This is a genomic window from Nocardioides ungokensis (assembly GCF_013466985.1).
Taxonomy (GTDB): Bacteria; Actinomycetota; Actinomycetes; order Propionibacteriales; family Nocardioidaceae; genus Nocardioides; species Nocardioides ungokensis.
This window is the reverse complement of sequence record NZ_CP059164.1, coordinates 3,728,128-3,839,662: the sequence shown is the minus strand read 5'-3', so window position 1 is coordinate 3,839,662 and position 111,535 is coordinate 3,728,128. Positions and strand designations below refer to the sequence as shown.

The window sequence follows — 111,535 nt, the reverse complement described above, 5'->3', positions numbered from 1 at the left end:
GCGGTTGGTCTCGGCGAGCACGGTGGGCCCCGGCCCGCCACTGGTCGCGCCCGGTGACTGCTGTCGCATGGTGAGTGTGCCCGTCGCGCCCTGACGCACGCGCACCCGGAACGCCAGCACCCCAGTCTCCGAGGAGCTCGTGGCGCGGCTGCGGGGCGTGATCGTGATCCCCGCCCGGACGTCTCGAGGCTGACCCGTCCGCCCGTGCCCGGCTGTACGCAGACGTAGACCACGGCGGGCTCGTCGTAGGCGTGCACGTCGTTGGACCAGTCGGTGCCCGCGAGGACGAATCCGTCCGCGCGCTGGGTGCCGAGGTCGTTGCAGTCGCCCGCAGCGGTCGGCGCGGGGTGCGGAGTCCGCCCCGTGGATGACGATGGCGAAGGGTCGTGGCCGCAGCCGGCCAACGAGACCACCGCCACCGCGACGGCGGTGCATCCGCGTAGTAGAGACATTCCGGAGACGCTCATCTGGCTCCAGTCGCCGCCCCAAGATTGCCGCCACCCGCTCGGGGTCGCTTCGCTGAAGGCGAGGGTCCTCGACCTCATGCCAAGGTCTGCGCACGGATCTGCCGCTGTCAGGCGAGCGCTACATCTGGTCAATGTCCGGAACTGTTGCGCTCAGCGTGAGGCCGACACCGATGAAGACCACTCCGAAGGCTGCCATCACGAACGCGGCGACGTGATGGACAGCCTGAGCGACATCGGCTACGCCGCCAGTCACCCAGCAAGCGAAGGCTGCAACAAGCAGGAAGCCCCCACTGAGCCCTGCCGATGTACTGAGACGGTGGGCGAGCAGATCGATCGTCATCGTCAGTTGTCTCCTTTGGATGAAGGACAACCGAATCGTCACATGACTCGGACCGTAGCGACCGCTCATGCCGCGATGAGCTCGCTCGTGCCGATGAGGGGTCGATCGAACCTGGCGACTGGAGACTGCCTCCATGGATGAGGTCCAGATCGTGCAAGTGGATGAGCGCGACAACCGGCGGCTGACCCGTGACCCGACTCGAGAGCACCTCCTCGATCCCTGCACGTCGGCGGTGACAAGTCTGGACCGCGTAGCCCGAGTCACAACTGCCCTCCGGGTTGTCGGTGGCCAGGGTGGTCAGCTCGGGCGGCGGAAGTCGGTGACGTCCGGGAGCCTTTGGAAGCCCGCCGAGGTGTAGGTGGCCACGGCGCCCGCGTTGCTGCTCGGTGTGCACACTGTCGCGCTGGACGATCCCATCTCTTGCAGCGCAGCTGCCGCTGCCAGCGAGGTGGCGGTGCCGTACCCGTGGCCGCGGTGATCCCGGTGGACACCCAGTGGTTCGAGCAGGCCCGGTCGTCCTTGCCCGGCCGACCAGACCGTCACCGTGGCGATCGCCTCGCCGTGCCGGTCGTAACCGACAAGGCACCGGGCCCGACGGTATGGCGAGGCTGCGGCCATCGTGCGCCAGCGCTCCGGGGTGAACGTCGAGTTGGGGAACGATGCCCGCTGCACCGCGACCCGCTCCCGGACGTTGTGGGCATCGACGACCTCGACCCTGATGCCGCAGTCCTCCACCTCGTCGGTGAGGTCACGACACAGCGGCGTCCACGGCTCGTCGGCGAGCCAACCGCTCCCCGCAAGTAGTTCGCGGAAGGCCGTGCCGGCCCGGGCCTCGACCACCGCTTTGTCGGCGGGCAGCACCCCCGGCGCACCAGCCGAGAGATCGGCGAGCAGCCGGGACGCGAACGCGTCGTCCCGGTCAACGCTCGGCGCGATGGCCATACGGATCAACCCCGCATCCTCCACGAGACCAACAGCTCGGATCTGCCCGTTCTGACGCCACACCCGAATGGCCTCGGCCAGCCGCTCCGTGCCCAGGCTCCAGTTCCACCCGAGGTCACCCGGATGAAGCTGGACCGGCCCGCCGTCCTGCTGCCAGGTCGCCACTGCCTCTGCGACCTCGTCCAACGAGGCCGGCGTCGCGGGCTGCAGCGTGATCGACATGCCACGATCCAACTCCACCCGCGGGCGACGATGCACCTGGATTTGCGTGGCCACGGGGCCCGGCCCGTGACCGCCGCAAGAGGCTCCCGGGAGGCCAGAGTTCACCGCGTCGCCGTCGAGGGCGCATACTCACAGTGATGACACCCCCACCCGCACGGCGCCGACACCTTGCCAGCAGCCCCTTCAAGGCCGACCCTGAACCGGTCATCGAGCAGTTCGAGTTCGGCGAACTGGTCTCGCACGACTCGTACGGGGTGGGTCGCATCGTCGCGGTCGAACCTGCTGCGGTGACGGTCGACTTCCGCCCGCAGGTGGTGCGCATCGTCAGTCCCTTCGCGAAGCTGTCCAAGCTCTAGGCCTCGTGGCGCGGGCGCATGGAGTCGCCGCCATCGGAACTGAGCGCCGCGACCATCCCCATCCCCTCGCGGCGCGGCGTTGCGGCCCCGAGAATCCCAGTGACCGGCCTAGGCTCGGACAGGTGAACCGACGATGAGCAAGATGGATGACCTGCGCGCCATGCGCGAGGCCCGCTTCGAGCAGATGTCCGCACGCGCTAGCAAGCCGACCGCCCCTCCGAAGCCGAGGTCGCCGGCGCCCAAGCCGGCCGAGGCCGAGCCCGGCACAGACGCCACCGAGGTCCCCGAGGCGTCACTGTGCGGTCACCGCGCCATCAGCGGACGCACCTGCACACGCGAACAGGGTCACGCGGCCAAGAGCCACCGGTATTCCTGAGCTCGGCCGGAACGCCGGCGTCGGGATGTGCGCCGGTCAGGTCCCGCGGGTGTCCTCCCAGACCTTGCAGCCGACCAGCACCAGCGCGGCGAGCAGACAGCCGGCGAGCACGTCCACCACGTAGTGCTCGCCGTAGTAGACCAGCGCCGTCGACATCGCGATCGGGTAGGCGAGCAGCAACCAGCGCCACGGTGACCGCAGCCGCTGGATGGCGTAGATGGCGATGAGACACGTCATGCCGGCGTGGAGCGAGGGCATCGCGGCAACCGGGTTCCCGACGCCCTGGAGCTGGACGTCCAGGTGCCCCAGCCCGAGGTCGGCCCAGCCGCGTCCGGTGATCTGGTGGACCCCGCGAGGCAGGTAGCCCTTGTCGGCCGCCATCCACGGGGGCGCCATCGGGTAGACGATGTAGACGCAGAGCGCGCCGAAGTTGATGGTGATGTAGCGCCGCATCCAGCGGACCCACTCCACCCGGTTGCGCACCCACAGCACCGCGGCGATCGTGAGCCCCGCCAGGAAGTGGGACATGTAGACGGTCGTCAGCACGACGTCGTACCACCGTGGTGGCGTCAGCGGACCGCACGGGTCGCCGCACCAGGCCGACTGCAGCCGTTGGGTCGGGGTCTCGCCCCCGCCCAGCCAGGTGTCGAACGAGACCGGCATCGTGAAGTGCACCCCGACCCCGAGGTTGTCGGTCAGCCCCCGGCTGTAGAAGTACACCAGCAGCCCGACCAGCGGCGGCCACCAGTCGCGCACGAAGTTCAGGTGGAAGCGCGGCTCAGCCTCGACGTGCCAGGCGATCGTGCCCAGCCACAGCCACGCGAAGACCTGGATCGTGCCCTTGGGGATGCCCAGCAGCTCCGACCAGAGCACGAAGAGCGCGGCGTACGCCGTGAGCGCGCCGGTCCGCGCCCAAGGTCGGGTGACCGGCACCGTCCGGTCCACGACCGGAGTGCGCACTGCTTCGGTGGGCCCCGTCCCCATGCGGTGATCCTACGAGCGGGAAGCGCACTTCTCGTCCCCGATACGGGTTCATGTCCGGCGTGTCGGGCGGGGGTCCAGACCCGGGACGCGCGGTCACACCAGGCGCAGGGCCATCAGTGGGCAGCTGCGCACGGCATGGTCGGCGTGCTCCTCCAGGGACACCGGGACCTCGGGGTCTCGCTCGCCGGTCCGGCTCAGGGGGAAGCCCCACTCGTCACTGGCGAGCAGCTCGGGCACCAGCTCGGCGCACGCGCCGTGCCCGTCGCACCGGGTCCAGTCGACGTGCAGCCGGGTCATCGTCGGCCTCCCTCGATCTCGCAGTGCCCGGCGAGGTGTCGGCTCACGTGGTCGGCGAACACCCGCATGGTGCTGGCGACCATCCGCGCGGTGCCGTCGGGGTGGGCGCAGGCGCCGCGACCGGTGACGAGCAGTCGCATCCGGTCGATCTCGGAGGGAAGTCCCGGGTCGGGGACCCGGTCGGCGAGCCGCTCCAGCGCGTCGGCCATCCGGGGCAGGCCGTTGATGCACGGCCCGCACTGGGCAGCGGACTCCTCGGCGAGGTAGCCCGCGATCCCGGCCGCCATCCGGATCGGGCAGGTGTCGTGCCCGAGCACGTGCAGGACACCCGCGCCGACGGCGGCGCCGTACGGCTTGAGGTCGTGGGCGGTCAGCCGGGTGGCCGGGGCCGTGGCCGGGACCCAGGCGCCGTGGAAGCCACCGACGAGCACGGCGACCGGGTGCACCGGCCCGGCCGAGGCCAGCACGTCGCCGAGGAGGCTGCCCCGTGGCGCCTCCACGACGCCGGCGTGCTCCACGGACCCGCTGATGGAGAACAGGGACGTGCCGGGGTCCTCGGGGAGGCCGGCCTCGCGAAACCACGCCACGCCGTGGCGGGCGATGAGCCCCAGCTGGGCCAGGGTCTCCGCGTTGAGCACCAGCGTAGGACGGCCGTAGACCCCCCTCGTGGTCACCCGGACGAGCGGGTCGCCGGGGATCGCCGGACGCCCGTCGAGCTGGTTGACCAGCGCGGACTCCTGACCGGCGACGAAGCCGCCCTCGAGATGGGCCACCTGGACGCCACGGGTGCGGGCCGCCTCGATCGCGGCGGTCGGGTCGATCTCGGGGCCGACCGCGAGCACCGCCTCGTGGGCGCCCAGCGCCCGGGCGACGATCGCGAGCCCGTCCACGACGAGGTACGGCACGCGAGTGAGCAGCACCGCGTCCTTGTAGCTCAACGGCTCGCCCTCCATCGCGTTGCCCACGACCACCGGGGCCCGCCGCCCCTGCGTGACCGCGCGCACCTTGATCGCGGTCGGGAAGCCCGCGCCACCACGGCCGGTCAGCCCGGCGTCGTCGGCCAGGGCCAGCAGCGTGTCGGGGGAGAGGCGCGGGAGCGTGCCCATCGGCTCCGCTGCGAGCAGGCGTCGGGTGTCGCTGAGGGTCATCGTGGTCATCACAGGCTCTTTCGGGGGGTACGGGTGCGGCCGCGTTCGCCGTACGACGGGAGCAGCCGCCAGCCGACGGCGGCGGTGACGGCCGCGAAGCAGGTCGCGGCCACGCCGGTCATCCACACGGATCCGGCGTCGGTGCCGGTACCGAGCGCGTGGAGCCAAGCGACCGGCCAGAGGACATAGGTGAGCCAGTGGACCGCCCGGAAGACCCGGGGCCCCACCCGGTGGCGGAGCAGGCTCACCACGGTGACGACGGCCAGGAGGTCGAGGGCCAGGGTGCCGAGGCCCAGCCAGAACGGCCGGTAGGCGCCGAGGAAGGGGAAGAGCACGTCCACCAGCCGCAGCTGGGCGAAGGGGTCGAAGAGGAGGCTGCCCACGTGCACGGCGATCAGGCCGACGCCGGTGAGGGCGGCGGTGCGGTGGACGTCCGCGACGCCGAACCGGCCCAGGCCGCCCAGCGAGCGGCCGGAGTGGGTGGCGATGCCGAGCACCAGCGTGATCGTGAACATCACCAGGGCGACGATCCCCGTCCCACGTCCGAGGGCCCACAGGGCCTCGTTCATGCCGCTTCGCCCTTCGGTTCCTCGGGCCAGCCGCTGCGCAGGTGGACCGCGCCGTGGCGGTCGACGAGCCGGGCGGGCAGATTCTGCGCGGAGAGCCAGGCCAGGCCCGCCTCGCCCTTCACGATGGTGGCGGTGGCGGCGGCGTTGGCAACGGCGCAGGAGCCGGCCGCCACGCTGACGCTGCGCCAGACCGGCTCGGCCGGCCGGCCGGTGGCGGGGTCGACGATGTGGTGGAGCGTCTCGTCGCCGCGGCGCCAGGTGCGCCGCACCGTGCTGGAGGTCGCCAGGGCGGTGCCGGCCGGCATCGAGACCTGGGCGGCCGGGTCGGTGTCGGTGTCCTGGACCCGGACCTGCCAGCCGCCCTCGGGCGCACGCCCGGCCGTGGCGATGTCCCCGCCCAGGCTCACCAGCACGCCCACGCCGAGGCGCTCGGCGACCAGCGCGGCAGCCCGGTCGGCGGCGACCGCCTTGGCGGTGGCGCCCAGGTCCAGCTCGAGGCCCTCGGGCAGCCGCAGCCGCCGGCCGGTCAGGTGGAGGGTCCGCCAGCCCGGCACCGGCCGGACCAGGGCGACCAGCCCGGTGCCGCTCTCGACCAGCCGGATGTCGCGGTCGTAGCCGAGCGCTGCCAAGGTGGCGCCGATGGTGGGATCCACCGCGCCGTCCGTCTGCTCCGCGGCCGCGAGTGCCTCGCCGAGCAGGTCGGCCAGCATCGGGGAGACCTCCACGGTCCCGTCAGCGCCGGGGCGCAGCGTGCTCACCTCCGAGTCGGGGCGGAACCTGCTCGCGGCGACTTCGACCTCGGCCAGGAGGTCATCGACCAGGACCAGTGCCGGGTCGAGTGCTCCGGGGTCGGTCACGACGAGGCGCGCGCGGGTGCTCCACAGCTCCCAGTCACGTGCGGCGACCATGTCAGGACCCCGTGGACGTGGCGTGGGAAGCGGTGCCCGTCGAGCCCTGCTGCAGGGTGGTCGTACCGCTCGCGCTGTTCTGGTGGGCCTTCGTCGAGACGTGGTTCGAGGTGGTGGTCCCGCTGCCGGACCCGGTGCTCGAGCCAGCGCTGTTCTGGGCGGCGATGCCGCAGGCGGCGGTCACCCCGAGCGAGGCCGTGACGGCGCCGACCAGGAGCGAGCGGCGCACGCCGTTGGTGCGGCGGATGCTGGTGGTGCGGTCGGTGGTCATGGTGACTCCTCGGGTCGGGATCCTCGGGTGGAAACCGGGTACGCCTTCACGGTGACCCGCCACCTTGTGAGTTCCCTGTGTGCAGCCCTCGGGTTTCCGTATCGCTCCCGCAGGAGGCGTTGTCCGCGCCGGCGGCCCCACTAATCGGGATGCCCCGATCGCGGCGATGGCGGAGAATCGACCCTCGTGGGTCACGTGGATGTCGCCGGGGTGCGCTACGAGCTGCCGGACGGGCGGGTGCTGCTGGACGACGTGTCGTTCCGGGTCGGCGAGGGCGCCAAGGTGGCCCTCGTCGGCGCCAACGGCGCCGGCAAGACCACCCTGCTGAGGATCGTCACCGGTGACCTGGTCCCGCACGCCGGGGTGGTCACCCGCACGGGTGGGCTGGGCGTCATGAGGCAGATGGTCGGCGCCGGTCTCGGCGAGGCGCCCACGGTGGCCGACCTGCTGCTGTCGGTCTCACCACCGCGGATCCGGGCCGCGGCCGTCGAGGTGGACCGGTGCGAGCGCGCGCTGATGGATGCGGAGGACGAGAAGACCCAGATGGCCTACGCCACCGCACTCGCGGAGTACGCCGACGCCGGCGGCTACGACCTCGAGGTCACCTGGGACGTGTGCACCATGGCCGGCCTCGGCGTCTCCTACGACCGGGCCAAGTACCGGGAGCTGCGCACGCTGTCGGGCGGCGAGCAGAAGCGGCTGGTGCTGGAGTTCCTCCTGCGCGGGCCCGACGAGGTGCTGCTGCTCGACGAGCCCGACAACTTCCTCGACGTGCCCGGCAAGATCTGGCTCGAGCAGCGGATCCGGGAGTCCGACAAGACCATCCTCTACATCAGCCACGACCGTGAGCTGCTCGCCAACACGGCCACGCGGGTGGTGACCGTCGAGCTGGGCAGCGCCGGAAACCTGGTGTGGACGCACCCCGGTGGGTTCGCGTCGTACCACGAGGCGCGGCGGGACCGGTTCGCGCGCTTCGAGGAGCTGCGGCGGCGCTGGGACGAGGAGCACGCGAAGCTCAAGGCGCTGGTGCTCATGTACAAGCAGAAGGCGGCGTACAACGACGGGATGGCCAGCCGCTACCAGGCCGCGCAGACGCGGCTGCGGAAGTTCGAGGAGGCCGGGCCGCCGACCGAGCAGCCACGCGAGCAGCAGGTGACGATGCGGCTCAAGGGCGGCCGCACCGGCAAGCGCGCCGTCGTCTGCGAGCAGCTCGAGCTCACCGGACTGATGCAGCCCTTCGACCTCGAGGTCTGGTACGGCGAGCGGGTGGCCGTGCTCGGCTCCAACGGGTCCGGCAAGTCCCACTTCCTGCGGCTGCTGGCGGCCGGAGGCTCCGACCCGGACGTCGAGCACCAGCCGGTCGGCGAGGTCGCGGTGGCGCCGGTGGACCACACCGGCAAGGCGAAGCTGGGTGCCCGGGTGCGGCCGGGCTGGTTCGTCCAGACGCACGAGCACCCAGAGCTGATGGGGCGGACCCTGCTGGAGATCCTGCACCGCGGGGACCAGCATCGCGACGGGATGGGCCGCGAGCAGGCCAGCCGGGTGCTGGACCGCTACGAGCTCGCGCACGCCGCCGACCAGCGGTTCGAGTCGCTGTCCGGGGGCCAGCAGGCCCGCTTCCAGATCCTGCTGCTCGAGCTCTCCGGCGCCACCCTGCTCCTGCTCGACGAGCCCACCGACAACCTCGACGTGCAGTCGGCCGAGGCGCTCGAGGAGGGTCTGGAGGCCTTCGACGGCACCGTCCTGGCGGTGACCCACGACCGCTGGTTCGCCCGCGGCTTCGACCGGTTCCTCGTGTACGGCGCGGACGGCGGTGTCTACGAGGCTCCGGAGCCGGTGTGGGACGAGGGCAGGGTGCAGCGGGTCCGATGACCGCTGTGGTCATCGAGCCGGACGCGGGAGGGCGGGACCCCGACGACCGTCTGGGAGACGGACCATGTGGTCGCGGGGCCCCGCCGCTCTCGGGGGCATGACGCGCGGGATGCTCTCACCCATGTCCGCGCGTCGTGTGGCTCAGGAGTTCGACGAACCGGCGTCGGAGTCCAGGGTCAGCTGGACGGTCTTGGTGGCGCCGCCTCGCTGGTACGTCACGGTGACCTTGTCGCCGGGACGGTAGGAGCGGATCGTCGCGACCAGGGAGTCCGAGCTGGTGATCTGGTGGTCGTCGACCTTGGTGATCACGTCGCCGACCTGCAGACCGGCGCTGGCGGCCGTCGAGCCGCTGGTGACGTCGCGGATCTGGGCACCCTCGGCCAGCGAGGTGTTGTTGCCGGCCACGTCGGACACCGAGATCCCCAGACGGGCGTGGGTCGGCGTCTGGCCGTTGGCCATCTGGTCGACGATCGGCATGACCTCGTCGATCGGGATCGCGAAGCCGAGCCCGATCGATCCGCCCTGGTCGGTGCTGGAGGAGTTCGTGGTCTGGATCGAGGCGTCGATGCCGACGACGTGACCGTTCAGGTCCACGAGCGGCCCACCGCTGTTGCCGGGGTTGATCGCCGCGTCGGTCTGGATGGCGGGGTAGACCGTGCTGTTGCCCTGGGAGTCCGAGCCCACGTCGACGGGGCGGTTCAGGGCGCTCACGATGCCGCTGGTGACGGTCGACTCGAGCCCGAACGGCGAGCCGATCGCCACGACGCCCTGGCCGACCGCGAGGTCGGAGGACTTGCCGATCGTCGCCGGGGTCAGGCCGCTGACGTTCTCCGCCTGGATCACGGCGGTGTCGGTGAGCGGGTCGGTGCCGAGCACCTTGGCCTTGGCCGACGTGCCGTCGTTGAAGGAGACCGAGATGGAGCCCGAGCCGCCCGCGATCGCCACCACGTGGTTGTTGGTGAGGATCTGGCCGTCCGAGCTGAGGATGATGCCCGAGCCGGACCCTGCCTCCTGCGGACCTGCGACGTCGATCTTGACCACCGAGGGGAGGACCTCCTTGGCGACCTGCTGGACCGACCCGTTGGCCGCCGGCTGGCTGGGGGTGTCCACGACCTGCGAGGTGGTCCGGGCCGATGAGGCGGTGGCCGAGCCGGAGCCCGTCGTACCCCACTGGTCCCAGGCGGCCGCGCCGGCCACCCCCGCCGCCCCGCCCACGAGCAGGGAGGCCGTCACGACCGAGGCCGCGAAGGCCGACCGACCGCTGCGCCGCGTCGTCGTCGGCCCACCGGGCGGCGTCGGCGGAGGACCGCCCGCAGGGGGGGACATCGGGTACGGCGACGGGTACGGCGGGGGAGCGCTCGGCCTTTCGCCCGGAGGCGGGACGGAGGGGGTGTCGGTCATGCCTCCACTCTGGATTGCGTCCCTGTGACCATCCTGAGACGTGACTGGGGGTCGATCAAGAATTCGGCGGCGACTCCGCGGCCTCGGCCGCCAGGGTCAGCTTCTTGAGCAGCCGCGCCAGCGTGTCGCGCTCCTCCTGGGTCAGCTCGGTCACCACCTGCTCCTCGGACCGACCGCGCAGGTCCATGGCGCGGCGCCAGATGTCGGCGCCCGCCCGGGTGATCTCGATGTCCACCCGGCGCCGGTCGTCGGGCGAGGCGCGCCGCTGGATCCACCCGGCCTTCTCCAGCAGGTCGAGGCGCCCGGTCATCCCGGCGCCGCTGATCTCGAGGTCCTGGGCCAGCGCCGAGGGGCTCGCCTGGCCCGGGGTCTCGCGGATCATCAGGTGGTGCAGGGTCTTGTACTCGAACTCCTGGAGACCGACCTCGGCCAGCGCCTCCTTCGTGGTGCGCTGGAAATGCCGGACGAGGCGGTCGATCCGGGTGACGATGGCCTCCACCTGGTCGTCGAAGTGGACGTCGATCCAGTGGTCCCGCCAGCGAGCGACGTGGCGGTCCGTCCAGTCGTCCTCGTGCTCCGTCGTCATGACTCGAGTCTAGCGATTAGTTCGTTGACGAATAATTCGCTGGCGAACTATATTTCCGGCGTGACCGATGTGCTCGCCCCCGACACGCCCCGATCGCGTGGACCCCTGCGCTCGCGCAACTTCCGCCTGCTGGTGACCGGCACCACGACCAGCTCGCTCGGCAACGCGATCACCCCGGTGGCGCTCGCGTTCGCCGTGCTCGACCTCGGCGGGTCCGCCGGCCAGCTCGGACTCGTCGTGGCCGCCTTCGCCCTCGCCGAGGTCGTCACCGTCCTCTTCGGTGGCGTCCTCGGCGACCGGTTGCCCCGGCAGCTGATGATGGAGGGCTCGGCGGCGGCCAGCGCCGTCACCCAGGCGTTGATGGCGACGCTCCTCGTCGGCGGGTGGGCGACCATCCCGCTGCTGGGCGTGATCGGAGCGGTCAACGGGTGCCTGTCCGCCCTGAGCGGCCCGTCGTCGCAGGCCATGACGAGGCTGACCGTGCCGCCGGCCGACCTCGGCACAGCTGTCGCGCTCCGCCGCCTGATGCAGACCAGCGCGTCGGTCGTCGGGTTCTCCGCCGGCGGCTTCCTGGTGGCGGCCGTCGGGCCGGGGTGGGCGATCGCGGTCGACGCCACGACGTACTCGCTGGCGGCGCTCTGCTACGCGCTGCTCCGCGTGCCGCACACCCGCCCGGAGACCCAGGGGGCGTCGCTGCTCGCCGACCTCGGCGACGGGCTCCGCGAGGTCCTGCGGCACGCCTGGCTGTGGATCCTCATCGGGCAGGCCCTGCTTTACCACCTTTTCTACGGAGGCGTGCAGGGCGTCCTCGGCCCGATCGTGGTCGGCGACGGGATCGGTCGCTCCGCCTGGGGGCTGGCCCTCGGCATGCTCATGGCGGGATTCGTCGTCGGCGGCCTGGTCTGCCTGCGCTGGCGGCCGACGCACGGGCTGTTCGTCGGTACGGCGCTGCTGTCCCTCACGGCGGCCTTCCCGCTGGCGATGGCGCTCTCCGACCAGCTGTGGCCGGTGCTGCTGGGGCGTTCCTGCACGGCTTCGGCCTCGAGGTCTTCAGCGTCAACTGGGACCTCTCCATCCAGCAGAACGTCCCGGAGGACCGGCTCGCGCGGGTCTACTCGTTCGACAATCGTGGGCTCCTTCGTGGCCCGCCCGCTGGGCCTGGCGCTGACCGCGCCGGTCGCCGAGGCGGTGGGGTTCCAGCGGTGGCTGGTTGTCGTGGGCGTGATCATGGGCGGCTCGCCCTCCTGGCCCTGCTCGTGCCCGACGTGCGCCGCTTGCGCCGCACCGGCTGACGGACGTCGTTGTGGCCGGTCGTGGCGTAGGTCACAATCGGGCCTCATGGACGCCCCCACGCCCCGCTTCGTCGACGACCGCCTGGCCCACTGGGCCGCCGAGACCCCGGATGCCGAGGCGATGACGTACGGCCGGCGCACCTGGAGCTGGGCGGAGTGGGACGACCGCGTACGCCGCGCCGCCGGCGGGCTGCACGCGCTGGGGGTCGGGCGCGGCGACGTGTGGCCTTCCTGGACAAGAACCATCCGCCTGCGTCGAGATCAGCCTGGCCGCCGGGTCCCTCGGCGCCGCCAACGCGATCATCAACTGGCGGCTCGCCGGCGAGGAGGTCGACTACGCGGTCAACGACAGCGGCGCCAAGGTCCTGGTCGTCGGCACCGAGCTGGTGCCGCTGCTGGAGAAGATCCGCGACCGGCTGCCCGCCGTGGAGAAGGTCATCGAGGTGACCCGGACGGCGCCGAGGGCGACGAGTAACGAAGGCTGGCTGGCGGCGTCCCACGCCGATGTCACGTCCCGCCGACGTCAACCCGGACGACACCTGCCTGGTGATGTACTCCTCCGGCACCACCGGCCACCCCAAGGGGGTGATGCTCACCCACACCAACATGGTCGAGCACACCGTGAACGCCCACGACGGCTGGGAGTTCGAGCCCGGCGACAAGAGCATGGTGGCGATGCCGCTCTTCCACGTCGGCGGATCGTCGTACGTCCTGTTCGGGATCCACGACGGCATCCCCAGCATCATGACCCGCGAGCCGGACGGCGCGTCGCTCGCCGGCGCCATCCTCGGCGGCGCCAACCGGACCTTCCTGGTGCCGGCGGTGCTGGCCCAGGTGCTCCAGGCCGGGCCCGATGCGGTCAAGCTGTTCGGGGCGCTGAAGACCTACACCTACGGCGCGTCCCCGATGCCGCTGCCGCTGCTGCGCGCGGCGATGGAGGCCTGGCCCGACACCGACTTCATCCAGGTCTACGGCCTGACGGAGGTGGCCGGCGTCGCCACCCACCTGCTGCCCGAGGCACACCGCGACGCCGAGCACCCCGAGCGGCTCGTGTCCGCGGGGCTGCCGCTCCCGGGCATGGAGCTGCGGATCGTCGACCCGGCCACGCTCGAGGACCTGCCGGCGGGGGAGCACGGCGAGATCTGGCTGCGCACGAAGCAGCTGATGAAGGGCTTCCTGGGCAAGCCCGAGGAGACCGCCAAGGTCGTCACCGCGGACGGCTGGTTCCGCACCGGCGACATGGGCAAGGTCGACGCCGAGGGCTACCTCTTCGTCGAGGACCGGCTCAAGGACATGATCATCAGCGGCGGCGAGAACATCTACTCGCCCGAGATCGAGCGGGTCCTGGCCGAGCACCCGCGGTCATGGAGGTCGCGGTGATCGGCGTGCCGACGACCGCTGGGGCGAGGTGGTCAAGGCGGTGGTGTCGCTCAAGCCCGGCGCCTCCGCCACCGAGGACGAGCTGATCGCCTACTGCCGCGAGCACCTCGCGCACTTCAAGTGCCCGCGGTCGGTCGACGTCGTCGAGGCGCTCCCGCGCAACCCCACCGGCAAGATCCTCAAGCGCGAGCTGCGGGCGCCGTACTGGCAGGGGCACGACCGCACCATCGTGTGACCGATGACACGCCCTAGGGTTGCGCCGTGAACCTGCGACCGCTGCGGCACTTCGACTGGAGCCTCCGCTCGTGCGGGGTGCGCGGACACGTCACCTACCGGCCCGACGAGGAGGAGCTGGCCGAGCGGCTGCGCGCCGAGACCGCGGTGGGGGAAGCCTGGCGGTGCCTGCGCTGCGAGGACTTCGTGCCGGGGCCTCCGCACGGTGCCGGACCGGCCGACGACGCGCCGCTGGTGCTGCGCGGCAAGGCGCTGCGCGACGCGCTGATCCTGCGCCTGCTGGCGGTCGAGCGGCTGGTGCGCGGGCTGCTGCTGGTCGCCCTCGCCTACGGCGTCTACAAGTTCGAGGGTGCCCGGGGCTCGCTGGAGCAGGTGTTCCGCGACTACCTGCCGCTGCTGCGTCCGGTCGCCGACCGGCTGGGCGTCCACCTCGAGGACACCGGCCCGGTCAAGCTGTTCGAGTCGGCCCTGCGGGCGCGGCACTCCACCTTGCGGGAGGTCGCGATCGCGGTCCTCGCGTACGGCGTGCTCCAGCTGCTCGAGGCCACCGGCCTGTGGCTGATGAAGCGGTGGGGCGAGTACGTCGCCATGGTCGGCACCTCGATCTTCATCCCGCTGGAGGTCTACGAGCTGCTGCACACGGTCACCCCGTTCAAGGTCGCCGCCCTCGCGCTCAACCTCTTCGCCGTGCTCTACCTGCTGTGGACCAAGCGCCTCTTCGGCTTCCGCGGGGGCAAGGCCGCCTTCGAGGCGGAGCGGCACGGGGCGTCACTCCTCGAGGTCGAGCGGGCGTCCGTCGACGCGCCGCGGGTGCGCTGACCGGGTCCTCCTCAGTGGCCGACCGGCCCGGTTCCCGGGACTCGCGACCCTGAACCCACCACGCCCTCCCTACCTACCCTGACTCCATGGACAGCGTCCCCGGGCTCCTCCGCGCCGCGACCGTGACGGCCGGCGCCGCATGTGTCCTCGCCACCCTTTCCGGCCCCGCGCAGGCCGAGACCCGCAGGTTCCACGACCCCAACGAGTCAGGCACCATCAACGACACCCAGGGCATCACGGTCCGACTCACCAAGGGTCCTCACGGCCCCGGTGGCCGCGCGGTTGTGAAGGTGCGGGCCGGCAACGTCCTTCTCACCGACTACTTCGACCTGTGGATCGACGTCCCGGGAGCGACGAAGAACTTCCACGCGAGGATCCGTCCCCAGACCGAGTACGGCCCCGTTCGCAAGGTCACCGGCTTCGAGCGCACCGGTCCCGCCGCGTGTCGCCGGTGGGAGGCCCGCGCCGTCTCCAGCAGGCACACGGTGGTCCTGTTCTCGATACCGCGCCGCTGCCTGGGTGACCCCGGGAAGGCACGCGTCGCGACCCGCTCCACCTACGTGTACAACCAGGGCAGGGAACGCGACTGGGTCCCGGCTGCCCGCACCTTCACCCCGTGGGTGCGGGCCACCTGACCGCACCCGCTCAGGGACGGGCGCCGAGGAGCGCCGGCCCGTTCAGCCCACCGGCAGCCCGCGGGCGCGCAGGGCCTCGCGCAGGCCGGCGGCGTCGGTGAAGAGCAGCGCATCCATGCCGGCCGCCGCGGCCGCGGCGACGTTGTCGGCGCGGTCGTCGACGAAGACCAGCCGGTCCAGCGGCAGGCCGGTGCGCTCCCGGACGATCTCGAAGATCCGCGGGTCCGGCTTGGCCACCCCCTCGGTGCCCGACACGATCACGTCCTCGAGCAGCTCGAGGAAGGGGTAGGCCGCACGACCGTGCGGGAAGAGCTCGTGGGACCAGTTCGTCAGGCCCCACAGGGGCACCCCCGCCGCGTGCAGCCTCCGGACGATGTCCACCGACCCCGGCACCTCGCCGACCAGGGAGGCCGGGAAGTGGGTCCGGTAGGCGCGGGCGTGCTCGAGCCAGTGCGGGTGGCTTCGGGCCACCGCGGCCTCGGCGGCGTCCCAGTCCTGGCCAGAGTCGGGCCCGTGGTTGTACGCCATGAAGTCGAAGTCGTCGGCCTCGAGGAACCGGCGCGCCTCGTCGCCGCCGACCCCGGCCGCGATCGCGGCGTACGGCTGCCAGTCGATCAGGACGTTGCCCAGGTCGAAGACGACCCCGGACGGTACGCCGTCCGGGGTCGTCATCGAGCGGTCCGAGGTCAGGCCCAACGCTCCGACGCGGGCACGAAGTCCAGCGTGCGGTCGCCGGTGTAGATCTGCTTGGGGCGCGCGATCTTCTGCTCCTTGTCCTGCACCAGCTCGAGCCACTGGGCCAGCCAGCCGGGCGTGCGCCCGATGGCGAACAGGACGGTGAACATCTCCGGCGGGAACTGGAAGGCCTCGTAGATCAGGCCGGAGTAGAAGTCGACGTTGGGGTAGAGCTTGCGGGAGACGAAGTACTCGTCCTCCAGCGCGATCTTCTCCAGCTCCTGGGCGATCTCGAGCAGCGGGTTGACCCCGGTGACCTCGAAGACGTCGTCGCAGGCCTTCTTGATGATCTTCGCGCGCGGGTCGTAGTTCTTGTAGACCCGGTGGCCGAACCCCATGAGCTTCTCGTTGCCGTTCTTCACGCCCTCGATGAAGGACGGGATGTTCTCCTTCGAGCCGATCCGGCGCAGCATCCGCAGCACCGCCTCGTTGGCCCCGCCGTGCAGCGGGCCGTAGAGCGCGGCGACGCCGGCGGCCACCGCGGAGTACGGGTCGACCTGCGAGGAGCCCACGGAGCGGACCGCGTTGGTCGAGCAGTTCTGCTCGTGGTCGGCGTGCAGGATGAACAGCACGTCGAGGGCCTTGACCAGGCGCTCGTCGGCCTCGAACTTGCGCTCGCTCATCTTGAACAGCATGGAGAGGAAGTTCGCGGTGTAGCCGAGCTCGTTGTCGGGGTAGACGAACGGCTTGCCCTGCGCGTGGCGGAACGACCAGGCGCCCAGGGTCGGCATCTTCGCGATCATCCGCACGATCTGCATGTGCCGGTTGTCGGCGTCGGAGATGTTGCGGGCGTCGGGGTAGAACGTCGAGAGCGCGCCGACGGAGGCCATCAGCATGCCCATGGGGTGGGCGTCGTAGCGGAAGCCCTCCATGAAGCTCTTGACGTTCTCGTGGACGAACTGTGGTAGGTGATCTCGTGCACCCAGGACTCGTACTCAGCCTTGGTGGGCAGCGAGCCGTGGATCAGGAGGTAGGCGACCTCGAGGAAGTTGGACTTCTCCGCGAGCTGCTCGATCGGGTAGCCGCGGTACTCGAGGATCCCCTTCTCGCCGTCGATGTAGGTGACGGAGCTGCGGCACGAGGCGGTGTTGACGAAGCCCGGGTCGTAGACGGCGAGGCCAGGCTGCTCGTCTCCGGCCTTGATCTTCCCGATGTCGGCAGCCTTGATGGTGCCGTCGAGGATCGGGACGTCGTACTCCTGTCCGGTGCGGTTGTCACGGACGGTGAGAGAATCAGTCACCGGGCCAACTTAGTCCGCGCCGACGGCGGGTGCGAATTCGGGGGCTTGTTGTTTTGACCTGGTCGGACGCCTGCGCCTACTCTTGACGGTCGCGACTCCTGCCGCTTCCCGACCAACCGCTGTGCGGTCGAGGGGGCAGTCCCGGAAGCCTGCAAGGCAAGCCGGGCCGTGTTCGTCAGAAGCCGCTGCACCACCACCCGACCGGACAGATCCGGACGGGTCCTACGAACGAGGAAAGTAGATCAGCCGTGCGTACGTACAGCCCCAAGCCCGCTGACATCCAGCGTGAGTGGCTCGTCATCGACGCCGAGGACGTGGTCCTCGGCCGCCTCGCCGTGGCGACCGCCAACCTGCTGCGTGGCAAGCACAAGCCGACCTTCGCCCCCCACATGGACATGGGCGACTTCGTCATCATCGTGAACGCCGAGAAGGTCGCCCTCTCCGGCTCGAAGAAGACGACCAAGCTCGCCTACCGCCACTCCGGTTACCCGGGCGGCCTCTCGGCCACCCCGATCGGTGAGGTCCTCGAGAAGGACGCCCGCAAGGCCATCGAGAAGGCCGTCTGGGGCATGCTCCCCAAGAACCGTCTCGGCCGGCAGATCCTGAAGAAGCTCAAGGTCTACTCGGGCCCGAACCACCCGCACCAGGCCCAGCAGGCCACGCCCTTCGAGATCGTCCAGGTCTCCCAGTAATCCGTCTGAAAGACTGAGTGAGGAATACCGTGGCTGAGACCACCGAGAACACCACCGAGGTCGAGGAGACCTTCGAGACCAACGAGCAGGGCGTTGCCTACAGCTCGGAGAGCGCCCCGTCCGCCGACGCCCCGCAGCGTCCCGCGACGATCGCTCCCGCGAACGCCACCGGTCGCCGCAAGGAGGCTGTCGCCCGCGTCCGCCTGGTGCCCGGCACCGGCGTCTGGACCGTCAACGGCCGCACGCTGGACTCGTACTTCCCGAACAAGCTGCACCAGCAGGTCGTCAACGAGCCCTTCGCCGAGCTTCAGCTCGAGGGCCGCTTCGACGTCATCGCCCGCATCCACGGCGGCGGCATCACCGGCCAGGCCGGCGCGCTGCGCCTCGGCGTGGCCCGTGCGCTGAACGCCATCGACGTCGAGGCCAACCGTCCCTCGCTCAAGAAGGCCGGGCTGCTCACGCGTGACGCCCGCGTCATCGAGCGCAAGAAGGCCGGTCTGAAGAAGGCCCGCAAGGCGCCGCAGTTCAGCAAGCGCTGACGCACTTGTAGTTTGGGCGCCATGACGCCCAGACTTTTCGGCACGGACGGGGTCCGGGGCCTGGCCAACGGTCATCTGACCGCTGAGCTGGCCCTGGACCTTTCCGTTGCTGCCGCCCGTGTCCTGGCCGACCGGGGCGAGTTCGAGGGCCACCGCCCGCTCGCCGTCGTCGGCCGGGACACGCGCATCTCCGGACAGTTCCTCGAGTCCGCCGTGGTCGCCGGCCTCGCCTCGGCGGGGGTCGACGTCCTGCTGCTGGGCGTGCTGCCCACCCCGGGCGTCGCCTACCTCACCGGGTCGCTCGGCGCCGACCTCGGCGTGATGCTCTCCGCCTCCCACAACGCGATGCCCGACAACGGGATCAAGTTCCTCGCGCGCGGCGGCCTCAAGCTCGACGACGCGATCGAGGCCGAGATCGAGCGCCACCTGCACGAGGAGTGGGACCGGCCCACCGGCGGTGCGGTCGGTCGCGTGAGCAGCCACCCGACCGCGGTGGAGGAGTACGCCGCGCACCTCGACAGCACGCTGCGCAAGCCGCTGACGGGGCTGACCGTGGTGCTCGACTGCGCCGAGGGGGCGGCGTACGACGCCGGCCCGCGCGCGCTGCGCCAGGCCGGTGCGACCGTGATCCCGATCCACGCCCAGCCCGACGGGCTCAACATCAATGACGGGTGCGGCTCGACGCACCTCGAGCCGCTGCGCAAGGCGGTCCTCGAGCAGGGCGCCGACGCCGGCTTCGCGCTCGACGGCGACGCCGACCGCTGCCTGGCCGTCGACCACGACGGCGAGGTCGTCGACGGCGATCAGATCCTGGCGATCCTCGCCCTCGCCCTCGCCGAGACCGGCCAGCTGGCCAAGGACACCGTCGTCGCCACGGTGATGAGCAACCTGGGCTTCGTGCACGCCATGAAGGCGCCGGCCTCGGCGTGCGCCAGACGAAGGTCGGGGACCGTTACGTCCTCGAGGCGATGAAGGTCTCCGGCTACTCCCTCGGCGGCGAGCAGTCGGGTCACGTGATCATGAGCGAGTACGCCACGACCGGTGACGGCATCCTCACCGCCCTGCACGTGCTGGAGCGGATGGCCGTGACGGGTCGGAGCCTGCAGGAGCTGGCCGGCGTCGTCTCCCGCTTGCCGCAGGTGCTCCTGAACGTGCCGAACGTGGACAAGGCGCGGGCCGACGAAGACGCCGTCCTGGCCGCCGCGGTGGCCGAGGAGGAGGCGATCCTCGGTGACACCGGCCGGGTGCTGCTCCGCCCCTCGGGCACCGAGCCGCTGGTGCGCGTGATGGTCGAGGCCGGCACCTACGACGAGGCCCACGCGGTCGCCGGCCGGCTCGCGGAGGTCGTGCGCGCCCAGCTGTCCCTCTGACCGCGTAATCCCGTCGACCGTCGCTCCCGCGCCGGTCTAGGGTCGGGGGTCGTGCCCACACTGGAGATCCAGCACGTAGACCCCACCGACGAGCGGGCGTTGCGCGCCTGGTGGGAGGTCGGACGCGCCGCGGCGGCGGAGCGTCCGGTCGACGCCGTGGACTCCTGGGAGGCGGTCCGCGTCGGGTACGTCGCCCCCCGGACAGACGGGCGCAGCGTCCTGGTGGCGGCGGTGGAGGACGGCGTCGCGGTCGGCGCGGGACGGGTCTTCCTCCTCCGCGGCGAGAACGCCCACCTCGGTGTCGTCGTGGTCGACGTGGTCCCGGAGCGCCGCCGCCAGGGCGTCGGCACCGCCGTGCTCGCCGAGCTCGAGCGGGTGGCCCGCGAGGCCGGCCGGACCACCCTGGTCGGGACCGCGGCGACCCCGGTGGACGCCGACGGCCCGGGTCCGGCGTTCGCCGCGGCCCTCGGCTACGCGGTCGCGTCCGAGGAGGAGACCAAGGTCGTCGACCTCGTCACGGCGCCGGCCGGGTGGGGCGGGCTCGACGCCGAGGTGACGGCCGCGCTGGACGGCTACCGCGTGGAGGTCGTCGACGGGCGGACCCCCGAGGAGCACCTGGACGACGTCTGTGCGGTGTTGTCGGCCTTCCTCGGCGAGACCCCTGAGAACGACCTGGACCTGAACCTCGAGCACTGGACGCCCGCCCGGATCCGCGAGCACGAGGACCGGATGGAGGCGATGGGCCGCGCCGAGGTGGTCGCGCTGGCCGTCGCTCCCGACGGCCGGGTAGGCGGCTACTCCGACCTGGCGATCCAGCGGGTCGACCCGCGGCACGCGTCGGTGGGCATCACCCTGGTGCTCCCCGCGCACCGCGGCCATCGGCTCGGCCTCGCCATGAAGCTGGCCACACACCGGCGCCTCCTCGAGCTCTTCCCGGGGTGCGCCTACGTCGAGACCACCAACGCCGGCGACAACGCTGCGATGAACGCCGTCAACGAGCAGCTGGGCTACCGGGTCGTCGAGCGCGCGCTGGACGTCCAGAAGCGGCTGTGACCCGGCCCTAGAGCTTGCGCACCCGCACGTAGCGCACGGAGTGGTCGCGGTCCTTGCGCAGCACCAGGGTGGCTCGGGAGCGGGTGGGCAGGATGTTCTGGCTCAGGTTGGGGCCGTTGATGCTGTCCCAGATCCGCTCCGCCTCGGCGACCGCCTCGTCCTCGGTCAGGGCGGCGTACTTGGCGAAGTAGGACCCGGGGTCGCGGAAGGCCGTCTCACGCAGGCGCAGGAACCGCTCGACGTACCAGTTGCGGATGTGGCCGGTGCCGGCGTCGACGTACACGCTGAAGTCGAAGAAGTCGCTCAGCGTCAGGCCCGTGCGGCCGTCCTCGCGCACGCGGGCCGGCTGGAGGACGTTGAGGCCCTCGATGATCACGATGTCGGGCCGGCTGATGACGACCTTCTCGTCGGGCACCACGTCGTAGACGAGGTGGGAGTAGGTCGGGGCCTCGACCTCGTCCTTGCCGGACTTGATGTCGACGACGAAGCGGAGCAGCGCGCGGCGGTCGTAGGACTCCGGGAAGCCCTTGCGCTGCAGGATCCCGCGACGCTCGAGCTCGGCGTTGGGGTAGAGGAAGCCGTCGGTGGTCACCAGCGCGACGTTGGGGTGCTCGGGCCAGTGCGCCAGCATCTGCTGGAGGACGCGGGCGGTCGTCGACTTCCCGACCGCGACCGAGCCGGCCAGGCCGATCACGAACGGGGTGCGCGGGGGGACGCGGCGGTGCAGGAAGTCCTCCTGCTGCCGGTGCAGCCGGCCCGCGGACTCGACGTACAGGCTGAGCAGGCGGGAGAGCGGCAGGTAGACCTCCTCGACCTCCTCGAGGTCGAGCGAGTCGCCCAGGCCCCGCAGCCGCCGGATCTCCTCCGGGGTCAGCGGGCTCTCGGTCTCCTGCGCGAGGGCGGCCCAGGCGGAACGGTCCAGCTCGATGTACGGCGAGGACTCGCGGCCGGCGTCCTCGGGACCACCGTTGTGGGCCCCGCCGTTGGCAGACATGCGGGCGATTGTTGCAGGAGCGCCGGGACGCCCCGACCCCCTGTGCCTCCCCGGACCGCCGGCCCGGTCCGGTCCGCCGCCTCTCGTAGAGTGACGCCCATGTGCGGAATCGTGGGCTACGTCGGTGAGAAGCAGGCGCAGGCAGTCGTCATCGAGGGCCTCCGACGGCTGGAGTACCGCGGCTACGACTCCGCCGGGATCGCCCTCGTCGACGGGGGTGCCGTCGCCTGGCAGAAGCGCGCCGGCAAGCTGGCGAACCTCGAGAAGGCCATCGTCGACGAGCCGCTGGCCCTGTCCACCACCGGCATCGGGCACACCCGCTGGGCCACCCACGGCGCTCCGAACGACGCCAACGCCCACCCGCACCTGGGTCGCGGCGGCCGGCTGGCCCTGGTCCACAACGGCATCATCGAGAACTTCGTCGAGCTGCGCACCGGGCTCGAGAACGCCGGGCACGAGCTCGCCTCCGAGACCGACACCGAGGTCGCCGCGCACCTGCTGGAGCTCGAGCTGGACGCCGGGGCCGACCTGACTACGGCGATGCAGCGTGTCTGCTGCCGGCTGGAGGGCGCGTTCACCCTGGTGGCCATCGACGCCACGGACCCTTCGCGCGTGGTGGCGGCTCGGCGCAACTCGCCCCTGGTCGTGGGGCTGGGGGAGGGGGAGAACTTCCTCGGCTCCGACGTGGCCGCCTTCATCGAGCACACCCGCGAGGCGTTGGAGCTCGGGCAGGACCAGGTCGTGACGATCACCCGCGAGGGCGTGTCGGTGACCGGTTTTGATGGCAGCCCGTCGGAGGGGCGTCGCTACCACGTCGACTGGGACCTCTCGGCCGCCGAGAAGGACGGCCACGACTGGTTCATGCGCAAGGAGATCTACGAGCAGCCGCGCGCCGTGGCCGATTCGCTGCTGGGACGGCGTACGCCGTCGGGGGCGCTGCAGCTCGACGAGATGCGGCTCTCGGACGAGGAGCTGCGCGACATCGACAAGATCATCATCATCGCCTGCGGCACCTCCTTCTACGCGGGCATGGTCGCGAAGTACGCCATCGAGCACTGGACCCGGATCCCGGTCGAGGTGGAGCTGGCCTCGGAGTTCCGCTACCGCGACCCGATCCTGAACGCCTCGACGCTGGTCGTGGCGATCAGCCAGTCCGGCGAGACCGCCGACACGCTGCAGGCGATCCGGCACGCCCGGCTGCAGCGCTCGCGGGTGCTCGCGATCTGCAACACCAACGGCTCGACCATCCCGCGCGAGTCCGACGCGGTGATCTACACCCACGCGGGTCCCGAGATCGGGGTCGCCTCGACCAAGGGGTTCCTCACCCAACTGGTCGCCTGCTACCTGCTCGCGCTCTACCTCGCGCAGGTCAAGGGCACCCGCTTCGGCGACGAGATCACCGAGGTCATGGACCAGCTCGACTCCATGCCCGCCCACATCCAGACGGTGCTCGACGACGAGGCGGTCTACGCGCTCGCCCGCGAGCACGTGGGGACCCGGTCGGTGCTCTTCCTGGGCCGCCACGCCGGCTACCCGGTCGCCCTCGAGGGCGCGCTGAAGCTGAAGGAGCTGGCCTACCTGCACGCCGAGGGCTTCGCCGCCGGTGAGCTCAAGCACGGCCCCATCGCGCTGGTCGAGGACCGGCTGCCGGTGCTCTGCGTCGTACCCCCCCAGGGGCGCGACCAGCTCCGCGACAAGATGCTCAGCGGCATCCAGGAGGTCCGGGCCCGCGGTGCCCGCACGATCTGCCTGGTCGAGGAGGGTGACGAGTCGATCGAGCCGTACGCCGACGTGCTCGTGCGGCTGCCCAAGGTGCCCGTGCTGCTCCAGCCGCTGGTGGCCGTGGTGCCGCTGCAGCTGTTCGCCTGCGAGCTGGCGACCGCGCTGGGCCACGACGTGGACCAGCCCCGCAACCTCGCCAAGTCCGTCACGGTCGAGTAGCACCGTGGCCGTCATCGGGGTGGGCATCGACGTGTGCGACATCGCGCGCTTCGAGGAGTCGCTGGCGCGCACGCCAAGCCTGGTGCAGCGGCTCTTCACCCCGCACGAGGCCGCTCGACCGCCGGCGTCACTGGCGGCCCGCTTCGCCGCCAAGGAGGCGCTGGCCAAGGCGCTCGGCGCCCCCGTCGGGATGGCCTGGCACGACGCCGAGGTGGTCTCGGAGGAGTCCGGCCGGCCCCGCTTCGACATCCGCGGCACCGTCCGAGCCCGTGCCGACGAGCTCGGTGTGGCCTCCGTGCACCTCTCCCTCTCGCACGACGCCGGCATCGCCTCGGCGATGGTGGTCCTCGAGTCCTGAGCCCTTCCGGTGGGTCGTGTGGCTCAGGGTGCGCCAGGGCGCACGCTAGGCCGCACGAGTCGGGACGCCGAGGCGTCGGAGGTCCCCGGCGACCCGCCACGGTTCGTCCCTGAGCTCACGCGCAGTGCAGCGCACGATCAGACGGTCCGGCGAGCTCAGCTGACGCTGGCGAACGAGATCGTCCTCCCAGTGCGCGGCCTCCATGTGGAACCCGCCGTCTACCTCGAGCACCAGAACCCGACCGTCACGAAGACGCCACTCGCAGTCCGTGAAGCGGGGTCTTCCGCCTGCGTCCCGCCGACTCACCTGGCGGTCGGGGAGAGCCAGGCCGTGGTGGCGGCACAGCCGTACGACGTCCAGCTCGGCCACCGACTGGGAACCTCCGGCGATGTCACCGATCACCTCCCGGAACATCGGGGCCCAGCGCAGCGGTCGCAGCATCTTGACCCAGGACAGCAGGGACGCCGGGTCGGCGAGCTGCTGCTGGACGGCAGCCGCCACGACGCCCTGGGCCGTTCGTCGCGAGCGCTGGTGGGCCCCGAAGAGCAGGATCGCCGGCTCGATGCGACTGCGGGGGAGGCCCGACCCGGGAGTACGGAGTGCGGCGATGTCGCGTCGGGTGCGGTGGAAGTCGATGCCCGAGACGTCGTCGACGTCGAGCTCGTCGGGGATCAGGACCGTCACCTCGTCGCGGTGCCAGTTGCGCAACCCGGCCACCTCCGCCGCCGCCAGCCCACCGACGACTGCCTGCGGCCCCGCGTGGAGAACGCCCAGCCACATCAGCTGGGCACGCGACAACGGGCCGGTCGTCGTACTGACCACCATCGGGGAGCGCTCCGCCCAGCGCCCGGCGGCGATCTGGTTGCGCACCCGCCAGCGGTCGAAGCCGAGCTCGCCGAGCTGCCGGCGCGACAGCATCCCCTCCTGCCGCGCGGCCACGGTGCGCCACGAATCCTGGTTGCTCATGCGAGGGCAGACTGCCCGTTCGGCCGCTCTCGGGTTCGGCGTCCTCCACAGCCCTCGGGTCGTGTGGCTCAGGGTGCGCCAGGGCGCACTCTCAGGGGCACGACACCGTTAGGTTGGCCGCATGAGGAGTGCGCACACCGTCGAGCAGGTGCGGGCGGCCGAGGGGGAACTGATGGCGCGGCTCCCGGACGGGGTGCTGATGCAGCGTGCCGCGGCCGGTCTGGCGTACGCCGTCATCGACCTGCTCGGTGGCGCCTACGGGCGGCGGGTGCTGCTGCTCGTCGGGTCCGGCAACAACGGCGGCGACGCTTTGTACGCCGGGGTGCTGCTCGCCCGGCGCGGGTGCCTGGTGGACGCGTGGCTGCTCTCCGACCGGGCCCACGAGGCCGGGGTGGCCGCCCTGCGTGCCGCCGGAGGCCGGGTCGTGCGGTTCGACGTGCGCCGGGGCGCACCCTCCACCGCACGACCGGACGTGGTCGTGGACGGGATCGTCGGGATCGGTGGTCGCGGCGGCCTGGGCAACGAGGCGGTGGCGGCGCTCGCGGCGGTGCCCGGGGTCCCGGTGGTCGCGGTGGACGTCCCGTCCGGGGTGGGCGTCGACACCGGCGAGCTCGACGGCGAGCACGTCCGCGCGGACGTCACCGTCACCTTCGGCACCCACAAGATCGCGCACCTCGTCGACCCCGCGGCCGCGGCCTGCGGCGTGGTGCAGCTCGTCGACATCGGTCTCGACCTGCCGCCGGCGCCCGTCGAGGCGCTCCAGCCGGGGGACGTCGCGGCGCTGCTGCCGCGCCCCCGCCCGGACGCACACAAGTACACCCGCGGCGTCGTCGGCGTCCGCTCCGGCTCCGCGGCCTACCCCGGCGCCGGCCTGCTCAGCGTCGCGGGCGCGGCGACCGGCCTGTGCGGCATGGTGCGGTACGTCGGGGACCGTGCCGTCGCCGACCGGGTCCGGGAGGCGCACCCGGAGGTCGTGGGCGAGGGCAGGGTGCAGGCCTGGGTGGTCGGCTCGGGCGGCGGGGAGCACGCCGGCCGCGAGCTGGCCGAGGCCCTCGACGAGGGTGTCCCGGTAGTGGTCGACGCCGACGCGCTGGCCCACGTGTCCGGCCGGCTCGGCGTCCCGGCGGTCCTCACCCCGCACGCGGGCGAGCTCGCCGCGATGCTCGGCACCGGGCGCGCGGACATCGAGGCCAGTCCGCTGGCTCACGCCCGCCGCGCCGCCGACGAGCTCGGCGCGGTGGTCCTGCTGAAGGGGAGGCACACGCTGGTCGCCGAGCCGGAGGGCCGGGTCCGGGCCACCACCACGGGCGTGCCGTGGCTGGCGACGGCCGGGGCCGGCGACGTCCTCGGCGGGCTCATCGGCGCGCTCCTCGCGGCGGGCCTGGAGCCGTTCGACGCGGCCTCGGTCGGGTCCTGGCTGCACGGCGCCGCCGCGACCCTGGCCTCCCGCGGCGGACCCGTCGTGGCCGGCGACGTGGCCCGCCACGTGGCGGCCGTCGTGCGACACCTCCCGTCCCGCGCCTGACGGCCCTGCGCCGCCCTGGTGTCGACGGATGGGAGAATCGGTGGTCATGAGCCCATCGCCGGTCGCGCGCGCCGAGATCGTGGTCGACCTGGCGGTGATCCGGCACAACGTCGCCACACTGCGCCGGGCGGTGGATCCCGAGGGCGCCGGGACGGTCCGGATGATGACCGTCGTCAAGGCGGACGGCTACGGCCACGGCATGGTCGAGTCCGCCGCGGCCGCCCGCGAGGCCGGGGCCGAGTGGCTCGGCGTGGCCACCGTCGACGAGGCGATGGCGCTGCGCGCCGCCGGCGACACCGGCCGGGTGCTGTGCTGGCTGGCCGTGCCCGGCGAGGGGTACGCCGACCCGGTCGCCGCGGACGTCGACGTCACCGCCGCCACGCTGCCGGTGCTGGGTGAGATCGCCGAGGCCGCCCACCACCTGCAGCGCACCGCACGGGTGCAGCTCAAGATCGACACCGGCCTCTCCCGCGGCGGCGCGACCGCGGCGGACTGGCCGGACCTGGTCGCCGAGGCGGCCCGGCTCGAGGAGCGCGGGCTGGTCCGGGTCACCGGCATCTGGTCCCACTTCGCGTGCAGCGACGAGCCCGACCATCCCGCCAACGACGCGCAGGAGGAGGCCTTCCGCCACGCGCTCGACGTCGCCGCGGCGGCCGGCCTGCGCCCCGAGGTCCGGCACCTGGCCAACTCGGCGGGCGCGCTGCTGCGGCCCTCCTCCCGCTTCGACCTGGTCCGGTGCGGGCTCGCGTCGTACGGCCTCGACCCGGCGCCCGGCCACACCGCCGACTTGGGCCTGGTCCCGGCGATGACGGTGCGCGCGACCCTGGCCCTGGTCAAGCCGATCGCCGCCGGCGCCGGTGTCTCCTACGGTCACACCTGGATCGCGCCGCAGCCCACGACCGTCGGGCTGGTCCCGGCGGGCTACGGCGACGGCGTGCCGCGACACGCGTCCAACACCGCCGAGACCTGGGTCGGCGGCAAGCGACGCCCGGTGCGCGGCCGCATCTGCATGGACCAGTTCGTCGTCGACCTCGAGGGCGACCAGGCAGAGGCCGGCGACGAGGTGGTGCTGTTCGGCATCGGCCGGGACGGGGAGCCGACCGCCCAGGACTGGGCGGAGGCGTGCGGCACCATCTCCTACGAGATCGTCACCAGGATCGGCGGCCGGTTCGTCCGCCGTCACGTCCAACCCGACCGAGGAGCCGAGGACCCCGAATGAGCGTCAGACGCAGGATCCTGGGAGCCGCTGCCGGAGCGGCCGGCATCGCGGTTGCCGGCACGGCCGTCGGGGTCGCCCGGCACCGTCGCGTCATCGCGCGCCGTGGAGCCGGCGACGCCACCCCGTTCGGCTCACTGCGCTCCAGGCCCATCACGGTGGTCGCGGACGACGGCGTGCCGCTCCACGTCGAGGTCGACGAGCTCGTCCTCGACGAGAACAACGGCCGCCGCCGCACCAGGCGCGCGGCGCATCCGCCGCTGACGGTGGTGTTCTGCCACGGCTACGCGCTCAACCTGGACTGCTGGCACTTCCAGCGGGCCGGCTACCGCGGCTTGGTCCGGTCGGTCTTCTACGACCAGCGCTCGCACGGCCGCTCCGGCCGCTCGACCCTGGGCCACGCCACGATCGACCAGCTCGGCCGCGACCTCAAGCAGATCCTCGACGAGGTCGTGCCCGAGGGGCCGGTGGTGCTCGTCGGCCACTCGATGGGCGGCATGACCATCATCGCGCTCGCCGAGCAGCACCCTGAGCTCTTCGGTGACCGGGTCGCCGGGGTCGCGCTGATCTCCACCACCGCCGGCGGGCTCGACCCGAGCCGGATCCTGCTCCCGATCCTGCCGCTCTCGATCGGCGGCGAGATCACCCACCGCGCGGTGCGGCTGCTCGGCCGCGGCCACAGGAGCGTCGACCGGGTCCGCCGGCTCGGCCGCAACGTGGCCACAGTCGCCACCGACGTCTTCGCGTTCGGTGACGCCGTGCCCGCGGGGTACGTCGACTTCGTGGACCGGATGCTCTCGGACACGCCGTTCGAGGTCGTCGCGGAGTTCTTCGGCAGCTTCCGGATGCTCGACAAGTTCCACGCCGTCGCGGCGCTGGAGAACGTCCCGACCGCGATCATCTGCGGCACCGCCGACCGGCTCACCTCGGTCGGGCACAGCCGCAAGCTGCACGCGCACATCCCCGGCTCGACCCTGCTGGAGTGCGAGAAGGCCGGCCACATGGTGATCATGGAGCGCCACGACCAGGTCAACGCCGAGCTCGACCAGCTGATCGCCGCGGCCGCCGGGCTGGTGGACTCCCGATGAGCCTGGAGATCCGTCACGTCGGAGCCGAGGAGGCCGAGGCGGTGCGGGCCGTGGTGCTGCCGGCCTTCGAGGCGCGTCCGCCACTCGACCCGCCGGCCGCCGCGCTCAGCGAGAGCCTGACCGAGCTGGCCGCACTGCTCGCCAACGGCGCCGGCGGCCTGGTGGCGCGCTTCGAGGGCGAGGACGTCGGCGCCCTGGTGCTCGACCCGAAGGGGCAGCACGATGTACCTGCGCCGCTTCGGGGTGCTGCCCTCCGCCCAGGGGCACGGGATCGCGAAGATGCTCATCGACGCCGCGGTCGACGCCGCCAACGGCTACGACGACCTGACCGTCGTGACCCGCGAGGAGCTGCCGCGGACCCGCCGCTTCTGGGAGCGCCAGGGCTTCCGGGAGGTACGCCGCGCCTCGCCCAACGTCGAGCTGCGCCGACCGCTGCGCACGTTCCTCTTCGACGCCCCCGACGCCGACTCGATGCGGGACATCGGCCGCGCCCTGGCCGGGCAGCTGAGCGCCGGCGACCTGATCGTGCTGAGCGGGGAGCTCGGGGCGGGCAAGACGACGTTCACCCAGGGCATCGGTGCGGCCTCGAGGTCCGTGGCGACATCACCTCGCCGACGTTCGTGATCGCCCGCGAGCACCCCTCGCTGGTCGAGGGGCCGGGGCTCGTGCACGTCGACGCCTACCGGCTTGGTGGCATCGGCGAGCTCGACGACCTCGACCTCGACGCCTCCCTCGACGAGTCGGTGACCGTCGTGGAGTGGGGGGAGGGGGTGGCCGAGGGGCTGGCCGAGTCCCGGCTGGAGGTGCGGATCATCCGGGCGCTCGCCGACGACGACGTCGACACCGAGCTCGACCCGCGTCGGGTCCTGATGACCCCGATCGGACCGCGGTGGTACTCCATGGAGGTCCCCTCCAGCCAGCGCCCGCCGCTGGCCGAGAAGCTCAACGAGAACCTGCTCCTCGACTTCCGGCGCTGCGACGAGTCCGAGCTGAGCGACCTCGACCCGAGCATCCCGCTGCCGCTGGCGCTGATGGTGGCCGAGCACGCCGGCGGCGTGGTCATGGTCCACAACAGCTGGCGCGACGAGTGGGAGCTGCCCGGCGGGCAGATCCACCAGGACGAGACGCCGCGCGAGGCAGCGGTGCGCGAGTTCCTCGACGAGACCGGTACGCCGGCCGGCGCGGTGGAGTTCGTCGGGGTCGGCACGGTCCAGCTCGGCCACGAACGCCGCATCGAGTTCGTCGCGGTCTACCGCACGGAGCTGAACGGCAGGGTCGACTTCGCCCCCAACGACCAGATCGACGAGCTGCGCACCTGGGACCTCGTCTCCGACCTGCCCGGGGCGTCGGGGATCGACGCGCACCTGGCCGAGCTCGCGCTGGAGCGCCCGGAGGTCTCGGACGCGACCGCGTCCCAGTAGCCTCGACCCGTGCTGCTCGCCTTCGACACCGCCACGCCGTACGTCTCCGTCGCCCTGCACGACGGCGAGGACGTCGTGGTGGAGCTCGTCTCCGAGCGGCCGATGAAGCACGGCGAGCAGCTCGCGCCCCTGATCGCCCAGGCCCTCGAGCAGGCCGGGAGGACTCGCCAGGACCTCACCGCGATCGCGGTCGGAGTCGGGCCCGGGCCCTTCACCGGGCTGCGGGTCGGACTGGTGACCGCGCGGACGCTGGGCTTCGTCCTCGGCATCCCGGTGCACGGCGTCTGCTCGCTCGACGTCCTGGCCGTCGAGGCGGTCGACACCGCAGCGGTGACGGGCCACTTCGTGGTGGCGACCGATGCCCGCCGCAAGGAGGTCTACCTCGCGTCGTACGACGCCGAGGCGGCGCGCCTGCACGGGCCCATGGTGGAGCACCCCGGGGCCGCCGCCACCGATCTGCCCGTGGTGGGCGAGGGGGCGACCCTCTACCCCGACGCCTTCCCGAACGCCGCCGGCCCGGCCCGGCCGAGCGCCGGCTGGCTGGCCCGGGTCGTGACCGGGCAGCGTGCCGAGCTGCGCGACCCGGAGCCGCTCTACCTGCGCCGCCCGGACGCCGTGGCGCCGGGGCGTCCCAAGCCCGTCTCGTGATCCGCACCCGATGATCCGCACCCGATGATCCGCACCCGATGATCCGCACAGCCACCGACGACGACGCCCACGCGGTGGCGGCGCTGGAGCGCGGCAACCTGGGGATCGACGCCTGGTCGGAAGGGCTCGTGATCGAGGCCGTGGGCGGACGGCTCCCGACCATCCACGTGCTCGTGGCAGAGGTCGACGGTGAGGTCGTCGGCCACGCCGTGGCCAGCATCGTCGCCGACGTGGCCGAGCTCCAGCGGATCTCGGTGGACCGGCCGCACCGGCGTACCGGCCTGGCGACCGCGCTGCTGGCGGCGGTGCGTGACCTCGCCCTCGACGACGGTGCCGACCGGCTGCTGCTGGAGGTCCGTGAGGACAACGCGGGTGCGATCGCGTTCTACGAGACCGAGGGCTTCGCCGAGGTGGGCCGTCGCCGCCACTACTACAAGGACGGCGCCACCGCGGTCGTCCTCAGCCTGGGGCTGGGACGCCGCGATGGCGCCGTCAGGGGTTGAGCACTGCCGAAGGCAGCACGAGCACTGCCCGGGGGCAGCTCGAGCAATGCCTTACGGCAGGTAGTACGTCGGGTTCGGCAGCTTGACCGCGCGGTCCGAGGAGCCGCCGATCAGGTCGCTGAACTGGTCACCGAGGTTGGCGATGATGTGCAGGCCCATGTCGTCCTGCACGTGCTTGCGGGTCGACGCCTTGTAGTCGATCGTCGAGCACTTGGTCGCGTCGCCGTCGAGCGAGCAGTCGACGTACGCCGGGGGCTCGTCGGTGCTGGTCCACTTGGTGAAGTAGTACTGCGAGCGGAAGAGCGAGTTGTCGGTCTTCGTGTCGTAGTAGAACTTGGCGAGGTTGTCGAGCGTCGCGGTGCGCTGGGCGTTGTTGCGACCGGTCAGGCCGACGACCTTGCAGCCACCGGCGGCGGCGGCGCGGACGACCTTGACCATGCCCGGGACGGCCGGGAAGCGCTCCTCCTGGACCCAGGTGTTCTGCAGGACCGGGTCGAAGTTGAACGCCATCTTGGCGTCCTCCATGTCGTAGGTCCACAGCGTGGTGTCGTCGGCGTCGAAGACGACGGCCGGCTTGATGCCCTTGCTGACCTGGTTGGCGCAGGCGGTGCGCAGCTTGGGCGCCCACTTGGCCGCGAAGTCGGTCATCTCGGTGATGTACGGCGAGGTCTGCTTGTTCGCCTTGTGCGTCACCGGGTCCGCGCCGTAGTAGTTGCGGATCGTGGCCTTCACCGAGTCGATGTTCGGGATGCCCTCGCCGCCCTCGGTGGCGCCGCTGGAGCCGTTCGGCGCCATCGTGAACGAGGTGCGCGGTGCCAGCGTGACGTCGGACGCCGGGGCACCCTGGATGTTGGCGCTCGGCAGGTAGTAGGTCGGGTTCGGCAGCTTGAGGCTGTCGTCCGAGAAGCCGCCCTGCAGGTCCGAGAACTGGTCACCGATGTTCAGGACGATGTCCTGGCCGAGGCCGCCGTCGGCGACGGGTGCCTCGATGTACTTGCGGGTGCCGGCCTTGTACTCCACGGTCGTGCACTTGGCCGGGTCGTCGGTGGGGTCGACGCTGGTGTGGCAGTCGAGGTAGTCCGGCTTGGGGTGCGTGCTGTCGAACTTCGTGAAGAAGTTGTCGGCGTTGAACTCGGTGTAGCCGACGTTCCCCAGGTTGGCGATCGTGTCGTCCTCCTGGCTCGCACTGCGGCCGGTGATGCCGTAGATGTTGTAGCCCTTGGCCGCGACGGCGTCGACGAAGTCGACCATGCCCGGCGTGGCCGGGAACTTGCCGTCGTGGACCCACGTGCCCTGGAGCACCGGGTCGAAGTTGAAGTGCATCGCCCCGTCCTCCATGTCGTAGGTCCAGAGCGTGGTGTCGTCGGCGTCGAAGACGACCGCCTTGTTGGCGGCCGGGTCGACCGTCGGGAGCGCAGCGAGGGCGTCCGTCTCGATCTGCGTCATCTCGGAGATGTACGGCGAGTCGGTCTTGTTGGCGATGCCGTTCGAGCCGGCGCCGTAGTAGGTGCGGATCGTCGACTTCACCGAGTCGATGTTCGGGATGTTGGCACCCGTGGTGTCGAGCCCGGACGAGCCGTCCGGCTGCATCGTGAAGGTCGAGTGCGGGACCAGCGTGGTGTCGTCGACGGTGCGGGCACCGGCGACGGCAGGACTGGCGAGGAGGAGTGCGGCCGACGCGGAGGCGACGAGGGCCACGTGAGTTCGGGGAGTGCCCGGAATTCGCATGTGGTGCTCCGAGTTCTGATGTGAGAGAGACAACAAACTCGGACAACTTACGACCGAAGGCGGCTCCCCGCAGCAGGACTCACCGAATTGTTTCCCAGGGGCGCCACGATGTTCACGGCGGCGCATCCGGGCTGCCGGGCCCGGTTCCCGGGGGTGTGGCCCCGGGCCGGACGCAGGGCTTGCACAATGGCCGGGTGAACGAACCCCTGGTCCTCGGCATCGAGACGTCGTGCGACGAGACCGGCGTCGGCATCGTGCGCGGCAACACCCTGCTGGCCGACGCCGTCGCGAGCAGCGTCGAGGAGCACGCGCGCTTCGGCGGGGTGGTCCCGGAGGTCGCCAGCCGCGCGCACCTCGAGGCGATGGTTCCCACCATCGAGCGCGCCTGCGAGACCGCCGGCATCACGCTGTCCGACGTCGACGCCATCGCGGTCACCAACGGCCCCGGCCTGGCCGGTGCACTGCTCGTCGGCGTCGCCGCGGCGAAGGCGCTCGCCATCGGGCTCGGCAAGCCGATCTACGGCGTCAACCACCTCGCCTCGCACGTGGCCGTGGACCAGCTCGAGCACGGGCCGCTGCCCGAGCCGTGCCTGGCGATGCTGGTGAGCGGTGGCCACTCGAGCCTGCTCCGGGTGGAGGACGTCACGGCCGGCGTGGACCCGATGGGCTCGACGATCGACGACGCTGCCGGCGAGGCCTTCGACAAGGTCGCCCGCCTGCTCGGGCTGCCCTTCCCGGGGGGTCCGCACATCGACCGGGTCGCGCGCGAGGGCGACAGCGTGTACGTCGACTTCCCTCGCGGGCTCACCTCCCGGCGCGACCTGGAGCGCCACCGCTTCGACTTCTCGTTCTCCGGGCTCAAGACCGCGGTGGCGCGGTGGGTCGAGGCCCGCGAGCGTTCCGGGGAGCCGGTTCCCGTGGCCGACGTGGCGGCCAGCTTCCAGGAGGCGGTCTGCGACGTGCTGACCCGCAAGGCCATCGATGCGGCCGCTACCGAGGGGATCGACGACATCCTGATCGGCGGCGGCGTCGCCGCGAACTCCCGGCTGCGCGCGATGGCCGAGGAGCGGGCCGCCGCGAAGGGCATCCGGGTGCGGGTCCCGCGCCCCGGCCTGTGCACCGACAACGGCGCCATGGTCGCCGCGCTCGGCTCCGAGATGGTGTCGCGGGGGAGGACCCCGTCGCCGCTGGACCTGCCGGCGGACTCCTCCCTCCCGGTCACCAGCGTCCTGGCCTGATCCGGCGGTCGCCAGGGTATTTCGACGGTCGGCTTCCCGCCGAGCGGGGTAGTTTCGGGCGATGCAGGCACTCAAGGGCGCGGTGGACGAGGCGGCGGAGCGCTCGAGGTTCTCCGGGGTGGTCCGGGTGGACCGTTCCGGCGTCCTGGAGTTCTGCTCGTCCTACGGGCTCGCCGACCGTGCCCACGAGGTCCCCAACACGGTGGACACCGTCTTCGCCATCGCCAGTGGGACGAAGGGCCTGACCGCGCTGGCGGTGATGGGCCTGGTCGAGCGAGGGACGCTCGACCTCGCCACCACCGCGCGGTCGCTGCTCGGCGACGACCTGCCCCTGGTCGCCGACGACGTGACGGTCGAGCACCTGCTGGCACACCGGTCCGGGATCGGCGACTACCTCGACGAGGACGCCGTCGGCGACGTCCGCGACTACGTGATGACGGTGCCGGTCCACCAGCTCGCGACCACCGAGCAGTTCCTGCCGGCGCTCGACGGACACCCGACCGTGTCGCCCGCCGGCGAGCGGTTCGCCTACAACAACGCCGGATACGTCCTGCTCGCGCTGCTGGCTGAGCGAGCCACCGGGGTTGAGTTCCACGACCTGGTGCGCACCCTCGTCTGCGAGCCCGCGGGCATGGTCGACACCGCGTTCCTGCGCTCCGACGAGCTGCCGGGTCGTGCTGCCCGGGGCTACCTGTCGGTGGACGGCCTGAGGACGAACGTGCTCCACCTCCCGGTGCGCGGCAACGGCGACGGGGGCATCTACTCGACCGCTGCCGACTTCAGCGCCTTCTGGGAGGCGCTGTTCGGCGGACGGATCGTCTCGCCGGAGGGGCTCGCCGAGATGGTGCGGCCGCGCAGCGACTGGCCCGAGGAGTCCAGGCGCTACGGGCTCGGGTTCCACCTGCGGGCGACGGGCGACGGCGTCTTCCTCGAGGGGTACGACGCGGGCGTCTCGTTCACGAGCCTGCACCAGCCCACGTCCTCGACCACCTGCACGGTCATCTCGAACTGGTCGGACGGCGCCTGGCCGATCGCCCGGCTGCTCGGCGACCGGTTCGGCAGCTGAGCAGCCCGGACCCACCGGGTCATTCCGAGGGCAGGTACTCCGACATCATCTCGGGGTTCCCACCCGGGACGGGGCCCGCGACGGTCTCGAGGTCGCCACCACCGATGTCCACCCGGTCCACGGTCCAGTGCTTGCCCGCCAGGTCGGCGAGCACCGTGGACAGGTGGGAGTCGTCGGCCCAGGCGAACCGGCTGACGACCTGCTTGCCGGGGTCGACCTCTCGCACCACCTGCAGTTGGCGGTCGACCACAGTCACGTCGCTGAACATGCCGTCCTCGAAGAAGGCGGACGACAGGTGCTGGCCGTCCGGGGCGAACTGGAGCCCGTTGGTGCTGCAGCTGCGCGCGAGGACCCGCCGCGCCTCCGGGTCGTAGAGACCGCCGCAGCCGTACTGCTCGTTCTCGCTGGGCAGGAAGGCCACCGCCCACGTCTTGCCGTCGCGGCTCACGTCGGTGACCCGCAGCGGCTCGCTGGTCGCGACCTCCGACACGCCGTCGGTCGAGACCTCGCCGGTCGTCTGCGTCCCGTCGCTCAGGATCGCCTGGCAGCCGCCCTCGGCACAGTGGTCGCCGGTCACTGCGTCGACCATGGGGATCGTCCCCGCCGACTTCGACATCCGCGCCAGTGCGACCGGCTCGGCGACACCGCTTTCCAGGACCTGCACCCGGGGGCCGTCGAGCCAGGCCGCCAGATCGTCGGTGGAGCTCATGGTGAGGAGCAGCAGATCGACCGGGTACGTCGCGGTCAGCGACCCGTCCGGTGCGAACACCTGGATGGCCTGCTTCGCCTGGTTGGCCACCACCATGCGGCCGTCGGTCAGCATGCCGAACTGGCTCACGTCCTTGCTGGGTGCGTCGATGTGCACCGTGCCCCCGTCCGTGAGGGTCACCTCGCCGTCGTGCAGGACGGCGGTGTGCGAGCTGTGCGTCGGTGCCGGCGCGGGCTGGGGACCGTCCGCGCGGTCGAGGCTGCCGGAGAGCACGGCCGGCACGACCGCGACGACCGCCACGGCGGCGACGATCGCGGCCGCTGCCGAGGCGCGGCGGCGCCGCCGGATGCGGTGCGCCTGGCCGCGCACGTCGTCGAAGGAGAGCGGCGCGCCGTACATGTGGTCGGCGCGGGCGCGCAGCTCCTCACCCAGCCTCTCCGCGAGGTGGTCCTGGTTGCTCATCGCTCCTCCTCCCGGGGGTGCAGGGTTGCGGGGGTGCGCTCGCGCAGCGCCGCGAGCGCGCGGCTGGTCTGGGACTTCACGGTGCCGACGGAGATGCCGAGCACGTCGGCGGTCTCGGCCTCCGAGAGCTCCTCGTAGTAGCGCAGCACGAGGACGGCGCGGGCCTTGCGGGGCAGGGTCTGCACCAGCGCCCAGAGGGTGTCGTTGCGGCCGTCGTCGTAGGTGTCGTGGACCGGCGTGCTGTCCGGAACCTCGTCGGTGGAGTGCTCGCGCCGCTTCCAGGCCCGGCGCCAGACCGAGTTGTTCTCGTTGACCATGATCCGCCGGACGTAGGCGTCCACCGAGTCGCGATCACGCACCCGGTCCCAAGCGAGGTAGAGCTTGGCCAGCGAGGTCTGCAGGACGTCCTCGGCCTGGTGCTGGTCGCCGGTGAGCAGGTACGCCGTGCGCAGCAGCGCGGGCTGCCGCGCGGCGAGGTACGCCGTGAACTCGGCATCACGCTCCGCCGAGCTCCCCGGCATCCCGACCCCCGATCCAGTGCCCGTGTGGGCTGTGAGCTGCATCTTGTCCTCCGTCCGTACGGAACAAGGACGCGGGCCCCCGCCGGGAGGTTGCAAATGGGCCGGTGCCGGCCGACCAGCGCCTCCCTAAGGTGTCTGCAGAGGGTCGGTGAGCGCGGCCAGCACGAGGGAGACGAGAGGACAGCGCATGCAGCAGGTGAAGGCAGTCGTCGCACGAGCCAAGGGGCAGCCCGTCGAGGTGACGACCATCAACGTGCCCGACCCCGGGCCGGGCGAGGCGCTGGTGAAGGTGCAGGCCTGCGGGGTCTGCCACACCGACCTGCACTACCGCGAGGGCGGCATCAACGACGACTTCCCGTTCCTGCTCGGCCACGAGGCGGCGGGCGTGGTCGAGGCCGTCGGCGAGGACGTCACCAGCGTCGAGCCGGGCGACTTCGTGATCCTCAACTGGCGTGCGGTGTGCGGCGACTGCCGCGCCTGCAACCGCGGCGAGCCGTGGTACTGCTTCGCCACCCACAACGCGACCCAGCGGATGACGCTGGAGGACGGCACCGAGCTGACCCCGGCGCTCGGCATCGGGGCCTTCGCCGAGAAGACCCTGGTCGCGGCGGGCCAGTGCACCAAGGTCGACCCGTCCGCGCGGCCGGCCGCCGTCGGCCTGCTCGGGTGCGGCGTGATGGCCGGCCTGGGTGCGGCGATCAACACCGGCAACGTGGGCCGCGGCAAGTCCGTGGCCGTCATCGGCTGCGGCGGTGTGGGTGTCGCGGCAGTCGCCGGCTCCGCGCTCGCCGGTGCGTCCACGATCATCGCGGTCGACATCGACGCCAAGAAGCTCGAGGCCGCCACGAGGATGGGTGCGACCCACACCGTGAACAGCAAGGAGGCCGACCCGGTGGCGGCCATCCAGGAGCTGACCGGTGGCAACGGGGCCGACGTCGTCATCGACGCCGTCGGTCGCCCCGAGACCTGGAAGCAGGCGTTCTACGCCCGCGACCTCGCCGGGACCGTGGTCCTCGTCGGCGTGCCCACCCCGGACATGAAGGTCCCGGACATCCCGTTGATCGACGTCTTCGGCAGGGGCGGTTCGCTGAAGTCCAGCTGGTACGGCGACTGCCTGCCCTCCCGCGACTTCCCGATGCTGGTCGACCTCTACCAGCAGGGTCGCCTCGACCTCGACGCCTTCGTCACCGAGGAGATCGGCATCGACGACGTCGAGGCGGCGTTCGAGAAGATGCACGGCGGCAACGTGCTGCGCTCGGTCGTGGTCCTCTGATGGCCGGGTCGCGGGGCGCCCGCGTCGACCACGCCGTCTCCAGCGGCACGTTCAGCCTCGACGGGGAGACCTTCGAGGTCGACAACAACATCTGGGTCGTGGGCGACGACACCGAGTGCGTGGTCATCGATGCGCCGCACTCGGTCGACGACATCATGGCCGTGGTGGGCGACCGCAAGGTCAGGGCGATCCTGCTCACCCACGCCCACGACGACCACTGCCGGGTGGCGCCGGCCCTGCGGGAGCGCACGGTCGCGCCGATCATGCTGCACCCGGACGACCGGCCGTTGTGGGAGCTCACCCACGGTGACGCCGAGACCGGGGACCACCTGTGGGACGTCGATCTCGCGGACGGTTTCGAGATCGGCGTCGGGGGTATCACTCTCCGTGCCATCCACACCCCGGGGCACGCCCCGGGGGCGGTGTGTTTCCACGCCCCGGACCTCGGCTGCGTGTTCACCGGCGACACCCTGTTCCAGGGTGGGCCCGGTGCCACCGGTCGGTCGTTCAGCGACGAGGAACAGATCAAGAGGTCCATCCGGTCCCGGCTCCTCGAGCTCCCCGGCGACACCGTGGTCCACACCGGGCACGGCGACGACACCACCATCGGCGCCGAGCGGGAGGCACTGGGCTGAGCCCGTCGTGAGGTCGGCGGGTCGAGAAGGACGGAGACCCGTGGACGAGGACTACTGGCAGGCGCTGAGCGTCGGCGACCGGCATGCCGCCATGGCGGCGGTGAAGCGGCTCCAGGAGGCCGGACGCTCCACCCTCGAGATCGTCGACGAGCTCATCGTGCCCGCGCAGGCCCGCGTGGGTGACCTCTGGCTCGACGGCGAGTGGACAGTGTCCCAGGAGCACACGGCGACGGCGATCAACGAGGGCCTGGTGCACTGGCTCGGCTCTTTCGCGCCGCCGCCCGACCCGTCGCGACCGCTCGTGCTCGTGTCCTGCATCGAGGGGGAGCGGCACGCCCTGCCGGCCCTCGTGGTGGCCGAGACCCTGCGCGTGGCGGGCTACCGGGTCGACTACCTCGGCGGCGACCCCGAGCCGCACGACCTGCTCAGCGAGGTGCTCGTGCGCAAGCCGCGTGCGGTGCTGTTCAGCGCCTCGCTGACCTCGTCGCTGGCGTCGCAGAAGGGGCTCTTCGGCAGCATCGGTGCCATCGGCATCCCGGTCATCGTGGGTGGTCGCGCCTTCGGGGGCGACGAACGGCGCGCGCGGCGCTCGGCGCCACGGCGTACGCGCCCACGGTGGGGGACGTCCTCCGTGTCCTCGAGGAGCTCCCGCCGCGGACGTCGGCGGCGGAGGCCCGAGGAGGGCCCGGCCGACGCCGAGGCGGCCTGGATCCTCGGCTTCCGCAGCCAGATCACCCCGCACGTGGTGCGCACCCTCGGACACCGGCACGCCGTGGACGGGTCGCGTCCCGCGTGGTGGATCGAGCTCGAGGGGCACGTCGACCACGTCCTCGGCTGCCTGGCGGCAGCGCTGGTCACCGGCGACGAGTCGATCATCGTCGAGGTGCGCCACTGGCTCGGGCAGGTGCTCGGCAGGCGGGGCGGGCCACCCGGGCTGGTCGGCGAGATCTGGGACCTGCTCGCCCGGCCGCTGCGCGGCCACCCGCTGGCGCGCGTGTTCCTCGCCGGGGCCGCCGCACCGACGGACGACGGCATCCCCGAGGCCTCTGCCTGACGGCGACCCCCGGCGGGGTCAGAGGGGCCGGACGAGCAGCGCGGTGCCGCTCCCGGCGACGCGGGTGAGCACGATGGTCGCCTCGGCGTCACCGGTGAGGTCGAGGCGCTTGCGGAGCTCGTCGGGCACGACGTCGACGCCACGCTTCTTGATGGTCAGCCGGCCGATCCGGCGCTCGCGCAGCGCGGCCCGCAGCGGCTTCTCTCGGTAGGGCAGCTCCTCGAGCACCTCGTAACCCGCGCGAACGGCGTCGCGGAGGCCTCGTCGGACGTCACGTAGGCGATGTGGGCGTCGACCAGGCCGCCGTGCAGGTCGGCCGCGACCGCGGTGACCAGCCCCGCGCGGATCACCGCGCCGTCGGGCTCATAGAGGTAGCGCCCGACCGGAACCACACCGGCCCCGGGGTCGTCCTCGTCGGTGAGGCTGGCCAGGCCTCCCTCACCGATGACCGTGGCGCGCCGGGCGGTCGTGGCCAGCCGGCCCGACCACAGCGCGGCCTCCTTGACCTCGCCGTGGTCGCTGACCCACTCGGCCTCGACACCGTCGGGCACCAGATCGTGGGGGATGCCCGGTGCCACCTTGACGCAGGAGTCGCGATGCAGCAGCCGCTCCACGAACGACCACGGCGGGGTCCAGTCGTCCACGTCGAAGGTGCGGCCCCGGGCGGACCGGCGGGCCGGGTCGGCGAAGGCGACGTCGAACGGCGTGGGATCGACCTCCGTGGCGTCGGCGACCTGCACCGCGCCGTCGAGCCCGAGCGCCGCCAGGTTCGCGGCAGCCACCTCCACCCGCAGCGGGTCCAGGTCGACGCCTGCACAGATCATCCCGGCCGAGGCGAACGCGACGAGGTCGCCCCCGATCCCGCAGCCGAGGTCGATGACCGTGCGGGTGGCGGCGGCCTCGAGGCGGGCCGCGCGGTGCCGTGCGACGGGGAACCGGGTGGCCTGCTCGAGCCCGTCCGGGGTGAAGTACATGCGGGCGGCGAGGTCGCCGAACTTGGCCTCTGCCCGGCGGCGCAGCGCGACCTGGGTCATCGCCGCCGCGACGTGGCCCGGCGCCGCGTGCCGGCGCAGCTGGGTCTGGGCGCGCAGCGGGTCGTCGGGGGCCTCGGCGGCCCGGGCGAGCAGTGCCTGGCCGTCGTCGGTCAGCAGCCACCGGAAGTCGTCGAGGTCCACGCGTCGATCCTGTCAGAGACCCGGAGCCGACCATCGCTGGCACTCATTCGGGCCGAGTGCTAACGTCAGGACTGGCACTCTCACCACGAGGGTGCCAGCGCTTGCGAGCGAAGTGCGACCCCCGCGACGGCGTACCTCCCAGCAAGCCCCAACGTCCGGAGGACTCCCGTCACCCGGAGTGCTCCAAGCCCTACGTCAGACAAGTGGAGAAAGTGGAGGTCGACATCGTGTCGGTCAACATCAAGCCCCTCGAGGACCGCATCGTCGTCAAGCCGCTCGAGGCCGAGCAGACCACGGCGTCCGGCCTGGTCATCCCGACACCGCCAAGGAGAAGCCCCAGGAGGGCGAGGTCGTGGCGACCGGTCCGGGTCGCATCGACGACAAACGGCAACCGCGTCCCGCTGGACGTGGCCGTCGGCGACAAGTCATCTACAGCAAGTACGGCGGCACCGAGGTCAAGTACGGCGGGTCGGAGTTCCTGATCCTCTCCGCCCGCGACGTGCTTGCCGTCGTTTCCTGAATTCCCCTGAGTCGTGTCCCTGAGCGAGCGCCCCGGCGCACGCCCGGGGGCACGGCTCGATCTCTTTGAGGAGAGCAATGCCGAAGATTCTTGAGTTCGACGAGGGCGCCCGCCGCGCGCTCGAGCGGGGCGTCGACGCGCTCGCCAACGCCGTCAAGGTGACACTGGGCCCCAAGGGCCGCTACGTCGTCCTGGACAAGAAGTGGGGCGCGCCCACGATCACCAACGACGGTGTCACCGTCGCGCGCGAGATCGAGCTGGACGACCCGTTCGAGAACCTCGGTGCGCAGCTGACCAAGGAGGTCGCCACCAAGACCAACGACGTCGCGGGTGACGGCACCACCACCGCCACCGTGCTGGCGCAGGCGATGGTCCACGAGGGCCTGCGCGCCGTCGCCGCCGGTGCGAACCCGATGGGCTCAAGCGGGGCATGGACGCCGCGGCCGAGGCCGTCGGCGACGCGCTGCGCGAGGCGGCCCGCGAGGTCGAGTCCAAGGAGGACATGGCCTCCGTCGCGACCATCTCCAGCCGCGACTCCCACATCGGCGAGCTGCTCGCCGAGGCCTTCGACAAGGTCGGCAAGGACGGCGTGATCACGGTCGAGGAGTCCAACACCATGGGCACCGAGCTGGAGTTCACCGAGGGGATGCAGTTCGACAAGGGCTACATCTCGCAGTACTTCGTCTCCGACCCCGAGCGGATGGAGGCCGTCCTCGACGAGCCCTACATCCTGCTGCACCAGGGCAAGATCTCGGCGATCGCCGACCTGCTGCCGCTGCTGGAGAAGGTCATCCAGGCCGGCAAGCCGCTGTTCATCCTCGCCGAGACGTCGACGGCGAGGCCTCTCGACCCTGGTCGTGAACAAGATCCGCGGCACCTTCAACGCCGTCGCGGTGAAGAGCCCGGCGTTCGGCGACCGTCGCAAGGCGATGATGCAGGACATCGCGACCCTGACCGGCGGTCAGGTCGTGGCACCCGAGGTCGGGCTCAAGCTCGACCAGGTCCGGCCTCGAGGTCCTCGGTCAGCGCGCCGCGTCGTCATCACCAAGGACAACACCACGATCGTCGACGGCGCCGGTGACGCCGCCGAGGTCGACGGTCGCGTCAACCAGATCAAGGCCGAGATCGAGTCCACCGACTCCGACTGGGACCGCGAGAAGCTCCAGGAGCGGCTCGCGAAGCTGGCCGGCGGCGTTGTGCGTGATCAAGGTCGGCGCCGCCACCGAGGTGGAGCTGAAGGAGAAGAAGCACCGCATCGAGGACGCCGTCTCCGCGACGCGCGCCGCGATCGAGGAGGGCATCGTCCCCGGTGGTGGCTCCGCCCTCATCCACGCGGTGTCGGTCCTCAAGGACGACCTCGGCCTCACCGGCGACGAGGCCGCCGGTGTCCGCATCGTCCGCAAGTCGGCCGACGAGCCGCTGCGCTGGATCGCCGAGAACGGCGGCCAGAACGGCTACGTCGTGACCACCAAGGTCCGCGAGCTCGGCCTCGGCAACGGCTACAACGCCGCCACCGAGGAGTACGGCGACCTGGTCGCCCAGGGCGTCCTGGACCCGGTCAAGGTCACCCGCTCCGCGCTCGTCAACGCCACCTCGATCGCGGGCATGCTGCTCACGACCGAGACGCTGATCGTCGACAAGCCGGAGGACGACGAGGACAACGGCGCGGCCGGCCACGGCCACGGTCACGGCCACGGCCACTGATCGACCCGTATACGCAGCGACCCCGCCCGGCTCGTCCGGGCGGGGTCGCTGCGTTCTGGGGTCGTCGTGGGTCGACGTGCCTGCGCGGCGCGGACTCCGGTTGTCTACCGCTCGCCGAGGGTCGGCCCGGCGAGCACCAGGACGCCCTCGGCGAGGAGCTCCTGCAGATAGGCGAAGTGCGCCCCGAAGGCCTACTCCTCCGCGGCCGACATGGTGTCCGCGAAGTTCCGTCGGGGAGGGTGGAGAAAGTAGATCCAGCCGCTCACGCAGGCCAGCCTCGCAGGTGCCGGCACAGGTGTCATGCGGGTGAAACACGGGTGTTCCAGACCTGCAACGTCGTCGGGGCACTGTTCCCCTGTCTGCACCATCCACGAGGGGGAACCCATGCTCTGGCGCGTTCGCACGACCCTGCCCGACCGTCCGGGATCGCTGGCCGTCCTGGCCAGGAGCTGTGGCGAGGCAGGCGTCAACATCCTCGGCCTGCAGATCTTCCCGGGCATCGACGCCGTCACCGACGAGCTGGTGCTGCGCACTCCCGAGGGATGGGGGCTGCCGGAGATCGCCGAGATCGTCGAGGCGTCCGGTGGGCGCGCTGTCAGTGCGGCGCCCTGCACCGAGGCGGCGCTCACCGACCAGCCGACCCGCTACGTCCAGGCCGCGCGCCGGATCCTGGCCCGCCCGGCCACGTTCCCCGAGGTGGTGGCGATGCTCTTCGACGCCGAGGCCGACCCGGAGCAGGGCTCGCTCGGCCCCGTGCAGGACGTCATGGACATGACCGTGGGGGAGGTGCAGGTGCAGGTGCGGCGTACCGCCCCGTTCACCGCCACCGAGCACGCCCGCGGCGCCGCGATGGCCGACCTGGTCTCCGACGTCCTCGCCCGTGGTCGGGAGGTGGCGTCGGCCCCCTCGCCCCGGCGGGTCGGCACCGGATCGACGCCGCAGTACGCCGTCGAGGGCGACGCGGTGCGTGCCGTGATCGAGGAGGTCCCGGTCGGACTGGCGATCGTCGGGCCGCCCGGTGCCGAGGAGGACGGTGCCGAGGAGGACGTCCGGCCGGTGACGCTGCGGGTCGATCCTGCGTGGCAGCGCCGCGGGATCGGCACCCGCCTCCTGGTCGACGCCGCCCGCCTGGCGGGCTCGATGGGCGCCACGGAGATCGTGCTCACCACCCGGGCGGACAACCAGGCGGTGCTGCCGATGGTGCTCGCGGCCGGCCTGCGGGCCCGGATCCGGATGGCGGCCGACGAGCTCACCGTGAGGGTGCCGGTCCGCTCGCTGCGACCGCTGGACGCCTGACCCCGTCGAGTCGGAGCGCGGCGCGGTCGCTCGGTAGGATGACCGGGTGGAGCTCCCCGAGAAGTTCGCCGCCCTGGGCCTGACCTACGACGACGTCCTGCTGCTGCCGGGTCACTCCGACCTGGCGCCGTCGGACATCGACACGACCTCGCGGCTGACGCGCGAGATCTCGATCAAGGTGCCGCTGGTCAGCGCCGCCATGGACACCGTCACCGAGTCCCGGATGGCGATCGCGATGGCGCGCCAGGGCGGGCTGGGGGTCCTGCACCGCAACCTCTCGATCGAGGACCAGGCCTACCAGGTCGACCTCGTCAAGCGGACCCAGACCGGCATCATCTCCAACCCGGTCACGATCGGGCCGGACGCGACGCTGGAGGAGCTCGACCGCATCTGCGGTGAGTACCGCGTCTCCGGCCTCCCCGTGGTCGACTCCGACGAGCGCCTCCTCGGCATCATCACCAACCGCGACCTGCGCTTCACCCCGGTCGCCGAGTGGGCGACCACGAAGGTCGACGAGGTGATGACGCCGATGCCGCTGATCACCGGACCCGTCGGCATCTCCCGCGACGAGGCCACCCTGCTGCTGCGCAAGCACAAGCGCGAGCGGCTGCCGCTGGTCGACGCCGACGGCCGCCTGGCCGGCCTGATCACGGTCAAGGACTTCGTGAAGTCCGAGCAGTTCCCGCACGCGTCGTACGACGCCGACGGCCGGCTGCTCGTCGGCGCCGCGATCGGCTACTTCGGGGATGCCTGGCAGCGCGCCACCACGCTGGTCGAGGCCGGGGTCGACGTGCTCGTCGCCGACACCGCCCACGGCAACGTGCGCCTCCTGCTCGAGACGGTCAAGCGCCTCAAGACCGACCCGGCGACCCGGCACGTCCAGGTGATCGGCGGCAACGTCGCCACGCGCGAGGGCGCTCAGGCCTTCGTCGACGCCGGCGCCGACGCGGTCAAGGTCGGCGTGGGTCCGGGCTCCATCTGCACCACCCGCGTCGTCACCGGCGTGGGCGTCCCCCAGGTCACCGCGGTCTACGAGGCGTCGCTGGCCACCAGGCCGGCCGGGGTCCCGCTCATCGCCGACGGCGGCATGAAGCACTCCGGTGAGATCGCCAAGGCCGTCGTGGCCGGGGCCGACACGGTGATGCTGGGCTCGCTGCTCGCCGGCTGCGAGGAGTCACCGGGCGAGCTGGTCTTCGTCAACGGCAAGCAGTACAAGTCCTACCGGGGGATGGGCTCGCTCGCCGCGATGTCGAGCCGCGGCAAGAAGTCCTACTCCAAGGACCGCTACTTCCAGGCCGAGGTCACCAGCGACGACAAGATCGTCCCCGAGGGCATCGAGGGGCAGGTCGCCTACCGCGGCCCGCTGGCGGCCGTCTCGCACCAGCTGGTCGGTGGCCTCAACCAGTCGATGTTCTACGTCGGCGCCCGCACCATCCCCGAGCTGCAGGAGAAGGGCCGCTTCGTGCGGATCACCTCCGCCTCGCTCAAGGAGAGCCACCCCCACGACGTGCAGATGACCGTCGAGGCCCCCAACTACACAGGACGCTGACGTGACCGAGATCGAGATCGGGCGAGCCAAGCGCGCCCGCCGCGCCTACTCCTTCGACGACGTGGCGATCGTGCCGTCGCGACGCACCCGCGACCCCGAGGAGGTGAGCGTTGCCTGGCAGATCGACGCCTACCGCTTCGAGCTGCCGGTGATGGCGGCGCCGATGGACTCGGTGATGTCGCCCGAGACCGCGATCGCGTTCGGCCGCTTCGGCGGGCTCGGGGTGCTCGACCTCGAGGGCCTCTGGACGCGCTACGACGACCCGACCGAGCTGCTCGAGGAGGTCGCCGGCCTCGAGGGCAGCGATGCGACCCGCCGCATGCAGGAGATGTACGCCGAGCCGATCCGCGCCGAGCTGATCACGGAGCGGCTCAAGGAGATGCGCGTGGCCGGGGTGACCGTTGCGGGCTCGCTGTCGCCGCAGCGGACCAAGGAGTTCGCCAAGACCGTCGTGGACGCGGGTGTCGACATGTTCGTCATCCGCGGCACCACCGTCTCGGCCGAGCACGTGTCCTCGCAGGCGGAGCCGCTGAACCTCAAGGAGTTCATCTACGAGCTGGACGTCCCGGTCATCGTCGGCGGCTGCGCGACCTACCAGGCCGCGCTTCACCTGATGCGCACCGGCGCCGCCGGTGTGCTGGTCGGCTTCGGCGGCGGGGCCGCCCACACCACCCGCACCGTGCTCGGCGTCGCCGTGCCGATGGCCTCGGCCGTCGCCGACGTGGCCGCCGCGCGCCGCGACTACCTCGACGAGTCCGGCGGCCGCTACGTCCACGTGATCGCCGACGGCTCGATCGGCCGGTCGGGCGACATCGCCAAGGCCATCGCGTGCGGTGCCGACGCGGTCATGGTCGGGTCGCCGTTCGCGCGTGCCTCCGACGCTCCGGGCCGCGGCTTCCACTGGGGCGCCGAGGCCCACCACGCGGAGCTGCCCCGCGGCCAGCGCGTCGGCTTCGAGGCGGTCGGCACCCTCGAGGAGATCCTGTTCGGCCCCTCCCGCGTCGCCGACGGCACCATGAACCTGATCGGCGCGCTGCGCCGGTCGATGGCCACCACCGGCTACACCGACCTCAAGGAGTTCCAGCGGGTCGAGGTCGTCGTCGAGTGACGCCCGGGCCGCTGCGCGTGGCCGCGGGCCAGGCGGTCGTCGCCTCAGGTGACGTGGCGGCCAACGTGACCACGGCGGCGCGCCTGGTGTCGCTCGCCGGGAGCCAGGGCGCGCGGCTGGTGCTGCTGCCCGAGGCGTTCCTGACCGGCTACGACCTGGGCGTGTTCCTCGGTCCGGTGCCCTCGGCCGGGGACCTCGACGGCGGCTGGCTCGACCCGCTGCGCACCGCGGCGGCCGCCGCGGACGCGGTCGTCGTCGTGTCCACACCGCTGCAGCGGGGGGCGGTCAAGACGCTGTCGATGCTCGTGGTCCTCCCGTCGGGCGAGGTGAGCGCCCCCTACGACAAGCAGCACCTCGACAGCGACGAGACGCCGTTCTTCGTCCACGGCGACCACGGCGCCTCGATCACTGTCGACGGCGTCGAGCTGGGGCTGTCGATCTGCTACGACAGCTCGTTCCCCGAGCACGCGCGGGCCGCCGCCGACGACGGCGCCTCGGCGTACCTCAGCTCCGCCGCCTTCTTCCCCGGCGGGGGCCATCGCCGCGACCTGGCCCTGCCTGCGCGGGCTCTGGACAACGGGATGTACGTCGTCCTCGCGGCGATGACCGGGCCGTGCGGACCCTACGAGTTCATCGGGGGCTCCGCGGTCTACGACCCCGAGGGCCGCCCGCTCGCCCGGCTCGGCGAGGAGGAGGGGCTGGCCGTCGCCGAGCTCGACCCGGCGGTGGTCGCCGAGACCCGCGCGGCGCGCACCATGCACGCCGACCGGCGCCCTTCCCTCGGGCCCCGCCGCCGCTGAGCTCGACCCTCGTCACACGAGCCGGGGTCACGCACACTGGGGTCATGAACCAGCCCAGCGCCCTCAGCCCGCAGTCCCGGGACCACGCGCTGGCGGCGCTGGCGTCCCCCGACGAGCTCGACGTCCTCGTCGTGGGCGGCGGGGTGGTGGGGGTCGGCACCGCGCTGGACGCGGTCACGCGGGGGCTGAGCACCGGCCTGCTCGAGCAGCGCGACCTGGCCAGCGGCACCAGCAGCCGCAGCAGCAAGCTGGTGCACGGCGGCCTGCGCTACCTGGAGATGCTCGACTTCGCACTGGTCCGTGAGGCCCTGCAGGAGCGTGGCCTGCTGCTCACCCGGATCGCCCCGCACCTGGTCCGCCCGGTGCCGTTCCTCTATCCGCTGACCCGCCTCGGGTGGGAGCGTCCCTACGTGGGCTCGGGCCTGATCCTCTACGACGCCATGGCGATGCTGGGCAAGTACGAGATGGGCGTCCCACGCCACCGCCACCTCTTCCGCAAGCAGCTTGCCCGGATGGCGCCGGACTTCAAGGCCGACAAGGTCGCCGGAGCGATCCGCTACTACGACTGCCAGGTCGACGACGCCCGGCTGGTCCTGACCGTGGCCCGCACGGCGGCGAGGTACGGCGCCCACGTGGCGACCCGGGTCCGCGTCACCGGCTTCCTGCGCGAGGGGGAGCGGGTCGTGGGCGTGTCGGCGCGCGACCTCGAGACCGGACGCGACCTCGAGGTCCGGGCACGGGTCGTCGTCAACGCCGCGGGCGTGTGGACCGACGAGATCCAGGAGATGGTGGGCGGCCGCGGCGCGCTGCACGTGCAGGCCAGCAAGGGCATCCACCTGGTGGTGCCGCGCGACCGGATCCGGTCCGACGCCGGCTTCATCACCCGGACCGAGAAGTCGGTGCTGTTCGTGATCCCCTGGGGCCGGCACTGGATCATCGGTACCACCGACACCGCCTGGGACCTCGACAAGGCGCACCCGGCAGCCAGCCGCGCGGACATCGACTACGTACTCAGTCACGTCAACACGATCCTGCGGGAGCCCCTGGACCACGAGGACGTCGAGGGCGTGTACGCCGGCCTGCGCCCGCTGCTCACCGGCGAGTCCGAGCCGACCTCGCGGATCTCCCGGGAGCACACCGTGGTGGCGCCCGTGCCGGGCCTGGTGATGATCGCCGGCGGCAAGCTCACGACGTACCGCGTGATGGCGAGGGACGCCGTCGACGCGGCGGCCCACTCGCTCAAGGCCACCGCCAACCTGACCGTCCGCGGCTCCATCACCGACCGGGTCCCGCTCGTGGGCGCCGACGGGTTCGAGACCCGCTCGAACCAGCGGGTGCTGCTGGCCCGCCGCTCCGGCCTGAACGTGGCCCGCATCGACCACCTGCTCGGCCGCTTCGGGGACATGATCGACGACCTGCTCGCCCTCATCGCGGTGCGTCCCGAGCTCGCGGCGACGCTCGAGGGCACCGAGGACTACCTCGCCGCCGAGGTCGTGTACGCCGTGACCCACGAGGGCGCGCGCCACCTCGACGACGTGCTGACCCGGCGCACCCGCATCTCGATCGAGACGTTCGACCGGGGCCTCGCGGCCGCGCCGGCGGCAGCACGGCTGATGGCCGGGGAGCTCGGCTGGGACGAGGCCCGCCTCGCCGACGAGGTCGACCACTACCGGCGCCGGGTCGAGGCGGAGCGGCTGAGCCAGGAGCAGCTGACCGACCGCGAGGCCGACGAGGCGCGGGTGCGGGCCCCCGACATCGTCTGACGTCTGGCCCTCATCGGTTGACAGATCAAGGAAGTGTGTAAAACGTCTCAGTTGGCTACCGCGGGGTAGTGAGCGAGACGGGGGTCACATACTCTCGGTACATGAGCGCGCAGAACCCCACTCCCTCGGGCGGCCCGACAGTGGAGGGGCCGCACGACCCCGAGCACGATCCCACCGCGTCGTACGCCCTCGAGCCCGACGTCACCGCGGCGCTGACCCGGCGGGTCCTGGCCACCTCGGGCGCCACCGTCGAGGTCCGGTCGCCCCTCAACGGCGCCCCCCTGGCCCACATCCCGCAGTCCAGCGACGCGGACGTGGCCGAGGCGTTCGCGCGGGCGCGGCGGGCGCAGGCCGCCTGGGCGCGGACCTCGCTCGAGGAGCGCTCGGCGATCATGCTGCGCCTCCACGACCTGGTCCTGGACCGGCAGGACGAGATCATCGACCTGATCGTCTGGGAGTCCGGCAAGGCCCGCAAGCACGCGTTCGACGAGCCGCTGCACATCGCGCTCACCGCCCGCTACTACGCGCGCACCGCGCACCAGCACCTCGACACCCAGCGCAGGCTCGGCGTCGTGCCCGGCCTGACCCGGGTGGAGGTCAACCGGATCCCCAAGGGCGTCGTCGGCATCATCTCGCCCTGGAACTACCCGTTCACGATGGCGCTGTGCGACGGCCTGCCCGCGCTGATGGCCGGCAACGCGGTCGTCACCAAGCCGGACGCCCAGACCATGCTCTCCGCGCTGCTGGGAGCCGAGCTGCTCGAGCAGGCCGGCTTCCCCCGCGACCTGTGGCAGGTCGTCGCGGGCCCGGGCTCGCGGGTCGGTACGGCGATCATCGGCCAGGCCGACTACGTCTGCTTCACCGGCTCGACCGCCACCGGCAAGCTGGTGGCCAAGGGCTGCGCCGACCGGCTCATCGGGTGCTCGCTCGAGCTCGGCGGCAAGAACCCGCTGCTGGTGCTGCGCGACGCCGACCTCGAGAAGGCCGCCGAGGGCGCCGTACGGGCGTCGTTCTCGAACGCCGGGCAGCTGTGCGTCTCGACCGAGCGGCTCTTCGTCGCCGACCAGGTCTACGACCGGTTCGTCGAGCGCTTCGTCGCCCGCACCGAGGCGATGACGCTCGGCGCCACCCTGGAGTGGGGCAACGACATGGGCTCGCTGATCTCGCAGGACCAGCTCGACACCGTCGAGGCCCACGTCGAGGACGCCGTCGCCAAGGGGGCGCGGGTCCTGACCGGAGGCCGGGCCCGGCCGGACCTCGGCCCGTTCTTCTACGAGCCGACCATCCTCGAGGGCGTGACGCCGGAGATGACCTGCTTCGGCCACGAGACCTTCGGCCCGGTGATCTCGCTCTACCGCTTCCACGACGAGGCGGACGCGGTGGCCCGCGCCAACGAGGGGGAGTACGGCCTCAACGCCTCGATCTACAGCCAGGACGGGCCTCGGGCCCGCGCCGTCGCCCGGGAGATCCGGTGCGGCACGGTCAACATCAACGAGGCGTTCGGGGCGACGTTCGCGAGCATCGACTCGCCGATGGGCGGGATGCGCCAGTCGGGCATGGGCCGCCGGCAGGGCAGCGAGGGCATCCTGCGCTACACCGAGCCCCAGTCGGTGGCGACCCAGCGACTGGTCCGGTTCGCGCCGATGCTCGGGATGTCCGACGAGACCTACGCGAAGGTGATGACCGCCAACCTGCGCCTGATGAAGAAGCTGGGGAGGGCGTGATGGAGCTCGACTACGACGTCCTCGTCATCGGGTCCGGCTTCGGGGGCTCGGTGACCGCGCTGCGGCTGACCGAGAAGGGCTACCGGGTCGGCGTCCTGGAGGCCGGCGCCCGCTTCGAGGACCGGGACTTCGCCGACACCTCGTTCGACGTCAAGCGCTACCTGTTCCGGCCCGAGGTCGGCTGCTACGGCATCCAGCGCATCGACGCGCTGCGCGACTGCCTGATCGTCTCCGGCGCCGGGGTCGGCGGCGGCTCGCTCGTCTACGCGAACACCCTCTACGAGCCGCTGCCCGCGTTCTACGCAGACCCGCAGTGGAGCCACATCACCGACTGGAAGTCCGAGCTCGCGCCCTACTACGACCAGGCCAAGCGGATGCTCGGCGTGGTCGAGAACCCCCTGCGCACGCCCGCCGATGACGTGATGGAGCAGGTCGCCACCGAGATGGGGGTGGGGGACACCTTCCACCCGACCCCGGTGGGCGTCTTCTTCGGCGGCCCGACCGACGAGCCCGGCCGGACCGTGCCCGACCCCTTCTTCGGCGGGGTCGGACCAGCGCGCACGTCGTGCATCGGCTGCGGCGAGTGCATGAGCGGCTGCCGGCACAACGCCAAGAACACCCTGGTCAAGAACTACCTCCACCTCGCCGAGCAGAACGGCGCCCGCGTGCTCCCGCTCACGACGGTCACCCGGGTCGCGCCCCGCTCGACCGGCGGGTACGACGTGCACGTGAAGTTCACCAAGGCCAAGACCGGCCGGCGGTCGGCCCGCCGGGTGCTCACCGCCGAGCAGGTCGTCTTCGCCGCGTCCTCGCTGGGCACCCAGCGACTGCTGCACCGGATGCGCGACGAGGGCCACCTGCCGCGCGTCTCCTCGCGGCTGGGCTTCCTGTCGCGCACCAACTCCGAGTCGATCATGGGCGCGATCGCACCCGATGCGAAGGTCGACTACAGCCAGGGCATCGCGATCACCTCGAGCTTCCATCCCGACCAGGACACCCACATCGAGCCGGTGCGCTACGGCAAGGGCAGCAACCTGATGTCGTTGATGCAGACCGTGCTGACCGACGGCGACCTCCCCGAGCCCCGCTGGCGGACCTGGCTGCGCGAGATGTGGACCCAGCGGCGCAACGTCGCCGACCTCTACGACCTCAAGCACTGGTCGGAGCGGACGGTGATCGCGCTGGTGATGCAGAGCCTCGACAACTCGATCACCACTTACACCAAGCGGATCCCCGGCACGAGGAAGCGCTACCTGACCAGCAAGCAGGGTCACGGCGTCCCCAACCCCACCTGGATCCCCGCCGGCAACGTGGCGGTCCGGCTGATGGCGAAGATCATGGGCGGGACCCCGGGCGGCTCGATCGGGGAGCCCTTCAACCGGCCCCTGACCGCCCACTTCCTGGGCGGCTGCGCGATCGGCGACAGCCCGGAGACCGGCGTGATCGACCCCTACCAGCGGCTCTACGGCCACCCCGGCCTGCACGTCGCCGACGGCTCCGCGGTGACCGCCAACCTCGGGGTCAACCCGTCGCTGACGATCACCGCCCAGGCCGAGCGCGCCATGTCGTTCTGGCCCAACAAGGGCGCGCCGGACCACCGGCCGCCGCTGGGCGCGGCCTACCAGCGGATCGAGCCGGAGACCCCTGCCGCGCCCGCGGTGCCGGACGACGCGCCGGCCGCGCTGCGGCTGCCGATCGTCGGCGTCAGCTGACCCGGAAAATCAATTCGGATCCTGCCGTAACCCCTGTGACAGCGCCTCGTTGAGATGATCGGACCCGGCAGTCATGCTCCCTCCCAATCGCCGGGTCCCGCGGTCCAGGCACTGTCCAGCAGATGCGTGGACGATCAGGGCCCGGCCACCCTCCCTCCCCGGCCGGGCCCTGATGCATTTCGCCCGCAAACCTGATGCCGGGCGCCTCCGGCCCGATCGATAGAGTTCGCCCATGGAGCACGCTGAGCACGATCTGGTCCTGGTGGTCGACTTCGGGGCGCAGTACGCCCAGCTCATCGCCCGCCGCGTGCGCGAGGCCCGGGTCTACTCGGAGATCGTTCCCCACACGATGCCGGTCGAGGAGATGCTCGCCCGCCGGCCCAAGGCGATCGTGCTCTCCGGCGGGCCGTCATCGGTGTACGCCGACGGCGCCCCCGGCATCGACCCGGCCATCTTCACCAGCGGGACCCCGGTCTTCGGGATGTGCTACGGCTTCCAGCTGATGGCGCGCGGCCTCGGCGGCGAGGTGGCCCACACCGGCGCCCGCGAGTACGGCCGCACGCCGGTGACCGTGACGGAGTCCGGGACCCTCCTCGCGGAGATCCCGGCCGAGCACACCGTGTGGATGTCGCACGGCGACTCGGTCACCGCCGCACCCGCCGGCTTCACCGTGCTCGCCGCCACCGACGTGACGCCCGTGGCGGCGTTCGAGGACGTCGCCCGCGGGCTGGCCGGCGTCCAGTGGCACCCCGAGGTCATGCACACCCAGCACGGCCAGAAGGTCCTCGAGCACTTCCTCCACCACATCGCCGGCTGCCGGCCGACCTGGACGATGGTCAACATCGTCGAGGAGCAGATCGACCGGATCCGCGAACAGATCGGCGACGCCGGCCGGGCCATCTGCGGCCTCTCCGGGGGCGTCGACTCGGCCGTCGCCGCCGCCCTCGTCCAGCGCGCCATCGGCGACCGGCTCACCTGCGTCTTCGTCGACCACGGGCTGCTGCGCCAGGGCGAGGCCGAGCAGGTGGAGCGCGACTTCGTCGCGGCCACCGGCGTCGACCTGCACGTCGTGGACGCCGAGAAGCGCTTCCTGGACGCGCTCGCCGGGGTCTCCGATCCCGAGGAGAAGCGCAAGATCATCGGCCGCGAGTTCATCCGGGTCTTCGAGGCCGCCGAGGCCGAGGTGCTGGAGAAGAGTGCCGCGGAGGGCGACAAGGTCGCGTTCCTGGTGCAGGGCACGCTCTACCCCGACGTGGTCGAGTCCGGCGGGGGAGCCGGCACGTCCAACATCAAGTCGCACCACAACGTGGGCGGGCTCCCCGAGGACCTCGAGTTCGAGCTGGTGGAGCCACTGCGCACCCTCTTCAAGGACGAGGTCCGCCTGGTAGGCGAGCAGCTCGGACTCCCGGCCGAGATCGTCTGGCGCCACCCGTTCCCGGGCCCCGGGCTGGCGATCCGGATCATCGGGGCCGTCGACCGCGAGCGCCTCGACATCCTGCGCGAGGCCGACGCGATCGCCCGCGAGGAGCTGACCCGCGCGGGACTCGACCGCGACATCTGGCAGTTCCCGGTGGTCCTGCTCGCCGACGTCCGGTCGGTGGGTGTCCAGGGCGACGGGCGCACCTACGGCCACCCGGTCGTGCTGCGCCCGGTGACCTCGGAGGACGCGATGACTGCCGACTGGGCGCGACTGCCCTACGACGTGCTGGAGAAGATCTCCACCCGCATCACCAACGAGGTCAGCGAGGTCAACCGGGTGACCGTAGACATCACGTCCAAGCCGCCGGGCACCATCGAGTGGGAGTGAGGCGCCGGTGACGCGCGCCGTCCACCACATCGACCTGTGGGTCGGTGATGCCGCCGTGGCCGCCTCCGAGTGGGGCTGGCTGCTGGGGGAGCTGGAGTGGGACGTCTCCGACGACTGCCGCTCCTGGGTGCACACCGACGGGACGTACTTGTTCCTCGAGCGCTCCGACGACCAGCTCGACGAGCCCCACGACCGGTTCCGGCCCGGCGTCAACCACCTGGCGCTGACCGTCGAGGACCGCGCGACCCTGGACCGGATCCGCGCGGAGTCCTCCGCGCACGGCTGGCACGAGCTCTTCGCCGACCGCTACCCGCACGCCGGGGGAGACGGGCACACGGCGCTCTACCTCGAGAGCTCCGAGGGTTTCGAGGTCGAGATCGTCCTCGAGCAGTGAGTCGGCGCGGAGCGGACGAGTCACGCCGCCCCGCGCCGAAGGGTCACTTGTTGAAGATGCTCACGCCGCCGGGGCCGACGAGGAACCCGACGATGATCAGCGCAATGCCGAAGAGGATGTTGCGCTTGAAGAGCTGGATGATGCCCGCGATCACGAGGATGACGGCGAGGATCCAGAGCAGGAAGAGCATTGAGGTTCTCCATTCGAGGTGCGGCGCCCGCAGGGGACGGGCGCTCGTGCGGCGGGCCAGGGACCGGTGTCCCGGCGACGTACGCCGAAACCGGGCGGTACCCGTCCCGTTCCTCGAGCATTCCCCGGAGAGTCGGTTGTCACACGTGCTCGACGACCAGCTCGGTCCGCTCGGCCGCCAGCAGCACGGCGCCCACCAGGCTGGCCCGCTCGCCCAGCTCGCTGGCGAGGACCGGGGTGAGGGCGACCGAGTCCAGGGCGTGGCGACGCAGCCCGATCCGCGCGGACTCGAGCAGCAGCTCGCCGGCGCGTGCCATGTCGCCGCCGACCACGACCAGTGACGGGTTGAGCAGGTTCACGATGTTGGCCAGCCCCCACCCGAGGTGGAGGCCTGCGTCTTCGAAGGCGCGCTGCGCGGACACGTTCCCGCCCCGTGCGGCCGCGACGATGGCGTCGAGGTCGGTGTCCGGCAGGTGCCCGGACATCATCGACAGGACGTTCTCGACGGAGGTGTAGGCCTCGAGGCAGCCGCGGCTGCCGCACCGGCACAGGGGGCCCTGCTCGTCGACCGTCAGGTGCCCGATCTCCCCGGCGGATCCCCCGGACCCGTGGAACAGCTGGTTGTTGATGATGATGCCGGCGCCGACACCCGAGGAGATCTTCACGAAGACCGAGCTGTCGTGGCCACGGCCCACGCCCTGCCGGTGCTCGGCGAGGGCGCCGAGGTTGGCGTCGTTCTCGACGTGGACGGGGATGCCGAACTCCTTCTCGGCGGCGGCGCGGCTGTCGACGCCTTCCCAGCCGGGGAAGATCGCCGAGGAGCGGATGACGTCGTTGGTGACCGGCGCCGGCAGGCCCATCCCGATGTGGCGGACCCTCCCGTGGTCGGCGACCATCGCGTCGAGCATGGTGCCGGCCATCCCCAGCGCCTCGGTGTGGTGGTGGCCGGCCTCGAGCCGGACCCGTTCCTCGGCCAGCAGCCGCCCGGTCAGGTCGCCGACGGCCACCGCCACGTGGCTGTGGCCGAAGTCGACGCCCGCCACGAGCCCCGCGCCGCGGGCCAGACGCACCGACGAGCCGCGCCGTCCGCTGCCGGCCTCGGTCTCGACCAGGCCGGAGGCGGCGAGCTCGCGGACGATGTTGGAGACCGTGGCCGGAGCCAGGCCGGTGACGCGGGCCAGCTCGGCCTGGGTGAACTCGCCGTCGCCGTCGTCGAGCTCACCGATGGCGCTGCCGCGGAGCACGTCGAGGACTCGCTGCTGGTTGGCAGTCCGCAGCGAGGACGTCGACCCCGGGGCAGGGTCGGTGCGGCGACGTGGCATGGACGAACTGTGCACTCGCGTGGCGGTTGTGGTCAAGATGTGATCATTAACTCGTCCAATGATCTCGATTCGGCATTTTTGCGTTCATGTCTTGACGACAACCGTGTGACCGTCGACACTCGTCACAGATCATCAGGCCGCCCCGAGGGCTGCCCCCAGTCGAGGAGAACTACGTGTCCACACCTCTGCACCGCCTCGCACCCCTCGGGGTTGCGCTCGCCCTGAGCACAGCCGGCCTCGCCGCCTGTGGCTCGAACTCCGACAACAGCAGCTCGAACAGCAGCAGTAGCAGCAGCGGCGGCGTCAGCGCGGCCTGCAGCCTGGACAACCCGCCCACCAGTGGCGCCTCGGCGCCGCCCTCGGGCAGCCCCGGGAAGGCATCGGGCAAGGTGGGGGCGATCCTCCCCGACACCACCTCGTCGACCCGCTACACGCTGTACGACGCTCCGCTGCTCACCAAGGGCCTCAAGGCCGCCGGGATCACCCCGGACGTCCAGAACGCCGGCGGCAGCACCAGCAAGTTCGCCTCGATCGCGCAGAGCATGATCGGTGAGGGCGTCAAGGTGCTCATCATCGACTCGATCGACGCCCCGTCCGGTGCCGGTGTCGAGAAGCAGGCCGACCAGGCCGGCGTGAAGGTCATCGACTACGACCGGGTGAACCTCGGCGGCACGGCGCCCTACTACGTGTCGTTCGACAACGAGGACGTCGGCAAGCTGCAGGCACAGACGATGGTCGACTGCCTCAACGCGCAGGGCGTCACGAAGCCGAAGATCATCATGATGGACGGCGGCAAGGACGTCGACAACAACGCGGTCCTCTTCGCCAAGGGCGCCCACGAGGTGCTCGACCCGCTGCAGTCCGCCGGCAAGCTCGACATCGTGTCTGAGTCGGTCGTCAAGGGCTGGACCATCTCCAACGCCGCCCCCACGTTCACCCAGGCGCTCACTGCTGCCGGCGGCCAGGTCGACGGCGTCGTCGCCGCGAACGACGACATCGCCAACGCGGTCATCGGTGTGCTCAAGGGCTCCGGCCTCAACGGACACGTGGTCGTCACCGGCCAGGACTCCGGCGTCGAGGGCCTGCAGAACATCATCACCGGTCAGCAGAGCATGACGATCTTCAAGGACGTCAGCCTCGAGGCCGACGCCGCCACGAAGCTCGCGGTGGCGCTCATCTCCGGCAAGGACCCGTCCTCGGCCGGTCTCACGCTGACCAAGTTCGACGACCCGCAGTCGGCGAGCCACAACCTGCAGGCGCTGCTGCTGCCGGCCCAGGTCATCACGCAGGCCAACATCCAGGACGTCATCGACGCCGGGGCGCTGACCAAGGCGGAGATCTGCAAGGGCATCGAGAGCGACTGCGCCAAGATCGGTCTTTCCTGACCGACGCTGCACCCACGATGATGGCCGGGCGGGGTCTCTCGCCCGGCCATCATCGGGCTCAGACCCCCCCGACCCCGGCCCCGCGAACTGGACGGTGATACCCGTGTCCGAACCGATCCTCGAGATCACGAAGCTCAACAAGAGCTTCGGCCCCGTCCATGTCCTCCACGACGTGGACCTGAACGTCTATCCCGGTGAGGTCACCGCCCTGGTCGGCGACAACGGCGCCGGCAAGTCGACCCTCGTCAAGTGCATCGCCGGCATCAACCACATCGACAGCGGCGAGGTGAAGTTCGAGGGCAAGCCCGTGGTCTTCACCGATCCCCGCGTCGCCACCGGCCTGGGCATCGAGTTCGTCTACCAGGACCTCGCGCTGGCCGACAACCTCGACATCACCCAGAACATGTTCCTGGGTCGCGAGATCCGGAAGTTCGGCATGCTCGCCGACGGCGAGATGGAGAAGAAGGCCCGCGAGACCCTGAAGGGCCTCTCGGTGCGCACCGTCTCCTCGGTCCGCCAGCTCGTCGCCAACCTGTCCGGTGGCCAGCGCCAGACCGTCGCGATCGCCCGGGCGGTGCTCTGGAACAGCAAGGTCGTCTTCCTCGACGAGCCGACCGCCGCGCTGGGTGTCGCCCAGACCCGCCAGGTCCTCGACCTGGTCCGTCGGCTGGCCGACCAGGGCCTCGGCGTCGTGCTCATCTCGCACAACATGAACGACGTCATGGAGGTCGCCGACCGGGTCGCCGCCCTCTACCTGGGCCGGGTGGCCGCCGAGGTCCTCACCACGGACACCAGCACCACCCAGATCGTCGAGCTCATCACAGCCGGTCGCAGTGGCGACATCGGCCTCACCCCCGCTACCGCCAACGCGAACATCTGAGGAAGCCGTCATGTCTGCCACCAGCGAGACCGCCCCTCCGGCCAAGGGTGCCGGGCCCGAGCGGGCCTCCAGCTTCTCCCTCGACGTCGAGCGCCAGACCATCCCCGGCGCCTTCCGGTCCTACATCGGCAAGCTGCGTTCAGGTGACCCCGGCGCGCTGCCCTCGATCATGGGCCTCATCGTCCTCGTCATCATCTTCGCCCAGGTCAGCGACCGCTTCCTGTCGAAGAACAACATCGGCAACCTGCCCGGCCAGGGCGCCTACATCGCCGTGATCGGCATGGGCCTGGTGTTCGTGCTGCTCCTCGGCGAGATCGACCTGTCCGCCGGCACGACCGGCGGCATGTGTGCCGCGTTCGCAGCCCGTGCCGTGTTCTCCGGTGACCTGCACGGCGTGCTCCCGTCCTTCCTCTACTGGTCCCTGCTGGTCTTCATGCTGGCCGCGATCGCGCTCGCGGTCTGGCTCAAGGCCTGGAGCGGCGCGGTGGTGGTGACGCTCGGCGTCGTGCTGGTCGCAGCCGGGCTCGTGGACAACAACGTGACCCTCGCGATGATGGGGGCCGTGGCCCTCGGTGCGGCGGTCGGCGTCGTGACCGGCTTCCTGGTCGCCAAGGTCGGGATCCCGAGCTTCATCGTCACCCTGGCGCTGTTCCTTGCCTGGCAGGGCGTGCTGCTCTTCGTCCTCAACTCCCAGCCGATCGGGACCACCAACTTCAACCTCTGGTACAACCTCGCCAACGCGAATCTCTCGGTGTTCTGGAGCTGGGTCTTCACGATCGTGGTCGTCGCGGGCTACATGGCCTTCACGCTGTGGAAGTCGATCTCGGCCCAGCGGGCCGGCCTCGCCCACGACGCGCTCAGCCTGGTCCTGCTCCGCGGCGGGGTGATCGCGTTCGTCGGCATCGTCGTGACCTACCTGGCCTGCCAGAACCGCAACACCAACCCCTACCTGGTCATTGCGGGCATCCCGTGGGCGGCGGTCATCGCGATCTCGATCATGATCGCCTGCAGCCTGGCGCTCACGAAGACGACCTGGGGACGGCACCTCTACGCCACCGGCGGCAACGCCGAGGCCGCGCGCCGCGCCGGCATCGACGTGGTGCACATCAAGGTCACCGCGTTCGTCCTCTGCTCGTCGTTCGGCGCCTTCGGCGGCATCCTGCTGGGCTCCACGTCGCACTCGGTGTCGCTGGACCTGGGCGCCGGCAACATCCTGCTGTTCTCGGTCGCAGCAGCGGTCATCGGCGGCACGTCGCTCTTCGGTGGCCGCGGCAAGCCCCGGGACGCCGTCCTCGGTGCCCTGGTGATCGTGATCATCCCGAACGGTCTGGGTCTCAAGCCCAACCTCGGCGTGCAGTACCAGCAGGTGATCACGGGCGTCGTGCTGCTCGCCGCAGCAGCCGTCGACGCGATCTCGCGCAAGAGGTCGCAGCGCACCTGATCTGTCCCCGGACCGAGCCCCCGAACACCGAGGCCACCCGTCTGCCGCGAGGCACGGGTGGCCTCGGTCGCGTCCGGGGGGCGGCTCAGCGCACGTCGTACGTCGTGGTCCGCTGCCGGACGGGGCGCCCGATGGCCGCCCCGATCTCCTCGAGCTCCGCGACGGTCTTGGCGGAGCCGTGCTCCGAGCCGGCCATCCGCGAGATCGTCTCCTCCATCAGGGTGCCGCCCAGGTCGTTGGCGCCGGCGTCGAGCATGGCCCGGGTGGGTGCCGTCCACGCCGAGCTTGACCCAGCTGGTCTGGATGTTGTGGATCCGGCCGTGCAGCAGGATCCGGGCCAGCGCGTGGACGGCGAGGTTGTCGCGCAGCGTGGGGCCGGGGCGCGCCACCCCGGCGAGGTAGATCGGCGCGGAGGTGTGCACGAAGGGCAGCGGCACGAACTCGGTGAAGCCGCCCGTCTCGTCCTGGATGCGGGAGAGGACGCGCAGGTGCTGGACCCAGTGGCGGGGGTTGTCGACGTGGCCGTACATCATCGTGCTGGTCGTGGGGATCCCGACCCGGTGCGCGGTGGTTATGACGTCGATCCACGTCTGCGTCGGGAGCTTGCCCTTGGTGAGCACCCAGCGGACGTCGTCGTCGAGGATCTCCGCGGCGGTGCCCGGGACCGAGCCCAGGCCGGACTCCCGGGCCTTGATCAGGAAGTCCTCGAACGACAGGCCCGTACGGGTGGCGCCGTTGACGATCTCCATGGGGGAGAAGGCGTGCACGTGCATCCCGGGCACGCGCTGCTTGACCGCTGCGGCGAGGTCGAAGTAGGCGGTGCCGGGCAGCTCGGGGTCGATGCCGCCCTGCATGCAGACCTCGGTTGCGCCGAGCTGCCACGCCTCCTCGGCGCGGTCGGCGACCTGCCCCAGCGAGAGGGAGAACGCGTCTGCGTCGGTCCGGCGCTGGGCGAAGGCGCAGAACCGGCAGCCGACGTAGCAGACGTTGGTGAAGTTGATGTTGCGGTTGACCACGTAGGTCACGTCGTCGCCGACGGCGTCCCGGCGTAGCGCGTCGGCGAGGCGGCACACCTGGTCGAGCAGCTCGCCCTCGGCGGTCATCAGGGTGAGCGCGTGCTCGTCGGACAGGTTGCCCGGGTCGGCCTCGGCGGCAGCCAGGGCGGCGTGTCCGTCGTGGTCGCGCGGTAGTCCGTGACGCTTCTGCTGTCCCGGAGGCCCCGCGACAGCAGGAGCGTCACGGACTACCGCATCACGCAGCTCGTCCCAGTCGCCGTACACGTCGTCGAAGTCGGAGCGCCGGTCGTGGGTGCGCCCGGTGGTGTCGACCTCGGTGTGCAGGTCGGTGCGGCCGGTCCCGCCCCGGCCGTGGAGGTGGGCGAAGCCGCCGTCGGGCTCCTGCCACGGCAGCCCGGTCGGGCGTACGCCGGGACGGGCCAGGCCGGCGAGAGGGCCGTCGTCGGTGGCCAGTGCGGCGACGTGGGCGGAGACGCGGGGGTCGAGCCACGGCTCGCCCTGCCGGACGTACTCGGGGTGGACCGTGAGGCGCGGCTGCAGGTCGAGGCCCGCCCCGGCGGTGATCTCCCGCAGCCGGTCCAGGGAGGGCCAGGGGCGCTCGGGGTTCACGTGGTCGGGGGTCAGGGGGGAGACCCCGCCCCAGTCGTCGATGCCGGCGTCGAGCAGGGCGCGACACTCACCGGAGTCAGGGGCGGTGTCGACGAGGTTCGGCGGTGCCTGGACCCGGGCCTTCGGGCCCAGCACGAGCCGGGTGACCGCGATCGTGGCGAGGTACTCCTCCAGTTCGAGGTCGTCGGTGTCACGCATCGCGGTGTCGGGCTTGGCGCGGAAGTTCTGGACGATGACCTCCTGGACCGCGCCGTAGCGCCGCGAGGTCGCGCGCACCGCGAAGATCGTCTCGGCACGCTCGGTCAGGGTCTCGCCGATGCCGACGAGCAGGCCGGTGGTGAAAGGGATCGAGAGTCGGCCGGCGTCCTCGAGCACCCGGAGGCGGACCTCGGGGTCCTTGTCGGGCGAGCCGAAGTGGGCCTGCCCCTTGTCCTCGTAGAGCCGGCGAGAGGTCGTCTCGAGCATCATTCCCATCGAGGGGGAGACCGGCTTGAGCCGGTTCATCTCCTCCCACGACATGACGCCGGGGTTGAGGTGGGGCAGCAGCCCGGTCTCCTCCAGCACCCGGACCGCCATCGCCCGCACGTAGGCCAGGGTGGAGTCGTAGCCCTGCTCGTCGAGCCACGCGCGCGCCTCGGGCCATCGGTCCTCGGGCCGGTCGCCCAGCGTGAAGAGGGCCTCCAGGCAGCCGAGCTCCGCTCCCCGCCGGGCGATCTCGAGGATCTCGTCAGGCGAGAGGTACGGCGCCCTGCCCTCCTTGGCGAGCTTGCCGGGGACGGTCACGAACGTGCAGTAGTGGCAGCGGTCGCGGCACAGGCGGGTCACCGGGACGAACACCTTGGGCGAGTAGGTCACCACCCCCGGCCGGCCGGCCGCGACCAGTCCGGCGTCCCGGACCCGGGCGGCCGCGGCACAGAGCCGATCGAGGTCCTCGCCCCGCGCGGCCAGGAGCACGGTGGCCTCCGGGACGTCCAGCGCGGCCCCCCGTTCGGCCCGGGCGAGGGCACGGCGTACCTGCTGGGGTGTCGGCTGCTCGCTCATCGTCCTCAGGCTAGCCGTGCGCTGGTCCCCGGGAGCCCCGGGGACCAGCGCGCGGACCCGGTGTCGCTACACCGACGCGGTCTCCTTCACGGGCTCCTCCGGGGCGACCGTGTGGTCGCCGCGGTCGAGCCTGCTGGGCCACCAGATCCGGCTGCCCAGGTCGAGGTTGAGCGCGGTGACCAGGACCGGGCGGACGACCATCGTGTCCAGGATGACGCCCAGCGCGACCGCCACCCCGATCTCGACGAACGCGACCAGCGGAAGTGTGCCGAGGACCAGGAAGGTCGAGGCGAGCACCAGCCCGGCGGAGGTGATCACGCCGCCCGTGGCCGACAGCGCGACCAGCGAGCCCGGCCGCGTCCGCGGGACTGGGTCTCCTCCCGCACCCGTGTCATCAGGAAGATGTTGTAGTCGATCCCCAGCGCGACCAGGAAGACGAACACGAACAGCGGGAACGACGCGTCCTGGCCGGCGAAGCCGAAGAGGTGCTTGAACATCAGCGCCGAGAGCCCGATCGCGGCGCCGAACGACAGCACCACGGTGCCGATGAGCAGCAGCGGGGACAGGATCGACCGCAGCAGCACCATCAGGATGAGCATCACCACGAGGAGCACGATCGGGATGATGACCAGGTTGTCGTGGCCCGAGGCGTTCTCCACGTCGAGCGAGATCGCGGAGTAGCCGCCCACCAGGGCGTCGGCGCCCGGGACGGCATGCACGGCGTCACGAGCCGCGGTCACCGTGTCGAAGGCCTTCTGGGACAGGGCGTCACTGGTGATCGTCGCCTGGACGTACGCCACCCCGCCCTCCGTGCGCGGCGGGAGGACGTCGGTGATGCCGTTGACCCCGGACAGGGCCTTCGCCACCGCTCCGCCCTGCTCGGCGTTCGCGACCACCATCAGCGGGTTGGACTGGTCCATCAGCCCGTGGTCGGTGAGCGCGCGCTGGCCGATGATCGAGTCGAAGTCCTTGGTGTAGGACTCCTCGGTCGTGAGGCCGTGGGCGTTGAGGGAGAACATCCCGAGGCAGGCCACCCCGAGGGCCGCGGCGGTGCCGACCCACACGGCGCGGGGACGCACGGAGATCCGGCGACCCACCTTGGCCCACAGGCCGGACGCCGTCGGCTCCGCGGAGCCGAACGCCGGGCGCTTGGGCCAGAACACCCACCGGCCGGTGATCACGAGCAGCGCGGGCAGCAGGGTGATCATCACCAGCAGGGCGACGGTGATGCCGATGGCGGCGACCGGGCCCAGGCCAGCGGTGGAGTTCATCTCGGCGAAGAGCAGGCAGAGCATGCCCAGGACCACCGTGGCCGCGCTGGCGACGATCGCCGGGGCCGCACGGTGCAGCGCGAACGCCATCGCCTCGTGCCGGTCGTCGTGGCGGCGCAGCTCCTCCCGGTAGCGCGCCACGAGCAGCAACGCGTAGTCGGTGCCGGCGCCGAAGACCAGCACGGTCAGGATGCCCTGGCTCTGGCCGTTCACGGTGAGGTCGGCGTACTTCGCCAGGAAGTAGATGACCGCCTGGGCGGTGAAGAGCGCCACGACCGCGGAGAACACGGGCAGGATCCACAGGACCGGGCTGCGGTAGGTCAGCAGCAGGATGATGATCACCACGGCACCGGCCGCGAAGAGCAGGGTGCTGTCGAGGCCCTCGAAGGCCTTGGCCGAGTCGGCGGCCTGGCCGCCCTGGCCTGCAATGTGGATGCTCACGCCGTCGATCGCCGCCATGTCACGCAGCTCGCTGGCGACGTCCGGCATCTTGTTCCAGCCGTTCTTGCCGAAGTTGAACGTGACCTGGGTCTGTGCGACCTGCCCGTCCTGGGAGACCGCTTCGATCCCGAGCTTCTGGGCCGAGGCAGGGCTGATCACGCTGTTCGGGACCGCGCCCTTCATCTGGGCGAACTCCGTGGCCTGGCTCTCGATCTGGGCCAGGTCGGCCTTGCTGAGCGGGCCCGAGCTGGACTCGTAGACCACGGTGGTGGGCAGGTTGTTCGGGTCCTGGAACGCGTTGAGCTTGTCGAGTGCACGGGTCGACTCGGCGCTGGCGGGCAGCCAGGAGGAGGACTCGTTGTTCTGGACGTCGGTGAGCTTGGCGGCGAACCCGCTGGCGACCACGACGATGATGAGCCAGGCGACCAGGACGATCCACTTGGTGACACGGCCGGTGAGCTTTCCGGCAATCTGACGATGCATGGGAGAACTCCATCAGAAGGAAGGGACAGTCGGCATCAGGGTTTCCCCCGATCAGACCCCTTCGGGCTCCGGAATTCATCGCCCGATGGGGGCACATGCCCGGCGCTCGACATGGCCCGACTAGACCAGTCACCCGGCTAGTGTCGGGCCATGTACCCCGGGACCTGGGCCGCGACCACCCCTGACAAGCCCGCCCTGGTGATGGCCGGGTCCGGCCGCACGCTGACCTACGCCGAGCTCGACGCCCGTAGCCTCCGCCTGGCCCGGCACCTCCGGGACCGCGGGCTTGACAAGGGTGACGTGGTCGCCCTGCTCAGCGACAACACCCCCGAGGCCTACGAGGTCTACTGGGCCGCGCTGCGGTCGGGGCTCTACATCAGCGCGGTCAACCACAACCTGTCGGCCGACGAGGCGTCGTACATCGTCCGGGACTGCGGCGCCAGGGCGCTGGTGGTGTCCGGGGCCAAGGCCGAGCTGGTGCGGGGGCTCGACGTCGAGGTGGGGGAGCGGCTCGTCTACGGGCCGCCGGTGCCGGGCTTCGAGGACTACGAGGCCGCGCTGTCGGCCGCCGGGGACGAGCCGCTCCCCGAGCAGCCGCACGGGGACGACTTCCTCTACTCCTCCGGCACCACCGGGCGGCCCAAGGGCGTGAAGGTGGCGCTCCCGAAGATCCGGGTCGACGAGCCGGGCTACTCCTACGTGAACATCTTCGGCGGCCTCTACGGCTTCGGCCAGGACACCGTCTACCTCTCGCCGGCGCCGGTCTACCACGCCGCGCCGCTGCGCTTCGGCGGCGTGGTGCACGCGCTCGGCGGGACGCTGGTGATGATGGAGAAGTTCGACGCCGAGGGTGCGCTTCGCGCGATCCAGGAGCACCGGGTCACCCACACCCAGATGGTCCCGACGATGTTCGTGCGGCTGCTCAAGCTCGAGCCCGAGGTCCGCGCGTCGTACGACGTGGGCTCGCTGCGGTACGTCGTGCACGCGGCCGCGCCGTGCCCGGTCGAGGTGAAGCGCCGGATGATCGAGTGGCTGGGCCCGATCGTGCAGGAGTACTACGCCTCGACCGAGGCGAACGGCGCGACGATGATCGACTCCGAGACGTGGCTGGCGCACCCCGGCTCGGTCGGCAAGGCCCTGCTCGGCATCCTGCACGTCTGCGCCGAGGACGGCCGGGAGGTCGGTCCGGGCGAGGTCGGGACGATCTACTTCGAGCGCGACGAGGTGCCCTTCGCCTACCACAACGACCCCGAGAAGACCGCGAGCACGCAGCATCCCGCGCACCCGACGTGGACCACCGTCGGCGACCTCGGCTACGTCGACGACGAGGGCTTCCTCTACCTGACCGACCGCAAGGCGTTCATGATCATCAGCGGCGGGGTGAACATCTACCCGCAGGAGGTCGAGGACCTCTTCAGCCTGCACCCCGCGGTCGTCGACATCGCCGTGATCGGCGTCCCCGACGAGGAGATGGGGGAGCGGGTGGTGGCCTTCGTCCAGCCGGCACCCGGTGCGGAGCCCGGGGACGCCCTCGCGGCCGAGCTCACGGCGTACGCGCGCGAGCGCATCGCGCACTACAAGGTGCCGCGGGAGATCCACTTCCGCGAGGCGTTGCCGCGCACACCCACCGGGAAGATGGTCAAGGGCCGGCTGCGCGAGGACTACGCCGATACCGCATCCGGCCGATGACGCGGGCGGTCCCTGTGGACGAGGGTGGAGGGATCGCGACGCCTCGCCCGGGATGACAGTCCCGAGGAGGCACCACATGTCCAGGTATGCACTCAGAGCACTGTTCGGCGCGGTCGTGGCCGTGCCGCTGGTGTGGACGGGGGCCGCGTCCGCGACCCCCCAGATCACCGGCAGCCAGTCGTTCCACGGCTTCCTGCTCGTCGACGGGACGCACGGCCAGCGTGACGTCGTGAAGAGCCCGATCGTCGCGCGAGGGATCTTCGACGGCGTCGGACGGATCGTCGAGGTGGCCAGCCGCCCCGGGGATCCGGACAACCTCAACCGTGACGACCTGGTGTTCAGGGTCGGCACGATGCACATCGTCAGCAAGAACCTGAGGTCCACGTTCTCCCTGGACCCGAAGACCTGCAGGCTCCGGGCCCACGTCGACCAGAAGAGCAGGGTCACGGGCGGGACGCGTGCGTTCAGGGACGCGTTCGGGAGCTTCCGCGCGACTGTCGACGCGTCCGCACGGCTGGCCCGCAAGGCCGACGGGACCTGCAACGACCGGGCGGCCCCGCTGCGCGAGCGCGACGTCGTCGCCGCCACCGGGCACCTGACCTACTGACCTCGCGCCGCGTCGTGCGAGAGGCTGTCCCTCGAGGCTGGTGGGCGCCAAGATTTCCTGCACCAGCCTCAACCTTTCGGGCACTCCCCTCGTCAAGGAGTGACAGGTCGGGGGAGGGGATGGCATGGACACGATGACGGGGACCGGTGCGCCGACGCGGCAGCACCCGACGGACTTCGACACGTTCGCGGTCGCGCAGACGCCGTCGTTGCTGGGGCTGGCGCACGCGCTGACCGGCAACCCGCACGACGCGTGGGACCTGGTCCAGGAGACGCTGGCCCGGATGGGCGAGCGCTGGGGACGGTCCAGGTTCGACGAGCCGGCGGCCTACGCCCGCACGGTGATGACCCGGCTCAACATCGACCGGATCCGACGGCTGAGGCGCGAGCTGCCGTTGCTGCGTCAGGGTGACGCGGCGCCGGTGGTCGAGCTGGTCGGGGCGGTCGACACGTGGCTGGTCGAGGCGCTGGCGACACTGTCGCCGCGGCAGCGAACGGCGCTGGCCCTGAGGTACGTCGAGGACCTCGACGTGCGCGGGATCGCGACGCGGATGGGCTGTTCGGAGGGCACGGTCAAGAGCCTGCTGTCCCGGGGGACGGCGCGGCTGAAGGAGCACGCGGGGACGCACGGTCCGCGGGTGCGAGGCGGGGAGCACGGGGAGGACGAGCGATGAGCACCACGGAGGGCGGCACCACGGAGGAGAGGGACCCCGAGATCGCCGGCGCCTACGACCGGCTGGGCCGGTCGCTGGACGGACCGGTCGACATGCTGGTGAGGGTCGAGCACCGGATGCGGGTCCGGCGCCGGCAGCGGGTCGCGCTGGCCGGGGGCGCGTCCGCGCTGGCACTGGTCGTGGCCGGCACGACGGCCGCGCTCACGCTGGGAGGGGACGACCAGCCCTCGACGCTCCACGTGACCGACGAGCCCACCGGGCCGGTCAGCACCCTGGCGTTCACGCGGGCCGACGGTTCGACGTACACGTTCCGCGACATCGAGGTGACCTGCAAGAAGGACCCCGACTCCGCGCGCCAGCTGGTGACCGCCACCAGCCCGCGGAAGGTGCGGGGCGAGACCCTGCTGGAGCCGTTCCTCATGTTCCAGGCCTCCCTGGACGAGGTCGAGGACGGGCGCACGTTCACGCTGCCGGTCGACGACGTCGCCACCAGCAAGCTGCCGATGATCCTGTTCTTCGCCACCGATGAGGGCGGCCCGCGGGCCAACGAGCTCTCGAGCGCCCAGCCCTCGACCGGGACCGTGCAGGTGCTGCACGCGTCGTGCGGACCCACGCCCTCCCTGGACCTGAAGGTGGACGCGAAGCTCGGCAGCGAGGTCGAGCAGTCGTCGATGCGGCTGACCGGAGAGCTGCACGCGCCGTAGGCGTCAGATCCCCAGGCTGCGCCCGATGATCTCCTTCTGGATCTCGGTGGTGCCGCCGTAGATGGTCTGGATCCGGCTGTCCACGTAGGCCTTGGCGATGGGGTACTCCATCATGTAGCCGTAGCCGCCGTGCAGCTGCACGCCCTGGTCGACGATCTTCTTCTGCAGCTCGGTGGTCCACCACTTGGCCATCGAGGCCAGCGAGGTGTCGACCTCGCCGCGGTTGAGCTTCATGACGCAGTCGTTGACGAACACCCGCGCGATGTGGACCTCGGTGGCCATCTCGGCCAGCAGGAACCGGTTGTGCTGGAACTTGCCGATCGGGCGCCCGAAGGCCTCGCGCTCCTTGGCGTAGTCCAGGCACAGCTGGAGGATGTGCTCGCAGGCGGCGACTGCGATCGCGGCGATCGAGATCCGCTCCTGGGGCAGGTTGACCATCAGCGAGATGAAGCCGGAGCCCTCCTCGCCCAGCAGGTTCGCCTTCGGCACCTCGACGTTGTCGAAGAAGAGCTCGGCGGTGTCCTGCGCCTTGAGGCCCATCTTGTCGAGGTTGCGGCCCCGCTCGAAACCGGGCATTCCGCGCTCGACGACGAGCAGGCTGATGCCCTGGTGCCCGGCGTCGGGGTTGGTCCGGCACACCACGATGACGAGGTCGGACATGATGCCGTTGCTGATGAAGGTCTTCGACCCGTTGACGACGTAGTGGTCGCCCTTGTCGACGGCCGTGGTGCGGATGCCCTGGAGGTCGCTGCCGGCGCCCGGTTCGGTCATCGCGATCGCCGAGATCAGCTCGCCGCTGACCAGTCCGGGCAGCCAGCGCCGCTTCTGCTCGTCGGTCCCGAGGTTGCTGATGTAGGGGACGATGATGTCGGTGTGCACCGGGAAGCCGAGCCCGGAAGCCCCGACCTTGCTGATCTCCTCCGAGACGATCATGTTGTAGCGGAAGTCCTTGGCGCCGGCGCCGCCGTACTCCTCGTCGACGTCGAAGCAGAGCAGGCCCTGCGCGCCCGCCTTGGTCCAGACCTCCCGGTCGACCTGACCGTCCTTCTCCCACTGCTCGTGGAAGGGCACGACCTCCTTGGCCAGGAACGACCGGACCACCCCGCGGAAGTCCTCGTGCTCCTGCTCGTAGATCGATCCGGTCATGGGTCCTCCTGAGTGGGTTGCTGTTGAGCTCGTCGAGCATCGAGGCGGGGCCGAGGTCGCCGAGGCGGTAGCCCTGGGGATAGGTCGAGGGTCGGTGGTGATAGGCGGTACGGCGCGGCGGCGCGAGCCGCAGCAGCCGGGCCCGCAGGCGCAGCCCGCCGCCACCGCGGACACGAACCAGCCCGGCTGGTGGGGCAGGCCGAGGGCCTCGCGCAGCGGCTCGTCCATCAGCGCGATCGTCACCCGGCGGACGAGCGGCCGCAGCGGGGCGGGCGCGGTCGCCCGGGCGATGCGCAGGGTGGCCTCGGTGACGCGCCGGTTGGCGGGGTCGAGCTCGAAGTGCTCGCGCTCGTAGGACGTGAGCAGCTCGAGGTAGCCGTCGTACGTGCTCGGCAGGTCCCTGATGCCCATCAGCTCGCCGAACCGGGTCGTGAACCTCGCCAGGGCCCGGGTCTCGATCGGGTCGAGCGGTCGCCAGCCGAACTCCTCGATCCAGCGGACCGGCCCCACGATCGTGGTGGCGAGGACGTAGCGGAACTCGTCGTTGGGGATGTCGTAGTGCCCGTGGATCCGGTTCAGCCGGCGCAGCGCGGCGTGGGAGCGCTCGGAGTCGATGCCCTCGACCGTGGCCTCCTCGCCGATGAGCAGCGTGTCGTCGTACCTCTTGACGCCGTCGTCCTCGAACTCGCGCGTCCGGTCGAGAAGCCGCGAGATCGACGGGATGCCGTAGTCGCGGAGGAAGGCGATGCCGGTGCCCTGGGTGTAGTCCCAGGGGAACTCGTGGCGGCTGGTGAGCCACACGATCCGGTCCGTGTCGCGCTCCGGGTCGAGCGCACGGATCTCCCGCAGGATGTCGTACCTCCGGCGGGAGAGGTGGGTCATGCCACCCACTCCTTGACCTGGGCGATCGTGGCCGCCGGGTCCTCGGTGGCGGGGGAGACCTGCAGGCTGGTGACGCCGGCCTCGCGGAAGGCCGCGATCCGCTCCTTGACGTACGACGCGGGCCCGACCAGGTTGCCGGCCTCGAGCCACTCCAGGGGTACCTTGGCCTCGGCGTCGCGCTTGTTGCCGCCGAGGTAGAGGTCCTGGATCTCCTTGGCCTCCTTCTCGTAGCCGTACTGGCAGGCGAGGTCGTTGTAGAAGTTCTTGCCGCGGGCGCCCATGCCGCCCACGTAGAGCGCGTACATCGGGCGCATGAAGTCGAGCATGCCCTTGACGTCCTCGCCGATCGCGACCATGCCGCCGGCGCTGACCTCGAGCGGCCCGAGGTCGGGGGAGCGCTTGGCGATGCCCTTCGCCAGCGACTCGCCCCAGACGTCCGCGGCCTTCTCGGGGTGGAAGAGGAAGGGCAGCCAGCCGTCCGCGACCTCGGCGGTCATCTGCACGTTCTTGTCGCCGAGCGCGGCGACCCAGAGCGGTACGACGGGGCGCTCGGGCTTGTTGAGCAGCTTCAGCGGCTTGCCGAGCCCGAGGCCCTGGCCCTCGGGCAGCGGGATCTTGAAGATGCCGTCCTTGACCAGCGACTCGCGGCGCAGGCCCATCCGGATGACGTCGATGACCTCGCGGGTGCGGCCCAGCGGCTTGTCGTAGGGGACGCCGTGGAAGCCCTCGATCACCTGCGGGCCCGACGCGCCGAGCCCGATCACCGCCCGGCCGCCGGAGACGTTGTCGAGGCCGGCCGCGGTCTGCAGCAGCGCCCCGGGGGTGCGGGAGAAGACGTTGAGGATCCCGGCGCCGATCTCGACGGTCTCGGTCTTCGCGGCCAGGTAGCCCATCAGGGTGGGGGAGTCGAAGCCGTAGGGCTCGGCCACCCAGATCGTGTCCAGGCCCGCCTTCTCCAGTCCGGCCACCTGGTCGGCGGTCTCGCGAGGGTTCCCGGCGTAGATCAGCGGCATCGAGAGCTTCATGCCACCAACCCTGACAGAACTACTGTCACGGACACAAGGAGCAGGGGTCAGCCGCGACCGTGCCAGGAGTCCCAGAGGGCGGCGTACGAGCCGCCGGCGGCGACCAGCTCATCGTGGGACCCGAGCTCGGAGATCCGGCCGTCCTCGACCACGGCGACCCGGTCCGCGTCGTGGGCCGAGAAGAGCCGGTGCGCGATGGCGATCACGGTCCGGCCCTCGAGGACTGCCGCCAGCGACCGCTCGAGGTGGCGGGCCGCCCGGGGGTCGATCAGCGAGGTCGCCTCGTCCAGCACCAGGGTGTGCGGGTCGGCCAGCACGAGGCGGGCGAGCGCGATCTGCTGGGCCTGAGCGGCCGAGACCGAGCGCCCGCCGGAGCCCACGACCGTGTCGAGTCCCTCGGGCAGCGCGTCCACCCAGTCGAGCGCGTCGACCGCCGCGAGCGCACCGCGGATCTCGGCGTCTCCCGCCCCGGGTGGGGCCGCGAGGGCGAGGTTCTCGCGCAGGGTCCCGACGAAGACGTGGTGCTCCTGCGTCACCAGCGCCACGTGGCCGCGTAGGTCGTCCAGCGGCAGCTCGGTCAGCCCGACACCCCCGACCGTCACCGAACCGGTGCGCGGCGGGTGGATGCCGGCGAGCAGCCGGCCGAGCGTGGACTTGCCGGCGCCGGACGGGCCGACCATCGCGATCCGCTCGCCGACCCCGACCGACAGGTCGACGCCGTACAGCACGTCGCGGCCCTCGACGTACGCGAACCGCACGTCCTGCGCGTCGAGGTGCTCGCCATCGGGCTCGGCGCCGCTGACCTCGCGGTCGTCGGGCACCTGCGCGACCCCGAGCAGGCGAGCCAGCGAGGCCGCGCCCACCTGCAGCTCGTCGAGGATCGACACGATCCGGTCGACCGGGTCGATGAGCATCTGGACGTAGAGCGTCGCCGCCGTCACGTCGCCGAGCGAGACCTGCCCCTGGGTGTAGAGCCAGCCGCCGAAGAGCAGCGTCGCCACCGTGGGGATGAGGTAGGAGATCTCCATGTTCGGGAAGAACACGGTGCGCAGGGAGAGGGTGTAGCGCTCGGCCCGGTAGGACGCCGAGATGTCGTCGTCGATGGCCCGGATCCGCTCCTCGCCGATGCCGAGCGCCTCGACGGTGCGGGCGCCCTCGACGGTCTCGGTCAGCGTCGCGTTGATCGCGGAGTACGTCGCGCTCTCGCGCAGGTAGCCGTCCTTGGCGCGGGCGAGGTACCACCGCAGCCCGATCACCAGCGGGGGCACGCCGAGCACGCACGGCAGCGCGACCCACCAGCCCACCGTGATCGCGGCGACGAACGTGACGACCGCGGTGATGACCGCGATCGTCCCCTCCGGCAGGGCCATCCGCACCGACCAGGCGAGTTGGTCGACGTCGCGGCTGGTGCGGGTCAGCAGGTCGCCGGAGCCGGCCGACTCCACGACCCCGACCGGCAGCGCCAGCGTGTTGCCGACGAAGTCCTCCCGCAGCTCGGCGAGCACCTGCTCGCCGAGGACCTGGCTCACATAGCGGGCGTAGCGGGTCAGCACCGTCTGCACCAGCAGGAAGCCGGCGAGGACCAGCATGATCCGGTCGACGTGAGCGGCGGTGGTGCCCTGCTCGACCGACTGGACGAGGTCGCCGAGCAGCCGCGGCGCGGCGAGACCGGCCAGCGCGGCGAGCACGTGCAGCGTCACCGCCGACCACAGCAGGCGCGGGTGGTGGCGGGTCAGCCTGGCGGCGTAGCGGCGCACGTCCCGCGTCGAGGCGACCGGGAGCCGGGTGTCCGCGGCGCTCATTGCAGGACCTCCTCGGGCGCGGCGGGCTCGGTCTCCCGGGTGACCACGGCGCGGTAGACGGGATCGGTCTCGAGGAGGTCGGCGTGCCGCCCGGTGGCCACGACCCTGCCGCCCCGCAGGAACGCCACCTCGTCGACGGCGTCCAGCATCAGCGGGCTGGTGGTGGTGACGACGGTGGTGCGGCCCTCGCGCTGCCGGCGCAGGCGGGAGGCGATCCGCGCCTCGGTGTGGGCGTCCACGGCGGAGGTGGGCTCGACCAGCACCAGGATCTCCGGGTCCACCGCGAGCGCCCGCGCCAGCACGAGCCGTTGGCGCTGTCCGCCGGAGAAGGTGCGGCCACGCTCGGCCACCACCGAGTCGAGCCCCTCGGGCAGGGCCTCGAGGATGTCGTCGGCCGACGCGGTGTCGAGCGCCTCGCGGACCCGCCCGGTGCCGGTGACGTCGATCCGGTCGGCCAGGCGGCCGGAGAAGAGGGTGGCGGCGGTGTCCGAGACCAGGATCCGGCGCCGGACCTCCTCGCGTCGCAGCGCGGTGAGCGGCACGTCACCGAGCCGCACGTCGTCGTCGACCTCGGCGGCCGCCATCCCGAGCCGGTCGGCCAGGAGGGCGGACTCGTCGGGCTGCTCGCACACGATCGCGGTGAGCGACCCGGCGTGCAGGCGCAGACCGGTGCGGACGTCGTACATGCTCGAGCCGACCGGCGGAGAGGGGGCGGGGATCTCGGGGTCGGTCACGTCGGGCGTCAGGGCGAGCACGTGGCACACCCGCCGGGCCGAGACCTGGGCCCGGATGACCTTGTTGGCGTACTCGGTGGCGGTGCGCAGCGGGATCATCAGGAACGCCGAGTAGCCGTAGAACGCGACCAGCTCGCCGGGGCTGATCCGGCCCTCGACGGCGTAGCGGGCGCCGAGCCAGACCACCACGACGACGAAGACGCCGGGCAGGAAGACCTGCAGCGCGTCGAGCAGCGACTGGAGCTTGGCGACCTCGACGCCGGCGCGGCGGGTGGCCTGCGACTCGCGGCGGTAGCGGTCGTGGAAGACCTGTTCGCCGCCGATCCCGCGCAGCACCCGCAGGCCGCCCACGATGTCGCTGGCGGTGTTGGAGAGCTCGCCCATCAGCGCGCGCTGCCGGGCGCTGCGCTCCTGCAGCGGCGAGAGCAGCGGGCCGACCAGCAGCATCAGGAGGGGTACGCCGACCAGCACCACCAGGCCGAGCGTCACCGAGGTGCGCAGCAGGATCACCGACACCAGCAGGAACGAGACGATGGCGCCCGAGAACCGGGCCGAGACGTCCATGACCTGGCCCAGGTGCGAGAGGTCGCTGGTGCCGATGGCGACGACCTCGCCCGTGGACACCTTGCGGGGCAGGGTGCCGCCGAGGTGGACGGTCTGCCGACCGACGAGCTGCACGGTGCGGTAGGCCGCGGTCAGCCAGTTGGTGACCGCGAACCGGTGCCGCATGATCCCACTCCCCGCCTGGACGAGGCCGATGACCAGCAGGACCAGGGCCCAGATGAGCAGCTGGCGGGTGTCCTTGGCGGCCACCCCGCTGTCGATCGCACGGCCGATCACGGCGGGCATCACGGCCTGGGCGCTCATCCAGACGATCCCGAAGAGCATCCCCATCACCAGGGTGCGCCACTGCCCCAGGGCCAGCCACCACAGGAACCGGCCCGGCGACCGGTGGTCGGGGGTTCCGGGGTGGTCGAGGGGGAGGTGGCGCACCTGTACACGTTAGGGAACGACCGGCTCCCGGAGCGACCGATTATCGGTGGGTGCGGTCAGCCCCAGGGGTCACGTTCCGGTGGCGACTCGGGCTCGAGCGTGGGGGAGAGCAGCGTCATCAGCGCGGCCACCACGAGCAGCGCGCCGCTGGCGATCTCGAAGGCGCTGATGAACGTGGAGTCGCGGGTGACCACCAGGGCGCGGAAGAGGAGGCCCACTCCGCTGACCAGGATCACCGCTCCCGAGACGACGTGGCGGCCGGGGTTGCCCATCAGGATGCGCAGCGACGCCCCGGTCGAGACGATCATGAAGCCGAGCGCCCAGGTGGCGTCGGACTGGCCCTGGAGGGTCTGCGCGTAGAGCGCCCACTCGGCGTACATCACCGTGAGGCACACCAGCAGGGCGATCGCCGCGCCGGCCGGTGCCGCCGGCGGGCGGGGTGCGGTGCGGCGGTACGACGCGAGGCGCGCCCGGTCGTCGTAGTGGTAACCGGTGGGCCCGACCTCGACGGCGTTGTCCGGTCGAGTGGCCGCGTGCCTGCCCTCGGCCGCGGGGTTGATGTGTTCGCTGGTCATGACGACCTCCTGCTCCGGCTCGATGCCACCAGCGTGGAACGTCGGCGGACCGGCTCGACAGGGCCATCGGTCCAATCCTCGCCCGAGGGCGACGTGAGCCGTCTGGACGGCTGTTTGACCGGGGGCCGAGCCGGGTAGTCGTCAGGGTGTCCACTTCGAGAGAAGGAGGCGACGGTGCGCAGCCCGGGGGTCGACCGCTGAGCCTCCTGGCCGAGGAACGAGATGACCCTCCAACACCGATCGTCCATCCCCCGCAGATCACCCATCCGCGGGAGATCAACCACAAGAGACTCACCCGCAACCTGCACGAGCTCCTGCAGGAGCTCCGAGTCACCCAGACCGGCGTGCAGATCCTCACGGGGTTCCTGCTGACACTTCCTTTCAGCAGCCGTTTCGCGGACCTCACCAGCGTCCAGCGGCACGTCTACCTCGCGATCCTGTGCGGCTCGGTGATCGCCACGGGGCTGATCGTCGCCCCGGTCGCGTTCCACCGGATGCTCTTCCAGCGCGGCCAGCGCCCGTGGATAGTCAAGAACGCGAACCGTGCCGCACGCGCCGGGCTGGTGTGCCTGGCGTTGACCACGAGCGGCGTGGTGTGGCTGGTCTTCGACCTGGTCACCGATCCGTTGACCGCCGGGGTCGCCGGCACCCTGTCGCTGCTCTTCTTCGGGACGTTGTGGGCCGCGGTGCCGCTGGTCGGGCATCGCAGCGAACCGGCGAACCACTCGCACGACCACTAGCTGCTCCACCACCCGGGCGACCCGCGCATAACCTCGGCCGGTGCAGCGTCGTTGACCGCGGCAACTCCAACCACAGGAGAAGCCAGTGCGACGCTTCATCGCGGTCACGGTCATCGTCCTCGCCAGCGTGCTGGCGGTCCCGCAGGCAGCCTCGGCGCACGTCGAGCGGCCGTCGTACTGGCCGGACCCGCGACCGGACTGCTCGATCTCGCCCTGTGCCGGCGGCCACGTGCCCCAGGCCAGGTCGCTGCGCTCGGCCCTCGACGACGCTCGCCCGGGGCAGACCCGGGTGGTCTGCCAGGCCGACTCGCTCGACCGACTCCGCGACTCGGTACGGCGAGCCCGGGTGCGCGGCTACGACATCCGACCGACCGACCACCGCGCCCTGGGTGCCCGGCGGGCCCGGATGCTGCTGCGGGTCAACGCCCGGCTCTTCTCCCGCTGTGGCTACCACCAGATCCAGCCGGCCGTGACCGCGTCCGGGAACGACGACCGGGTCGTGGTGATGCCGGGGGTCTACACGGAGCCGCACTCCCGGCGGCAGCCGACCTACGACCCGTCCTGCGCGAAGTACCGGGTCAAGTCCGACGGCGGCGACCCGGGCGCGCTCTCGCACGACTACCAGCTCTACTGCCCCAACGACGCCAACCTGGTGGCGGTGATCGGCCGCGGCGCGGACACCGGCCCGGTCCCCGACCCTCCGCTCACCGACCGGCACGGCATCCCCGCCGTCGGCCGGTGCATCCGCTGCAACCTCCAGCTCGAGGGCTCGGGGGTGAGCGCCGACGACGTCGTGGTTGAGGCCGGCGACGCGGCTGCCGGGGACGGTGGCCCGTCCGCGGTGGGTCACAAGAAGGACGTGGGCATCTTCGTGGACCGGGCCGACGGGTTCGTCCTGCGCAACCTGACCGTGCGGCACGCGCGTGAGCACGACATCTACGTCATGGAGACCGACGGCTACCGCTTCGACCGGTTCAAGACCTTCTACGCGGGCGGGTACGGCGTGCTCACGTTCGTCGAGGACCACGGCCTGATCGAGAACTGCGAGGCCGCGGGCAACGGCGACTCCGGCATCTACCCGGGTGCGGGCGCGGACACCACCGACCACCGCTACAAGAAGTTCTACCCGAAGTACCGCTACAGCCAGGTGCTCCGCCGCTGCGACAGCCACCACAACACCGGTGGCTTCTCCGGGACCGACAGCCACGGCACCCTGATCACCCACAACAACTTCTACGACAACGCCCTCGGCTACACCACCGACGTGTTCACCGCCGCCGGCCACCCCGGGTTCCCGCAGCACGGCAACGTGATCGAACACAACAACTTCTACGGCAACAACTTCAACCCCTACCAGCCCGGCTCCGACGTCGCGCCCTTCATCGCCGCCCCGGTCGGGACCGGCCTCTGGCTGGCCGGGGGCAATGCCAACGTGGTGCGCGGCAACCACTTCTACGACAACTGGCGGCGCGGGGCGATGCTGTTCGCCGTCCCGGACGCGACCGTGTGCGGGCCGCCTCCGGTGGGCAGCACGACGCCCGTTCCCGGCTGCGACCCCTCGAAGGTGAGCACGTCGTACGACAACCGCTTCCACGACAACGTGATGGGCGTGACTCCCGGAGGCGCGGCCGAGCCCAACGGCGTCGACTTCTGGTGGGACAGCTTCGCCGGCAACACCGGCAACTGCTGGTGGGGCAACACCTCTGCCGCCGGCACCTCGGTGACGACCTCCCCGCCCCTGCTGCCCAGCTGTGCCGACGGCACCAACCCGAGCACGAGCGTCGGCACCGGCGAGCCGGTCAACGAGGACGAGCTCATGTCGTGCTTCGCCGGCTACGAGACCTCCGGCTACCCGGACGGCAACCCCGCGATCTGCTCGTGGACGCAGACCCCGCCCAAGCCCGGGAGCGGTCCCGGACTGCCCTCCGGCGACAGCGCCGCCATGCAGCAGGCGCAGGCCGACCAGTTCTCGTCGATCTGCAGCTTGGGCCTCTCACCGCGCCTGTGCCGCCCGTTCGTGGGCTCGGTGGGCGGTGCCCCGGCAGTCGTCTGGCCCTGGGACTCGAAGGCCTCGTCCCGCACGACAACGGTGGGCGCGGCCACGTCCGGGGTCGGCCCCGAGCGCCTGAGCAGCTACACCTGCAGCTGGTGGCGCAAGGCGGACGCGGCCGGCCGCCAGGCCATGGTGGAACGCATCCGGCACTTCGACACCCTCCCCGTGGACGGCGCGACGCCGTACGGCTTCGGCGCGGGGATGCCGGACGCCCGCGCCACCCACCTGTTCGACTACCGCTGCAGCATGGCGGAGGCCGGCCCGTTCGCCCTCTACAAGATCTATGGCGCAGCGGCGCCGTTCTCGGCGGTCACCGACTGACCTCGGTGGTTGCAGGAGTCACCGGCCGGCCGGGTACTCCTGCAACCGGCCGGACTCGAGCCCGGACCCGGGGTTGTCGGCCAGTTCTGGTGCTTGTCGGCCGTTGCACTGGCTGACAAGCACAGGAGTCACCGGCCAGCCGGGGAGTCCTGCAACGGCCCGGCGCACATCTGGACAGGTTGACCGGTCGGGTCGACGATGAGACCTAGAACCGCTCCCGCCCTCGGCTCCGGAAGCGTCGGGGGCGGGTTCATCGTTCACCCCCTGGCTCCGCCCTCGCACACCACCCAACAACGGCACGGCCCATCGGGCCTGTCGGGACGCGAGGAGGACAGATGGACAACGTGGCAACCATGCGACGCGTGTACGAGCTGCTCAGTGCAGGCGACATCGACGGATTCGGCGACCTGCTGGCGGCCGACTTCGTCGAGCACGAGGACGCCCCAGGGCTCGAGCCGACCAAGGAGGGGGTCCTGCAGCTCTTCCGCATGTACCGGGCGGCCTTCCCCGACCTGCAGATGAACGTGGACGAGCTCCTCCCGAGCGGGGACAAGGTCGTCGCCCGCATCACGGCCAGCGGCACCCACACGGGAGATGACTTCATGGGCGTGCCCGCCAGCGGCAAGAAGGTCCGGATCGAGGTGTTCGACATCATCCGGTTCGATGACCAGGGCCGTGCCTGCGAGCACTGGGGGGCCATGGACGCGCTGGGCATGATGCAGCAGCTGGGTGCGATCCCGACGATGGCCCCGCCTGCGTGATTCGTCGAGCGGGGCCCGAATGCGGTGCGGGGGCCCTCAGGCAGTGACGAGGCCAGCGACCAGCACCGCCATCGCCGCGGGATCGAGACCCAGGGCCGCCGGCGTGACGACCACCTCGCACTGGATACGTCGTGGTTGGTGAGTGGGGAACCAGGCCGGCAGGCCGACCCCGTGCTCGTCGATCGCGTCGACCGTGCGCTCGTTGACGAGGTCGGCGTCGCCGTCGGCGTAGAGGAGGAACTGGTTCGTCTGCGGTACGCCCGGCTGCGCGCTGACCTGCGCCGGCAGCGCCGCGGCGAAGGCCCTGGCCCAGGCGACGGTGTCCGGAATCAATGGCACGAGGTCCCGCAGGCCGATGAGCGCGGACACCGCCTCCGCAGTGGTGCGGAAGATGGTGCCGCCGAGCCTGCGTCGCCACAGGCGGGCCTCGGCGACGAAGTCCTGCGAGCCGAGCAGCGCCGCTCCGGCGAGCCCGGCGAGACCCTTGTAGAACGACACGTACAGCGAGTCGGCGTGGCTCGCGATCTCGCTGAGCGGGCGGTCGAACCAGGGCTGCGCCTCCCAGATCCGGGCGCCGTCGACATGCAGGGGCACGCCGCGGGAGCGGCAGGCGGCCGACAGCTCCGCCAGCTGCTCCCAGGTCGGCAGCAGGCAGCCGGCGTCGCGCAGGGGGAGCTCCGCGAGGACAGCGCCGAGCCGTCTGGGCAACGCGTCGAGGTGGGCGGCCGTGGGCGTCTCGAACCCGCGAGTCAGGAACGACACCTCCAGCCCGTGGAGGATCCGTGGGCCGTCCTCCTCGTGCACGAGGAGGTGGCTGAGGTCCGGCATGGCGACGCGCCGGCTCCCGGCACGGTCGCAGTGCACACGCAGGGCGGCCTGCTGGGCCATCACCCCGCTGGGGAAGAACACGGCGGCCTCGACCCCGAAGCGCTCCTGCAGGTCCTCCTCGAGCCGCGTGACCGCACCGCCGTCGCCGTACGTGTCCCACGCGTCGAGGCCGAGCTCCTCACAGGCTTGGGCGAGGGCGGCGAAGGCCTCCGCGGGCGACCCCGGGCTCCGTCCGGAGACGGCGGTCTCGCAGCCTCGCGCTGCGGCCCTGACGCGACTCACGAGCTCCTCGGACGGCACGGAGGCACCCTACAAGTGGCCCCTGCCCGGCTGGGGCTGGACGTGGGGCCGCAGTCCGTGGAGTAGGTCGGGCTGCCAGTGGGCACGATGGCTGTGAGGGAACTCGGAGGGAGAAGCAGATGATCGGCATCAGGAACGGGCTGGGGAGCATCACGGACCGGAAGCAGTGGGGCGCGCGCGGCGCCACGTTCGTGGCGAAGGTCAAGGCCACCAAGGCTGTGTGGTTCCCACCGGAGCCCGTGGAGACCGGCAAGAAGGTCGCCGCGGCGGCCGGGAAGACGGCCAAGAAGACGACCGGCACCGCGAAGAAGGCCACCGGTAGCGCGACGAAGAAGTCGACCGGCGCGCCGCGAAGAAGACCAGCAAGAGCGCGGCCACCCGGGCCAACGGTGTCACCAAGAAGGCGACCAGCGGGAGGAAGAGCACGACCGGCAGGCAGAAGGCCTGAGGGCAGCGAGTCGACGGGGACAGGCTGACGGCAGCAGACGCGTCCTCACAGCACCGAGTAGCCCGCAGCCAGGCCCGACCGCCCGGTGGCCGCGAGCAGGAGCGGAGCGGCAGCACCGTCGGTGACGGCCAGCTCGGTGATGATCCTCAGCGCCTGCCTCGCAGCCGTCGGCGGTACGTCCAGGGGTCCGCCGATCGCGGTGACGAGGTCGGCTGTGTGGACGGCGAGCTCGAAGGTCCGGGTCGGCAGGTAGTCCTCGAGCCGCATGCCGCCGGCAATGGTGGTCACGAGCTCGGTGCCCTCCTGGGCGTCGACGAGCCGAAGCACCCGTTCTGCGATGACGGCCACAGCGGCGGCCGGGTCAGCGCCCAGGGCTTCGCCGGCCTCCCGCCCGCGCGCCGCCACGGCGGGCCCGGCGGCCACCGCCCTGGTCGCGCGGTAGTAGTCCTCCGGGGAGGCGACGTCGACGGTCGACGCTCGGCGGTCGAGGTAGGTCTCGACGGTCAGGAACGAGCGGCTCGTGTGCCCGACGAGCGCGCGGACGTCCCACTCGCCCAGTGCGGGTCGGGTCCACAGGTCGTCGCCGACCCGCGAGACCGTCCGCACGAACCACTCCGCCGCGTCGCGGAAAGCCAGTCGGGAGTCGTCCCAGGCGGGGCCCATGGAGGGAGCCTAGTCACAGCCAGCGACGCACCCGCCGCGAGTACTCGTCGTACGGCGCACCGAACCGCTCATGCAGGAACCGCTCCTCGGGTCGGATCGCGCCCCAGCGGACGAGGAGCACCGCGACCGGGAACAGCACGAGCCCCCAGAATGTGGGGGCCAGCAGCGCCAGCCCGAGGTAGAGCGCGAGCAGACCGACGTACAGCGGGTTGCGGGAGAGGCGGTACGGACCCTCCTCGATCATCGCCTGCGTAGCCTGCCCCGGCAGCAGCCCGGTCTCGTGCCTGCGGAACAGCCAGAGCGACCATCCGTTCCACCCGGCGAACGCCAGCACCAGCACCCATCCGAGCGACACGCGCCACCCGCCGAGGTCTACCGGGTCACCCCAGCGCAGCGTGGCAAGCCAGCCGACGAGCAGGGGTGCTCCGATCGCGACCGGCGGCCAGAGCCGGAACGCGACGGTGTCCTCAGGGCCGCGCACCATGCCCTCATTGTGGCGGGCGGCGGTGACGTCGCGTCCCGCCCGTGCCCTGCGGAATGCCCCATACGGGTCTTTCGGGATGCGGCCCGTGCGGGTTGAGTAGCAGATGGAGCCGGTGGCAGCCGGGCCGCGAGCAAGGTTGAGGGGTGATCGCATGGTGCGGTCCCGGCCGGAGAAGACTCCGCTGTTCCGACCCCTCATCGTCGCCGCCGCGAGCATCGCCGCTGTCGCGGGCGTCCCCGCCTCGGCGTCGGCCGCGCCCCCCGACCACGGCACCTTCTCCCATCACGAGGTCTTCGTGGACCCGGACGTGTGCGCGCCGGAGGGGTTCTCGGTTCACGTCGTCGAGGACGAGGTGTCGTCGTTCCGGGTGTTCTACGACCGCACCGGCGAGGTGGCCTTCGTCGCCGTACATGTCGACTACCGGGCGGTGATCTCGGCGAACGGGCACACGATCGTGGAGCGGGACAAGTGGACGGACACCTTCTACCCGGACGGAACGGCACGGACGGTCGGAGACACGGTGCACATCCAGGGGACCGGCCCCGGGCTGGTCCAGCACGACGCGGGCCAGCTCGTCTTCGACGCGAACGGGGACGTCGTCGCGATCCACGGTCCACATCCGCAGTTCGAGGGCCAGACGTTCTGCTTCGCGCTGCAGTCCTAGCCAACACGAAGACTGGCGACTGACGTCTGCGGGCGAGGGGTGTCGCCCGAGCCCGCGATCCCCGATCATGGGGTCGTGCCCACGCGCGAGAAGGCGGCCGCTCTCCTGGCCCTGCACGCCGGTCCGGGCTTCGTGCTCCCCAACGCCTGGGACCCGGGCTCCGCGCGGATCCTCGAGCAGGTCGGCTTCCCGGCCATCGCCACGACCAGCGCGGGCATCGCGTGGTCCTGCGGGGTCCCGGACGGCGGAGCGATGGACCGCGACAGGATGCTCGAGCACATCGGTCGCATCGCGGCAGCAGTGAGCGTGCCGGTGACGGCCGACCTCGAAGCGGGATACGGCGCGACGGCGGCCGACGTCGGCCGCACCGTGGCCCTGGCGGTGGAGCTCGGGGTGGTGGGCGCCAACATCGAGGACGCCGCAGATGGCGGTCTGTTCGGCGTCGACGAGGCGGTCGACCGCATCGCGGCCGCGCGGGCCGCGGCGCCCCGCGGCACCTTCGTCCTGAACGCCCGGACCGACACCTACTTCGCCGGCACGACCGGCGACGTCTTCGCGGAGACGGTCGATCGGGCGGTCCGGAACGTCGAGGCGGGGGCCGACTGCGTGTTCGTGCCCGGTGTCGTCGAGGAGGACACGATTCGCAGGCTCGCGGCAGCCGTCCCCGGTCCGCTCAACGTGGTGGCAGGGCTGGCGAACACCATCGACGCGCCCACGTTCTTCTCCCTCGGCGTCAAGCGCGTCAGCCTGGGCGGCAGCCTCGCCCGAGCCACGCTCAGCATGCTGGAGCGCGCGGGACGCGAGCTGCTCGACTCCGGGACGCTCGGCTTCCTCGACGGTGCGATCGGCTACGCCGACCTGCAGCGACGGTTCCGGTCCTGACCCCTCAGCGGCGGACGCGGTAGCGCAGGTGGAGGACCCGGTCGCCCGGGATGACGACGTAGGGGTCCTCGAGCAGGGTCTGCGAGTCGACCGGGCCGAAGTAACCGCTTGCCCTTGCCGAACACCACCGGCACGACGTCGATCGCCACCTCGTCCACGAGGCCGAGGGCCAGCGCCTGCCCTCCGACGTTCCCGGCGCAGAGCGCGACCACCCGGTCACCGGCACGCTGCTTCGCCTCCTCGACCGCCGCGGTGACGTCGTCGACGAACGGGACGTCGGCCTCGGGGTGCCACCCCTCCGGCTTGGGCCGGTGCGACACCACGACCAGGTGCTCGCCGGCCGGTGGGTCGGCCTCCCAGCCGTTGGTCAGGTCGAACAGGTGCCGTCCCTGGATCGTGGCGCCGATGCTGCCCCACATCGCGCTGACGTACTCGTGGGAGCGTCGGCTGATCCGGAACGGCCCGTGTGCTTCGCCCTGCGCGTCCTCGACGATGGGGGTGTCACCGTTGAAGTACCACTCGAAGAGCGGCCCCACGTCGTCGTTCTCGTCAGCGATGAAGCCGTCCAGAGATGCCACTGCGTGCATGATCACGGTTCCCATGCCGGGACTGACCCGGCGACGTCGCCGGATTCATCGCGGCGTACCGGCGGGTCCCGACCGGACCGCGCCTGACACGATGCCGCGGTGAGTGAGTTCCTCGGCGAGTGGCAGGGTTGGCGTGACGCCCGGGAGGCAAGGCTGCGGGACCCGCACGGGTGGCTGGCGATCACCGCGATCCACTGGCTGACGGACACGCCCCAGGGCTTCGACGACGTCCCGGGGGAGTGGTGCTCCGACGAGCACGGCGCGACCGTCACCCTCGGACCGGACGAGGCCCTGGCTGCCGGGAGCACCCTGCTCACCGAGGGCGTGCACCGGCTCGGACCGCTCGACGACGTCGGGCTGAGCGTGACCTTCGGCGATGCCGTCGCGCAGGTGGCCGACCGCGAGGGACGCACCATCGTCCGCCCCCGGCATCCGGACTCGCCGAACCTGCGCGCCTACCGCGGCACCCCGTGCTACGCCCCCGACCCCGTCTGGGTCGTGCCTGCGCGGTACGAGCCCTACCGGACGGCCGACGGCGATGCCGTGGGCGAGGTCGTCTTCGATCACGCCGGCAGCGAGCACCGGCTGGTGGCCTGGGGAGAGGACGACGGCTCGCTGTGGATCCTGTTCCGCGACGCCACGTCGGGCATCACCACCTACCCGGCCAACCGACAGCTCCTGACCGCGCCGCCGTCGCCCGACGGCCTCGTGCACCTCGACTTCAACCGCGCGTTCAACATGCCGTGCGCCTACACCGAGTTCGCCACCTGCCCGCTTCCTCCCGTGGCCAACACGCTGCCGTTCGCGGTGGAGGCGGGCGAGCAGGTGCCGACCACGACCGCGTCCGGGTTGACTTCCGGATAGGTCTGGGCTGGTCAGAGACCGCAGGAGTCCCGTGCGAAGCCGATGGCTGCGCGGGCGCCGGTCGGGCTCATCCGGACCACGAGGCTCCCCGGCCGGCCGTCGAGGTGCAGCGAGACGAGGAACGCCGTGGCGCCCCCCGACTCCATGAAGACGTGGTCGTCGCAGCGTGCCGGCCGGACCGGCAGCTCGATGCGCCGCACCGGGCCGTCCCCGCGCACCGTCACCCGGGGACGCCACGCCGGGCCCGCGGCGCCGAGCAGGGGCGTGCCGCCCACCGAGTCGATCCGCAGCACTTGTCCGGCCGCGCCGGTCGGGCGAGCGAGGAGGGTCAGGGTCCCGGTCGCTCCCTCCCTGGTGCCGTCGGTGGGCACCCGGTCGGCGAACTCCAGCACCGCCACCCGGTCGACGGCGAGCTCGAGGCAGCGTGAGGCGACGTACCGGGCCACGATGTCGTTGTCGTCGGTGACCGGCAGCGAGACCGTCCGGCCGCCGTACGTCACGCTGAGCCGGGCCGGACCGCGGTGCGCGCCGCACACTGGTCGCGTCGGCAGGGTGAGCGGGTAGCCGCGCTCGGAGCGCGACGGGTTGAGCCGCAGCCGCTCTCCGGCGACCGGACGGCGGAACCGCGGGTCGGTGTAGCGGATCCGGATGGGGGTCACGTCGTGGCGGGTGTCGTTGCCGATCCAGACCTCCATCCGACCCAGCGCGGCGTCCCGCGAGGACTGGCGCAGGTCGGCGAGGAGCTTGCCGGTGGGCGGCCCCGGCGGCGGCAGCTCGATGGGTGTCAGCGTCGGCACCGGCGGCGACGCGGAGGCCGGCGACGACGAGCTCGGCGACGCGTCCGGTGCGTCACCCGGCCCGCACCCGGCGGCCAGCCCTGCCAGCAGCAGGACGACGACCACCGCGCGCAGGCCGGACCGCACGGGTCAGAACTTCTCGTCGGAGAGGCGGGACGGGAGCACCACCAGCACGGTGACCAGGTAGGCGAGCAGCACCACCGCCACGGTCACCGCCCAGGCGCGGTCGACGACCACGTCGAAGATCAGCAGCGCCATCCCGGCGATCAGCGTCGAGACCCCCAGCAGCACCAGGTGGACCAGCCGGTGCGCGGTGGCGACGACGCGCTCCTTGACGTGCTCGCCCGACAGCCGGCGGTGCACCGCGACCGGGCCCATCACGGTCGCCGTCGTGAGGGCCGCCGTCAGGACCAGGAGGAGGTAGAGACCCTTCTGGAAGTGGTCGAGGCTGGCGAACATCTGCTGGAACGGCAGCGTCAGCAGGAATCCCGCCGTCAGCTGGGCCCCGGTCTGCATGACGCGCAGCTCCTGGAGCAGGTCGTTCCACTTGCGGTCGAGGCGCTCCTCCTCGGTCTCGTCCCGCCCCGACTGCTTCTCGCTCTCGTCTCCCATGGCCGCATTCTGGACCACGATCGTGCGCGCGTCTCACACCCCGAGGCCGTCGACCACCTCCGCGCCCGGGAGCTCCGCGATCAGGTGGCCCGGCAGCAGCAGCTTCGAACGGCGTACGCCGGACCCGACGACCGCGACCTCGATGTCGACGACGCGCGCGTCGACCAGCACCCGCCAGTGCGCGGGCAGCCCCAGCGGCGTGATGCCGCCGTACTCCATCCCCGACTCCTCGACCGCGCGGTCGGTGGACAGGAACGACGCCTTGCGCACGTCGAGCGTGCGCTTGACCAGGTTGTTGACGTCGGCGCGGGTGTCGGCGCGGACGACACAGGCAGCGACCCGCTCCTCGCCGCCGCGACGGCCGGCGACCACGACGCAGTTGGCGCTCGCGGTGAGCGGCACGTCGTAGGCCTCGGACATCGCGGCGGTGTCGGCGAGCTCCGGGTCGATCTCCACGACGGCGACCCGGGCGGCTTGCGGCCACCCGCCGAGCATCGCGGCGACGGGGTCACCGAGCAGGTGGAGGTGCTCGGAGGTGGGCAGGGAGGTCAGGGCACCGAGGCTGGGCAGCGTCATCACCCCATCCTGACGGGGGTGTACGCCGACGGTCATCCGGGGTTCACGTCGATCCCGCCGCGGATCCACCTCGGGCCGGTCTGCTGACGCCGTGACCGCTTCCTTGCTCTCCTCCCGTGCCCCCGTCTCGTCGCCGCTCGTCGTGACGCCCGCGGTGGCCGCCCACCGCGGGGCCAGCGGCTACCGGCCCGAGCACACCCTCGAGGCCTTCCGGGTCGGTATGGCCCAGGGCGCCGACGACGTCGAGCTCGACCTGGTCGCCACCCGCGACGGCGTGCTCGTCGTCCGGCACGACCTCGAGCTCAGCCGCACCACCGACGTGGCCACCCGTCCCGAGCTCGCCTCACGCCACACCACCAAGGTGGTCGACGGGGAGCCGGTGACGGGGTGGTTCGTCCAGGACCTCGACCTGGCGGAGCTCAGGACGCTCACCGCGCGGGAGCGGATGCCGCGCGCCCGGGCCGGCAGTGCGGCCCACGACGGGCGGCACCGGGTCGCCACCTTCGAGGAGGTGGTGCGACTGGTCCGCGCCGAGTCCGCGGTGCACGGCAGGTCGGTGGGGGTGCTGGCCGAGCTCAAGCACGCGGCGCACCACCAGGCGGCCGGGCTGCCGCTCGACGCCTTGGTGCACGACACCCTGCGTCGGCTGGGGCTCGACCACGACCGGTCGCGTGTGAGCGTGATGGCCTTCGAGGACGAGGTGCTGCGCCGGCTCGCCGGACAGGTCCGGGTGCCGCTGGTGCAGCTCGTCGATCGCCGTGAGCAGGTCACCCGCGCCCGGCTGGCCGGCATCGCGGCGTACGCCGACGGGATCGGCGCCCGCAAGGACCTGCTGCTGCGTGAGGGGCTGGGGCGCCGGCTGGTGCGCCGTGCACACCGCGAGTGGCTCACGGTCCACGCCTGGACGCTGCGGGCCGAGAACCGATTCCTCGGCCGGGCCTTCCGGTCGGGCGAGGGCGGCCGCCGGCACGGCGACCTGGCCGCCGAGACGCGTCACCTGCTCGACCTGGGCGTCGACGGGCTGATCACCGACCACCCCGACCGGGTGGCCGGCGCCCGGGACACGTGGGTCGCTCACTCCTCGGGGATCAGCAGCCAGCCGACGACGTAGGCGACGATGAAGGTGCCGAAGCCGAAGATCGCACCGAGGACCGTGATCAGCCGGACCAGCGTCACGTCGACGCCGAGGTAGGCCGCCACCCCCGAGCAGACGCCCGCGATCATCCGGTCGTCGCGCCGTCGGACCAGGCGCCTGGGATTGGTGGGGGCGGGCTGCGGGGTGCTCATCGGTTCTCCTCGGTGGGGTCCTGCTCGATCGGGGTGGTGATCTCGGTGGTGGGCTCGGTGGTGGGCTCGGGGGTCGCCCCGGCCGCGGGGCCGTCGCCGACCCCGCCGGACTGGTGGTTTCCCCAGTCGCGGGGCTGGTCATCGACCCACCCGGTGCGGCGGGTGCCCCAGCGGTCCCGGCTCGTCAGCGTGGTGGCCAGCAGGCCGACGATGCCGGCCACGACCCAGGGGAGGGGCAGCAGCCACCGGATGTCGCGGTTGTCGACCACGCCGCCCTGGACCAGGGCCCACACCGCGACCAGGCCGAGGAACGCCAGGCCCATGACCAGGTGTCCGATGCTGACGGGGTGGCGGCCGCTGGGCCTGTCGCTGGGCCTGCCGCTGGGCCGGTCGCTGGTCTGGTCGACGTCGCTCATGCTCGTCTCCTTCATCACTGGTGAACCTCGATCTGCCCGACGCTCAGGTCGGCGTCGATGGTGAGCTCGGGCGCCTTGCGGCCGCCGTCGTGCTGGCGGTTCATCGTCACGTCGACGCCACCCGAGTCCTGGCCGAAGAGCCTGATGGCGCCAGGCCCGTGGACCTTCGCGTGGACGGTCGTGTCGAGCCCGTCGGGGACGATGACCTCGAGGTGGCCGACGTCGCCGCGCAGGTGCACCGTGCGGCCGTCGAGGGCGCTGAGGCTGCTCACGTCGGTGAGGTCGAGCACGATCTCGCCGTTGGAGATGTCGTAGCTGTCGCGCACGTGGGACGCCGAGGTCGGTGTCGCGTGCAGCGTGGTGCCGTCCCACCGGTCGGCGACGGTCGTGCCGGCCAGTGCCACGGCGGACACCAGGCCGACCAGGATCAGCCCGCCGGCGCGGCCCCAGAAGGCACCCACCAGCAGCATCAGCCCGGTGATCCCGACCGCCAGGGCCGGGTAGGCCGGGCCGGCGATGGAGGCCCCTGCGAGGTCGACGATCCCGAGCACGCCCTCGGCGAGGGCGATCAGGGCCAGGGTGAACCAGAACAGGATCGGTCCGCGCTTGCGCGGGGAGCGAGGGGGGACCGGTGCCGGGACCGTCCAGCCGGCCGGCGGATAGCTCGGAGGGGAGGTCGGGGGATACGTGGGCGGATAAGCGGGGGGCACCGCCAGCTCGTGGGTCTGCGACTCGGCCGCCGGGGGCCCGTAGGCGGGCGGCCCGTACGCCGGAGGTCCATAGGCGGGCGGTCCGTACGCCGGCGGCGGCGTCCGCTTCGCGTCCCGGCGGGTCAGCACGATCACCACCAGCAGTGCGATCACGGCCAGCGGCCACGGGAACCCGAACGCCCCCCACGAGTGGCCCAGCAGGGCAGCGAGCCCCAGGACCCCGACCACCGCGAGCGCGACGGTGCGGCTGCGGTCGTCGAGGTGGAACGGTGCTGTGTCGCTGCCCTCCTCGGGCACCAGCAGCCAGCACGCGGCGTACACGATCAGTCCGGCACCGCCGAAGAACACGAGCACCACGAAGGCGACTCGCAGGATGACCGGGTCGATGTCGAGGTGGCGGGCCAGGCCGCCGGCCACGCCGGCCACCTTGCGGTCGGTGACGCTGCGGCGGAGGCGGCCGAGGTCGCGGACCTCGTCGCGGGTCACCCGCGGGCCGCCGTCCTGCGGGGTGTCGGCCCCGGACGGGGCTTCGGGCGGTGTCGTTGTCATGGCTCCAGCCTGCTGCCCGCGGGGCCCCGGCACCATCGGGGACGACCCTGATCCCGGGGGGTCCGGTGGTCCCGGGGGTCAGGGTCGCGTCGGGGTTCGTCCTCATGGTCGCGACCCGGCCGCTGTGTGACGATTGAGCCGAGATGAGCACCGCACCCACCACCGAGCGTCCCGCCGTGCCGCGGGACGTCCGTCGCGCCACCCGCGACGCGCAGGAGCCGATCATCGGCGGCGTCGCGGCCGGACTGGCGCGCCACTTGGCGGTGCCGGTGCTCTGGGTGCGGGCGGCGTTCGTGCTCACCGCACTGCTCGGCGGCCTGGGGGTGGCGCTGTACGCCGGCCTGTGGCTGGTGCTGCCCTCCGACTCCCGCTTCGAGACCGGGGCCCCCGGCCTCGAGAGCGCCTCGCGGGGCGGCCTGCGCCCCGGCCGGATGCGTCGGCTCGGCGACATGGGACCCGCGATCGCCCTGGCGGCGCTGGCCTTCGGCGGCGTCCTGGTGGTCGAGGCGGTCTTCGGCAGGGGCGCCCTCTTCTGGCCGCTGTTCATCGGCGTCATCGGCATAGCGCTGCTGTGGCGGCAGGCCGACGAGGCCCAGCGCGAGCGCTGGCTGGACACCACCGGACGGATAGACCCGGTGCGGGTGGTGCTCGGCAACGGCGGCTGGGCGGCGTACGGCCGTCTCGCCGCCGGCATCGGCCTCGTGGTGACCGCGCTGGTGCTCTTCGCGTTCCGGGGCGGGTCGCTCAGCGTCGCGCGCGACGTGGGCGTCGCGGCCGTTCTCGGGGTGGTCGGCATCGCGATCGTGGTCGGGCCGTGGGTCTACCGGCTCGCCTCGGACCTGACCGCCGAGCGCGCGGAGCGGGTCCGCACGCAGGAGCGGGCCGACGTCGCTGCTCACCTCCACGACTCGGTGCTGCAGACGCTGGCCCTGATCCAGAAGAACGCCGACGACGGCCCCACCGTGGCCAGGCTGGCCCGCTCGCAGGAGCGCGACCTGCGCTCCTGGCTCTACTCGGGGGAGTCGACCGACGAGAGCTCGCTGGCCAGCGCGCTGCGCGGCGCGACCGCCGCGGTCGAGGACGCCCACGGGGTCTCGGTGGACCTGGTGACCGTGGGGGACTGCGACTTCGACGAGTCCCTGCGTGCCATCGTCGCCGCCACCCGCGAGGCGGTGACCAACGCCGCGAAGCACGCCGGCGCCGGCCGCGTCGACGTGTACGCCGAGGTGTCGCCGTCGGCGGTCGACGTGTTCGTCCGCGACCGCGGCCGCGGCTTCGACCCGGAGGCCACCCCGGCGGACCGGTACGGCGTACGCCACAGCATCGTCGACCGGATGGACCGGCACGGCGGATCGGCCGAGGTGCGGTCGACGATCGGCGAGGGGACCGAGGTGCGCCTGCACCTGCCCCGCCAGCCCCGCGGGGCCCGACAGGAGGACGTTGATGAGTGAGCAGGTCCCGGTGAGCGTCGTGATCGTCGACGACCACGCGATGTTCCGGCGGGGGGTCCGGGCCGAGCTCGAGGCGACCGGCGCCGGCGTCGTCGCCATCAAGGCGGAGGCTGCCGACGTCGACGAGGCCGTGGCGGCGATCGCCGCGCACCACCCCGACGTGGTGCTGCTCGACGTGCACCTGCCCGGCGGCGGCGGGGCCGAGGTGATGCGACGGATGCCGTGGCCGGACTCGCGCTACCTGGCGCTGTCGGTCAGCGACGCGGCCGAGGACGTGATCGGCACCATTCGGGGCGGTGCCCGGGGCTACGTCACCAAGACCATCACCGGGCCCGAGCTCGTGCAGGCGATCCGCAGGGTCGCCGAGGGCGACGCCGTCTTCTCGCCCCGGCTGGCTGGCTTCGTGCTCGACGCCTTCGCCGGGACCATCGACGTCGCGGCCGTCGACGAGGACCTCGACCGGCTCACCGAGCGGGAGCGCGAGGTGATGCGGCTGATCGCGCGCGGCTACGCCTACAAGGAGGTCGCCAAGGAGCTGTTCATCTCCATCAAGACGGTGGAGACCCACATGTCCAGCGTGCTGCGCAAGCTGCAGCTCTCCTCGCGGCACGAGCTGACCCGATGGGCCTCGGACCGGCGCCTGCTCTGATCGGGCACGCGCAGCCGGTCCTCCGGCCTACGCTGGCTGCGTGGAGCTGAGCCGGGGGACCAGGGCGACGAACGGCCTCCTCGCCGCGGCCACTCCGCTGGTGCTCACCGCGGGACTGGTGCTGGCGGGGTGGCTCGGCATCTGGGCGATCTACGCCTGGGTGGCGCGGGACGGGCTGTGGATCGTGACCTACGGCGGCGTCACGCTGCTGGCGCTCGGTCTCCCGGTCGCGTTCGTGGGCTGGTACGACCGCTGGCAGGTCAGGCATGACGTGCACGCCGAGGCCCCGGGCGCAGGCACGAGGACCTCGAGCTGGGCGTGCGGGCTGTTCGCCACGCTCCTCACCCTGGCGGGTCTCCCGCTCGTCGCGCTGTGCGCCTACCTCGCGTGGGGCTCCTGGCACGACGGCACGCCCGCCGCGTCCCTCTACTTCGGCGTCGTCGCGCTGGCGACGCTCGCCGAGCCGGTCGGGTTCGTGCACTACTACGACCGCTGGCGCACCAGGAACGGCCTCGACCGGGCCGGGTGAGCCCAACGGGTGAGCTCAGCGGGTGAGCTGGGCGCTCCACCGCTCGTCGATGCGGCCGACCCGCCACACCGTCACCGAGACCGCCCAGGTGACCACGAAGAGCGCGACGATGCCGTAGCCCACGTGGTTGAGGTCCAGCCCGGCGATCGCCGCGACGGGTCCGTGCGTGATGCCGGCCTTCTCCGCCACCAGCTGGACGATCTCGATGCCGCCGATGATGAGCGCGACCGCGACGGACAGCGCCGTGACGGTGATGTTGTAGTAGATCTTGCGGACCGGCCGGGAGAACGCCCACCCGTAGGCCATGGTCATGAAGGCCCCGTCGAGGGTGTCGAGCAGGGACATCCCGGCGGCGAAGAGCACCGGCAGGGTCAGCACCGCCCACCACGGCAGGTTGGCCGCGACCGCCCCGCCGGCGATCACGAGCAGGCCGATCTCCGAGACCGTGTCGAAGCCGAGGCCGAAGAGGAATCCCGTGGGGAACATGTGCCACGGCTTGGAGACGGCGCGCGTGACCCGGCCGAGGATCCGGTTGAGGAAGCCGCGCTTGTCGAGCTGGCGCTCGAGCTCCGCCTCGTCGTACTCACCGCGGCGCATGCCGCGGAAGACGCCGACGATGCCGATCAGCGCGGCGAGGTTGATCAGCCCGATCAGCAGCAGGAAGACGCCGCTGACGGTGGTGCCCCACACCCCGGTGACCTGCTGCAGCGTCGAGCTGTCGTTGCCGATCCCCCGGGAGAGCGCGCGCACGCCGAGTGCGATGCCGAGCACCATCACGAAGACGACCGAGGAGTGTCCGAGGCTGAACCAGAAGCCGGTGCTCATCGGCCGCTGCCCCTCGGACATCAGCTTGCGGGTGGTGTTGTCGATGGCGGCGATGTGGTCGGCGTCGAAGGCGTGCCGCATGCCCAGGGTGTACGCCGTGATGCCGAGGCCGACCCCGAGCAGCTGGCCCCCGACCCGGTAGCCGTGCGGTGCCACGAAGCCCAGCAGCAGGCCCCAGCCCACGACGTGCAGGAAGAGGACGAATCCGAGGGTGCGGACCAGGCTGGCCCGCTGTTCCTTGGTGAGCGGTCGACGGGCGGGGCGGTCGATCGTCGTCGGGGTCACGCCGACATCCTAGGAGCGCGTCGTTCCCAGTTGCAAACAATGTGCAACAAGGTGTGTGGGCCCGTCGCTGGACCATCGGTTGGCCCCATCGGTTGGCCTATCGGTTGGCCTAGGGTCTGCGCATGGAGACTGTGCGGCTGGTGCTGCTGTTCATCCACATCGTCGGCTTCGCGTCGCTCCTCGGCGGTCTGCTCGTCCAGGCGCCGCTCCCCGAGAAGGTCGTCAACCCGGCCATGCGCGACGGGATCGGCACCGCCTTCGTCGCCGGCCTGCTGCTCGTCGGGGTCCTCGAGGCGGATGACGACTCGGTCGACCACGCCAAGGTCGGGGTGAAGTTCGCGATCGGACTTGCCATCCTCGTGCTGGTGATGGCCAACGTCCGCAAGGAGCGGATCCCGCAGGGGCTGTGGGCCGGCCTGCTGCTGCTCACGCTGGCCAACATCGCCGTCGCAGTCTTCTGGTCGCCCGTACACACCTGATCGACTGGTCACACCTGATCGACTGGTCACACCCGAGACGTGGGGTGACCCCGCGGGGCCCGGCCGCCGGCCGGACCCCACGCGGTCAGCTCAGGTGGTGCACCTCCTGCAGGCCGTGCACCGGGGTGGGAATGCCCTCGAACCGCGCCTTGAGCTGCAGGGCCAGGTAGAGCGAGTAGTGCCGTGACTGGTGCAGGTTGCCGCCGTGGAACCACAGCGCCTCCTGCTGGGTCGGCTTCCACATGTTGCGCTGCTCGCCCTCCCAGGGGCCGGGGTCCTTGGTGGTGTCCGAACCGAGGCCCCAGACCTTGCCGACCCGGTCGGCGACCTCCTGGGAGATCAGGTCGGCGGCCCAGCCGTTCATCGAGCCGTACCCGGTGGCGTAGACGACGAGGTCGGCCGGCAGCTCGGTGCCGTCGGCCAGCACCACGGAGTCCTCGGTCAGGTGGTCGACCTGTCCGTGGGCCAGCTTCACCTCGCCGTCGGCCACGAGGTCGGCCGAGCCCACGTCGATGTAGTAGCCGGAGCCGCGTCGCAGGTACTTCATGAACAGCCCGGACCCGTCGTCGCCCCAGTCGTGCTGGAAGCCGGCGGCCTCGAGGCGCTCGTAGAATTCCTTGTCCCGCTCGGCCATCTGCTCGTAGAGCGGGATCTGGAAGGTGTGCATGATCCGGTAGGGCAGTGAGGCGAAGACGAGGTCCGCCTTCTCCGTCGTCATGCCGGCCGCGACCGCGCGCTCGGAGTAGAGGTCGCCGAGGCCGATGTCCATCAGGCTGTCGCTCTTGACGATGTGCGTGCTCGACCGCTGCACCATCGTCACGTCGGCGTCGTGCTCCCACAGTGCCCCGCAGATGTCGAAGGCGCTGTTGTTGCTGCCGATGACCACGCACCGCTTCCCGGCGTACGCGTCGGGCCCGGGGTGTGCCGAGGAGTGGTGCTGGTCGCCGAGGAAGTCATCCTGGCCCGGCAGGTCGGGGATGTTGGGCTTTCCGGACATCCCGGTCGCGAGGACCAGGTGCTTGGGCCGCAACGTCAAGGGTCGGCCGTCACGCTCGACCTCCACGACCCATTCCTGCGTGGGTTCGTGGAACGACGCGCTCGTGGCGACGGTGCTCGACCAGTACGGCACCTCCATCACCTTCGTGTACGACTCCAGCCAGTCGCCGATCTTGTCCTTGGGGGCGAAGACCGGCCAGTTGTCCGGGAACTTCAGGTAGGGCAGGTGGTCGTACCAGACCGGGTCGTGCAGGCACAGCGACTTGTAGCGGTTGCGCCACTGGTCGCCGGGCCGGGCGTGCTTGTCGATGACCAGGCTCGGCACCCCGAGCTGGCGCAGCCTGGCGCCGAGGGCGATGCCGCCCTGGCCGCCGCCGACGACCAGCACGTAGGGCTGGGTGGTCGACCCGAGCGACTCGGACTCGGCCTGGCGCCGCTCCTTCCAGGTGGTGCGGTCCTTGTCGGCGCCGTGCTGGGCACCCTTCGGCCGACGGTCACCGCGTGGCTCCTCGTGGCCCTTGAGCTCGTGGATCGTGGTGAGGAACGTCCAGGCCCGGGGTGCGCCGCCCTCCTCGATCAGGCGCAGGAGCCCCTTGCCGCGTCCGACGGCGGTCTCGAAGGTGAACCACGCGGTGGTGACGCCGCCTGCCTCCTCGGCTGGCTCGCTGGTCGCGAAGCCGCTCGGGTCCGTGCGCTCCACCGTGTCGGTGAGCAGCTCGGCGACCCCGGCGGGGTTCTCGACCGTGGTGATGTTCCACGAGAACGCGACGAGGTCGCGCCAGAAGCTGGTGGCGGCGAACATGCCGGCCGCCCGGTCGACGTCGCGGGCCCGCAGGGCGTCCTCGAAGCCGGAGAGCCAGGTCTCGGCCCGCGACTGGGGGTCGGTGGCCGTGCTGTCGGTGGTCGAGCCGGGGGGATCGATGGTCTGGGTCATGGTTGTCTCCTTCACCTACGCTGTGATGGAGCACACACCGGGGTCACGGTGCCGCGACAGGGTTGCAGCGAGTTGCAGCCCTTCGTACGCCGTCCCCAGGAAGGCGGCAGGGTGGACGACCCCGACCTGGCCGTACGCCGTGCCCGGGAGGCGACGCTGTCGGGTGCCCGGCCCCCGGCCGGGTCTGCGCCGCCCCGGGCCGAGATCGCTGCGTCCTGGCGTCGGATGGCCCTGTGCGGGCTCGACCCGGCGGGCGGCCCTGAGGTCGCCCCGCTGCCCGAGGTCGAGGTCGAGCGCCGCCGGTCGTCCAGCGGCCTCGCCCGGGTCGTGCCCGGCCTGGTGCGCTCCCTGGAGTCGGTGGTCGACGCGGGCCAGCTGGTGGTCGTGAGCGACGAGGAGGGCCGGGTGCTGTGGCGCCGGGGCACCCCACGGGTCCAGCGGATGGCCGACGACCTGGGATTCGTGCGCGGGTCCGCCTGGACCGAGGGGAACGTGGGCACCAACGCGATCGGCACCGCCCTGGTGCTCGGCACACCGGTGCAGATCCGGGGCGGCGAGCACTTCGTCGAGTCACACACCAGGTGGGGGTGTGCGGCCGCCCCGGTCACCGACCCGTGGACCGGCCGCTCCCTGGGCGTGGTCGACGTCAGCGGGCCGAGCCGGACCCTGCACCCGGCGGAGCTGGCGCTGGTGGAGATGGCTGCCCGGCTCGCCTCGCTCGAGATCGTCGAGCAGCACCGGGCGCGCCTCGACCGGCTCCGCGGCCACGCGGCCCCGCTGCTGGCGCGCATCGAGGGGCCGGCGCTGGTGGTCGACCGGGACGGGCACCTCGCCGCGTCCGCCGGCCTCCGGGCTCCGGACCGGGTCGCGCTCCCCGACGACCTCGCCGACGGCGACGCCTGGCTGCCGCGTCTCGGCGCCACCCGCGTGGAGTCGCTGCCCGACGGCTGGCTGCTCCGGCTCGACGGGCTCGAGGACGTCGCACCCTCGGCCCTGGTCGTGGACCTGGTCGGTGACCCCGAGGTCCGGGTGACGGGTCCGAGCGGCCGGTGGGCCCAACGGCTCTCGCGCCGGCACGCCGAGATCCTGCTCGCCCTCGTCGAGGCCGGTCCGACCGGACGCACCGCGTCGGAGCTGGCCGCCGACCTCTTCGCGGCCCCGGGCCGTCCGGTCACGGTGCGGGCCGAGGTGTCCCGGCTGCGCCGGGTGCTCGGCGGCCTGCTGATGACCCAGCCCTACCGCCTCGCGCCGCACCTCGATGCGCAGGTGCGGCTGCCGGTCGACCCGCGGTCGCTGCTGCCGGGCTCGAGCGCGCCGGTCGTGCTGCGCCTGCGGGCTGACTCACCCGTCCGTCCTGGGGGTGGCGGCACGTAGGGTTGGCCCCGAGATGAGCACCCCCAACACCCTGCCCGGGCTCGAGCGACTCGAGGGCGCCGAGGAGCCGCGCACCACCCGTCGCGGCCCCACCCGCGAGGAGCTGCTCGAGGGGCTGAACGAGCCGCAGCGCGCCGCCGTCGTCCACGAAGGGGCGCCGCTGCTGGTGGTGGCCGGGGCCGGGTCCGGCAAGACGCGGGTGCTCACCCGGCGGATCGCGTGGCTGATCTCCGAGCGCAAGGCGCACCCCGGCTCGATCCTGGCGATCACCTTCACCAACAAGGCCGCGGCCGAGATGAAGGAGCGGGTCGAGGACCTGGTGGGCAAGCGGGCCCGGATCATGTGGGTCTCGACGTTCCACTCCGCGTGCGTGCGGATCCTGCGCAAGGAGATCGACAAATTCGGCTACAAGTCGAACTTCTCCATCTACGACGCCGCCGACCAGAAGCGCTTGATGACGCTGGTCTGCAAGGACATGGACCTCGACCCCAAGCGCTTCCAGCCCAATGCGGTGCTGCACTGGGTGTCGAACCACAAGAACGAGCTGCACGACGCCGAGGAGGCGACCAAGGACGCGCAGAACAAGCTCGAGGAGACTTACGCCGCGGCGTACACGCTCTACCAGCGGCGGCTGCGCGAGGCCAACGCGCTGGACTTCGACGACCTGATCATGATGACCGTGCACCTCTTCCAGGCCTTCCCGGAGGTGCGGGAGACCTACCGGCGGCGGTTCCGCCACGTGCTGGTCGACGAGTACCAGGACACCAACCACGCGCAGTACGCCCTGATCCACCAGCTCTGCGCCGACGACCCCGAGATGGCCGACCCCGAGGCCGAGCGGGTCGAGCCGGCCGAGCTGATGGTCGTCGGTGACGCCGACCAGTCGATCTACGCGTTCCGCGGTGCCAACATCCGCAACATCCTCGACTTCGAGCAGGACTTCCCGAACGCCACCTCGATCCTGCTGGAGCAGAACTACCGCTCCACGCAGACGATCCTGACCGCGGCCAACTCCGTGATCGGCCACAACAAGGGCCGCAAGCCCAAGCGGTTGTGGTCCGACGCGGGGGACGGCGAGCGGATCGTCGGCTACGTCGCTGACGACGAGCACGACGAGGCCCGGTTCGTCTCCGAGGAGATCGACAAGCTGGTCGACACCGGTGACGTCCGGGCGGCCGACGTGGCGGTGTTCTACCGCACCAACGCCCAGTCCCGCGTGTTCGAGGAGGTGTTCATCCGCACCGGCCAGCCCTACAAGGTCGTCGGCGGGGTCCGCTTCTACGAGCGTCGTGAGGTGCGCGATGCCCTGGCCTACCTGCGGATGCTGGTCAACCCGGCCGACCAGGTCTCCCTGCGCCGGATCCTCAACACCCCCAAGCGCGGCATCGGGGACCGCGCGGTCGCCTGCGTCGACGCGCTCGCCGAGCGCGAGCGGATCACCTTCTGGGAGGCGCTGCGCCGCGCCGAGGACGCTCCGGGCCTCGCGACCCGGTCGCTGACCAACATCCGGGGCTTCGTCGCGATGGTCGAGGAGCTCCAGTCGATGGTCGAGGCGGGGGAGCGCGCCGACGTCATCCTCGAGAGCGTGCTGTCCCGCTCGGGCTACCTCGCCGAGCTGGAGGCCTCCGACGACCCGCAGGACGACACCCGGGTGGAGAACCTCGCCGAGCTGGTCGCGGTCGCCCGCGAGTTCTCCGACGACCCGGTCGCCGGGCCGTCCGCGGACCCGTCCGACGTGGACGCCGGCACGGTCGCGCCCGGCCTGGGGGACTTCCTCGAGCGGGTCGCGCTGGTCGCCGACACCGACCAGATCCCCGACGACGGTGATGGCGTGGTCACGCTGATGACCCTGCACACCGCTAAGGGCCTGGAGTTCCCGGTGGTCTTCCTGACCGGGCTGGAGGACGGCGTCTTCCCGCACGCCCGCTCGCTCGGTGACCAGCCGGAGCTGGAGGAGGAGCGTCGCCTTGCGTACGTCGGCGTGACCCGGGCCCAGCAGCGCCTCTACATCTCCCGTGCCGTGGTCCGCTCCGCGTGGGGCGCGCCGTCCCACAACCCGGGGTCACGCTTCCTCGACGAGCTGCCCGTCGACCTGGTCGACTGGCGCCGCACCGAGGCCGCCCAGACCCGGTGGAGCCGGCCCGACCTGGCCAGCGGCTCCCCGGCGCGGATGGGGCAGCCCACCGCAGCAGGTCGTCGCAACTTCTCCTCGGCCGCCCTCCGCGCGGACGCCGCGTCGAAGGCCAAGCCGGCCCGCGAGATCCCGGCCCTGGAGCCGGGCGACCGCGTGCTGCACGACTCGTTCGGCATGGGCACCGTCGTGGCCGTGGAGGGAGTCGCCGACAAGTCGGTCGCCTCGATCGACTTCGGCTCCGAGGGCGTCAAGCGGCTCCTGCTCCGCTACGCGCCGGTGGAGAAGCTCTGACCCGCCGAGTCGGCGCTGGTTGACGCTGAGGGAACGCCGAGTCGGCGCTCGTTGACGCTGAGGGAACGCCGAGTCGGCGCTCTTTGACCTCCCTGGCGTCGCTGCGCCGTCAAGCATCGCCGACTCGGCTGGCTGGTTACGGCTGGAGCCCGTGGACGACCAGCGCCTGGTACGGGTCCACCGGGTCGCCGCCGCCGGGGCGGACCTCGAGGTGGAGGTGCGGGCCGGTGACGTTGCCGGTGGCGCCGATGTAGCCGATGGTCTCGCCGGCCTGCACGGTGTCGCCGACGCTGACGGCGTACGACGTCTGGTGGCAGTACCACAGCTCGGTGCCGTCATCGAGGGTGACCACGGTCTTGTTGCCGTAGGACCCGTCGTAGCCCACCGAGGTGACCACGCCGTTCGCGACCGAGTGGATCGGGGTGCCGCTGGGGGCGGCGAAGTCCAGGCCGGTGTGGCAGGGACGCCCACAGGGTGCTGCACTCACCGAAGCGTGCGGTGAGGTGGTAGCTGTCCACCGGCAGCACCCACTGGTTGAGCGCGATCTTGGCGGCCTGGTTCTCGGCCTGCTTCGCCAGGCTGGCCAGGGCGGCGTTGTGCTGCTCTGCCTGCTGCTCGGCCTGCGCGACGAGCTGCTTGTCCGAGGAGTCGGCGAGCGCGTCGCGGCGCGAGTCACGGCTGATGGCGGCGCTGCGGGCCTGGAGCAGGCTCACCCGCGAGACGTCGCTGGCGCCGCTGAGCGCGCTGGCCTGCGAGATCCCGCTCGACTGCGAGTTGACCAGTCCGGGACTCGCCGCGGTGACGGCGCCGCCGGCCGAGACGGCCAGTGCGGTCACGCCCAGCAGGATGGGTGCCGACGGGAGGCCGCGGAAGAGCGGGCCGCGGGAGCCCGAGCGACGGCTCGAGGTCTTCTCGACCTTGCGCCTGCCCCCGGCGCTGCTCGTCGCCTTGAGGGTCGTCTCCGAGGGTCCACGACCGGTGCCGCGGCGATCCGCTCGGTGATTGCCCATGGAGGAGCCTCCGCTGATTTCGGGGGGTGAGGCAGCGAGCGACGACTGTAACGGATGGGTCACGAGGCGGGAAACCGAAACCCCCTATTTGGGGATTGTGTTCGCGAATGAGGCCGTCCGATTGGGGTACGACCGTTCATTACTCACGCGTACAGCGGCTTGGTCGCGGCTGTCGCGTGGCGTTGGTCACCCGTCGGATAATCTGCGCCCATGACCTCCTCGAGCTCCACCGCCCGGATCCGCATCGTGGTCGGGGAAGCCCGGCCTCGACGGGCACGACCGCGGTGCCAAGATCGTCGCGCGTGCGCTGCGCGACGCGGGCCACGAGGTCATCTACACCGGCCTGCACCAGACCCCCGAGCAGATCGTGGAGACCGCGATCCAGGAGGACGCCGACCTGATCGGCCTCTCGGTCCTCTCGGGCGCCCACATGACGCTCTTCCGCAAGCTGGTCGACCTGCTCGCGGAGCGTGACGCCTCCGACATCGTCGTCTTCGGCGGCGGGATCATCCCCGAGGAGGACATCCCGGTCCTCGAAGAGCTCGGCGTCGCCAAGGTCTTCACTCCCGGTGCCCCCACCTACGAGATCACCGGCTGGGTGGCCGAGCACTTCGCCGAGGGCGCGTCGGCCTGACCAGCCCCTCGCGCGCCCTCGCGTGATCGACTTTGCGCCCCTGATTGCTGCTGCGTTGCGTGCGTCACGTCCGGCGACCCGGTCTCGTCGTACGCCGTACGCCGGGTCTAAGGTGCCGGGGAGTACGTGCGGTCGCCGACCCCGCCGACCGCCAGCAACGACAGAGGACTTGGTGGATCTGTGGATCTGATGGAATACCAGGCGAAGGAGCTCTTCGCCAAGCATGGTGTGGCAACGACGCTGGGCGTCGTCGTCGAGACCGCCGAGGCCGCAAGGGCTGCTGCTGAGGAGATCGGCGGTGTGACCGTCGTCAAGGCGCAGGTCAAGGCCGGCGGCCGCGGCAAGGCCGGCGGCGTGAAGCTCGCCAAGACCGCCGACGAGGCCTTCGAGTACGCCTCCGACATCCTGGGCATGGAGATCAAGGGCCTGACGGTCAACCGGGTGCTGGTCACGCCGGCGACGCCGCCGGAGGAGGAGTACTACTTCTCGTTCCTGCTCGACCGGGCCAACCGTCGGTACCTCTGCATCGCCAGCGTCGAGGGCGGCGTCGAGATCGAGGAGGTCGCCAAGACCAACCCCGACGCCGTCAAGCAGATCGCGATCGACCCGGGCGCCGGTGTCGACGAGGAGAAGGCCCGCGCGATCGCGACCGAGGCCAAGTTCCCCGAGGCCGTCTTCGAGCAGGCCGTCGCGATGATCCAGTCGCTCTACAAGGTCTTCGTCGAGGAGGACGCGACGCTCGTCGAGGTCAACCCGCTCGCGAAGCTGGCCGGCGACAAGCTCGAGGCCCTCGACGGCAAGGTGTCGCTCGACGACAACGCCTCCGAGGTGCGTCACCCCGACCACGAGGCCTTCGAGATCAAGGACGAGACCGACCCGCTCGAGGCCAAGGCCAAGGACAAGGGCCTCAACTACGTCAAGCTCGACGGCCAGGTCGGCATCATCGGCAACGGCGCGGGCCTGGTCATGTCGACCCTCGACGTGGTCGCCTACGCCGGTGAGGCGCACGGCGGCGTGAAGCCGGCGAACTTCCTCGACATCGGTGGCGGCGCGAACGCCCAGGTGATGGCCGACGGCCTCGACGTGATCCTCCACGACGCCCAGGTCAAGAGCGTGTTCGTCAACGTGTTCGGCGGCATCACGGGGGACGGCCTGCGACGAGGTCGCCAACGGCATCAAGGGCGCGCTGGAGATCCTCGGCGACGAGGCCACCAAGCCGCTGGTCGTCCGCCTCGACGGCAACAACGTCGACGCGGGACGGGCCATCCTGACCGAGCTGAACCACCCGCTGGTGACGCTGGTCGACACGATGGATGGTGCGGCCGACAAGGCCGCCGAGCTGGCCAACGCCTGAGACGGAGCGAGAAGAACAATGTCTATCTACCTGAACAAGGACTCCAAGATCATCGTCCAGGGCATGACGGGCGGGATGGGCTCCAAGCACACCACCCTGATGCTCGAGGCCGGCAGCAACATCGTCGGCGGCGTCAACGCCCGCAAGGCCGGCACCAGCGTCGAGCTGGGTGGCAAGGAGCTGCCGGTCTTCGGCAGCGTCAAGGAGGCCATGGCCGAGACGGGCGCCGACGTGTCGGTGGTCTTCGTGCCGCCGGCCTTCACCAAGGACGCCTGCATCGAGGCCATCGACGCCGGCATCGGCCTGCTGGTGGTCATCACCGAGGGTGTGCCGGTCCAGGACACCGCTGAGGTGTGGTCCTACCTGCAGAGCCCCAGCAACCAGGGGTCCACCCGCATGATCGGCCCGAACTGCCCCGGGATCATCACCCCGGAGGAGTCGCTGGCCGGCATCACCCCGCACACCATCGCGGGCAAGGGCCCGGTCGGGCTCGTGTCGAAGTCGGGCACGCTGACCTACCAGATGATGTACGAGCTCCGTGACTACGGCTTCTCGACCGCCATCGGCATCGGCGGTGACCCGATCATCGGGACCACGCACATCGACGCCCTCGAGGCGTTCGAGAACGACCCCGAGACCAAGGCGATCGTGATGATCGGCGAGATCGGTGGCGACGCCGAGGAGCGCGCCGCGGCGTACATCAAGGACCACGTCACCAAGCCGGTCGTCGGCTACGTCGCGGGCTTCACCGCCCCGAGGGCAAGACGATGGGCCACGCCGGCGCGATCGTGTCCGGCTCGTCCGGCACCGCGCAGGCCAAGAAGGAGGCCCTCGAGGCCGTCGGCGTGAGGGTCGGCAAGACGCCGTCCGAGACCGCCGAGCTCATGCGAGAGGTCCTCAAGAACCTCTGAGCCTGGCTGGTCCAACCGCTCGAACGGCACCGACCCGTCGTCTGCTGACGACGGGTCGGTGCCATTTCTGCGCGCCGGGCGACAGGGTCGCCGTGCTCAGCAGCCCTGCACGGTCCAGATGCAAAGCTCCGGGAGGAGTGACTTGGTGTCGCCGGTGATCGACGGTGCGGCCTGGGCGGCGCTGTCCTTGGACCACTCGCCGCCGTTGAAGGTGCCCACCAGGGCCCGGCCGACCCGGGCGAACTGGTAGACGCCTCCGCCGAGCCCGGTGCGGTAGGTGACCGAGAAGGTCACCGAGTCGTCGGCGGCGGACAGGTCCTCCGCGAGCGGCGTGACGACCTGGTCGTCGGCCGGCTTGGCCCCCGGGATCGTCGGGCAGGCCTGGACGGCGGCGCGGATCGCGTCGAGTGCCGCGGTCACGTCCTCGGTCCGGGAGAAGGTCACGAGCTCGCGGCTCTCCTGGTACTGCGGGGCGTTGGAGGTCACGGCCAGCCGCTCGACCCCCGAGACGGGCCACACCGAGGCCCCGCACAGGTCCAGCGGGGGTACGCCGCCGGCCTTCGCGGAGGGACCGTCGAGCGGGCCTCCTTCGGGCTGGACGATGCCGCGGTCCAGCGGGAAGTCCGCGGGGATGGCGCTGACCGCTCCCTCGCCGATGGCCGGGGAGGCGGACGACGACGTGACGACCGACGGGGAGCGGCACGGCTCGGCCGCGAAGACGCACATGTCGCTCAGGACCGGCGCCGACCACTCGGCCAGCCGCCGCACCTCGGCGTCGGCGACCTGCTGACCGCCGGCGCTGGTGTGGTCGGTGGCCAGGTAGATCGCGTTGCCGACGCGGGCGACCTGGAACACCGTGAGGTCGGCGAGGAGGTTCTTGTCCATCTTCGCCTGCTGGGTGAAGACGAACGAGTCGTCCGTCGGCAGCTGGGTGTCGACCGCGGCGTACACCAGGGGCGCCCCTGCTCCCTGCTGCTCGGTCGGGCAGGACTCGACGCCGTGCCGGACCGCGTCGAGCACCTTCGCCGCCACCTGGTCGTTCTCGTAGAGCGCGAGCGTGCGGCCGGCGTTGCCGTCCGTGCCCGCCTCGCCGTGGGTCGCGCCGAGGGTGTCGACGGCCGGCGCGACGGGGTCGTTCGACCTGGTCGAGTAGGTCGGGACCCCGCAGAGCGTCAGGTCGTCGACCACGGAGTCGGGGCGCGCCGTGAAAGTGAACGTCGCGCTGTCCGGCAGGGCGGTGAGGTCGACCTCGCCCGGGATCGTCTGGAGCCAGTCGGTCCGGACGGTCCGGGTCGGGCTCGGCGACGGGCTGTCGGCCGGACCGGGCTCCGCGTGGTCGCCGCCGCGGGCCACCACGGCCAGCGGGGTGGCGACCACCGCGATGACGGCGAGCGCGCCGACGGCGGCGATCGCGTTGTTGCGGCGCCGCATGCGGGTGCCGCGGCGGCGCACCTCGGAAGCGGGCAGCGGGTTCACGGTCATTCCTTCGTGCTTGAGGTTCTCGAGGTCCCGGATCGGGTCAGACATGGCTCGCTCCCTCCTGGAGGCCGCCGTTGGTGTCATCGGAGAGCAGCGCGGCGAGCGCGGCGCGGCCGCGGCTGAGCCGGGCCTTGATGGTTCCTTCGGGCACGCCCACCTCGCGGGCCACCTGCTGGACCGGCAGGTCGGCGAGGTGGTGCAGCACCAGCGCCTGGCGCTGGGCCTGGGGCAGCTGCTTGAGCGCGGCGACGAGCGCGACGTGGGTCTCGCTCGGTGCCGCCGTCTCCGTCGCGGCGCCCAGGGCCCGATCCGCCGGGCGTCTGCCCCGTGTCGTACGCCGCCAGCGGCTAACCGCGAGGCGGTACGCCGTGGTGCGGACCCAGGCCTCCGGGTACTCGGCATGGTCCAGCTTGCGGCGGTGCGCCCAGGCGCGGACGAACGCCTCCTGGACGCACTCCTCGGCCTCGTCGCGACTGCCGATCATGGCGTAGACCTGCCCGGTGATGCGCGCGAAGGAGGCGTTGTAGAAGTCGTCGAACTCGCGTTCGTCCATCGACCCGTCCCCGTCTCGTGTGGTGTTGCTGTGGTGTCTGTCGGGAGGGATACGCCTCGGCGGCACACACGGTTGCACGGACACGGGGAAATTGCTGGAGGTTTCAGCCCTTCGCCGGGGGCGGCAGCGCGGGCAGCCGCTCCAGGGCCCGGTGCACGAGGGCGGGGAAGGCGCCCGCCGCCATCGTGACCTTGCCGGACGGCACGAACCCGACCTGTGCCACGGCGGTGCCGTCCCGGACGATGCCCATCAGGAACTCGACCGAGGTCTTGTCGCTGATCTGGGTCGTCACGTGCCACACGCTCAGGTCGGTCGTCTTCGACGTCTGGTGGGCGATGAGGGTGACGTCCGTGCCGAGGTCCTTGTCGGGGCAGGCGGTCATCCTGGAACGGACCTGCTCGACGAACGCGTGCGCCCGGGGAGCGGGCATCGACCCGACCGTCTCGGTGAGGCCGAACTCGTCGGGCAGCTTCGCGCCCGGGATCACGAAGGCGCGGGTCAGGTTGTTGCTGATGCCCGAGGCGCTGAAGTCGGCCCGGTCGCAGTTGGTGGCGGCGACGTTGCTGACCGCCTTGCGGGGCTCGGTCCCGACCCAGGGGCGGATCACGCCGGTGACCGGCGGCAGGTCGATCTCGCCGAGCATGCCGGGCACCTGCCCGACGGGGACCGGCGGGGCGGCGGCGAGGCGGGGGCGTCGCGAGCACGCGCCGCCGTCCGGGAGGTGGCAGAGGTTGTCGACGGCAGCGCCGAGCAGGTCGGTCGCGCGGCCCGGGTCGGGGGCCGCGGTCCCCGGAGCGCGGACCAGGGTCGTCGTGGTCAGTGCTCCGGTCCGGGCGACGCCGACGACCATGGTCGCCGGCTGCCGCCAGGCCTGCAGCACGAGCAGCGTGGCCTGGTCGCCGAGCCGGTCCACCCGGTGGGTCGACAGCAGCTGTACCCGGGAGTCCAGGCAGCCGGCGTACCAGGTGAGGGCCCGGTCGTAGGTCTTCGCTGCCGCCTTCTCCGACTGGGAGACCTCGGTGGCCTGGTAGGCCTCCGAGCGCGCCGGAGGCTTCTGGTGGGAGGTGGAGAAGGTGCGCAGCAGGGCCGCGGTGCCCCGCGGGTCGGCGTACCTCTCCTGCTGGCAGGGGAGCACCAGGCCGTCGCCCTTGGTGTTGTCGCTGGTCTCCTCGACCCGCCAGCCCGGCCCCCGCACGACGTGGGCGAGCTGCCGTCCCGTGAGCATCGCGGGTCCGGCAGCGCCTCCGGCTCGGCCTTGGGCCGGGCGGAGGTGCTGCCTCCGGCGTTGGTCGTCGCGGCCGTCGAGGACGCGTTGCCCCGGTCGAGCGTGGGCCGGAGGCCGGCGGCGTCGAACACCAGCGACCCGGTGAGGACCAGGGCCGCGACCGCGGCCACGGCGCCCACTGCGGTGTGGGTACGACGCCGAGCCGCGCCGGCGCGCCGGATGATCGTCGCGCGGGGCCACCGGCCCTCCCCGACCTGGGTGCGCAGTGCCTCGAAGAGCGACCGGATGCTCGTGGTGGGCACACCGCGCTGGACGGCGAACTGGGCGGACGCGGTCTGCAGCTGCTGCTCCGCCTCGACCCGCGCAGGCCGACCTCGCGGGCCAGGTCGGTCATCGACACGGTCGAGAGCTGCGCGAGCAGCAGGATCTTGCGCTGGGTCACCGGCAGCTTGGCCAGCGCCTCCAGCGTGGCGCGGACCTCGGGGTCCGGCCCTTGTCGCGGTGCCAGAGCCGGGCGGTGTGGCGGCGCTGCGCGTGGGACCAGGCGTGCGGGCGCGCCCAGGCCTCGGGTCCTTGAGCCGGGACACCTTGCGCCAATGGTGCCAGGCGACACGAACGAGTCGCGGACCGCGGCCCGTGCGGCGGGCAGGTCCCCGGTGAGCGCGTAGGTCTGGAGGAGAAGCCGGTCGCGGGCGTCCTTGTAGAACGCGTCGAACTCGTCGGGATTCCTCATGACCGGTCCAAGGTACGGGAGCGCGCGGGGCTGGTGCCAACCGGCGTGGAGCCCCGGATCGGTCCCTCGGGCGGGTGATGATGGCCGGGCCATGACTTCGCTGCTCCCTCGATCGACCACGGCCTCCACCGGCGTCAGCGACGCAGGTGGGGACCTCGGACACCGTCGGCCCCTGGCCCTGATCGCCGTGCTGGGGGGTGCGGCGGCGGCGGCCTCGACCCTGCTGGTCTGCCTGGCGGTGGGGGTCGTGGGCTGGTTCCTGACCGACGCCGGCGCCCACGGGACCTCGCGCGGCGGACTGCGCGTGGGGGCGCTCGGGTGGCTCCTGGCCCACGGGTCCGGGATCTCCGTCGAGGGGGTGGCGATCTCGGCGGTCCCGCTGGGCGTCACGTTCCTCTGCGCGTGGGCGATCTGGCGGATCGGCCACCGGGTCGGGGACTCGGTCTCGGGTCACGGCCCGGACGCCGACGGCATCGCCGACGGCGAGCGGGACTGGACGGTCCCGGTGGCCTGGTGCTTCTTCACGCTCGGCTACCTCGCGGTCGCCCTGGTCACCGCCTCGCTCGCCACGGCCACCACCGTGGCGCCTCGCGCGGCCGGGTGGTCGAGTGGGTCGTGCTGCTGTGCGCGATGTTCGGGCTCCCGGCCATCGCGATCGGGTCGGGACGCGCCGCGATCTGGACGGCGTACCTCCCCGGGACCGTGCGCGGCGCGGCCGCGGCCTGCCGGCGCATCCTGGTGACCTGGCTCGCGATGGCCACGCTCTGCTTCCTCGGCGCCCTGGTCGTCGACCTCGGCGCGGCCGCCAACGTGATGTCCCGGCTGCACACCGACGCCGGCGACGCGAGCCTGCTGGTGCTGCTCAGTGCGGTCCTGGTGCCCAACGCGGTGGCGTTCTCGGGGTCCTACCTGCTCGGCCCCGGCTTCGCGGTCGGCGCCCACACCCTGGTCTCGCCGACGCTGGTCGTGCTCGGCCCGCTGCCGATGTTCCCGCTGCTCGCGGCGCTGCCCGACGAGGGGCCCACCCCGGGCTGGACCGTCGCCGTGGTCGCGTTGCCCGTGCTGGTCGCGGCGTACGCCGCCGTCCAGGCGCAGCGCCGGCTGCCGACCCTGCGCTGGGACGAGGGCGCGGCGCGGCTGCGCCGGGGGCGTGGCTGCCGGCGTGCTCTTCGGGTTTGCTCGCCTCCCTCGCCGGCGGTGCCGTCGGGCCCGGCCGAATGCAGCACGTCGGTCCGTTCTCCTTCGACGTGCTCGTGCACGCGATCACGGCCTTCGGCGTGGGCGGTCTCGTCGGCGGCCTGGCCGTCACCTGGTGGCAGCGCCGCGCGGCCCGTCGCGCCGCCGAGACCGCCTGAGCCCACCGGCACGCGCTGGTTAGACTGCGCGCGTGCCGACCCCCACCCCCGCGCGACTCGTCGTGCTCGTGTCGGGCTCCGGCACCAATCTCCAGGCCCTGCTCGACGCCACCGCGGACCCGGCGTACGGCGCCCGCGTGGTGGCCGTCGGCGCCGACCGCGACGACATCGAGGGCCTGGCCCGCGCCGAGCGCGCCGGCATCCCGACGTTCGTGAAGAAGGTCGGCCACTTCAGCAGCCGGGACCACTGGGGACCGCGCCATGGCCGACACCGTCGCGGCCTTCGAGCCGACCTCGTGGTGTCGGCGGGCTTCATGAAGCTGGCGGGGGAGTCGTTCCTCGAGCGGTTCGGGGGCGCTACGTGAACACCACCCGGCGCTGCTGCCGTCGTTCCCCGGGATGCACGGCGCTGCTGACGCGCTGGAGTACGGCGTGAAGGTCCCGGTGCGACTCTGTTCGTCGTCGACGCGGGCGTCGACACGGGGCCGATCCTGGCCCAGGCGGTCGTGCCGGTCGAGGACGACGACACGTCGAGTCCCTGCACGAGCGGATCAAGGGCCGAGCGGCAGATGCTGGTCGACTGCGTCGGCCGGATGGCGCGCGAGGGCTACACCATCACCGGGCGCAAGGTGAGGTTCGGCGCCCGACCATTAGTCTGGTGCGACACGACTGGCGGCAGGTGGGGTCACCACGGGGAGTGCCCCGTTCTTCGGGGGTTGGCGAGCGCATCGAACGCCTGGGTGCCTCATCGGAGGATTTCAACATCGATGAGGAGAAGTGCATGTCGGACACCCCTGAGTCGCGCATCCCGCTGAAGCGGGCCCTGGTCTCGGTCTACGACAAGTCGGGCCTGGAGGACCTCGTCCGCGGGCTCCACGACGCGGGCGTGACGCTGGTGTCGACCGGCGGGTCGGCCGCCCTGATCGAGGCCTCGGGCGTGCCCGTGCCCGTCACCCGCGTCGAGGAGCTCACCGGCTTCCCGGAGTGCCTCGACGGGCGCGTGAAGGACGCTGCACCCGAAGGTGCATGCGGCATCCTCGCCGACGCCGCCTCGATCCCACGTCCAGCAGCTCGACGAGCTCGGGGTCGAGCCGTTCGACCTGGTCGTCTCCAACCTCTACCCCTTCGTGCAGACCGTGGACCTCGGGCGCCTCGCCCGACGAGTGCGTCGAGCAGATCGACATCGGCGGTCCCTCGATGGTGCGCGCGGCCGCCAAGAACCACCCCTCGGTCGCGATCGTGACCTCGCCCGACCGCT

101 protein-coding genes, 12 pseudogenes and 1 riboswitch (1 of these 114 cut by a window edge) are annotated in these 111,535 nt (G+C 71.7%); of the genes and pseudogenes, 66 read left to right on the top strand and 47 right to left on the bottom strand.

All coding sequences use genetic code 11. From position 1 onward, the window contains the following. Positions 1–585: 585 nt before the first annotated feature. Together H0S67_RS18950 and H0S67_RS18945 are read right to left on the bottom strand one after the other, a co-directional pair. A complete protein-coding gene (locus H0S67_RS18950; RefSeq protein WP_180934301.1) occupies positions 586–807 on the bottom strand; it encodes a hypothetical protein in 222 nt (73 codons plus the stop codon). 297 nt (positions 808–1,104) lie between these two features. Beyond that, entirely contained in the window at positions 1,105–1,971 is an 867-nt protein-coding gene (locus H0S67_RS18945; protein WP_180934300.1) for a GNAT family N-acetyltransferase, read from the bottom strand. Between the two features lie 137 nt (positions 1,972–2,108). On the opposite strand from H0S67_RS18945, the gene H0S67_RS18940 reads away from it, so the two are divergent. Further along, positions 2,109–2,327, top strand: coding sequence for a hypothetical protein (locus tag H0S67_RS18940; RefSeq protein WP_180934299.1), 219 nt, complete (start codon positions 2,109–2,111; stop codon positions 2,325–2,327). Positions 2,328–2,460: 133 nt separating this feature from the next. Beyond that, positions 2,461–2,703: a hypothetical protein gene (locus H0S67_RS18935; RefSeq protein ID WP_180934298.1), complete on the top strand. Its 243-nt coding sequence runs from the start codon at positions 2,461–2,463 to the stop codon at positions 2,701–2,703. A gap of 36 nt (positions 2,704–2,739) precedes the next feature. Here the strand turns inward: H0S67_RS18935 and H0S67_RS18930 are convergent, their stop codons facing one another. The 6 genes from H0S67_RS18930 to H0S67_RS18905 form a co-directional block, all read right to left on the bottom strand. Continuing rightward, the gene (locus H0S67_RS18930; RefSeq protein WP_180934297.1) at positions 2,740–3,687 is read right to left on the bottom strand and encodes a phosphatase PAP2 family protein; all 948 of its coding nucleotides are present in this window, start codon (positions 3,685–3,687) and stop codon (positions 2,740–2,742) included. 93 nt (positions 3,688–3,780) lie between these two features. After that, positions 3,781–3,984 (bottom strand): ferredoxin, encoded by a 204-nt coding sequence (locus H0S67_RS18925; RefSeq protein ID WP_180934296.1) that lies wholly within the window; start codon positions 3,982–3,984, stop codon positions 3,781–3,783. Further along, a complete protein-coding gene (locus tag H0S67_RS18920; protein ID WP_180934295.1) occupies positions 3,981–5,141 on the bottom strand; it encodes an NADH-ubiquinone oxidoreductase-F iron-sulfur binding region domain-containing protein in 1,161 nt (386 codons plus the stop codon). The genes H0S67_RS18925 and H0S67_RS18920 overlap by 4 nt, the downstream gene beginning before the upstream one ends. Next, entirely contained in the window at positions 5,141–5,701 is a 561-nt protein-coding gene (locus tag H0S67_RS18915; protein WP_180934294.1) for a ferric reductase-like transmembrane domain-containing protein, read from the bottom strand. The genes H0S67_RS18920 and H0S67_RS18915 overlap by 1 nt, the downstream gene beginning before the upstream one ends. After that, on the bottom strand, positions 5,698–6,609 hold the full coding sequence (locus tag H0S67_RS18910) for an FAD:protein FMN transferase (RefSeq protein ID WP_180934293.1): 912 nt from the start codon (positions 6,607–6,609) through the stop codon (positions 5,698–5,700). The genes H0S67_RS18915 and H0S67_RS18910 overlap by 4 nt, the downstream gene beginning before the upstream one ends. A 1-nt stretch (position 6,610) precedes the next feature. Then, positions 6,611–6,880, bottom strand: coding sequence for a hypothetical protein (locus H0S67_RS18905; protein WP_180934292.1), 270 nt, complete (start codon positions 6,878–6,880; stop codon positions 6,611–6,613). 186 nt (positions 6,881–7,066) lie between these two features. Here H0S67_RS18905 and H0S67_RS18900 point away from each other — a divergent pair, with 186 nt between their 5' ends. After that, positions 7,067–8,752 carry an ABC-F family ATP-binding cassette domain-containing protein gene (locus tag H0S67_RS18900; protein WP_180934291.1) on the top strand — a complete coding sequence of 562 codons (1,686 nt, stop codon included), beginning with the start codon at positions 7,067–7,069 and terminating at the stop codon, positions 8,750–8,752. Between the two features lie 141 nt (positions 8,753–8,893). Here the strand turns inward: H0S67_RS18900 and H0S67_RS18895 are convergent, their stop codons facing one another. Together H0S67_RS18895 and H0S67_RS18890 are read right to left on the bottom strand one after the other, a co-directional pair. Further along, positions 8,894–10,153: a S1C family serine protease gene (locus H0S67_RS18895; protein ID WP_180934290.1), complete on the bottom strand. Its 1,260-nt coding sequence runs from the start codon at positions 10,151–10,153 to the stop codon at positions 8,894–8,896. A gap of 55 nt (positions 10,154–10,208) precedes the next feature. Then, the gene (locus H0S67_RS18890) at positions 10,209–10,739 is read right to left on the bottom strand and encodes a MarR family winged helix-turn-helix transcriptional regulator (RefSeq protein WP_180934289.1); all 531 of its coding nucleotides are present in this window, start codon (positions 10,737–10,739) and stop codon (positions 10,209–10,211) included. A gap of 60 nt (positions 10,740–10,799) precedes the next feature. Between H0S67_RS18890 and H0S67_RS18885 the strand changes: the two genes are divergently transcribed. The 5 genes and pseudogenes from H0S67_RS18885 (at position 10,800) to H0S67_RS18870 (ending at position 15,099) form a co-directional block, all read left to right on the top strand. Further along, a complete protein-coding gene (locus tag H0S67_RS18885; RefSeq protein WP_246354882.1) occupies positions 10,800–12,506 on the top strand; it encodes an MFS transporter in 1,707 nt (568 codons plus the stop codon). A 29-nt stretch (positions 12,507–12,535) separates the two neighbouring features. Next, positions 12,536–13,411, top strand: a complete 876-nt coding sequence (locus H0S67_RS23875) for an AMP-binding protein (protein WP_219635338.1) — start codon at positions 12,536–12,538, stop codon at positions 13,409–13,411. A gap of 19 nt (positions 13,412–13,430) precedes the next feature. Continuing rightward, a pseudogene (locus H0S67_RS23870) lies at positions 13,431–13,646 on the top strand (AMP-binding enzyme); the annotation flags it as partial. Positions 13,647–13,672: 26 nt separating this feature from the next. Beyond that, positions 13,673–14,464: a DUF2127 domain-containing protein gene (locus H0S67_RS18875; RefSeq protein WP_219635336.1), complete on the top strand. Its 792-nt coding sequence runs from the start codon at positions 13,673–13,675 to the stop codon at positions 14,462–14,464. An 86-nt stretch (positions 14,465–14,550) separates the two neighbouring features. Continuing rightward, positions 14,551–15,099, top strand: coding sequence for a hypothetical protein (locus H0S67_RS18870; protein WP_180934288.1), 549 nt, complete (start codon positions 14,551–14,553; stop codon positions 15,097–15,099). A gap of 42 nt (positions 15,100–15,141) precedes the next feature. Here the strand turns inward: H0S67_RS18870 and H0S67_RS18865 are convergent, their stop codons facing one another. Continuing rightward, entirely contained in the window at positions 15,142–15,771 is a 630-nt protein-coding gene (locus H0S67_RS18865; RefSeq protein WP_180934287.1) for an HAD family hydrolase, read from the bottom strand. A gap of 14 nt (positions 15,772–15,785) precedes the next feature. Next, positions 15,786–17,074 (bottom strand): annotated as a pseudogene (locus tag H0S67_RS18860) (citrate synthase). Positions 17,075–17,322: 248 nt separating this feature from the next. On the opposite strand from H0S67_RS18860, the gene rplM reads away from it, so the two are divergent. From rplM to H0S67_RS18840, 4 genes and pseudogenes are all read left to right on the top strand, one after another. Continuing rightward, positions 17,323–17,766, top strand: a complete 444-nt coding sequence (gene rplM, locus H0S67_RS18855; protein ID WP_180934286.1) for a 50S ribosomal protein L13 — start codon at positions 17,323–17,325, stop codon at positions 17,764–17,766. Positions 17,767–17,795: 29 nt separating this feature from the next. Then, the gene (gene rpsI, locus H0S67_RS18850; RefSeq protein WP_180934285.1) at positions 17,796–18,305 is read left to right on the top strand and encodes a 30S ribosomal protein S9; all 510 of its coding nucleotides are present in this window, start codon (positions 17,796–17,798) and stop codon (positions 18,303–18,305) included. A gap of 21 nt (positions 18,306–18,326) precedes the next feature. Further along, a pseudogene (glmM, locus tag H0S67_RS18845) lies at positions 18,327–19,675 on the top strand (phosphoglucosamine mutase). A 51-nt stretch (positions 19,676–19,726) separates the two neighbouring features. Next, positions 19,727–20,728 carry a GNAT family N-acetyltransferase gene (locus H0S67_RS18840; protein ID WP_180934284.1) on the top strand — a complete coding sequence of 334 codons (1,002 nt, stop codon included), beginning with the start codon at positions 19,727–19,729 and terminating at the stop codon, positions 20,726–20,728. 7 nt (positions 20,729–20,735) lie between these two features. On the opposite strand, the gene coaA is transcribed toward H0S67_RS18840, so the two are convergent. Continuing rightward, positions 20,736–21,722: a type I pantothenate kinase gene (gene coaA / locus H0S67_RS18835; protein WP_180934283.1), complete on the bottom strand. Its 987-nt coding sequence runs from the start codon at positions 21,720–21,722 to the stop codon at positions 20,736–20,738. A gap of 99 nt (positions 21,723–21,821) precedes the next feature. Between coaA and glmS the strand changes: the two genes are divergently transcribed. Both glmS and H0S67_RS18825 read left to right on the top strand, forming a co-directional pair. Next, on the top strand, positions 21,822–23,663 hold the full coding sequence (gene glmS, locus H0S67_RS18830; RefSeq protein ID WP_180934282.1) for a glutamine--fructose-6-phosphate transaminase (isomerizing): 1,842 nt from the start codon (positions 21,822–21,824) through the stop codon (positions 23,661–23,663). Positions 23,664–23,667: 4 nt separating this feature from the next. Then, on the top strand, positions 23,668–24,021 hold the full coding sequence (locus H0S67_RS18825; RefSeq protein ID WP_180934281.1) for a holo-ACP synthase: 354 nt from the start codon (positions 23,668–23,670) through the stop codon (positions 24,019–24,021). A 45-nt stretch (positions 24,022–24,066) separates the two neighbouring features. Here the strand turns inward: H0S67_RS18825 and H0S67_RS18820 are convergent, their stop codons facing one another. Beyond that, positions 24,067–24,987, bottom strand: a complete 921-nt coding sequence (locus tag H0S67_RS18820; RefSeq protein WP_180934280.1) for a hypothetical protein — start codon at positions 24,985–24,987, stop codon at positions 24,067–24,069. A gap of 121 nt (positions 24,988–25,108) precedes the next feature. Between H0S67_RS18820 and H0S67_RS18815 the strand changes: the two genes are divergently transcribed. The 7 genes from H0S67_RS18815 (at position 25,109) to H0S67_RS18780 (ending at position 31,388) form a co-directional block, all read left to right on the top strand. After that, on the top strand, positions 25,109–26,512 hold the full coding sequence (locus tag H0S67_RS18815) for an NAD(P)H-hydrate dehydratase (RefSeq protein WP_180934279.1): 1,404 nt from the start codon (positions 25,109–25,111) through the stop codon (positions 26,510–26,512). A gap of 46 nt (positions 26,513–26,558) precedes the next feature. Next, entirely contained in the window at positions 26,559–27,731 is a 1,173-nt protein-coding gene (gene alr / locus H0S67_RS18810; RefSeq protein WP_180934278.1) for an alanine racemase, read from the top strand. Beyond that, a complete protein-coding gene (locus H0S67_RS18805) occupies positions 27,728–28,816 on the top strand; it encodes an alpha/beta fold hydrolase (protein ID WP_180934277.1) in 1,089 nt (362 codons plus the stop codon). The genes alr and H0S67_RS18805 overlap by 4 nt, the downstream gene beginning before the upstream one ends. 222 nt (positions 28,817–29,038) lie before the next feature. After that, positions 29,039–29,440, top strand: a complete 402-nt coding sequence (locus H0S67_RS25900) for a tRNA (adenosine(37)-N6)-threonylcarbamoyltransferase complex ATPase subunit type 1 TsaE (protein ID WP_246354881.1) — start codon at positions 29,039–29,041, stop codon at positions 29,438–29,440. Then, a complete protein-coding gene (locus H0S67_RS25895; protein ID WP_246354880.1) occupies positions 29,437–30,237 on the top strand; it encodes a tRNA (adenosine(37)-N6)-threonylcarbamoyltransferase complex ATPase subunit type 1 TsaE in 801 nt (266 codons plus the stop codon). The genes H0S67_RS25900 and H0S67_RS25895 overlap by 4 nt, the downstream gene beginning before the upstream one ends. A gap of 9 nt (positions 30,238–30,246) precedes the next feature. Then, entirely contained in the window at positions 30,247–30,885 is a 639-nt protein-coding gene (tsaB, locus tag H0S67_RS18785; RefSeq protein ID WP_180934276.1) for a tRNA (adenosine(37)-N6)-threonylcarbamoyltransferase complex dimerization subunit type 1 TsaB, read from the top strand. A gap of 38 nt (positions 30,886–30,923) precedes the next feature. Continuing rightward, complete coding sequence (locus H0S67_RS18780; RefSeq protein WP_180934275.1) at positions 30,924–31,388, top strand: GNAT family N-acetyltransferase; 465 nt, start codon at positions 30,924–30,926, stop codon at positions 31,386–31,388. A 51-nt stretch (positions 31,389–31,439) separates the two neighbouring features. Here H0S67_RS18780 and H0S67_RS18775 read toward each other — a convergent pair whose 3' ends face one another. Continuing rightward, positions 31,440–33,086 carry an HAD family acid phosphatase gene (locus H0S67_RS18775; RefSeq protein ID WP_219635335.1) on the bottom strand — a complete coding sequence of 549 codons (1,647 nt, stop codon included), beginning with the start codon at positions 33,084–33,086 and terminating at the stop codon, positions 31,440–31,442. Positions 33,087–33,310: 224 nt separating this feature from the next. Between H0S67_RS18775 and tsaD the strand changes: the two genes are divergently transcribed. Together tsaD and H0S67_RS18765 are read left to right on the top strand one after the other, a co-directional pair. Further along, positions 33,311–34,354 (top strand): tRNA (adenosine(37)-N6)-threonylcarbamoyltransferase complex transferase subunit TsaD, encoded by a 1,044-nt coding sequence (tsaD, locus tag H0S67_RS18770; RefSeq protein ID WP_180934273.1) that lies wholly within the window; start codon positions 33,311–33,313, stop codon positions 34,352–34,354. 61 nt (positions 34,355–34,415) lie between these two features. Further along, positions 34,416–35,420 carry a serine hydrolase domain-containing protein gene (locus H0S67_RS18765; RefSeq protein WP_180934272.1) on the top strand — a complete coding sequence of 335 codons (1,005 nt, stop codon included), beginning with the start codon at positions 34,416–34,418 and terminating at the stop codon, positions 35,418–35,420. Positions 35,421–35,439: 19 nt separating this feature from the next. Here the strand turns inward: H0S67_RS18765 and H0S67_RS18760 are convergent, their stop codons facing one another. Both H0S67_RS18760 and H0S67_RS18755 read right to left on the bottom strand, forming a co-directional pair. Further along, a complete protein-coding gene (locus H0S67_RS18760; RefSeq protein WP_180934271.1) occupies positions 35,440–36,591 on the bottom strand; it encodes a hypothetical protein in 1,152 nt (383 codons plus the stop codon). Then, positions 36,588–37,154: a SigE family RNA polymerase sigma factor gene (locus tag H0S67_RS18755; protein ID WP_246354879.1), complete on the bottom strand. Its 567-nt coding sequence runs from the start codon at positions 37,152–37,154 to the stop codon at positions 36,588–36,590. Before H0S67_RS18755 ends, H0S67_RS18760 begins: the two co-directional genes overlap by 4 nt. Positions 37,155–37,299: 145 nt before the next feature. Between H0S67_RS18755 and H0S67_RS18750 the strand changes: the two genes are divergently transcribed. From H0S67_RS18750 to H0S67_RS18740, 3 genes are read left to right on the top strand one after another with little or no spacing between them, the layout of a single operon-like run. Beyond that, positions 37,300–38,385 carry an S-(hydroxymethyl)mycothiol dehydrogenase gene (locus H0S67_RS18750; RefSeq protein ID WP_180934270.1) on the top strand — a complete coding sequence of 362 codons (1,086 nt, stop codon included), beginning with the start codon at positions 37,300–37,302 and terminating at the stop codon, positions 38,383–38,385. Further along, a complete protein-coding gene (locus H0S67_RS18745; protein ID WP_180934269.1) occupies positions 38,385–39,020 on the top strand; it encodes an MBL fold metallo-hydrolase in 636 nt (211 codons plus the stop codon). The genes H0S67_RS18750 and H0S67_RS18745 overlap by 1 nt, the downstream gene beginning before the upstream one ends. Positions 39,021–39,060: 40 nt before the next feature. Beyond that, positions 39,061–40,074 (top strand): cobalamin B12-binding domain-containing protein, encoded by a 1,014-nt coding sequence (locus tag H0S67_RS18740; protein ID WP_180934268.1) that lies wholly within the window; start codon positions 39,061–39,063, stop codon positions 40,072–40,074. Positions 40,075–40,092: 18 nt separating this feature from the next. Here H0S67_RS18740 and H0S67_RS25890 read toward each other — a convergent pair whose 3' ends face one another. Together H0S67_RS25890 and H0S67_RS18735 are read right to left on the bottom strand one after the other, a co-directional pair. Beyond that, positions 40,093–40,302, bottom strand: a complete 210-nt coding sequence (locus tag H0S67_RS25890) for a THUMP-like domain-containing protein (protein ID WP_246354878.1) — start codon at positions 40,300–40,302, stop codon at positions 40,093–40,095. Next, positions 40,230–41,249 carry a methyltransferase domain-containing protein gene (locus tag H0S67_RS18735; protein ID WP_246354877.1) on the bottom strand — a complete coding sequence of 340 codons (1,020 nt, stop codon included), beginning with the start codon at positions 41,247–41,249 and terminating at the stop codon, positions 40,230–40,232. The genes H0S67_RS25890 and H0S67_RS18735 overlap by 73 nt, the downstream gene beginning before the upstream one ends. On the opposite strand from H0S67_RS18735, the pseudogene H0S67_RS27560 reads away from it, so the two are divergent. From H0S67_RS27560 to H0S67_RS18680, 11 genes and pseudogenes are all read left to right on the top strand, one after another. Further along, positions 41,201–41,769: pseudogene (locus H0S67_RS27560) on the top strand (co-chaperone GroES). The gene H0S67_RS18735 and the pseudogene H0S67_RS27560 sit on opposite strands and share 49 nt — an antisense overlap. A gap of 77 nt (positions 41,770–41,846) precedes the next feature. Further along, positions 41,847–43,473: pseudogene (groL, locus tag H0S67_RS18725) on the top strand (chaperonin GroEL). A 384-nt stretch (positions 43,474–43,857) separates the two neighbouring features. Then, a complete protein-coding gene (locus H0S67_RS18720; RefSeq protein WP_180934266.1) occupies positions 43,858–44,769 on the top strand; it encodes a GNAT family N-acetyltransferase in 912 nt (303 codons plus the stop codon). Positions 44,770–44,815: 46 nt separating this feature from the next. After that, positions 44,816–46,318, top strand: coding sequence for an IMP dehydrogenase (guaB, locus tag H0S67_RS18715; protein WP_180934265.1), 1,503 nt, complete (start codon positions 44,816–44,818; stop codon positions 46,316–46,318). A gap of 1 nt (position 46,319) precedes the next feature. Continuing rightward, a complete protein-coding gene (locus H0S67_RS18710; RefSeq protein ID WP_180934264.1) occupies positions 46,320–47,426 on the top strand; it encodes a GuaB3 family IMP dehydrogenase-related protein in 1,107 nt (368 codons plus the stop codon). After that, positions 47,423–48,226, top strand: coding sequence for a carbon-nitrogen hydrolase family protein (locus H0S67_RS18705; protein ID WP_180934263.1), 804 nt, complete (start codon positions 47,423–47,425; stop codon positions 48,224–48,226). Before H0S67_RS18710 ends, H0S67_RS18705 begins: the two co-directional genes overlap by 4 nt. A 44-nt stretch (positions 48,227–48,270) precedes the next feature. Next, complete coding sequence (locus H0S67_RS18700; protein ID WP_180934262.1) at positions 48,271–49,989, top strand: glycerol-3-phosphate dehydrogenase/oxidase; 1,719 nt, start codon at positions 48,271–48,273, stop codon at positions 49,987–49,989. Between the two features lie 101 nt (positions 49,990–50,090). Beyond that, positions 50,091–51,713: a succinic semialdehyde dehydrogenase gene (locus tag H0S67_RS18695; RefSeq protein WP_180934261.1), complete on the top strand. Its 1,623-nt coding sequence runs from the start codon at positions 50,091–50,093 to the stop codon at positions 51,711–51,713. After that, the gene (locus tag H0S67_RS18690) at positions 51,713–53,425 is read left to right on the top strand and encodes a GMC oxidoreductase (RefSeq protein ID WP_180934260.1); all 1,713 of its coding nucleotides are present in this window, start codon (positions 51,713–51,715) and stop codon (positions 53,423–53,425) included. The genes H0S67_RS18695 and H0S67_RS18690 overlap by 1 nt, the downstream gene beginning before the upstream one ends. A gap of 232 nt (positions 53,426–53,657) precedes the next feature. Next, the gene (guaA, locus tag H0S67_RS18685) at positions 53,658–55,232 is read left to right on the top strand and encodes a glutamine-hydrolyzing GMP synthase (protein ID WP_180934259.1); all 1,575 of its coding nucleotides are present in this window, start codon (positions 53,658–53,660) and stop codon (positions 55,230–55,232) included. Positions 55,233–55,239: 7 nt separating this feature from the next. Then, positions 55,240–55,626 (top strand): VOC family protein, encoded by a 387-nt coding sequence (locus H0S67_RS18680; protein ID WP_180934258.1) that lies wholly within the window; start codon positions 55,240–55,242, stop codon positions 55,624–55,626. A gap of 43 nt (positions 55,627–55,669) precedes the next feature. On the opposite strand, the gene H0S67_RS18675 is transcribed toward H0S67_RS18680, so the two are convergent. Next, entirely contained in the window at positions 55,670–55,816 is a 147-nt protein-coding gene (locus H0S67_RS18675; RefSeq protein WP_180934257.1) for a GPGG-motif small membrane protein, read from the bottom strand. A 139-nt stretch (positions 55,817–55,955) separates the two neighbouring features. Next, positions 55,956–57,137 carry an ROK family transcriptional regulator gene (locus tag H0S67_RS18670; RefSeq protein WP_180934256.1) on the bottom strand — a complete coding sequence of 394 codons (1,182 nt, stop codon included), beginning with the start codon at positions 57,135–57,137 and terminating at the stop codon, positions 55,956–55,958. 173 nt (positions 57,138–57,310) lie between these two features. On the opposite strand from H0S67_RS18670, the gene H0S67_RS18665 reads away from it, so the two are divergent. The 3 genes from H0S67_RS18665 to H0S67_RS18655 all read left to right on the top strand — a co-directional run bounded on the left by H0S67_RS18665 (position 57,311) and on the right by H0S67_RS18655 (position 60,843). After that, the gene (locus tag H0S67_RS18665) at positions 57,311–58,522 is read left to right on the top strand and encodes a sugar ABC transporter substrate-binding protein (RefSeq protein ID WP_219635334.1); all 1,212 of its coding nucleotides are present in this window, start codon (positions 57,311–57,313) and stop codon (positions 58,520–58,522) included. Positions 58,523–58,625: 103 nt separating this feature from the next. After that, positions 58,626–59,402: an ATP-binding cassette domain-containing protein gene (locus H0S67_RS18660; RefSeq protein WP_180934255.1), complete on the top strand. Its 777-nt coding sequence runs from the start codon at positions 58,626–58,628 to the stop codon at positions 59,400–59,402. A 10-nt stretch (positions 59,403–59,412) separates the two neighbouring features. Further along, positions 59,413–60,843, top strand: a complete 1,431-nt coding sequence (locus H0S67_RS18655; RefSeq protein WP_180934254.1) for a sugar ABC transporter permease — start codon at positions 59,413–59,415, stop codon at positions 60,841–60,843. An 85-nt stretch (positions 60,844–60,928) separates the two neighbouring features. On the opposite strand, the pseudogene H0S67_RS18650 reads toward H0S67_RS18655, so the two are convergent. The 3 genes and pseudogenes from H0S67_RS18650 to H0S67_RS18645 all read right to left on the bottom strand — a co-directional run bounded on the left by H0S67_RS18650 (position 60,929) and on the right by H0S67_RS18645 (position 65,704). Then, a pseudogene (locus H0S67_RS18650) lies at positions 60,929–63,509 on the bottom strand (bifunctional FO biosynthesis protein CofGH). A 66-nt stretch (positions 63,510–63,575) separates the two neighbouring features. Beyond that, positions 63,576–63,827, bottom strand: a complete 252-nt coding sequence (locus H0S67_RS26915) for an MMPL family transporter (RefSeq protein ID WP_281368895.1) — start codon at positions 63,825–63,827, stop codon at positions 63,576–63,578. Continuing rightward, positions 63,824–65,704 (bottom strand): MMPL family transporter, encoded by a 1,881-nt coding sequence (locus H0S67_RS18645; protein WP_281368894.1) that lies wholly within the window; start codon positions 65,702–65,704, stop codon positions 63,824–63,826. Before H0S67_RS18645 ends, H0S67_RS26915 begins: the two co-directional genes overlap by 4 nt. Before the next feature lie 150 nt (positions 65,705–65,854). Here H0S67_RS18645 and H0S67_RS18640 point away from each other — a divergent pair, with 150 nt between their 5' ends. From H0S67_RS18640 to H0S67_RS18625, 4 genes are all read left to right on the top strand, one after another. Next, positions 65,855–67,393 carry an acyl-CoA synthetase gene (locus H0S67_RS18640; protein ID WP_180934253.1) on the top strand — a complete coding sequence of 513 codons (1,539 nt, stop codon included), beginning with the start codon at positions 65,855–65,857 and terminating at the stop codon, positions 67,391–67,393. Between the two features lie 76 nt (positions 67,394–67,469). After that, positions 67,470–68,000 carry a hypothetical protein gene (locus tag H0S67_RS18635; protein WP_180934252.1) on the top strand — a complete coding sequence of 177 codons (531 nt, stop codon included), beginning with the start codon at positions 67,470–67,472 and terminating at the stop codon, positions 67,998–68,000. Between the two features lie 124 nt (positions 68,001–68,124). Then, positions 68,125–68,673, top strand: a complete 549-nt coding sequence (locus tag H0S67_RS18630; RefSeq protein ID WP_180934251.1) for a SigE family RNA polymerase sigma factor — start codon at positions 68,125–68,127, stop codon at positions 68,671–68,673. Then, positions 68,670–69,377, top strand: a complete 708-nt coding sequence (locus H0S67_RS18625) for a hypothetical protein (RefSeq protein WP_180934250.1) — start codon at positions 68,670–68,672, stop codon at positions 69,375–69,377. Before H0S67_RS18630 ends, H0S67_RS18625 begins: the two co-directional genes overlap by 4 nt. A gap of 3 nt (positions 69,378–69,380) precedes the next feature. Here H0S67_RS18625 and H0S67_RS23855 read toward each other — a convergent pair whose 3' ends face one another. The 6 genes and pseudogenes from H0S67_RS23855 to H0S67_RS18600 form a co-directional block, all read right to left on the bottom strand. After that, the gene (locus H0S67_RS23855; RefSeq protein WP_219635741.1) at positions 69,381–70,523 is read right to left on the bottom strand and encodes an acyl-CoA dehydrogenase family protein; all 1,143 of its coding nucleotides are present in this window, start codon (positions 70,521–70,523) and stop codon (positions 69,381–69,383) included. Between the two features lie 195 nt (positions 70,524–70,718). Next, positions 70,719–71,405 (bottom strand): annotated as a pseudogene (locus H0S67_RS27555) (oxygenase MpaB family protein); the annotation flags it as partial. Further along, on the bottom strand, positions 71,402–72,430 hold the full coding sequence (locus H0S67_RS18615; RefSeq protein ID WP_180934248.1) for an LLM class F420-dependent oxidoreductase: 1,029 nt from the start codon (positions 72,428–72,430) through the stop codon (positions 71,402–71,404). The pseudogene H0S67_RS27555 and the gene H0S67_RS18615, both read right to left, overlap by 4 nt. Before the next feature lie 47 nt (positions 72,431–72,477). Next, positions 72,478–74,232: an ABC transporter ATP-binding protein gene (locus H0S67_RS18610; protein ID WP_180934247.1), complete on the bottom strand. Its 1,755-nt coding sequence runs from the start codon at positions 74,230–74,232 to the stop codon at positions 72,478–72,480. After that, entirely contained in the window at positions 74,229–75,959 is a 1,731-nt protein-coding gene (locus H0S67_RS18605) for an ABC transporter ATP-binding protein (protein ID WP_180934246.1), read from the bottom strand. The genes H0S67_RS18610 and H0S67_RS18605 overlap by 4 nt, the downstream gene beginning before the upstream one ends. 56 nt (positions 75,960–76,015) lie before the next feature. Further along, positions 76,016–76,534, bottom strand: a complete 519-nt coding sequence (locus H0S67_RS18600; protein WP_180934245.1) for a hypothetical protein — start codon at positions 76,532–76,534, stop codon at positions 76,016–76,018. A 146-nt stretch (positions 76,535–76,680) separates the two neighbouring features. On the opposite strand from H0S67_RS18600, the gene H0S67_RS18595 reads away from it, so the two are divergent. From H0S67_RS18595 to H0S67_RS18585, 3 genes are all read left to right on the top strand, one after another. Beyond that, entirely contained in the window at positions 76,681–77,274 is a 594-nt protein-coding gene (locus H0S67_RS18595) for a DUF6328 family protein (RefSeq protein WP_246354876.1), read from the top strand. A gap of 85 nt (positions 77,275–77,359) precedes the next feature. Beyond that, positions 77,360–79,648, top strand: a complete 2,289-nt coding sequence (locus H0S67_RS18590) for a right-handed parallel beta-helix repeat-containing protein (RefSeq protein ID WP_180934244.1) — start codon at positions 77,360–77,362, stop codon at positions 79,646–79,648. A 335-nt stretch (positions 79,649–79,983) separates the two neighbouring features. Beyond that, positions 79,984–80,409 (top strand): ester cyclase, encoded by a 426-nt coding sequence (locus H0S67_RS18585; protein ID WP_180934243.1) that lies wholly within the window; start codon positions 79,984–79,986, stop codon positions 80,407–80,409. Between the two features lie 36 nt (positions 80,410–80,445). Here H0S67_RS18585 and H0S67_RS18580 read toward each other — a convergent pair whose 3' ends face one another. Continuing rightward, positions 80,446–81,537, bottom strand: a complete 1,092-nt coding sequence (locus tag H0S67_RS18580) for a threonine aldolase family protein (protein ID WP_180934242.1) — start codon at positions 81,535–81,537, stop codon at positions 80,446–80,448. A 119-nt stretch (positions 81,538–81,656) separates the two neighbouring features. Here H0S67_RS18580 and H0S67_RS18575 point away from each other — a divergent pair, with 119 nt between their 5' ends. Beyond that, a complete protein-coding gene (locus H0S67_RS18575) occupies positions 81,657–82,013 on the top strand; it encodes a hypothetical protein (RefSeq protein WP_180934241.1) in 357 nt (118 codons plus the stop codon). 17 nt (positions 82,014–82,030) lie between these two features. Here the strand turns inward: H0S67_RS18575 and H0S67_RS18570 are convergent, their stop codons facing one another. Together H0S67_RS18570 and H0S67_RS18565 are read right to left on the bottom strand one after the other, a co-directional pair. Next, positions 82,031–82,648, bottom strand: coding sequence for a maleylpyruvate isomerase N-terminal domain-containing protein (locus H0S67_RS18570; RefSeq protein WP_180934240.1), 618 nt, complete (start codon positions 82,646–82,648; stop codon positions 82,031–82,033). Between the two features lie 13 nt (positions 82,649–82,661). Next, complete coding sequence (locus tag H0S67_RS18565) at positions 82,662–83,132, bottom strand: methyltransferase family protein (RefSeq protein WP_180934239.1); 471 nt, start codon at positions 83,130–83,132, stop codon at positions 82,662–82,664. A 151-nt stretch (positions 83,133–83,283) separates the two neighbouring features. On the opposite strand from H0S67_RS18565, the gene H0S67_RS18560 reads away from it, so the two are divergent. Beyond that, positions 83,284–83,796: a hypothetical protein gene (locus H0S67_RS18560; protein ID WP_180934238.1), complete on the top strand. Its 513-nt coding sequence runs from the start codon at positions 83,284–83,286 to the stop codon at positions 83,794–83,796. 75 nt (positions 83,797–83,871) lie between these two features. Beyond that, a complete protein-coding gene (locus tag H0S67_RS18555) occupies positions 83,872–84,678 on the top strand; it encodes an isocitrate lyase/PEP mutase family protein (protein WP_219635333.1) in 807 nt (268 codons plus the stop codon). Here the strand turns inward: H0S67_RS18555 and H0S67_RS18550 are convergent. After that, entirely contained in the window at positions 84,645–85,256 is a 612-nt protein-coding gene (locus H0S67_RS18550; RefSeq protein WP_246354875.1) for a dihydrofolate reductase family protein, read from the bottom strand. The genes H0S67_RS18555 and H0S67_RS18550 overlap by 34 nt on opposite strands. A 108-nt stretch (positions 85,257–85,364) precedes the next feature. On the opposite strand from H0S67_RS18550, the gene H0S67_RS18545 reads away from it, so the two are divergent. Continuing rightward, a complete protein-coding gene (locus tag H0S67_RS18545; RefSeq protein WP_180934237.1) occupies positions 85,365–86,129 on the top strand; it encodes a DUF1684 domain-containing protein in 765 nt (254 codons plus the stop codon). Between the two features lie 11 nt (positions 86,130–86,140). On the opposite strand, the gene H0S67_RS18540 is transcribed toward H0S67_RS18545, so the two are convergent. Genes H0S67_RS18540 through H0S67_RS18530 form a run of 3 tightly spaced genes read right to left on the bottom strand, consistent with a single transcriptional unit; the run spans position 86,141 to position 88,114 of the window. Next, positions 86,141–87,052, bottom strand: coding sequence for a hypothetical protein (locus H0S67_RS18540; protein ID WP_180934236.1), 912 nt, complete (start codon positions 87,050–87,052; stop codon positions 86,141–86,143). 3 nt (positions 87,053–87,055) lie between these two features. Next, on the bottom strand, positions 87,056–87,538 hold the full coding sequence (locus H0S67_RS18535; protein WP_180934235.1) for a DUF6328 family protein: 483 nt from the start codon (positions 87,536–87,538) through the stop codon (positions 87,056–87,058). Between the two features lie 33 nt (positions 87,539–87,571). Then, positions 87,572–88,114: a YbaK/EbsC family protein gene (locus H0S67_RS18530; RefSeq protein ID WP_180934234.1), complete on the bottom strand. Its 543-nt coding sequence runs from the start codon at positions 88,112–88,114 to the stop codon at positions 87,572–87,574. A gap of 91 nt (positions 88,115–88,205) precedes the next feature. On the opposite strand from H0S67_RS18530, the gene H0S67_RS18525 reads away from it, so the two are divergent. Further along, positions 88,206–89,225, top strand: coding sequence for a glycerophosphodiester phosphodiesterase family protein (locus H0S67_RS18525; RefSeq protein WP_246354874.1), 1,020 nt, complete (start codon positions 88,206–88,208; stop codon positions 89,223–89,225). Here H0S67_RS18525 and H0S67_RS18520 read toward each other — a convergent pair. From H0S67_RS18520 to H0S67_RS18510, 3 genes are read right to left on the bottom strand one after another with little or no spacing between them, the layout of a single operon-like run. Next, the gene (locus tag H0S67_RS18520; protein WP_180934233.1) at positions 89,189–89,401 is read right to left on the bottom strand and encodes a PspC domain-containing protein; all 213 of its coding nucleotides are present in this window, start codon (positions 89,399–89,401) and stop codon (positions 89,189–89,191) included. The genes H0S67_RS18525 and H0S67_RS18520 overlap by 37 nt on opposite strands. After that, positions 89,398–89,817, bottom strand: a complete 420-nt coding sequence (locus H0S67_RS18515; protein WP_180934232.1) for a hypothetical protein — start codon at positions 89,815–89,817, stop codon at positions 89,398–89,400. Before H0S67_RS18515 ends, H0S67_RS18520 begins: the two co-directional genes overlap by 4 nt. Positions 89,818–89,831: 14 nt before the next feature. Beyond that, positions 89,832–91,076: a PspC domain-containing protein gene (locus H0S67_RS18510; RefSeq protein ID WP_180934231.1), complete on the bottom strand. Its 1,245-nt coding sequence runs from the start codon at positions 91,074–91,076 to the stop codon at positions 89,832–89,834. Positions 91,077–91,219: 143 nt separating this feature from the next. On the opposite strand from H0S67_RS18510, the gene H0S67_RS18505 reads away from it, so the two are divergent. From H0S67_RS18505 to H0S67_RS18495, 3 genes are read left to right on the top strand one after another with little or no spacing between them, the layout of a single operon-like run. Next, positions 91,220–92,527, top strand: a complete 1,308-nt coding sequence (locus H0S67_RS18505; RefSeq protein ID WP_180934230.1) for an ATP-binding protein — start codon at positions 91,220–91,222, stop codon at positions 92,525–92,527. Continuing rightward, positions 92,520–93,176, top strand: a complete 657-nt coding sequence (locus H0S67_RS18500) for a LuxR C-terminal-related transcriptional regulator (RefSeq protein ID WP_180934229.1) — start codon at positions 92,520–92,522, stop codon at positions 93,174–93,176. Before H0S67_RS18505 ends, H0S67_RS18500 begins: the two co-directional genes overlap by 8 nt. Positions 93,177–93,216: 40 nt before the next feature. Further along, positions 93,217–93,705 (top strand): hypothetical protein, encoded by a 489-nt coding sequence (locus tag H0S67_RS18495; protein ID WP_180934228.1) that lies wholly within the window; start codon positions 93,217–93,219, stop codon positions 93,703–93,705. 15 nt (positions 93,706–93,720) lie between these two features. Here the strand turns inward: H0S67_RS18495 and nicT are convergent, their stop codons facing one another. Continuing rightward, positions 93,721–94,815 (bottom strand): Nickel transporter NicT, encoded by a 1,095-nt coding sequence (gene nicT / locus H0S67_RS18490; protein WP_246354873.1) that lies wholly within the window; start codon positions 94,813–94,815, stop codon positions 93,721–93,723. Positions 94,816–94,937: 122 nt separating this feature from the next. Between nicT and H0S67_RS18485 the strand changes: the two genes are divergently transcribed. Then, positions 94,938–95,294 carry a hypothetical protein gene (locus tag H0S67_RS18485; protein ID WP_180934227.1) on the top strand — a complete coding sequence of 119 codons (357 nt, stop codon included), beginning with the start codon at positions 94,938–94,940 and terminating at the stop codon, positions 95,292–95,294. A gap of 85 nt (positions 95,295–95,379) precedes the next feature. Here H0S67_RS18485 and H0S67_RS18480 read toward each other — a convergent pair whose 3' ends face one another. Continuing rightward, complete coding sequence (locus H0S67_RS18480; RefSeq protein WP_180934226.1) at positions 95,380–97,224, bottom strand: flavin-containing monooxygenase; 1,845 nt, start codon at positions 97,222–97,224, stop codon at positions 95,380–95,382. A 111-nt stretch (positions 97,225–97,335) separates the two neighbouring features. On the opposite strand from H0S67_RS18480, the gene H0S67_RS18475 reads away from it, so the two are divergent. Continuing rightward, the gene (locus tag H0S67_RS18475; protein ID WP_180934225.1) at positions 97,336–98,598 is read left to right on the top strand and encodes a GAF domain-containing protein; all 1,263 of its coding nucleotides are present in this window, start codon (positions 97,336–97,338) and stop codon (positions 98,596–98,598) included. 13 nt (positions 98,599–98,611) lie between these two features. Further along, positions 98,612–101,023, top strand: a complete 2,412-nt coding sequence (gene pcrA, locus H0S67_RS18470; protein ID WP_180934224.1) for a DNA helicase PcrA — start codon at positions 98,612–98,614, stop codon at positions 101,021–101,023. Positions 101,024–101,159: 136 nt separating this feature from the next. Here pcrA and H0S67_RS18465 read toward each other — a convergent pair whose 3' ends face one another. After that, positions 101,160–101,420 (bottom strand): M23 family metallopeptidase, encoded by a 261-nt coding sequence (locus tag H0S67_RS18465; protein ID WP_246354872.1) that lies wholly within the window; start codon positions 101,418–101,420, stop codon positions 101,160–101,162. Beyond that, positions 101,359–102,033, bottom strand: a complete 675-nt coding sequence (locus H0S67_RS25875) for a hypothetical protein (RefSeq protein WP_246354871.1) — start codon at positions 102,031–102,033, stop codon at positions 101,359–101,361. The genes H0S67_RS18465 and H0S67_RS25875 overlap by 62 nt, the downstream gene beginning before the upstream one ends. Before the next feature lie 292 nt (positions 102,034–102,325). Between H0S67_RS25875 and H0S67_RS18455 the strand changes: the two genes are divergently transcribed. The 3 genes and pseudogenes from H0S67_RS18455 to sucD all read left to right on the top strand — a co-directional run bounded on the left by H0S67_RS18455 (position 102,326) and on the right by sucD (position 104,932). After that, on the top strand, positions 102,326–102,667 hold the full coding sequence (locus tag H0S67_RS18455; protein WP_343050515.1) for a cobalamin B12-binding domain-containing protein: 342 nt from the start codon (positions 102,326–102,328) through the stop codon (positions 102,665–102,667). Between the two features lie 180 nt (positions 102,668–102,847). Further along, positions 102,848–104,021 (top strand): annotated as a pseudogene (gene sucC / locus H0S67_RS18450) (ADP-forming succinate--CoA ligase subunit beta). An 18-nt stretch (positions 104,022–104,039) separates the two neighbouring features. Continuing rightward, positions 104,040–104,932, top strand: a pseudogene (gene sucD / locus H0S67_RS18445) (succinate--CoA ligase subunit alpha). Positions 104,933–105,028: 96 nt separating this feature from the next. On the opposite strand, the gene H0S67_RS18440 reads toward sucD, so the two are convergent. From H0S67_RS18440 to H0S67_RS18430, 3 genes are all read right to left on the bottom strand, one after another. Continuing rightward, on the bottom strand, positions 105,029–106,459 hold the full coding sequence (locus tag H0S67_RS18440) for a hypothetical protein (RefSeq protein WP_180934221.1): 1,431 nt from the start codon (positions 106,457–106,459) through the stop codon (positions 105,029–105,031). Continuing rightward, the gene (locus H0S67_RS18435) at positions 106,452–106,964 is read right to left on the bottom strand and encodes an RNA polymerase sigma factor (RefSeq protein ID WP_180934220.1); all 513 of its coding nucleotides are present in this window, start codon (positions 106,962–106,964) and stop codon (positions 106,452–106,454) included. The genes H0S67_RS18440 and H0S67_RS18435 overlap by 8 nt, the downstream gene beginning before the upstream one ends. A 103-nt stretch (positions 106,965–107,067) precedes the next feature. Further along, complete coding sequence (locus H0S67_RS18430; RefSeq protein WP_180934219.1) at positions 107,068–108,189, bottom strand: hypothetical protein; 1,122 nt, start codon at positions 108,187–108,189, stop codon at positions 107,068–107,070. Positions 108,190–109,013: 824 nt separating this feature from the next. Here H0S67_RS18430 and H0S67_RS25870 point away from each other — a divergent pair. From H0S67_RS25870 to purH, 5 genes and pseudogenes are all read left to right on the top strand, one after another. Beyond that, positions 109,014–109,664, top strand: a complete 651-nt coding sequence (locus H0S67_RS25870; RefSeq protein WP_246354870.1) for a cell division protein PerM — start codon at positions 109,014–109,016, stop codon at positions 109,662–109,664. Further along, positions 109,553–109,999, top strand: a pseudogene (locus H0S67_RS25865) (cell division protein PerM); the annotation flags it as partial. The gene H0S67_RS25870 and the pseudogene H0S67_RS25865, both read left to right, overlap by 112 nt. 140 nt (positions 110,000–110,139) lie before the next feature. Then, entirely contained in the window at positions 110,140–110,277 is a 138-nt protein-coding gene (locus tag H0S67_RS25860) for a hypothetical protein (protein ID WP_246355448.1), read from the top strand. Between the two features lie 32 nt (positions 110,278–110,309). Next, a pseudogene (gene purN / locus H0S67_RS18420) lies at positions 110,310–110,786 on the top strand (phosphoribosylglycinamide formyltransferase); the annotation flags it as partial. Between the two features lie 146 nt (positions 110,787–110,932). After that, positions 110,933–111,026, top strand: a riboswitch (ZMP/ZTP riboswitch). A gap of 32 nt (positions 111,027–111,058) precedes the next feature. After that, positions 111,059–111,535 (top strand): annotated as a pseudogene (gene purH, locus H0S67_RS18415) (bifunctional phosphoribosylaminoimidazolecarboxamide formyltransferase/IMP cyclohydrolase); it runs 1,115 nt beyond the window's last position.

What these genes read in the sequence shown, in the direction of transcription:
- H0S67_RS18510 (WP_180934231.1), bottom strand. Translation starts at nt 91,076, where the DNA reads ATGACAACGACACCGCCCGAAGCCCCGTCCGGGGCCGACACCCCGCAG.
- guaA (WP_180934259.1), top strand. Translation starts at nt 53,658, where the DNA reads ATGGAGCACGCTGAGCACGATCTGGTCCTGGTGGTCGACTTCGGGGCG.
- H0S67_RS18890 (WP_180934289.1), bottom strand. Translation starts at nt 10,739, where the DNA reads ATGACGACGGAGCACGAGGACGACTGGACGGACCGCCACGTCGCTCGC.
- H0S67_RS18700 (WP_180934262.1), top strand. Translation starts at nt 48,271, where the DNA reads ATGAACCAGCCCAGCGCCCTCAGCCCGCAGTCCCGGGACCACGCGCTG.
- H0S67_RS18515 (WP_180934232.1), bottom strand. Translation starts at nt 89,817, where the DNA reads ATGAGCGACGTCGACCAGACCAGCGACCGGCCCAGCGGCAGGCCCAGC.
- H0S67_RS18915 (WP_180934294.1), bottom strand. Translation starts at nt 5,701, where the DNA reads ATGAACGAGGCCCTGTGGGCCCTCGGACGTGGGACGGGGATCGTCGCC.
- H0S67_RS18935 (WP_180934298.1), top strand. Translation starts at nt 2,461, where the DNA reads ATGAGCAAGATGGATGACCTGCGCGCCATGCGCGAGGCCCGCTTCGAG.
- H0S67_RS18535 (WP_180934235.1), bottom strand. Translation starts at nt 87,538, where the DNA reads ATGGGAGACGAGAGCGAGAAGCAGTCGGGGCGGGACGAGACCGAGGAG.
- H0S67_RS23875 (WP_219635338.1), top strand. Translation starts at nt 12,536, where the DNA reads ATGTCACGTCCCGCCGACGTCAACCCGGACGACACCTGCCTGGTGATG.
- H0S67_RS18560 (WP_180934238.1), top strand. Translation starts at nt 83,284, where the DNA reads ATGGTGCGGTCCCGGCCGGAGAAGACTCCGCTGTTCCGACCCCTCATC.
- H0S67_RS18815 (WP_180934279.1), top strand. Translation starts at nt 25,109, where the DNA reads ATGAGGAGTGCGCACACCGTCGAGCAGGTGCGGGCGGCCGAGGGGGAA.
- H0S67_RS18925 (WP_180934296.1), bottom strand. Translation starts at nt 3,984, where the DNA reads ATGACCCGGCTGCACGTCGACTGGACCCGGTGCGACGGGCACGGCGCG.
- H0S67_RS18440 (WP_180934221.1), bottom strand. Translation starts at nt 106,459, where the DNA reads ATGTCTGACCCGATCCGGGACCTCGAGAACCTCAAGCACGAAGGAATG.
- H0S67_RS18485 (WP_180934227.1), top strand. Translation starts at nt 94,938, where the DNA reads ATGGAGACTGTGCGGCTGGTGCTGCTGTTCATCCACATCGTCGGCTTC.
- H0S67_RS18755 (WP_246354879.1), bottom strand. Translation starts at nt 37,154, where the DNA reads ATGCAGCTCACAGCCCACACGGGCACTGGATCGGGGGTCGGGATGCCG.
- H0S67_RS18655 (WP_180934254.1), top strand. Translation starts at nt 59,413, where the DNA reads ATGTCTGCCACCAGCGAGACCGCCCCTCCGGCCAAGGGTGCCGGGCCC.
- H0S67_RS18820 (WP_180934280.1), bottom strand. Translation starts at nt 24,987, where the DNA reads ATGAGCAACCAGGATTCGTGGCGCACCGTGGCCGCGCGGCAGGAGGGG.
- H0S67_RS18600 (WP_180934245.1), bottom strand. Translation starts at nt 76,534, where the DNA reads ATGACCAGCGAACACATCAACCCCGCGGCCGAGGGCAGGCACGCGGCC.
- H0S67_RS18910 (WP_180934293.1), bottom strand. Translation starts at nt 6,609, where the DNA reads ATGGTCGCCGCACGTGACTGGGAGCTGTGGAGCACCCGCGCGCGCCTC.
- H0S67_RS23855 (WP_219635741.1), bottom strand. Translation starts at nt 70,523, where the DNA reads ATGACCGGATCGATCTACGAGCAGGAGCACGAGGACTTCCGCGGGGTG.
- H0S67_RS18645 (WP_281368894.1), bottom strand. Translation starts at nt 65,704, where the DNA reads ATGCATCGTCAGATTGCCGGAAAGCTCACCGGCCGTGTCACCAAGTGG.
- H0S67_RS18780 (WP_180934275.1), top strand. Translation starts at nt 30,924, where the DNA reads ATGATCCGCACAGCCACCGACGACGACGCCCACGCGGTGGCGGCGCTG.
- H0S67_RS18435 (WP_180934220.1), bottom strand. Translation starts at nt 106,964, where the DNA reads ATGGACGAACGCGAGTTCGACGACTTCTACAACGCCTCCTTCGCGCGC.
- H0S67_RS18865 (WP_180934287.1), bottom strand. Translation starts at nt 15,771, where the DNA reads ATGACGACCCCGGACGGCGTACCGTCCGGGGTCGTCTTCGACCTGGGC.
- H0S67_RS18505 (WP_180934230.1), top strand. Translation starts at nt 91,220, where the DNA reads ATGAGCACCGCACCCACCACCGAGCGTCCCGCCGTGCCGCGGGACGTC.
- H0S67_RS18750 (WP_180934270.1), top strand. Translation starts at nt 37,300, where the DNA reads ATGCAGCAGGTGAAGGCAGTCGTCGCACGAGCCAAGGGGCAGCCCGTC.
- H0S67_RS18520 (WP_180934233.1), bottom strand. Translation starts at nt 89,401, where the DNA reads ATGAGCACCCCGCAGCCCGCCCCCACCAATCCCAGGCGCCTGGTCCGA.
- H0S67_RS18565 (WP_180934239.1), bottom strand. Translation starts at nt 83,132, where the DNA reads ATGGTGCGCGGCCCTGAGGACACCGTCGCGTTCCGGCTCTGGCCGCCG.
- H0S67_RS18765 (WP_180934272.1), top strand. Translation starts at nt 34,416, where the DNA reads ATGCAGGCACTCAAGGGCGCGGTGGACGAGGCGGCGGAGCGCTCGAGG.
- H0S67_RS18720 (WP_180934266.1), top strand. Translation starts at nt 43,858, where the DNA reads ATGCTCTGGCGCGTTCGCACGACCCTGCCCGACCGTCCGGGATCGCTG.
- H0S67_RS18745 (WP_180934269.1), top strand. Translation starts at nt 38,385, where the DNA reads ATGGCCGGGTCGCGGGGCGCCCGCGTCGACCACGCCGTCTCCAGCGGC.
- H0S67_RS18500 (WP_180934229.1), top strand. Translation starts at nt 92,520, where the DNA reads ATGAGTGAGCAGGTCCCGGTGAGCGTCGTGATCGTCGACGACCACGCG.
- H0S67_RS25875 (WP_246354871.1), bottom strand. Translation starts at nt 102,033, where the DNA reads ATGGGCAATCACCGAGCGGATCGCCGCGGCACCGGTCGTGGACCCTCG.
- H0S67_RS18675 (WP_180934257.1), bottom strand. Translation starts at nt 55,816, where the DNA reads ATGCTCTTCCTGCTCTGGATCCTCGCCGTCATCCTCGTGATCGCGGGC.
- H0S67_RS18695 (WP_180934261.1), top strand. Translation starts at nt 50,091, where the DNA reads ATGAGCGCGCAGAACCCCACTCCCTCGGGCGGCCCGACAGTGGAGGGG.
- H0S67_RS18480 (WP_180934226.1), bottom strand. Translation starts at nt 97,224, where the DNA reads ATGACCCAGACCATCGATCCCCCCGGCTCGACCACCGACAGCACGGCC.
- coaA (WP_180934283.1), bottom strand. Translation starts at nt 21,722, where the DNA reads ATGTCTGCCAACGGCGGGGCCCACAACGGTGGTCCCGAGGACGCCGGC.
- H0S67_RS18610 (WP_180934247.1), bottom strand. Translation starts at nt 74,232, where the DNA reads ATGAGCGCCGCGGACACCCGGCTCCCGGTCGCCTCGACGCGGGACGTG.
- glmS (WP_180934282.1), top strand. Translation starts at nt 21,822, where the DNA reads ATGTGCGGAATCGTGGGCTACGTCGGTGAGAAGCAGGCGCAGGCAGTC.
- H0S67_RS18690 (WP_180934260.1), top strand. Translation starts at nt 51,713, where the DNA reads ATGGAGCTCGACTACGACGTCCTCGTCATCGGGTCCGGCTTCGGGGGC.
- pcrA (WP_180934224.1), top strand. Translation starts at nt 98,612, where the DNA reads ATGAGCACCCCCAACACCCTGCCCGGGCTCGAGCGACTCGAGGGCGCC.
- H0S67_RS18630 (WP_180934251.1), top strand. Translation starts at nt 68,125, where the DNA reads ATGGACACGATGACGGGGACCGGTGCGCCGACGCGGCAGCACCCGACG.
- H0S67_RS18625 (WP_180934250.1), top strand. Translation starts at nt 68,670, where the DNA reads ATGAGCACCACGGAGGGCGGCACCACGGAGGAGAGGGACCCCGAGATC.
- H0S67_RS18640 (WP_180934253.1), top strand. Translation starts at nt 65,855, where the DNA reads ATGTACCCCGGGACCTGGGCCGCGACCACCCCTGACAAGCCCGCCCTG.
- H0S67_RS18950 (WP_180934301.1), bottom strand. Translation starts at nt 807, where the DNA reads ATGACGATCGATCTGCTCGCCCACCGTCTCAGTACATCGGCAGGGCTC.
- H0S67_RS18945 (WP_180934300.1), bottom strand. Translation starts at nt 1,971, where the DNA reads ATGTCGATCACGCTGCAGCCCGCGACGCCGGCCTCGTTGGACGAGGTC.
- H0S67_RS18905 (WP_180934292.1), bottom strand. Translation starts at nt 6,880, where the DNA reads ATGACCACCGACCGCACCACCAGCATCCGCCGCACCAACGGCGTGCGC.
- H0S67_RS18615 (WP_180934248.1), bottom strand. Translation starts at nt 72,430, where the DNA reads ATGAAGCTCTCGATGCCGCTGATCTACGCCGGGAACCCTCGCGAGACC.
- H0S67_RS18870 (WP_180934288.1), top strand. Translation starts at nt 14,551, where the DNA reads ATGGACAGCGTCCCCGGGCTCCTCCGCGCCGCGACCGTGACGGCCGGC.
- H0S67_RS18930 (WP_180934297.1), bottom strand. Translation starts at nt 3,687, where the DNA reads ATGGGGACGGGGCCCACCGAAGCAGTGCGCACTCCGGTCGTGGACCGG.
- alr (WP_180934278.1), top strand. Translation starts at nt 26,559, where the DNA reads ATGAGCCCATCGCCGGTCGCGCGCGCCGAGATCGTGGTCGACCTGGCG.
- H0S67_RS18920 (WP_180934295.1), bottom strand. Translation starts at nt 5,141, where the DNA reads ATGACCACGATGACCCTCAGCGACACCCGACGCCTGCTCGCAGCGGAG.
- H0S67_RS18805 (WP_180934277.1), top strand. Translation starts at nt 27,728, where the DNA reads ATGAGCGTCAGACGCAGGATCCTGGGAGCCGCTGCCGGAGCGGCCGGC.
- H0S67_RS18530 (WP_180934234.1), bottom strand. Translation starts at nt 88,114, where the DNA reads ATGACGCTGCCCAGCCTCGGTGCCCTGACCTCCCTGCCCACCTCCGAG.
- H0S67_RS18575 (WP_180934241.1), top strand. Translation starts at nt 81,657, where the DNA reads ATGATCGGCATCAGGAACGGGCTGGGGAGCATCACGGACCGGAAGCAG.
- H0S67_RS18895 (WP_180934290.1), bottom strand. Translation starts at nt 10,153, where the DNA reads ATGACCGACACCCCCTCCGTCCCGCCTCCGGGCGAAAGGCCGAGCGCT.
- H0S67_RS18940 (WP_180934299.1), top strand. Translation starts at nt 2,109, where the DNA reads ATGACACCCCCACCCGCACGGCGCCGACACCTTGCCAGCAGCCCCTTC.
- H0S67_RS25900 (WP_246354881.1), top strand. Translation starts at nt 29,039, where the DNA reads ATGTACCTGCGCCGCTTCGGGGTGCTGCCCTCCGCCCAGGGGCACGGG.
- H0S67_RS18430 (WP_180934219.1), bottom strand. Translation starts at nt 108,189, where the DNA reads ATGCTCACGGGACGGCAGCTCGCCCACGTCGTGCGGGGGCCGGGCTGG.
- H0S67_RS18570 (WP_180934240.1), bottom strand. Translation starts at nt 82,648, where the DNA reads ATGGGCCCCGCCTGGGACGACTCCCGACTGGCTTTCCGCGACGCGGCG.
- H0S67_RS25870 (WP_246354870.1), top strand. Translation starts at nt 109,014, where the DNA reads ATGACTTCGCTGCTCCCTCGATCGACCACGGCCTCCACCGGCGTCAGC.
- H0S67_RS18760 (WP_180934271.1), bottom strand. Translation starts at nt 36,591, where the DNA reads ATGAGCAACCAGGACCACCTCGCGGAGAGGCTGGGTGAGGAGCTGCGC.
- H0S67_RS18670 (WP_180934256.1), bottom strand. Translation starts at nt 57,137, where the DNA reads ATGCCACGTCGCCGCACCGACCCTGCCCCGGGGTCGACGTCCTCGCTG.
- H0S67_RS18585 (WP_180934243.1), top strand. Translation starts at nt 79,984, where the DNA reads ATGGACAACGTGGCAACCATGCGACGCGTGTACGAGCTGCTCAGTGCA.
- H0S67_RS18635 (WP_180934252.1), top strand. Translation starts at nt 67,470, where the DNA reads ATGTCCAGGTATGCACTCAGAGCACTGTTCGGCGCGGTCGTGGCCGTG.
- H0S67_RS25860 (WP_246355448.1), top strand. Translation starts at nt 110,140, where the DNA reads ATGCAGCACGTCGGTCCGTTCTCCTTCGACGTGCTCGTGCACGCGATC.